General features: G+C 65.3%; 110 protein-coding genes, 5 tRNA genes and 2 pseudogenes (1 of these 117 cut by a window edge). 52 read left to right on the forward strand and 65 right to left on the reverse strand.

Annotation, left to right across the window (positions count from 1 at the left end):
• The 3 genes from pyrG to KK488_RS02265 form a co-directional block, all read right to left on the reverse strand.
• Positions 1–630, reverse strand: the start of a protein-coding gene (gene pyrG, locus KK488_RS02255; protein ID WP_214621486.1) for a CTP synthase. The gene continues 1,005 nt to the left of window position 1, outside the view; only the first 630 of its 1,635 coding nucleotides appear in the window; the start codon lies at positions 628–630; the stop codon falls past the left edge of the window.
• Positions 631–712: 82 nt separating this feature from the next.
• On the reverse strand, positions 713–1,111 hold the full coding sequence (gene secG, locus KK488_RS02260) for a preprotein translocase subunit SecG (RefSeq protein WP_214621487.1): 399 nt from the start codon (positions 1,109–1,111) through the stop codon (positions 713–715).
• Between the two features lie 496 nt (positions 1,112–1,607).
• Positions 1,608–1,919 (reverse strand): Hpt domain-containing protein, encoded by a 312-nt coding sequence (locus KK488_RS02265; protein ID WP_214621488.1) that lies wholly within the window; start codon positions 1,917–1,919, stop codon positions 1,608–1,610.
• Between the two features lie 163 nt (positions 1,920–2,082).
• Here KK488_RS02265 and KK488_RS02270 point away from each other — a divergent pair, with 163 nt between their 5' ends.
• Entirely contained in the window at positions 2,083–4,449 is a 2,367-nt protein-coding gene (locus KK488_RS02270; protein WP_214621489.1) for a coiled-coil domain-containing protein, read from the forward strand.
• Positions 4,450–4,631: 182 nt separating this feature from the next.
• On the opposite strand, the gene KK488_RS02275 is transcribed toward KK488_RS02270, so the two are convergent.
• From KK488_RS02275 to ccmC, 8 genes are all read right to left on the reverse strand, one after another.
• Entirely contained in the window at positions 4,632–6,560 is a 1,929-nt protein-coding gene (locus KK488_RS02275) for a potassium transporter Kup (RefSeq protein ID WP_214621490.1), read from the reverse strand.
• Between the two features lie 103 nt (positions 6,561–6,663).
• A complete protein-coding gene (locus KK488_RS02280; RefSeq protein WP_214621491.1) occupies positions 6,664–7,323 on the reverse strand; it encodes a tetratricopeptide repeat protein in 660 nt (219 codons plus the stop codon).
• Entirely contained in the window at positions 7,320–7,736 is a 417-nt protein-coding gene (locus KK488_RS02285) for a cytochrome c-type biogenesis protein (protein ID WP_214621492.1), read from the reverse strand. Before KK488_RS02285 ends, KK488_RS02280 begins: the two co-directional genes overlap by 4 nt.
• Positions 7,733–8,266, reverse strand: a complete 534-nt coding sequence (locus KK488_RS02290) for a DsbE family thiol:disulfide interchange protein (RefSeq protein WP_214621493.1) — start codon at positions 8,264–8,266, stop codon at positions 7,733–7,735. The genes KK488_RS02285 and KK488_RS02290 overlap by 4 nt, the downstream gene beginning before the upstream one ends.
• Entirely contained in the window at positions 8,263–10,206 is a 1,944-nt protein-coding gene (locus KK488_RS02295; RefSeq protein WP_214621494.1) for a heme lyase CcmF/NrfE family subunit, read from the reverse strand. Before KK488_RS02295 ends, KK488_RS02290 begins: the two co-directional genes overlap by 4 nt.
• Positions 10,203–10,673, reverse strand: coding sequence for a cytochrome c maturation protein CcmE (ccmE, locus tag KK488_RS02300; RefSeq protein WP_214621495.1), 471 nt, complete (start codon positions 10,671–10,673; stop codon positions 10,203–10,205). Before ccmE ends, KK488_RS02295 begins: the two co-directional genes overlap by 4 nt.
• A gap of 7 nt (positions 10,674–10,680) precedes the next feature.
• Positions 10,681–10,812 (reverse strand): heme exporter protein CcmD, encoded by a 132-nt coding sequence (locus tag KK488_RS02305; RefSeq protein ID WP_214621496.1) that lies wholly within the window; start codon positions 10,810–10,812, stop codon positions 10,681–10,683.
• 5 nt (positions 10,813–10,817) lie between these two features.
• Complete coding sequence (ccmC, locus tag KK488_RS02310) at positions 10,818–11,543, reverse strand: heme ABC transporter permease CcmC (protein WP_214621497.1); 726 nt, start codon at positions 11,541–11,543, stop codon at positions 10,818–10,820.
• A 187-nt stretch (positions 11,544–11,730) separates the two neighbouring features.
• On the opposite strand from ccmC, the gene purF reads away from it, so the two are divergent.
• Positions 11,731–13,194 (forward strand): amidophosphoribosyltransferase, encoded by a 1,464-nt coding sequence (gene purF, locus KK488_RS02315; protein WP_214621498.1) that lies wholly within the window; start codon positions 11,731–11,733, stop codon positions 13,192–13,194.
• A 154-nt stretch (positions 13,195–13,348) separates the two neighbouring features.
• A complete protein-coding gene (locus KK488_RS02320) occupies positions 13,349–14,080 on the forward strand; it encodes an SDR family NAD(P)-dependent oxidoreductase (RefSeq protein WP_214621499.1) in 732 nt (243 codons plus the stop codon).
• A 92-nt stretch (positions 14,081–14,172) separates the two neighbouring features.
• Here the strand turns inward: KK488_RS02320 and dnaJ are convergent, their stop codons facing one another.
• Complete coding sequence (gene dnaJ, locus KK488_RS02325) at positions 14,173–15,285, reverse strand: molecular chaperone DnaJ (protein WP_214621500.1); 1,113 nt, start codon at positions 15,283–15,285, stop codon at positions 14,173–14,175.
• Positions 15,286–15,356: 71 nt separating this feature from the next.
• Positions 15,357–17,264, reverse strand: a complete 1,908-nt coding sequence (gene dnaK / locus KK488_RS02330) for a molecular chaperone DnaK (RefSeq protein ID WP_214621501.1) — start codon at positions 17,262–17,264, stop codon at positions 15,357–15,359.
• A gap of 173 nt (positions 17,265–17,437) precedes the next feature.
• On the opposite strand from dnaK, the gene KK488_RS02335 reads away from it, so the two are divergent.
• Positions 17,438–17,944, forward strand: coding sequence for a copper chaperone PCu(A)C (locus KK488_RS02335; RefSeq protein WP_214621502.1), 507 nt, complete (start codon positions 17,438–17,440; stop codon positions 17,942–17,944).
• Positions 17,945–18,059: 115 nt separating this feature from the next.
• Here KK488_RS02335 and KK488_RS02340 read toward each other — a convergent pair whose 3' ends face one another.
• Both KK488_RS02340 and KK488_RS02345 read right to left on the reverse strand, forming a co-directional pair.
• Entirely contained in the window at positions 18,060–19,673 is a 1,614-nt protein-coding gene (locus tag KK488_RS02340; protein ID WP_214621503.1) for a phytoene desaturase family protein, read from the reverse strand.
• A gap of 245 nt (positions 19,674–19,918) precedes the next feature.
• A tRNA-Val gene (locus KK488_RS02345) sits at positions 19,919–19,993 on the reverse strand.
• A gap of 195 nt (positions 19,994–20,188) precedes the next feature.
• Between KK488_RS02345 and hslV the strand changes: the two genes are divergently transcribed.
• Positions 20,189–20,731 (forward strand): ATP-dependent protease subunit HslV, encoded by a 543-nt coding sequence (gene hslV / locus KK488_RS02350; RefSeq protein WP_214621627.1) that lies wholly within the window; start codon positions 20,189–20,191, stop codon positions 20,729–20,731.
• Positions 20,732–20,875: 144 nt separating this feature from the next.
• Positions 20,876–22,177: an ATP-dependent protease ATPase subunit HslU gene (gene hslU, locus KK488_RS02355; protein ID WP_214621504.1), complete on the forward strand. Its 1,302-nt coding sequence runs from the start codon at positions 20,876–20,878 to the stop codon at positions 22,175–22,177.
• Between the two features lie 105 nt (positions 22,178–22,282).
• Here the strand turns inward: hslU and KK488_RS02360 are convergent, their stop codons facing one another.
• The gene (locus tag KK488_RS02360; RefSeq protein ID WP_214621505.1) at positions 22,283–22,906 is read right to left on the reverse strand and encodes a TetR/AcrR family transcriptional regulator; all 624 of its coding nucleotides are present in this window, start codon (positions 22,904–22,906) and stop codon (positions 22,283–22,285) included.
• 150 nt (positions 22,907–23,056) lie between these two features.
• Here KK488_RS02360 and KK488_RS02365 point away from each other — a divergent pair, with 150 nt between their 5' ends.
• From KK488_RS02365 to KK488_RS02380, 4 genes are all read left to right on the forward strand, one after another.
• Positions 23,057–24,436, forward strand: a complete 1,380-nt coding sequence (locus KK488_RS02365) for a sulfatase family protein (RefSeq protein ID WP_214621506.1) — start codon at positions 23,057–23,059, stop codon at positions 24,434–24,436.
• Between the two features lie 81 nt (positions 24,437–24,517).
• Positions 24,518–25,294, forward strand: a complete 777-nt coding sequence (locus KK488_RS02370; protein WP_214621507.1) for an enoyl-CoA hydratase-related protein — start codon at positions 24,518–24,520, stop codon at positions 25,292–25,294.
• An 8-nt stretch (positions 25,295–25,302) separates the two neighbouring features.
• A complete protein-coding gene (locus tag KK488_RS02375; protein ID WP_214621508.1) occupies positions 25,303–25,941 on the forward strand; it encodes an HAD family hydrolase in 639 nt (212 codons plus the stop codon).
• Positions 25,942–26,009: 68 nt separating this feature from the next.
• Positions 26,010–27,380: an MATE family efflux transporter gene (locus KK488_RS02380; RefSeq protein ID WP_214621509.1), complete on the forward strand. Its 1,371-nt coding sequence runs from the start codon at positions 26,010–26,012 to the stop codon at positions 27,378–27,380.
• Between the two features lie 60 nt (positions 27,381–27,440).
• On the opposite strand, the pseudogene KK488_RS21765 reads toward KK488_RS02380, so the two are convergent.
• Positions 27,441–27,569, reverse strand: a pseudogene (locus KK488_RS21765) (PEPxxWA-CTERM sorting domain-containing protein); the annotation flags it as partial.
• Positions 27,570–28,484: 915 nt separating this feature from the next.
• Between KK488_RS21765 and KK488_RS02390 the strand changes: the two are divergent.
• Positions 28,485–29,042, forward strand: a complete 558-nt coding sequence (locus KK488_RS02390; protein WP_214621510.1) for a PEPxxWA-CTERM sorting domain-containing protein — start codon at positions 28,485–28,487, stop codon at positions 29,040–29,042.
• A 138-nt stretch (positions 29,043–29,180) separates the two neighbouring features.
• Here KK488_RS02390 and KK488_RS02395 read toward each other — a convergent pair.
• A tRNA-Ser gene (locus KK488_RS02395) sits at positions 29,181–29,270 on the reverse strand.
• A 145-nt stretch (positions 29,271–29,415) separates the two neighbouring features.
• On the opposite strand from KK488_RS02395, the gene hspQ reads away from it, so the two are divergent.
• On the forward strand, positions 29,416–29,826 hold the full coding sequence (hspQ, locus tag KK488_RS02400; RefSeq protein WP_214621511.1) for a heat shock protein HspQ: 411 nt from the start codon (positions 29,416–29,418) through the stop codon (positions 29,824–29,826).
• Positions 29,827–30,438: 612 nt separating this feature from the next.
• Here the strand turns inward: hspQ and KK488_RS02405 are convergent.
• Positions 30,439–31,281, reverse strand: a complete 843-nt coding sequence (locus KK488_RS02405) for an ABC transporter permease (protein ID WP_214621512.1) — start codon at positions 31,279–31,281, stop codon at positions 30,439–30,441.
• 142 nt (positions 31,282–31,423) lie between these two features.
• Here KK488_RS02405 and KK488_RS02410 point away from each other — a divergent pair, with 142 nt between their 5' ends.
• Positions 31,424–32,134 (forward strand): GcrA family cell cycle regulator, encoded by a 711-nt coding sequence (locus KK488_RS02410; protein WP_214621513.1) that lies wholly within the window; start codon positions 31,424–31,426, stop codon positions 32,132–32,134.
• Here the strand turns inward: KK488_RS02410 and KK488_RS02415 are convergent.
• Entirely contained in the window at positions 32,110–32,400 is a 291-nt protein-coding gene (locus KK488_RS02415; protein WP_214621514.1) for a hypothetical protein, read from the reverse strand. The two genes, KK488_RS02410 and KK488_RS02415, sit on opposite strands and share 25 nt — an antisense overlap.
• A 207-nt stretch (positions 32,401–32,607) precedes the next feature.
• On the opposite strand from KK488_RS02415, the gene parE reads away from it, so the two are divergent.
• Complete coding sequence (gene parE, locus KK488_RS02420) at positions 32,608–34,590, forward strand: DNA topoisomerase IV subunit B (protein WP_214621515.1); 1,983 nt, start codon at positions 32,608–32,610, stop codon at positions 34,588–34,590.
• Between the two features lie 93 nt (positions 34,591–34,683).
• Complete coding sequence (locus tag KK488_RS02425; protein WP_214621516.1) at positions 34,684–35,394, forward strand: DUF899 family protein; 711 nt, start codon at positions 34,684–34,686, stop codon at positions 35,392–35,394.
• Positions 35,395–35,407: 13 nt separating this feature from the next.
• On the opposite strand, the gene KK488_RS02430 is transcribed toward KK488_RS02425, so the two are convergent.
• Positions 35,408–36,856: a sigma-54-dependent transcriptional regulator gene (locus tag KK488_RS02430; RefSeq protein ID WP_214621517.1), complete on the reverse strand. Its 1,449-nt coding sequence runs from the start codon at positions 36,854–36,856 to the stop codon at positions 35,408–35,410.
• Between the two features lie 171 nt (positions 36,857–37,027).
• On the opposite strand from KK488_RS02430, the gene KK488_RS02435 reads away from it, so the two are divergent.
• The 5 genes from KK488_RS02435 to KK488_RS02455 are packed head-to-tail and all read left to right on the forward strand — an operon-like array spanning position 37,028 to position 40,510.
• Positions 37,028–37,168: an aa3-type cytochrome c oxidase subunit IV gene (locus tag KK488_RS02435; RefSeq protein ID WP_214621518.1), complete on the forward strand. Its 141-nt coding sequence runs from the start codon at positions 37,028–37,030 to the stop codon at positions 37,166–37,168.
• A gap of 10 nt (positions 37,169–37,178) precedes the next feature.
• On the forward strand, positions 37,179–38,306 hold the full coding sequence (locus KK488_RS02440) for an NAD(P) transhydrogenase subunit alpha (RefSeq protein WP_214621519.1): 1,128 nt from the start codon (positions 37,179–37,181) through the stop codon (positions 38,304–38,306).
• Positions 38,303–38,803 carry a VOC family protein gene (locus tag KK488_RS02445; protein WP_214621520.1) on the forward strand — a complete coding sequence of 167 codons (501 nt, stop codon included), beginning with the start codon at positions 38,303–38,305 and terminating at the stop codon, positions 38,801–38,803. The genes KK488_RS02440 and KK488_RS02445 overlap by 4 nt, the downstream gene beginning before the upstream one ends.
• Before the next feature lie 4 nt (positions 38,804–38,807).
• Positions 38,808–39,092, forward strand: a complete 285-nt coding sequence (locus KK488_RS02450; RefSeq protein ID WP_214621521.1) for an NAD(P) transhydrogenase subunit alpha part 2 — start codon at positions 38,808–38,810, stop codon at positions 39,090–39,092.
• On the forward strand, positions 39,092–40,510 hold the full coding sequence (locus tag KK488_RS02455) for an NAD(P)(+) transhydrogenase (Re/Si-specific) subunit beta (RefSeq protein ID WP_214621629.1): 1,419 nt from the start codon (positions 39,092–39,094) through the stop codon (positions 40,508–40,510). Before KK488_RS02450 ends, KK488_RS02455 begins: the two co-directional genes overlap by 1 nt.
• A gap of 16 nt (positions 40,511–40,526) precedes the next feature.
• On the opposite strand, the gene KK488_RS02460 is transcribed toward KK488_RS02455, so the two are convergent.
• A complete protein-coding gene (locus tag KK488_RS02460) occupies positions 40,527–41,801 on the reverse strand; it encodes a M24 family metallopeptidase (RefSeq protein WP_214621522.1) in 1,275 nt (424 codons plus the stop codon).
• A gap of 128 nt (positions 41,802–41,929) precedes the next feature.
• Between KK488_RS02460 and KK488_RS02465 the strand changes: the two genes are divergently transcribed.
• The gene (locus tag KK488_RS02465; protein ID WP_214621523.1) at positions 41,930–42,625 is read left to right on the forward strand and encodes an aspartate/glutamate racemase family protein; all 696 of its coding nucleotides are present in this window, start codon (positions 41,930–41,932) and stop codon (positions 42,623–42,625) included.
• Between the two features lie 6 nt (positions 42,626–42,631).
• Here KK488_RS02465 and KK488_RS02470 read toward each other — a convergent pair whose 3' ends face one another.
• The 4 genes and pseudogenes from KK488_RS02470 to KK488_RS02480 all read right to left on the reverse strand — a co-directional run bounded on the left by KK488_RS02470 (position 42,632) and on the right by KK488_RS02480 (position 46,151).
• Positions 42,632–42,853, reverse strand: coding sequence for a hypothetical protein (locus KK488_RS02470; RefSeq protein WP_214621524.1), 222 nt, complete (start codon positions 42,851–42,853; stop codon positions 42,632–42,634).
• Complete coding sequence (locus KK488_RS21225; protein ID WP_250889983.1) at positions 42,853–44,160, reverse strand: EAL domain-containing protein; 1,308 nt, start codon at positions 44,158–44,160, stop codon at positions 42,853–42,855. The genes KK488_RS02470 and KK488_RS21225 overlap by 1 nt, the downstream gene beginning before the upstream one ends.
• A 340-nt stretch (positions 44,161–44,500) precedes the next feature.
• Positions 44,501–45,133, reverse strand: a pseudogene (locus KK488_RS21230) (tyrosine-type recombinase/integrase); the annotation flags it as partial.
• A gap of 289 nt (positions 45,134–45,422) precedes the next feature.
• Positions 45,423–46,151 carry a queuosine precursor transporter gene (locus tag KK488_RS02480; RefSeq protein WP_214621525.1) on the reverse strand — a complete coding sequence of 243 codons (729 nt, stop codon included), beginning with the start codon at positions 46,149–46,151 and terminating at the stop codon, positions 45,423–45,425.
• A 91-nt stretch (positions 46,152–46,242) separates the two neighbouring features.
• Between KK488_RS02480 and KK488_RS02485 the strand changes: the two genes are divergently transcribed.
• Positions 46,243–46,319, forward strand: a tRNA-Arg gene (locus KK488_RS02485).
• Positions 46,320–46,404: 85 nt separating this feature from the next.
• Positions 46,405–46,890, forward strand: a complete 486-nt coding sequence (locus tag KK488_RS02490) for a cupin domain-containing protein (RefSeq protein WP_214621526.1) — start codon at positions 46,405–46,407, stop codon at positions 46,888–46,890.
• A gap of 74 nt (positions 46,891–46,964) precedes the next feature.
• On the opposite strand, the gene KK488_RS02495 is transcribed toward KK488_RS02490, so the two are convergent.
• Complete coding sequence (locus KK488_RS02495; protein WP_214621527.1) at positions 46,965–48,023, reverse strand: TauD/TfdA family dioxygenase; 1,059 nt, start codon at positions 48,021–48,023, stop codon at positions 46,965–46,967.
• Positions 48,024–48,054: 31 nt separating this feature from the next.
• Complete coding sequence (locus tag KK488_RS02500) at positions 48,055–49,536, reverse strand: FAD-dependent oxidoreductase (RefSeq protein WP_214621528.1); 1,482 nt, start codon at positions 49,534–49,536, stop codon at positions 48,055–48,057.
• A 166-nt stretch (positions 49,537–49,702) separates the two neighbouring features.
• Here KK488_RS02500 and KK488_RS02505 point away from each other — a divergent pair, with 166 nt between their 5' ends.
• The 3 genes from KK488_RS02505 (at position 49,703) to KK488_RS02515 (ending at position 52,561) form a co-directional block, all read left to right on the forward strand.
• A complete protein-coding gene (locus KK488_RS02505; RefSeq protein WP_214621529.1) occupies positions 49,703–51,076 on the forward strand; it encodes an MFS transporter in 1,374 nt (457 codons plus the stop codon).
• An 86-nt stretch (positions 51,077–51,162) separates the two neighbouring features.
• A tRNA-Met gene (locus KK488_RS02510) sits at positions 51,163–51,239 on the forward strand.
• Positions 51,240–51,328: 89 nt separating this feature from the next.
• Positions 51,329–52,561, forward strand: a complete 1,233-nt coding sequence (locus KK488_RS02515; RefSeq protein WP_214621530.1) for an NAD(P)/FAD-dependent oxidoreductase — start codon at positions 51,329–51,331, stop codon at positions 52,559–52,561.
• Here the strand turns inward: KK488_RS02515 and KK488_RS02520 are convergent.
• On the reverse strand, positions 52,558–53,043 hold the full coding sequence (locus tag KK488_RS02520) for a 2'-5' RNA ligase family protein (protein ID WP_349356836.1): 486 nt from the start codon (positions 53,041–53,043) through the stop codon (positions 52,558–52,560). The two genes, KK488_RS02515 and KK488_RS02520, sit on opposite strands and share 4 nt — an antisense overlap.
• 190 nt (positions 53,044–53,233) lie before the next feature.
• Between KK488_RS02520 and KK488_RS02525 the strand changes: the two genes are divergently transcribed.
• Complete coding sequence (locus KK488_RS02525) at positions 53,234–53,575, forward strand: sugar transporter (RefSeq protein WP_250889985.1); 342 nt, start codon at positions 53,234–53,236, stop codon at positions 53,573–53,575.
• Between the two features lies 1 nt (position 53,576).
• Here the strand turns inward: KK488_RS02525 and mltG are convergent, their stop codons facing one another.
• The 5 genes from mltG to fabD all read right to left on the reverse strand — a co-directional run bounded on the left by mltG (position 53,577) and on the right by fabD (position 58,039).
• A complete protein-coding gene (mltG, locus tag KK488_RS02530) occupies positions 53,577–54,551 on the reverse strand; it encodes an endolytic transglycosylase MltG (RefSeq protein ID WP_214621533.1) in 975 nt (324 codons plus the stop codon).
• Between the two features lie 6 nt (positions 54,552–54,557).
• Positions 54,558–55,817 (reverse strand): beta-ketoacyl-ACP synthase II, encoded by a 1,260-nt coding sequence (gene fabF / locus KK488_RS02535; protein ID WP_214621534.1) that lies wholly within the window; start codon positions 55,815–55,817, stop codon positions 54,558–54,560.
• Between the two features lie 168 nt (positions 55,818–55,985).
• Positions 55,986–56,219 (reverse strand): acyl carrier protein, encoded by a 234-nt coding sequence (locus KK488_RS02540; protein WP_014076445.1) that lies wholly within the window; start codon positions 56,217–56,219, stop codon positions 55,986–55,988.
• A 127-nt stretch (positions 56,220–56,346) separates the two neighbouring features.
• Positions 56,347–57,087, reverse strand: a complete 741-nt coding sequence (fabG, locus tag KK488_RS02545) for a 3-oxoacyl-[acyl-carrier-protein] reductase (protein ID WP_214621535.1) — start codon at positions 57,085–57,087, stop codon at positions 56,347–56,349.
• 16 nt (positions 57,088–57,103) lie between these two features.
• Positions 57,104–58,039, reverse strand: a complete 936-nt coding sequence (gene fabD, locus KK488_RS02550) for an ACP S-malonyltransferase (protein WP_214621536.1) — start codon at positions 58,037–58,039, stop codon at positions 57,104–57,106.
• Positions 58,040–58,207: 168 nt separating this feature from the next.
• Between fabD and KK488_RS02555 the strand changes: the two genes are divergently transcribed.
• The 4 genes from KK488_RS02555 (at position 58,208) to rplI (ending at position 60,786) form a co-directional block, all read left to right on the forward strand.
• Entirely contained in the window at positions 58,208–59,329 is a 1,122-nt protein-coding gene (locus KK488_RS02555) for a GNAT family N-acetyltransferase (RefSeq protein ID WP_214621537.1), read from the forward strand.
• A 166-nt stretch (positions 59,330–59,495) separates the two neighbouring features.
• A complete protein-coding gene (gene rpsF / locus KK488_RS02560; protein WP_214621538.1) occupies positions 59,496–59,933 on the forward strand; it encodes a 30S ribosomal protein S6 in 438 nt (145 codons plus the stop codon).
• A gap of 13 nt (positions 59,934–59,946) precedes the next feature.
• A complete protein-coding gene (gene rpsR, locus KK488_RS02565) occupies positions 59,947–60,171 on the forward strand; it encodes a 30S ribosomal protein S18 (RefSeq protein WP_181560056.1) in 225 nt (74 codons plus the stop codon).
• A 12-nt stretch (positions 60,172–60,183) separates the two neighbouring features.
• Positions 60,184–60,786, forward strand: coding sequence for a 50S ribosomal protein L9 (rplI, locus tag KK488_RS02570; protein ID WP_214621539.1), 603 nt, complete (start codon positions 60,184–60,186; stop codon positions 60,784–60,786).
• Between the two features lie 73 nt (positions 60,787–60,859).
• Here the strand turns inward: rplI and KK488_RS02575 are convergent, their stop codons facing one another.
• Positions 60,860–61,624: an SDR family oxidoreductase gene (locus tag KK488_RS02575; protein WP_214621540.1), complete on the reverse strand. Its 765-nt coding sequence runs from the start codon at positions 61,622–61,624 to the stop codon at positions 60,860–60,862.
• The gene (gene folE, locus KK488_RS02580; protein WP_214621541.1) at positions 61,621–62,229 is read right to left on the reverse strand and encodes a GTP cyclohydrolase I FolE; all 609 of its coding nucleotides are present in this window, start codon (positions 62,227–62,229) and stop codon (positions 61,621–61,623) included. Before folE ends, KK488_RS02575 begins: the two co-directional genes overlap by 4 nt.
• A 354-nt stretch (positions 62,230–62,583) precedes the next feature.
• Here folE and KK488_RS02585 point away from each other — a divergent pair, with 354 nt between their 5' ends.
• The gene (locus KK488_RS02585; RefSeq protein WP_214621542.1) at positions 62,584–63,792 is read left to right on the forward strand and encodes an acetyl-CoA C-acetyltransferase; all 1,209 of its coding nucleotides are present in this window, start codon (positions 62,584–62,586) and stop codon (positions 63,790–63,792) included.
• A 308-nt stretch (positions 63,793–64,100) separates the two neighbouring features.
• A complete protein-coding gene (locus KK488_RS02590) occupies positions 64,101–66,287 on the forward strand; it encodes a 3-hydroxyacyl-CoA dehydrogenase NAD-binding domain-containing protein (protein WP_214621543.1) in 2,187 nt (728 codons plus the stop codon).
• Here the strand turns inward: KK488_RS02590 and KK488_RS02595 are convergent.
• Positions 66,284–66,661 (reverse strand): hypothetical protein, encoded by a 378-nt coding sequence (locus KK488_RS02595; RefSeq protein WP_214621544.1) that lies wholly within the window; start codon positions 66,659–66,661, stop codon positions 66,284–66,286. The genes KK488_RS02590 and KK488_RS02595 overlap by 4 nt on opposite strands.
• Positions 66,662–66,665: 4 nt before the next feature.
• On the opposite strand from KK488_RS02595, the gene KK488_RS02600 reads away from it, so the two are divergent.
• On the forward strand, positions 66,666–67,475 hold the full coding sequence (locus KK488_RS02600; RefSeq protein WP_214621545.1) for a glutathione S-transferase family protein: 810 nt from the start codon (positions 66,666–66,668) through the stop codon (positions 67,473–67,475).
• A 21-nt stretch (positions 67,476–67,496) separates the two neighbouring features.
• Here KK488_RS02600 and KK488_RS02605 read toward each other — a convergent pair whose 3' ends face one another.
• The 8 genes from KK488_RS02605 to uvrC all read right to left on the reverse strand — a co-directional run bounded on the left by KK488_RS02605 (position 67,497) and on the right by uvrC (position 76,799).
• On the reverse strand, positions 67,497–68,879 hold the full coding sequence (locus KK488_RS02605; protein WP_214621546.1) for a sensor histidine kinase: 1,383 nt from the start codon (positions 68,877–68,879) through the stop codon (positions 67,497–67,499).
• A complete protein-coding gene (locus tag KK488_RS02610) occupies positions 68,876–69,964 on the reverse strand; it encodes a hypothetical protein (protein ID WP_214621547.1) in 1,089 nt (362 codons plus the stop codon). The genes KK488_RS02605 and KK488_RS02610 overlap by 4 nt, the downstream gene beginning before the upstream one ends.
• A 33-nt stretch (positions 69,965–69,997) precedes the next feature.
• Positions 69,998–71,212 carry a glycosyltransferase family protein gene (locus tag KK488_RS02615; protein WP_214621548.1) on the reverse strand — a complete coding sequence of 405 codons (1,215 nt, stop codon included), beginning with the start codon at positions 71,210–71,212 and terminating at the stop codon, positions 69,998–70,000.
• Positions 71,213–71,575: 363 nt separating this feature from the next.
• Positions 71,576–72,400 carry a TIGR00266 family protein gene (locus KK488_RS02620; protein WP_214621549.1) on the reverse strand — a complete coding sequence of 275 codons (825 nt, stop codon included), beginning with the start codon at positions 72,398–72,400 and terminating at the stop codon, positions 71,576–71,578.
• 61 nt (positions 72,401–72,461) lie between these two features.
• Positions 72,462–72,935 (reverse strand): DUF2269 family protein, encoded by a 474-nt coding sequence (locus KK488_RS02625; RefSeq protein ID WP_214621550.1) that lies wholly within the window; start codon positions 72,933–72,935, stop codon positions 72,462–72,464.
• A complete protein-coding gene (locus KK488_RS02630; protein WP_214621551.1) occupies positions 72,935–74,215 on the reverse strand; it encodes an SDR family oxidoreductase in 1,281 nt (426 codons plus the stop codon). The genes KK488_RS02625 and KK488_RS02630 overlap by 1 nt, the downstream gene beginning before the upstream one ends.
• A gap of 12 nt (positions 74,216–74,227) precedes the next feature.
• Positions 74,228–74,809 (reverse strand): DUF805 domain-containing protein, encoded by a 582-nt coding sequence (locus KK488_RS02635; RefSeq protein WP_214621552.1) that lies wholly within the window; start codon positions 74,807–74,809, stop codon positions 74,228–74,230.
• A 67-nt stretch (positions 74,810–74,876) separates the two neighbouring features.
• The gene (uvrC, locus tag KK488_RS02640) at positions 74,877–76,799 is read right to left on the reverse strand and encodes an excinuclease ABC subunit UvrC (protein WP_214621553.1); all 1,923 of its coding nucleotides are present in this window, start codon (positions 76,797–76,799) and stop codon (positions 74,877–74,879) included.
• Positions 76,800–76,865: 66 nt separating this feature from the next.
• Here uvrC and KK488_RS02645 point away from each other — a divergent pair, with 66 nt between their 5' ends.
• On the forward strand, positions 76,866–77,606 hold the full coding sequence (locus tag KK488_RS02645) for a class I SAM-dependent methyltransferase (RefSeq protein ID WP_214621554.1): 741 nt from the start codon (positions 76,866–76,868) through the stop codon (positions 77,604–77,606).
• 180 nt (positions 77,607–77,786) lie between these two features.
• On the opposite strand, the gene KK488_RS02650 is transcribed toward KK488_RS02645, so the two are convergent.
• From KK488_RS02650 to KK488_RS02685, 8 genes are all read right to left on the reverse strand, one after another.
• Entirely contained in the window at positions 77,787–78,404 is a 618-nt protein-coding gene (locus KK488_RS02650) for a F0F1 ATP synthase subunit B family protein (RefSeq protein ID WP_214621631.1), read from the reverse strand.
• Between the two features lie 28 nt (positions 78,405–78,432).
• On the reverse strand, positions 78,433–78,918 hold the full coding sequence (locus KK488_RS02655) for a F0F1 ATP synthase subunit B family protein (protein WP_214621555.1): 486 nt from the start codon (positions 78,916–78,918) through the stop codon (positions 78,433–78,435).
• Between the two features lie 83 nt (positions 78,919–79,001).
• Positions 79,002–79,229 (reverse strand): F0F1 ATP synthase subunit C, encoded by a 228-nt coding sequence (locus KK488_RS02660; RefSeq protein WP_214621556.1) that lies wholly within the window; start codon positions 79,227–79,229, stop codon positions 79,002–79,004.
• Positions 79,230–79,273: 44 nt separating this feature from the next.
• Positions 79,274–80,059, reverse strand: a complete 786-nt coding sequence (locus KK488_RS02665; RefSeq protein WP_214621557.1) for a F0F1 ATP synthase subunit A — start codon at positions 80,057–80,059, stop codon at positions 79,274–79,276.
• Positions 80,060–80,102: 43 nt separating this feature from the next.
• On the reverse strand, positions 80,103–80,426 hold the full coding sequence (locus tag KK488_RS02670; RefSeq protein ID WP_214621558.1) for an AtpZ/AtpI family protein: 324 nt from the start codon (positions 80,424–80,426) through the stop codon (positions 80,103–80,105).
• Positions 80,427–80,616: 190 nt separating this feature from the next.
• On the reverse strand, positions 80,617–81,006 hold the full coding sequence (locus tag KK488_RS02675) for a YdbL family probable chaperone protein (protein WP_214621559.1): 390 nt from the start codon (positions 81,004–81,006) through the stop codon (positions 80,617–80,619).
• Positions 81,003–81,212 (reverse strand): YnbE family lipoprotein, encoded by a 210-nt coding sequence (locus KK488_RS02680; RefSeq protein WP_214621560.1) that lies wholly within the window; start codon positions 81,210–81,212, stop codon positions 81,003–81,005. Before KK488_RS02680 ends, KK488_RS02675 begins: the two co-directional genes overlap by 4 nt.
• Positions 81,209–84,430: an intermembrane phospholipid transport protein YdbH family protein gene (locus KK488_RS02685; protein WP_214621561.1), complete on the reverse strand. Its 3,222-nt coding sequence runs from the start codon at positions 84,428–84,430 to the stop codon at positions 81,209–81,211. The genes KK488_RS02680 and KK488_RS02685 overlap by 4 nt, the downstream gene beginning before the upstream one ends.
• A 69-nt stretch (positions 84,431–84,499) precedes the next feature.
• On the opposite strand from KK488_RS02685, the gene radC reads away from it, so the two are divergent.
• Positions 84,500–85,216, forward strand: coding sequence for a RadC family protein (gene radC, locus KK488_RS02690; protein WP_214621562.1), 717 nt, complete (start codon positions 84,500–84,502; stop codon positions 85,214–85,216).
• Between the two features lie 86 nt (positions 85,217–85,302).
• Here radC and KK488_RS02695 read toward each other — a convergent pair whose 3' ends face one another.
• Together KK488_RS02695 and KK488_RS02700 are read right to left on the reverse strand one after the other, a co-directional pair.
• Positions 85,303–85,683 carry an EF-hand domain-containing protein gene (locus KK488_RS02695; RefSeq protein ID WP_214621563.1) on the reverse strand — a complete coding sequence of 127 codons (381 nt, stop codon included), beginning with the start codon at positions 85,681–85,683 and terminating at the stop codon, positions 85,303–85,305.
• A 226-nt stretch (positions 85,684–85,909) separates the two neighbouring features.
• Complete coding sequence (locus KK488_RS02700) at positions 85,910–86,470, reverse strand: EF-hand domain-containing protein (protein ID WP_214621564.1); 561 nt, start codon at positions 86,468–86,470, stop codon at positions 85,910–85,912.
• A gap of 188 nt (positions 86,471–86,658) precedes the next feature.
• Between KK488_RS02700 and purB the strand changes: the two genes are divergently transcribed.
• Entirely contained in the window at positions 86,659–87,981 is a 1,323-nt protein-coding gene (gene purB, locus KK488_RS02705; protein ID WP_214621632.1) for an adenylosuccinate lyase, read from the forward strand.
• A 24-nt stretch (positions 87,982–88,005) separates the two neighbouring features.
• On the opposite strand, the gene KK488_RS02710 is transcribed toward purB, so the two are convergent.
• Positions 88,006–88,461 (reverse strand): hypothetical protein, encoded by a 456-nt coding sequence (locus tag KK488_RS02710; protein WP_214621565.1) that lies wholly within the window; start codon positions 88,459–88,461, stop codon positions 88,006–88,008.
• A gap of 135 nt (positions 88,462–88,596) precedes the next feature.
• On the opposite strand from KK488_RS02710, the gene KK488_RS02715 reads away from it, so the two are divergent.
• The 5 genes from KK488_RS02715 to KK488_RS02735 all read left to right on the forward strand — a co-directional run bounded on the left by KK488_RS02715 (position 88,597) and on the right by KK488_RS02735 (position 91,873).
• Positions 88,597–88,953, forward strand: coding sequence for a LapA family protein (locus KK488_RS02715; protein WP_214621566.1), 357 nt, complete (start codon positions 88,597–88,599; stop codon positions 88,951–88,953).
• Entirely contained in the window at positions 88,950–89,624 is a 675-nt protein-coding gene (pyrF, locus tag KK488_RS02720) for an orotidine-5'-phosphate decarboxylase (protein ID WP_214621567.1), read from the forward strand. Before KK488_RS02715 ends, pyrF begins: the two co-directional genes overlap by 4 nt.
• Positions 89,625–89,744: 120 nt before the next feature.
• Positions 89,745–90,110: a GNAT family N-acetyltransferase gene (locus KK488_RS21770; protein ID WP_432653830.1), complete on the forward strand. Its 366-nt coding sequence runs from the start codon at positions 89,745–89,747 to the stop codon at positions 90,108–90,110.
• A gap of 51 nt (positions 90,111–90,161) precedes the next feature.
• On the forward strand, positions 90,162–90,593 hold the full coding sequence (locus tag KK488_RS02730; protein ID WP_214621569.1) for a MarR family winged helix-turn-helix transcriptional regulator: 432 nt from the start codon (positions 90,162–90,164) through the stop codon (positions 90,591–90,593).
• Positions 90,593–91,873 carry an MFS transporter gene (locus KK488_RS02735; RefSeq protein WP_214621570.1) on the forward strand — a complete coding sequence of 427 codons (1,281 nt, stop codon included), beginning with the start codon at positions 90,593–90,595 and terminating at the stop codon, positions 91,871–91,873. The genes KK488_RS02730 and KK488_RS02735 overlap by 1 nt, the downstream gene beginning before the upstream one ends.
• A gap of 133 nt (positions 91,874–92,006) precedes the next feature.
• Here KK488_RS02735 and KK488_RS02740 read toward each other — a convergent pair whose 3' ends face one another.
• The gene (locus tag KK488_RS02740; protein WP_214621571.1) at positions 92,007–92,813 is read right to left on the reverse strand and encodes a Type 1 glutamine amidotransferase-like domain-containing protein; all 807 of its coding nucleotides are present in this window, start codon (positions 92,811–92,813) and stop codon (positions 92,007–92,009) included.
• 274 nt (positions 92,814–93,087) lie between these two features.
• Between KK488_RS02740 and ligA the strand changes: the two genes are divergently transcribed.
• From ligA to KK488_RS02755, 3 genes are read left to right on the forward strand one after another with little or no spacing between them, the layout of a single operon-like run.
• Positions 93,088–93,489: a protocatechuate 4,5-dioxygenase subunit alpha gene (gene ligA / locus KK488_RS02745; RefSeq protein ID WP_214621572.1), complete on the forward strand. Its 402-nt coding sequence runs from the start codon at positions 93,088–93,090 to the stop codon at positions 93,487–93,489.
• Between the two features lie 2 nt (positions 93,490–93,491).
• Positions 93,492–94,361, forward strand: a complete 870-nt coding sequence (locus KK488_RS02750; RefSeq protein ID WP_214621573.1) for a class III extradiol dioxygenase subunit beta — start codon at positions 93,492–93,494, stop codon at positions 94,359–94,361.
• Positions 94,358–94,900 carry a pseudouridine synthase gene (locus KK488_RS02755; protein WP_214621574.1) on the forward strand — a complete coding sequence of 181 codons (543 nt, stop codon included), beginning with the start codon at positions 94,358–94,360 and terminating at the stop codon, positions 94,898–94,900. The genes KK488_RS02750 and KK488_RS02755 overlap by 4 nt, the downstream gene beginning before the upstream one ends.
• Positions 94,901–95,039: 139 nt before the next feature.
• On the opposite strand, the gene KK488_RS02760 is transcribed toward KK488_RS02755, so the two are convergent.
• From KK488_RS02760 to KK488_RS21645, 4 genes are all read right to left on the reverse strand, one after another.
• Positions 95,040–96,191, reverse strand: coding sequence for a cupin domain-containing protein (locus KK488_RS02760; protein WP_214621575.1), 1,152 nt, complete (start codon positions 96,189–96,191; stop codon positions 95,040–95,042).
• A 67-nt stretch (positions 96,192–96,258) separates the two neighbouring features.
• Positions 96,259–96,537 carry an HNH endonuclease gene (locus KK488_RS02765; protein WP_432653828.1) on the reverse strand — a complete coding sequence of 93 codons (279 nt, stop codon included), beginning with the start codon at positions 96,535–96,537 and terminating at the stop codon, positions 96,259–96,261.
• 5 nt (positions 96,538–96,542) lie between these two features.
• The gene (locus KK488_RS02770; RefSeq protein ID WP_214621577.1) at positions 96,543–97,199 is read right to left on the reverse strand and encodes an MOSC domain-containing protein; all 657 of its coding nucleotides are present in this window, start codon (positions 97,197–97,199) and stop codon (positions 96,543–96,545) included.
• Between the two features lie 230 nt (positions 97,200–97,429).
• Positions 97,430–97,822: a hypervirulence associated TUDOR domain-containing protein gene (locus KK488_RS21645; protein WP_349356838.1), complete on the reverse strand. Its 393-nt coding sequence runs from the start codon at positions 97,820–97,822 to the stop codon at positions 97,430–97,432.
• Here KK488_RS21645 and KK488_RS02780 point away from each other — a divergent pair.
• The gene (locus KK488_RS02780; protein ID WP_214621578.1) at positions 97,718–98,866 is read left to right on the forward strand and encodes a glycosyltransferase family 4 protein; all 1,149 of its coding nucleotides are present in this window, start codon (positions 97,718–97,720) and stop codon (positions 98,864–98,866) included. The genes KK488_RS21645 and KK488_RS02780 overlap by 105 nt on opposite strands.
• Here the strand turns inward: KK488_RS02780 and KK488_RS02785 are convergent.
• The 3 genes from KK488_RS02785 to KK488_RS02795 all read right to left on the reverse strand — a co-directional run bounded on the left by KK488_RS02785 (position 98,863) and on the right by KK488_RS02795 (position 100,373).
• Positions 98,863–99,297 carry a hypothetical protein gene (locus tag KK488_RS02785; RefSeq protein WP_214621579.1) on the reverse strand — a complete coding sequence of 145 codons (435 nt, stop codon included), beginning with the start codon at positions 99,295–99,297 and terminating at the stop codon, positions 98,863–98,865. The genes KK488_RS02780 and KK488_RS02785 overlap by 4 nt on opposite strands.
• A 59-nt stretch (positions 99,298–99,356) precedes the next feature.
• On the reverse strand, positions 99,357–99,668 hold the full coding sequence (locus KK488_RS02790) for a DUF2218 domain-containing protein (protein ID WP_214621580.1): 312 nt from the start codon (positions 99,666–99,668) through the stop codon (positions 99,357–99,359).
• 99 nt (positions 99,669–99,767) lie between these two features.
• Complete coding sequence (locus KK488_RS02795) at positions 99,768–100,373, reverse strand: PadR family transcriptional regulator (protein WP_214621581.1); 606 nt, start codon at positions 100,371–100,373, stop codon at positions 99,768–99,770.
• Between the two features lie 102 nt (positions 100,374–100,475).
• Here KK488_RS02795 and KK488_RS02800 point away from each other — a divergent pair, with 102 nt between their 5' ends.
• From KK488_RS02800 to KK488_RS02820, 5 genes are all read left to right on the forward strand, one after another.
• Positions 100,476–101,795, forward strand: a complete 1,320-nt coding sequence (locus tag KK488_RS02800) for a replication-associated recombination protein A (protein WP_214621582.1) — start codon at positions 100,476–100,478, stop codon at positions 101,793–101,795.
• Complete coding sequence (locus tag KK488_RS02805; RefSeq protein WP_214621583.1) at positions 101,792–102,145, forward strand: MmcQ/YjbR family DNA-binding protein; 354 nt, start codon at positions 101,792–101,794, stop codon at positions 102,143–102,145. The genes KK488_RS02800 and KK488_RS02805 overlap by 4 nt, the downstream gene beginning before the upstream one ends.
• On the forward strand, positions 102,142–103,008 hold the full coding sequence (locus tag KK488_RS02810) for a hypothetical protein (RefSeq protein WP_214621584.1): 867 nt from the start codon (positions 102,142–102,144) through the stop codon (positions 103,006–103,008). Before KK488_RS02805 ends, KK488_RS02810 begins: the two co-directional genes overlap by 4 nt.
• 323 nt (positions 103,009–103,331) lie before the next feature.
• Entirely contained in the window at positions 103,332–103,499 is a 168-nt protein-coding gene (locus tag KK488_RS02815; protein ID WP_214621585.1) for a hypothetical protein, read from the forward strand.
• A gap of 33 nt (positions 103,500–103,532) precedes the next feature.
• Entirely contained in the window at positions 103,533–104,231 is a 699-nt protein-coding gene (locus KK488_RS02820; RefSeq protein WP_214621586.1) for a glutamine amidotransferase, read from the forward strand.
• Between the two features lie 99 nt (positions 104,232–104,330).
• Here the strand turns inward: KK488_RS02820 and KK488_RS02825 are convergent, their stop codons facing one another.
• Positions 104,331–105,488, reverse strand: a complete 1,158-nt coding sequence (locus KK488_RS02825) for an aminotransferase (protein WP_214621587.1) — start codon at positions 105,486–105,488, stop codon at positions 104,331–104,333.
• Between the two features lie 353 nt (positions 105,489–105,841).
• On the opposite strand from KK488_RS02825, the gene KK488_RS02830 reads away from it, so the two are divergent.
• Positions 105,842–105,917 (forward strand) — tRNA-Thr (locus KK488_RS02830).
• Positions 105,918–106,150: the final 233 nt, after the last annotated feature.

The raw sequence follows: 106,150 nt of genomic DNA on the forward strand, positions 1-106,150 counted from the left end.
GCGGCAGAGCAGGATGTCGGGCTGGATGCCGAGCGAAGTCAACTCGCGCACGCTGTGCTGGGTCGGCTTGGTCTTCAGCTCGCCAGCCGCAGCGATATACGGCACCAGCGTGACATGGACGAAGATCGACTGGCGCGGGCCCAGCTCATTATGGAGCTGGCGGATCGCCTCCATGAACGGCAGGCTCTCGATGTCGCCGACCGTGCCGCCAATCTCGCAGAGCACGAAGTCGACATCATCGGTCTCGGCCAGCGCGAACGCCTTGATCTCGTCGGTGACGTGCGGGATCACCTGGACGGTCGCGCCGAGATAGTCGCCGCGCCGCTCCTTCTGAATGATCGTCTGATAGATGCGGCCCTGCGTGACATTGTCCGCCTGACGGCTCGCGACGCCGGTGAAACGCTCATAATGGCCGAGGTCGAGGTCGGTCTCGGCCCCGTCGTCGGTCACATAGACTTCGCCATGCTGATAGGGCGACATCGTGCCCGGATCGACATTGAGATAGGGATCGAACTTGCGGGTCCGCACCTTGAAGCCACGCGCCTGCAGGAGCGCCCCGAGGGACGCGGCCATGAGACCCTTGCCAAGCGATGAGACCACGCCGCCGGTGATGAAAATGAACCGCGCCATGGGAGAAAAGGCTTAAGCTGAACCGATACGAAAGGGCAAGCGAACGAATCCGCAAGCCTGCGAAAAAATATTCTGGCGCTGGTTATTGCGCGAGCGGGACGGACTGATTGCCGCCGGCCGGAGCCGCCGAGCGATTGCTCGCCGCCGAAGCCGCCGCGCCGGAAAGCGCATCCCCTTCCGCACTCGGAGCGGGCCCGCCCTGCGCCGCCGGCGCCGTCTTGCCGACCAGTGAGGTATCGACCGAGGCGGCGCGATGCTGAGTCGCCGCGATGACGGCCAGAATGACGCTCATGCCCACGAACAGGGTGGCGAGGATCGTCGTCGCGCGCGTCAGGAAATCGGCAGCGCCGCGCGCGGACATCAGACCGCTCGGGCTGCCGCCCATGCCAAGACCGCCGCCCTCCGAGCGCTGCATGAGGATGACCGTGACCAGCGCGAACGCGATGACGGCCTGAACGACGAGGAGGAACGTGAAAAGCATGAGTGTGGAAATATCCGTTATGGTCTTGCTGCAGCGCACTTAGCGACGAATTCGTGAAGGTTCAACCTTGGCCGACTCAGGCCTGACGCTCCGGTCAAGCCGCGCGCGTTCCATTTCCGCGATCTAGAGGCCGCTTTTCGCCGACGAAAGCGCATGGAGAGAGGCGCAATTGCCACATGTCGGCGTCGCACTGCCATCCGGGAAGGCGCGGTTTTCCGCCCGGTTCGGCCGGAACTTCGTCAACCTCACACATGGGCGCCATGGAAAACGCGAGAAGTTTCGCTCCGGCACGAACGAAAGTGGCGGTTTTTGGGGAATTTTGACGAAGTCGAAGACGGCCGCACCCCACAGAGGTTGCGAGCATGGCGTGAAGTTCTGGCATGGAAGGATGGTCGTAGGACAGGCTGCCGCTTTTTGACGCCAGGTCACGGGGTCATCGCTGCTTATGGGCTGTGTCCCGCAAGCGGCTTTTGAGGAATCGGCGGCCTACGCCGGATCAGCTGTGCTCGTCCGCCCCGATAACAGCCAGCGCGCGGCTGATCTTGCGCACGATGACCGGATCGCCCGGCGCGCTTTCCAGCGCTTCGTCGGCGAGATTCATGACATTGTTGACGCCGAAGCTGGCGCAGAGGCCCTTCAGCCGGAGCGCGGCCATGGTCCAGTTCGCATCACAGCGGGCACGAGCGAGAAGGTTGAGCTGGCGCTCGGCACTCTCCAGAAACGCCTGACGCAACTCGGTGATCAGAGCGAGATCTGAACCAACGGCCGCCGAAAGCGCCGCTTCGAGTGTGCCGGGATCATAAGCCATGCATTTTGATAGTCCGCCAAATGTAAACAGCGCGTAAAATTGCGGTTCCCCGCCGATAGGAAAATGTTAAGAACGAGAGATGTCCGGACCCCGAAAAGAGACAAATCCGTCCCAGAACGGAACAGAAGGTCCGGACTCAGGGCAAGCAAAGGACGGCGAAGGCATGAGCCAGGATTGGCTATCGCGACTGCGCGATTCTGACTCGGGATGGGATCAGCCGGCATTTCCGGACCGCTTCGGCGACCGCAAGGAGAAGCGCGCCAAAGCCACGGTGGCCCCCGCCCAGGCAACCACCACCCAACCGGTGGAACCGCAGACGGCGCAAACGGAGACTCACCCCATCACTTATGATTATGACGACGCACCGGAGACGGAAAACGGGCTGCCCCGCGGCGTGCGCATCATTGCGATGCTGCTGCTCGGCGCGCTGGCTCTCGGTTGGGTGGGCATCGTGATCGCCAGCGGACTGCGGCCCGATCTGGCAGAGCGTTCGGCGACCTTCATCAATCTGATCGCCGTCCTCTCCGGCCCGCTGGTGCTGATCGGGGGCGTCGCTTATGCGCTGCTGCGACGGCGCGAGACCGATCCTGGCGCGATCCGTGCGGCCGATACGCTTCATCTCGCCGACCAGGCGGCGCAAGCAGCGGCGCGCCTCAGCGAGGCCCATGCGCAAGTGATGACCCATACGCGCGACTTCACCACGGTCGCGGACCAGTCCGCCAGCGCGATCCTTGGCGCGCTCCAGACGATGAGCACGCAGACCGGCCAGCTCGAACAGAGCACGACGATATCCATCGCGACGCTGACCGCACTCGGTGAACGGATCGCGACCATGACCGACGCGCTGCCGCGCCTGGAAGATCGCCTCGCCACCCTCGGCGAGACACTCGCACGCGTCGGCGGCGACCTCGGCCAGCGGCACGACCAGCTCGACCAGCAGTTGCAATCGACCGCGCTCATTGCCGAGGAGGCCCGGCTGCAGCTGGTGGATGCCGGGAGCGCTCTCGCCGAGCAGCTTGGCGGCCTGCGGGACGGCGCACGCGATGCCGGCGACGAGCTGGCGAGTCTCTCGGAACTCTCGTCCGCGCGGCTGGACCTGACGCTCGACCGCGTGAAGCAAATCCTCGACGCCACCGAGCAGCGCATGGAAGCGCAGAATGCGGCGCTCGTCGCTCTGGTCGAGAAGAGCCGCAAAGGCATCGAGACAGCATCGGGCCATTCGCTCGATCGTTTCGCCGAGCATTGCCGCAAGATCGAGGCGATCCTGGGCGCGCTCGATGCCCGGATCGAGGGACATGCCGAAAAGAGCAATGCCTGGCTGGAAGGCACCGCACGGGGCGTCACGGCGCTGGCCGGCGAGTTCAATGCGCTTGAGCAATCCGCCATCGCCCGGACCGAGACGCTGTCCGCAACGATGATGCAGCTCTCCGGCGACACGCGCAAGCTGGTCGAGGCGATCGAAAGCGGTCATGCCGGCTCCGATCAGCTCATCAATCGGGCGGAGGCCCTGCTGGTCGCGCTCGATTCCGGCGTGCGCGAGCTCGATGAGAGCATGCCGGCCGCAATCGGCCGGGTTGAGGTGCAGATCGATGCGATGCACGAGCGCATTGTCTCTGCCAATCCCGTGGTGGAGGCGGTGGAAGCAGTGGCGAAAGGCGTCGTCAGCCAGCTTCAGGAATCCGACCACCTCGCGCGGGCCCATGTCGCCGCGCTGACGGAGGCGATGCAGCGCTCGCAGGGGGCTCTCGCCGCGCAGAAGCAGCAGATCGATGCGCTGGCCGCTGCCGTGGACGAAGCCAGCGCCGGCATGGCCCGGCTCGGCGAGAGCGTCGGCCCGCAAATGGTCGAAGCGCTGGTGCGTGTGCGCGAGACGGCCGATGCCGCTGCGGCCAAGGCTCGCGCCGCCATGACGGCCGCCATTCCCGATGCCGCCGCCCAGCTCGGCGCGGCGAGCAGCCGGGCCGTCGAGCAGGCCGTCTCAGGCGCGGTCTCCGATCAGCTCGAGCGGCTCTCGCTGGTGGCCGACGATGCCGTCAAGGCAGCCCATCGCGCGACCGACAAGCTCACCCGCCAGATGCTCAGCCTGACCGATGCCAGCAAGGAGCTGGAGCGTATCCTCGCCGGCAATGCCGAGCGGATCGCTTCCCAGGACCGCGACCTCATGGCGCACCGATCGGCCAAGCTGATCGCCTCGCTCAACGAGCGCGCGATCGACGTCAACAAATGGCTCGACAAGGAGGTGTCGGAGCCGGAGTGGACCGCCTATCTCAAGGGCGACCAGGGCCTGTTCGCACGACGCGCAACACGGCTGGTGAGCGGATCTGACGCGAAGAATGTCCATGCGCTCTACAATGAAGATCCCGACTTTCGCGAACATGTGAACCGCTATGTCCACGACTTCGAGAGCCTGCTGCGCGCGGTCATGGCGAGCAAGGATGGCAGCGCGCTGGCACTGACGATGGTCTCATCGGACATCGGCAAGCTCTATGTGGCGCTGGCTCAGGCGATCGAGCGGTTAAGGTCGCATTGAGGGGCGACGCTCGACGCTCCTTCCCGTCATTTCCGCGAACGCGGGAATCCCGTGCCGCTTGCGCGATCCAGGCTGTAGTGATGCAATAATCATTTAATTCAGGGCATGATGCGGCGCGTTTGTAAGCTCGCCTTCTACACCAAATACTCGCTGCCCGTGAAACCCTGGAATGTCACGACTGCCTAGATCTCGACCTGACTGCCCAGTTCGATCACGCGATTGGTCGGCAGGCGGAAGAACTCCATCGCACTTTCCGCGTTGCGCAGCATCCAGGCGAAAAGCTTCTCGCGCCAGATGTGCATGCCCGGCCGGGCCGAGGGCAGGAGCGTTTGCCGGGCGAGGAAGAAGCTGGTCTCCATCATCCGGAACGTCTGGCCGCAGCCAGTGACCTGGCTCAAGGCGTCGGGCACGTCGGCTTCCTCCATGAAGCCGTAGTTCAAAATCACACGGAAGAAACCGCGGCCAAGATCCTCTATCCCGAAACGTGCCGTCGAAACGACCACCGGCACGTCGGCAATCTTGACCGTCAGCAACACAACCCGCTCGTGCAGCACCTTGTTGTGCTTGAGGTTGTGCAGCAGCGCGTGGGGCACACCGTCCGGCGTCGACGTCATGAACACCGCCGTGCCGGGGACACGCACCGCGCTGTTCGAGGCTGATGCGACGAACACCGGGATCGGCATGGCGGATTCGCGCAGCCGATCCATCATCAGCTTGCGCCCCTTCGCCCAGGTGGTGAGCAGGGTGAACACGATCAGGCCGATCAGCAGCGGGAACCAGCCGCCGTCCGGGATCTTGGTCAGATTGGCGGCGAGATAGGCGCCGTCGACGACGTAGAACATCGCGAGAAGCGGGATCGCGGTCCAGCGCTTCCATTTCCACAGCTTGAACATCACGACGGTGAGCAGGACATTGTCGATGAACATCGCGCCGGTCACCGCGATGCCATAGGCCGCGGTCAGGTTGGACGAGGTCCGGAAGGTCATCACCAGCAGGATGACCATGATCATGAGGCCCCAGTTGATCAGCGGGATATAGATCTGGCCGGCCGTGGCGGCGCTGGTATGCGCGATGCGCAGGCGCGGGATGAAGCCGAGCTGGATGGCCTGCTGCGTCACCGAGAAAGCGCCGGTGATCACCGCCTGCGAGGCGATGATCGCGGCCAGCGTCGCGATGCCGACCAGCGGCAGGCGGAAGGCGTCGGGCGCCAGATTGTAGAACGGGCTTTCCAGCGCCGCATGGCCTTCGCGCATCAGCAGCGATCCCTGGCCCATATAATTCAGCATCAGCGCCGGCAGGACGAACCACAGCCAGGAGATGCGGATCGGTTTGCGGCCGAAATGGCCCATGTCGGCATAGAGCGCCTCGGCACCGGTGACGGCCAGCACGACGGCGCCCAGCGCAAGGAAGGCCTGCATCGGCGTGAGCAGGAAGAATTCCAGCGCATAACCGGGATTGAGCGCCCACAGGATGGCCGGCAGCTGCACGATGCTCATCACGCCGAGCGTGGCGATCGAGAGGAAATAGAGCAGCATGATCGGGCCGAACATCGCCGCCACCCGGCTCGTGCCCGCGCGCTGGATCGAGAAGAGGAAGATAAGGATCGCCAGGGCCAGCGGCACCACAAGCCCGCCGAAGCCGGGGTTGACGACGGCAAGACCTTCCACCGCGGAGAGCACCGACACCGCCGGTGTGATCATGCTGTCGCCATAGAAGAGCGCAGTCGCGAACACGCCCATCAGCACGATCCCCGCCGACCAGCGCTTGGACGGAACCGAGCGGCTGATCAGCGCCAGCAGAGCCAGCGACCCGCCCTCGCCCTTGTTGTCGGCGCGCATGATGATCGTGACATATTTGAGCGTCACCACCAGCATCATCGACCAGAACATCAGGCTGATCGCGCCCATGATGTGAGCGTCGTCGAGATCGAGATGATGATGGCCGGCGAAGGTCTCGCGGAAGGCGTAGAGCGGGCTGGTGCCGATGTCGCCGAAGACGACGCCGATGGCGCCGACGGCCAGCTTGATCGCGCTGTCGTGAGCGTGACCGTGACTTGCTGGCGCCTCCGCCGGAACCGGCGTGGCGGCAGTGCCTTGATCGGGCGTGGTCACTTGCCCGCCTGAACCGATGTCATCGGATGCGCGTCCCCTGCTGCGGCTTGCGCCGCAATGCGGCGTGCGCCTAGCACTTCACTTGTGATGGTGCAACGCACAATCACGGGGCGCGGTTTCCAGTCTGGGACTCGGCGTCGCGCCGCTTGATCAACGCCTGGAGGAGCGCAACGTTTCGGATCAATTCTTCGCGCAGTTCAAACTTTTCGGGCAGGCGCGCGGCCAGTCGCAGCCAGATGTCGCGGGCGCGCTCGAACTGGCCGGACTCGGCGAGGGCGAGGCCATAGAAATAATTCGGGGAAATACCGTCCGGCTGCAGCCTGATTGCCTGCTTGAAGGCATAGTCGGCTGCCGGCGTCAGGGTCCCCTCGCCATGCATCACCAGCGCATTGCCGAGACCGACCCAGAGATTGGCATCGTTGGGGAACTCGCGCAGGCCGGACTGGAAGATGTTGACCGCATTCTGCGTGTCGCCGCGCCGGGCATAGCCGTCCGAAATCACCAGCCAGCGCGTTGCGCCGCTGATCCGCTCGCCTATCTCGCTGCGCTTCTTCGCCAGCGCTTCGTCGAAGCGGACGCGCTCGACGCCCGGCGCCACCGGCTTGCCGGCAAGGCCCGGGCTGCCCTGCCAGGCATAGCCGGCGAGCCCGAGGAGCAGCGCCGTTGCGATCGGCGCGAGCTTGCGCAGCGGCAAACGTGTGGCTGCCCAGATGCCGCCGCCGGTCAGCAGCGCGAGAAGGATGGCGATGGCGAGCCCGGTCATGCCCTGACTTTCTTGTGCCGGATCCGGCTCCAGGCCAGCACGCCGCCGGCACCGAGCAGCACCAATGGTGCCGCCCAGAGCGGCCAGAGGATCGGATCGGCGGTCGGCTTGTAGCTGATCCAGTCGCCATAGCGCTCGATCAGCCAGGCCCGGATATGCTCGGGCTCCTCGCCCCTGGCGATGCGCTCGCGGATCTCCGAGCGCAGGTCTGAGGCCATGCTGGCATTGCTGTCGGCGATCGACTGGCTCTGGCAGGTGAGGCAGCGGATCGTCTGCATGAGGGCCATCGCCTTGGCTTCCTGCGCGGGATCTTCGAGCTGGCGGTCGGCATAAGGCGCGGGCGGCAACGCCGTCTGCGCAAGGGCCGGGCCGGCGAGCATCAGCGCACTCAGGAAGATGAACAGCGGCCTCATGCCCCCGCCTCGCGCAGCTTCGTCAGGATCGTGTCGATGTCCTGCGGGCCGATATAGCCGATGTGCTGGTAACGGATGATGCCCTTGCCATCGATCACGAATGTCTCCGGCACGCCGGAGGAACCGAGATAGAATTGCAGGGTCGAGCGCGCGTCGAGACCGATGCGATGAAAGGGATTGCCGTTGCGTTGCAGGAAGGCGTCGACATCGGGTCGCGCATCGCGAATGGCCACTCCGTCGATCCGCACGCCGCGCTGGGCAAGCTGCGCGAGCTGGGGCGCTTCGGCCGCACAAGGGACGCACCAGCTCGCGAAGACGTTCAGCAGGCGCGGCTTGCCGTCCGCCATCTGCTTGGTCGAGAGTGCCGGCGCCATCGCCGAGGCAGCCGGGAGATCGATGCCGGGCACGGGCTTGCCGATCATCCGCGACTGGATGACGGTCTGGTTCTTCTGGGTGAGGCCGAGCGAGGCGACCACCAGGAACACGAGATAGGCCGCGAGCGGCACCCACAGGATGAGCGAGCGCTTCATGCGAACCGCTCCCGCGCCGGCTTGCGCGCCTGCACCTTGTGCCGCCGCTCACGCCGCACCCGGCCGATCAGCGCCAGTGCGCCGCCGATCGCGATCAGCGCGCCGCCGGCCCAGATCAAGGTGACGAACGGCTTCCACCAGATGCGCAGTTGCCAGCGGCCATCCTCGAGCTGATCGCCGAGCACCAGATAGAGCTGGCCGTTCCAGTGCGTCATCTGGACCGACTCGGTGGTCGGCGTCGGCGGATCGGAGAAGAAGCGCGCCTGCGGCCTGGCGGTGCCGATCACCTCGCCATCGCGGCTGACGGTCAGGCTCGCCTGCATCGCCGTCCAGTTCGGTCCGGCGATCGGAATGACGCTGTCGAAGCGCACGGTCTGCCCGGCAATCTCGAATGTGTCGCCCGGCCGCGCCGCCGCCAGCTTCTCGCTCGAGAAGCTGCTCTCGGCCGCCATGCCCGCCAGACTCACCGCGCAACCGAGATGCGCGAGCACCATGCCGTAGGTGAACATGGGCGTCCGCAGCAGATTGCGCTTCCAGAGCGGCAGGACGCTGGCAATGGCGACAGCGCCCGCGGCGGCGAAGCCCAGAGCCGGCAGCCAGCCGATCCGCCCGGCCGATAGGATCAGCGCCGCGGCAAGCGCCAGCACGGCGAGCGCGATCGACGGCGTAACACGCCGGAGCAGCTTTCGGGGATCGTCATGGCGCCAGCGCAGCAGCGGCCCGACAACCAGCACGGCCATCAGCGCGATCGTGATCGGCCCGATGATCGTGTTGAAATAAGGTGGCCCGACCGACACGCGCACGCCCATCATCTCCGTGAGCAGCGGATAGAGCGTCCCGATCAGGACAAGGCCGAGGATCACGCACAGCAGCAGATTGTTGAGCACCAGCATCGCCTCGCGGCTGACCGGATCGAAGCGCGAGCCTTCGTTGACGGTATGGACGCGCAGCGCGAACAGAGCGAGCGCGCCGCCGATATAGAGGCCGAGCAAGGCGAGGATGAAGGTGCCGCGCGTTGGATCGACGGCGAAGGCGTGGACGCTGGTGAGGATGCCGGAGCGGACGAGGAAGGTGCCGACCATCGACATGGCGAAGGCGACGACCGAGAGCATGACCGTCCAGGCCCGCAACGCATCGCGCGTCGCCAGCACCGTCGCGCTGTGCAGCAGCGCCGTCGCCGCGAGCCAGGGCATGAGCGAGGCATTCTCGACCGGATCCCAGAACCACCAGCCGCCCCAGCCGAGCTCATAATAAGCCCAGTAGGAGCCGGCGGTGATGCCGAGCGTCAGCAGGATCCAGGCGCCGAGCACCCAGGGCCGCACCGCTCTCGCAAATCGCGCATCGACCTGCCGGGTCAGCAGCGCGCCGACCGCGAAGGAGAAGGCGACCGACAGGCCGACATAGCCGAGGTACAGCGTGGGCGGATGGAAAGCGAGGCCTGGGTCCTGCAACAGCGGGTTGAGCCCCTGCCCGTCCGCCGGCGCCGGATTGAGCCGCGCGAAGGGATTGGAGGCGAAGAGCAGAAAGGCATAGAAGCCCAGGCTGATCGCCGCCTGCGCGCCCAATGTCGCGACATGCGTACGTTGATCCAGGCCGCGCTCGAACAAAGCCACGGCGGCCCCCGCCGCGCTCATCACCGCGACCCAGAGCAGCATCGAGCCTTCGTGATTGCCCCAGGCTCCCGCGAATTTGTAGATGAAGGGCTTCATCGAATGGCTGTTTTCCGCCACCAGCAGGACCGACATGTCGGACCGCAGGAACAGGGTGATCAGCAGCGCCAGAGCAAGGCAGGTCAGGACGCCCTGCGCCACCGCGATGGGCCGGATCAGCCGACGAGCATCCTCATTGCCCTTCGCCACCGCACTCCAGGCGAGCAGCAGTTGCAGGCCGGCAAGCGTCGCGGCGAGCCACAGGGCGGCGAGGCCGGCTTCGGCGATCATGGCTTGGCCGCGCTCACCTTGTGCGTGTTGGGATCATATTTGATTCCCTCCATCTCGCGCGGCATGTAGCGCTCGTCATGCTTGGCGAGGATGTTGGTCGCGCGGAAGGTACCGCTGGCGTCGAATGCGCCCTCCGCGATCGCGCCGCCATTCTCCTTGAAAAGATCGGGCGTGATGCCGCTGAAGGTGGCGGGTACGCTGGCTTTCCCGTCTGTCAGGCGAAAACTGATCGTGACGCCATCGGCCGCCCGCTTGAGGCTGCCGCCCTCGACCATGCCACCCAGGCGTACCGCCCTGCCCGGCTCGACCTTCGCGGCAATCGCCTCGGCGGGCGTGTAGAAATAGGCCGCCTGTCCCTTGAGTGCCGACATGGCGAGCAAGACGCCACCCAGCATGGCGGCGATCGCCAGCAGTATCAGCACGAGGCGCTGATGCTTGCGTTTCGTCTTCGGCCGTGTCGTGGTCATGTCCATCTCAGTCGCGCCTCGTCAGCTGGTCGGCGCGCGCTTCGGCTTGCCGTGCGCTGCGCCAGGCCCACAGGCTCGTCGCCAGCGTCGCGATGAAGGTAAGGCCGTAAGCGGCAATAACAAAGGGCCAGGGCGCCATGCCGATCAGCCTCGCGACATCCGGGCGAGGCGCGCCTCGATGCGATTCTCGGCGAGGATGGCGCGCATCCGCAGCAGCACGATGGCGGTGAACCAGAACGTGAAGCCGAGCACGGTGAGGCCCAGCGGCCAGAGCATCGAGCCGGCGATCTTGCTGCCCGAGAGGCCGATGCTCGATCCCTGGTGCAGGCTGTTCCACCACTCGACCGAATAGTGGATGACCGGCAGGTTGAGCGCGCCGATCAGCGCGAAGATCGCCGTCACCCGGCTGACCCCGCCCGCCTCGCCGCGATCGGCGCTGGAGCGAGCCAGCGCGATATAGCCGATATAGAGGAACAGCATGAGCAGCATGGAGGTCATGCGCCCGTCCCATTCCCACCAGGTGCCCCAGGTCGGGCGGCCCCAGATCGATCCGGTGGAGAGGCACAGCGCCGTGAACACGGCGCCCGGCGTCGCGATCGCTCGTCCCGCCACGGCGGCGAGCGGATGCCGCCAGACAAGCTGCATGACCGCGGCGATGGTGAGCCCGCTCCAACCACCCATGCCGAGCCACGCGGCCGGCACATGGATATAGAGGATGCGGAAGCTGTCGCCCTGCAGATAATCTGCCGGGGCGATGAACAGACCCGCCCAGCATCCCGCCACGATCAGCAGGACACCGCTCCAGAAGCACCAGGGCGTCACGGGCACGGCAATGGCGAGGAATCGGCGCGGGTTCGCGAAAGCGTGCATCGCGTCCCTTTAGAGCGCCGTTGGATGAGTGACCAGTGCGTTGATCTCGTACAGACCGGCCAAGAAATACCTATCAATGTATTTTTTGCGACAATGGGGCGACAAAGCTGCAATCGGTCCCTATATGGCGGGCCAACGAGGATCGCGGCGTGGCGAGAATCGCCTCGCTGGCCACTTTGAGAGAGCCATGCTGACCACCCATCCATTCGATGATGACAAGCTGCGCGAAGAGTGCGGCATATTCGGCGTTTACGGCGCCGAGACCGCCTCCGCCATGGTCGCGCTGGGGCTGCATGCTCTCCAGCACCGCGGTCAGGAAGCCGCGGGAATCACCAGTTGGGATGGGGAGGAATTCCATACCCACCGGGCGATGGGCCATGTGGCGGGCAATTTCGACAATGACGAGATCATCCGCCAGCTCGCCGGCGACATCGCCTGCGGCCATGTCCGTTATTCGACGACGGGCGAGACGGCGTTGCGCAACGTGCAGCCGCTCTATGCCGATCTCAGCTCGGGCGGCTTCGCCATCTCGCATAACGGCAATATCTCCAACGCCACCAATCTGCGCCGCCGCCTGGTGCGCGAAGGCGCGATCTTCCAGTCGACCAGTGACACGGAAGTTATCATCCATCTTCTCGCCCGCTCGCGCTACCGCACCCTCCTCGACCGCTTCATCGACGCGCTGAAGCAGGTCGAAGGCGCCTATTCGCTGATCTGCCTGACGCCCGAGGGCATGATCGCGTGCCGCGATCCGCTCGGCATCCGTCCGCTCGTAATGGGCCGCCTGGGTGATGCGATCATCTTTGCGTCCGAGACGGTCGCCTTCGACGTGGTCGGCGCCGAATATATCCGCTCTGTCGAGCCCGGCGAACTGATCGTCGTCACGCAGGGCTGCGAGATTCGCTCCCACCGCCCCTTCGGCGAGTCGGTGCGCCCGCGCCCCTGCATCTTCGAGCATGTCTATTTCTCGCGGCCCGATTCCGTGCTCGACGGGAACAGCGTCTATGCAGTGCGCAAGGGTATCGGCGCGCAGCTCGCGCTCGAGAGCCCGGTCGAGGCCGATCTGGTCATTCCGGTGCCGGACAGCGGCGTGCCAGCGGCGATCGGCTATTCGCAACAGTCGGGCATTCCCTTCGAGCTCGGCATCATCCGCTCGCACTATATCGGCCGCACTTTCATCCAGCCCGGCGACAAGGTCCGCCATCTCGGCGTCAAGCTGAAGCATAACGCCAATCGCGCACTGATCGACGGCAAGAAGATCGTGCTGATCGACGATTCGATCGTGCGTGGCACCACCAGCCTCAAGATCGTGCAGATGATGCGCGAGGCAGGCGCGAAGGAAGTGCATATGCGCATCGCCAGTCCGCCGACCCGGCATAGCTGCTTCTACGGCGTCGACACGCCCGAGCGCGGCAAGCTGCTCGCCCACAAGATGGATGTGGCGCAGATGGCTGCCTATATCCACGCCGACAGCCTGGCTTTCGTCTCGATCGACGGCCTCTATCGCGCGATCGGCGAGACCATGCGCGACGATGACAGCCCGCAATATTGCGATGCCTGCTTCACCGGCGACTATCCCACCACCCTCACCGATTTCGACGACATGGCCGAGATCAACCAGCTCGAACTGCTGCACGAGCGCGTCGTCTAACAGCAACCCGTGCCCGGTTTCGACTTCCGTTCGTGTCGAGCGATGTCGAGACACGTCATGCGCTGTGCCAACCTGCCTCGACTTCGCTCGACACCAGCGCCTAGAGACGGCGCTGACCTGAATGCTACCGCTCCAGCTGGAAGAAACGCGACCCATGACCGACACAGACCAGGATAAACGCCCCCTCGCCGGCCGGCTCGCCATCGTGACGGGCGCCAGTCGCGGAATCGGCGCCGCTACTGCCCATGCCCTCGCGGCCGACGGCGCCCATGTCGTGCTGGTCGCCCGTTCGGTACCCGATCTCGAAGCGGTCGAGGAAGCAATCCACGCCGCCGGCGGCAGCGCAACCATCGCGCCGCTTGACCTGACCGATGGCGAGAGCATCGGCCGCCTCGCCCAGGCTGTGGGCGGACGCTGGCAAGCGCTCGATATCCTCGTGTTGAACGCGGCGACGCTGGGCACGCTGGCGGCGGTGCCGGCGATCGACGTCAAGGAATTCGCCCGCCAGCTCACCTTGAACGTCGCCGCGCCCCAGGCGTTGATCGCGGCGTTCGATCCGATGCTGCGCGCTAGCAAGGACGCCCGCGTGATCGCGCTGTCGACCGGCGTCGCGGCCACCAATCCACGTGCTTACTGGGGCGCTTACGGCGCGTCCAAGGCGGCGCTCGACGTGCTGGTCGCGGCCTATGGAAAGGAAGTCAGCAAGATTTCGGCGATCCGCACTCATATCGTCGATCCCGGCGCAACCCGCACGACGATGCGCGCGCGGGCCTATCCGGGCGAGGATCCGGCGACGCTCAAGACGCCCGATGTCGTGGGTCGCGCGATCGCCGATCTGGTCGCCAGCGACGCCGAGGACGGCGCGCGGATCGTGCTACCGAAATGACTCTCGTCACCCTGGCGAAAGCTTGGGTCTCGTGCGAATGAGATCTCGCTTTTCGCTTGGGCGTGACGACCGAGACCGGACATTCGCTCGGATCAGCCGAACATCCCCTTGAGCTTTCCGAAGAAGCCGCTCGATTCCGGACATTCCTCGCCCGTCTCGGTCTCGCGGAACTCCTCCAGCAGTTCCTTCTGGCGCGCGGTCAGCCTGGTGGGCGTCTCGACCTCGATCTGGGTGACGAGATCGCCATGGCCCCGGCTGTTGAGCACCGGCATGCCCGCGCCGCGCTGGCGCAGCTGCTTGCCGGACTGGATGCCGCTCGGAATCTTGATCTCATGCTCGATGCCGTCGAGCCCCGGCACGGTGATCGTGCCGCCGAGCGCGGCCAGCGTGAAGCTGATCGGCACGCGGCAGAAAAGATTGCTGCCCTCGCGCTCGAAGATCGGGTGCCGCTTCACATGCAGGAAGATGTAGAGATCGCCCGCCGGCGCGCCGCGCGGCCCGGCCTCGCCCTGCCCTGCCAGACGGATGCGCGTGCCCTCGTCGACACCGGCCGGGATATTGACGTCGAGCGCCCGCTCCTTGTCGACCCGGCCCTCGCCGCGGCACGAGCGGCACGGCGACTTGATGCGCTGCCCCGCGCCATGACAGCTCGGGCAGGTCCGCTCGATAACGAAGAAGCCCTGCTGCGCGCGCACCTTGCCGTGGCCCGAGCAGGTCGGGCAAGTCTCGGCGCTGGTGCCAGGCTCCGCGCCGCTGCCGTCACACGCCTCGCACGACGTAGAGACGTCGATCTTGATCGTCGTGTCGCTGCCATGAAAGGCGTCTTCCAGGCTGATTTCGAGGTCGTAGCGCAGGTCCGCGCCGCGCCGCGTCTGCTGGCGCTGGCCACCGAAGCCGCCGCCGAAGATCGTATCGAAAATGTCGCTGAAGTCGCCGAAGCCGCCGCCCGCGCCGCCGCCACCGCCCATGCCGCCCTGCTGGAAGGCGGCGTGGCCGAACCGGTCATAGGCCGCGCGCTTCTGGGGATCCTTGAGGCACTCATAGGCCTCGCCGATCGCCTTGAACTTGGCTTCGCTTTCCTGACAGCCCGGATTACGGTCCGGATGGAATTGCATCGCCAGCTTGCGATAGCTGCTCTTGATGGTGCTGGCGTCGGCGGTCCGCTCGACTTCCAGCAGTTCATAATAATCGATTTCGCTACTCATTGCCCCGCAGCAGCCCCGTAGGTCGGCCCGGCCAGCTTATGAGTTCGCCGGCCGGGTCCGATCATTGATCATCAGCCCTTGTTGTCCTCGTCGACTTCGGAAAATTCCGCGTCGACGACATCGTCATTGGCTGTCCCGGCAGCGCCTTCCGCGCCCGGGGAGGCGGCAGCGGCCTGCTCCTTCTCGTAGATGGCCTGGCCGAGCTTCATCGAGACCTGAGCCAGTTCCTGCGTCTTGGCCTTCATATCCTCGACATCGCCGCCCTCGATCGCGCTCTTGGTCGCCGCGACGGCGGTCTCGATCTCGCCCTTCAGGCTCGCATCGACCTTGTCACCATGCTCGGCAAGCTGCCGTTCGGTGGTGTGGACGAGACTCTCGGCATTGTTCTTGGCCTCGGCACCCTCACGCCGCTTCTTGTCCTCTTCGGCGAAGCGCTCGGCATCCTTGACCATCTGCTCGATGTCGGACTCGCTGAGACCGCCCGACGCCTGGATCTTGATCTGCTGCTCCTTGCCGGTGCCCTTGTCCTTGGCATGGACTGAGACGATGCCGTTGGCGTCGATGTCGAAGGTGACCTCGATCTGCGGCACGCCGCGCGGCGCCGGCGGGATGCCGACCAGATCGAACTGGCCGAGCAGCTTGTTGTCCGCCGCCATCTCGCGCTCGCCCTGGAACACGCGGATCGTCACCGCCTGCTGATTGTCCTCGGCGGTCGAATAGACCTGGCTCTTCTTGGCGGGGATGGTCGTGTTGCGATCGATCATGCGGGTGAACACGCCGCCCAGCGTCTCGATGCCTAGCGACAGCGGGGTCACGTCGAGCAGCAGCACGTCCTTGACGTCGCCCTGCAGCACGCCGGCCTGGATGGCCGCGCCCATGGCGACAACCTCATCCGGGTTGACACCCGTGTGCGGCTCCTTGCCGAAGAACTCTTTCACGACCTCGCGGACGCGCGGCATGCGGGTCATGCCGCCGACGAGCACGACTTCGCTGATCTCACTCGATGAAACACCGGCATCGGCCAGCGCCTTCTTGCAGGGATCGAGCGTGCGCTTGATCAGGTCCTCGACCAGACGCTCGAGATCCGAGCGGGTGATCGTCTTGACGAGATGCTTCGGGCCGTTCTGGTCCGCGGTGATGAAGGGCAGGTTGACTTCCGTGGTCTGCGCCGAGCTCAGCTCGATCTTGGCCTTCTCGGCTGCTTCCTTGAGGCGCTGCAGCGCGAGCTTGTCCTTGGTGAGGTCGATGCCCTCGACCTTCTTGAACTCATCAGCCAGGAAGTTGACGACCTTGGCGTCGAAATCCTCGCCGCCCAGGAAGGTGTCGCCATTGGTCGACTTCACTTCGAACACGCCATCGCCAATCTCGAGGATCGAGATGTCGAAGGTGCCGCCGCCAAGGTCATAGACGGCGATAGTCTTGCCGTCCTGCTTCTCCAGGCCATAGGCCAGCGCGGCCGCGGTCGGCTCGTTGATGATGCGCAGCACTTCGAGGCCCGCGACCTGGCCGGCGTCCTTGGTCGCCTGGCGCTGGGCGTCGTTGAAGTAGGCCGGGACGGTGATGACCGCCTGCGTGACCGTCTCACCAAGATACGCCTCGGCGGTTTCCTTCATCTTCTGCAGGATGAAGGCGGAAATCTGCGAGGGCGAATAGTCGGTGCCGCCGGCCTTGACCCAGGCGTCACCATTGCCGCCCTTGACGATCGAATAAGGGACGAGCTCCATGTCCTTCTTGGTCGTCGGATCCTCGAAGCGGCGGCCGATCAGGCGCTTCACCGCATAGATGGTATTGTCCGGATTGGTGACGGCCTGCCGCTTGGCGGGCTGTCCGATCAGGCGCTCGCCATCCTTGGCGAATGCGACGATGGAGGGCGTGGTGCGGGCGCCTTCCGCATTTTCGATCACTTTCGGCTTGCCACCATCCATGACGGCGACGCAGCTGTTGGTCGTCCCGAGATCGATACCGATAACCTTGGCCATGTGTGTCCTCTTTTACCCCAAATTGAATCAGCGGTTCACGCTCCCGGCCGCGCTGCGCGCCGACGCGGGTTACGTCGTTTCGCTGGCGGATATAGGGCGGCTTTCGCTTGGCACAAGTCATCGCCGCGCATAGAGAAGCGGACGATTTCGGGACAAGGCGAATGGAGAGCGGAATGCGCAGGGCCTGTTTGTCGATCGCCGCGATGGCGACGCTGTTGATCATGACCGGCTGCAGCGGTCCGCCGCCGCTTTACGTCGACGGGGGATATGTCCGCCTCAACGCCAATCCGCAGGCACCGTCCGCCGCTTATTTCACGATTCATGGCGGCGGCGATCCGGTCGTCCTGCGTGGCGTGACGACCGACGAGGCCGTGCGCCTCGAAATCCACGAGAGCATGACGCAGGGCGGCATGGCCTCGATGAAGCCCGTCGACAGCGTCGACATTCCCGCCGGCAAGACGGTCAAGTTCGCGCCGGGCGGCAAGCATATCATGCTCTGGGGCGTCAACGCGCAGACCGTGGCCGATGGCAAGATCAGCTTCACCTTCATCTTCTCCAATGGCGATCGCATCCTCGCCGATGCCGTTGTGCAGAAGCCCGACGGCAGTGCCGCGAACGCCGCGGCCGGCAATGCGGCCGCGGGCGACCATATGGAAAACATGGCCAACATGGCCCATTAGCCGCCGGCGCCCGTGCTGCGCCGCCCTGACCTTGTTCCGGGCTTCATTGCGCCTCAACGCGTTGCGCTGACGGCGAGTTGGACGCCTGGTCCCCAAACGGCATCGCGCGCCCTGATCAGAGCGGCTTCGGCCATCTCCCCGAATTGCCGTCGCGCAGCACCTCGCGCGCGCAGTTGTGGCCTGGCGCGCCGGTCACGCCGCCGCCCGGATGGGTGCCTGCCCCGCACATATAGAGGCCGCGCACCGGCCCGCGATAGTTGCCGTTACCCAGCACTGGCCGGGCCGCCCAGAGCTGATCGAGCGACATGTGGCCATGCATGATGTCGCCGCCGGCCAGGCCGAACTTGCGCTCCAGCCCGAGCGGTGAGAGCGCGCTGTGGCCCAGCACCGTCGTCCGGAAGCCTGGCGCGAAATGCTCGATCGTCTCGAAGATCGCATCGATCGCCCCTTGCTCCTCGGCCGGATCGTCCCAGCTCCGGCCATCCGGCAGCACCGGCGCGAACTGCTGGCAGAACAGGCTGGCCACATGCCGCCCCAGCGGCGCGAGGCTGTCGTCCACCGTCGAGGGGATCAGCATCTCGACGATCGGCCGCTTCGACCAGCCATGCGCCCGTGCATCGCTGAAGGCACGGTCCATATAGTCCAGCGTCGGCGCCAGGATGATCCCGCTGCGATGATGCTCGCCCGGCTCGGGCAACGCGGTGAAGCGCGGCAGATCGGACAGCGCGACGTTCATCCGGAACGTGCCGGATCCGGCCTTGAAGCCCTTCATGCGCCGCGCGAAATCCGCCGGAAGGTCCGACGCATCCATCAGGCGATTATAGAGCAGCACCGGCCCGACATTGCCGATCACCCGCCTGGCCGCGATCTCCTCGCCGCTTTCGAGCCGCACCCCGGCCACCTTGTCGCCATCAACCAAAACCCGCGCCACCGCGCGCTCCAGGCTGATCTCGACGCCGACCTCGCGGCAAGCCTCTGCCATCAGTTGTGTGATCCGGCCCATCCCGCCGACGCTGTGGCCCCAGGCGCCTTTCTTGCCGTTCACCTCGCCGAAGACATGGTGGAGCAGCACATAGGCGCTGCCTGGCGTATCGGGCGAGACATAGTTGCCGACCACCGCATCGAAGCCGAACGCAGCCTTGACCGCCTCGCTCTCGAACCAGCCATCCAGGAAATCGCGCGCCGATTTCGTGAAAAGGTCGAGCATGTCACGCTGCTGCGCCAGACCCAGCTTGGCGAACCGTCGCCCTTGCATCGCCGCGTCGATCAATGCGCCATAGCCGCCACCGGCATTGGGCGGCGTCCGCAGCGCCATGTCGCGCAGCACGTCCGCCACGGCATCGAGCATGGCGTAATAGGCCGGCAGCGCCTCGGCATCCGCCGCAGAGAATTTTCGGAACTCGGCCTGCGTCCGCGCCAGCCCGCCGCCGAGCTTGAGGAAACCGCCATCCTCCTGCGGCAGGAAGTTGGAGATCGGCCGCTCGATCACGCGATAGCCGCGCGCGATCAGCCCCATGTCGGCGATCACCTTCGGCTGCAGCAGGCTGACCGTATAGCTCGCCACCGAGTTGCGGAAGCCGGGATGGAATTCCTCCGTGACCGCCGCGCCGCCTACCACGTCCCGCCGCTCCAGGATGCGCACCGAGAGACCCGCCCGCGCCAGATAGAAGGCACAGGCCAGCCCGTTATGGCCCCCGCCGATGATGACCGCATCATAGGCCTGACTCATGCCACCTTTGCCGATCACCCGCTTCCCATCATTTCGAGATTCCCGGACCAAAGCTCTTATTTTCCGCCAGAACCTCCGCGAGCATTGCTCGCTTTCGCCCGGCGGCCGCTACCAGACGCTGCGCGAGGGAAACAGGCGGATGACGCATGGAAGCCTCACGAAAACCTGGAAAGTTTGCTGCTCCAGTGATGGCACTGCCCGGCGCGGGGCGCAACGATGGCGCGAGCGGCGGTGCTGTGCGGAGATGGTGGGCGCGGTAGGGATTGAACCTACGACCCCACCCGTGTGAAGGGTGTGCTCTACCACTGAGCTACGCGCCCGGCGATCAGTGTCGCGGAGGCGAGCGCTTTGACGAGAGTGGGCCGCGCTGTCAAGCCGCAAGCCTGTTTCGCGCTGTCCCGTGGTTTCGAGAACCCTGCCCTGTGCGCCGATGTTTGACATGCCTCCGCGCCTGCTTGCGCCGACGACGGCTCCAACCCATATGGCGGACCATGACCGCTCAAGACCATCACGCCATGCCGGTCTGGCACGGCACCACCATCCTCTCCGTCCGCTCCTCCGGCAAGGTCGTCGTCATCGGCGATGGCCAGGTCTCGATGGGGCAGACCGTCATGAAACCCAATGCCCGCAAGGTACGCCGCCTGCATGATGGCAGCGTCATCGGCGGCTTTGCCGGCGCCACGGCCGATGCTTTCACCCTGTTCGAGCGCCTCGAGGGCAAACTGGAGCGCCACAACGGCCATCTCATGCGCGCCGCCGTCGAGCTCGCCAAGGACTGGCGGACGGACAAATATCTGCGCAATCTTGAAGCGATGATGATCGTCGCCGACAAGGAAACGACTTTGATCCTCACCGGCAATGGCGATGTGCTGGAGCCGGTCAATGGCATCGCAGCGATTGGATCGGGCGGCAATTACGCGCTCTCCGCCGCACGTGCGCTTATGGATTACGAGAAGGACGCTGAGACTCTGGCGCGCAAGGCCATGAGCATCGCGGCGGAGATCTGTGTCTATACCAATGACAGCCTGACCATCGAGACCCTGGACAGCACGACCTGACCCTGACTTAACCCCTCCCTTTCAAGGGAGGGGTTGGGGTGGGTGGCGCGAAGCGCTCGGCAACCTGTCCCCCTAAACAACTGACCGCTGGCGCGGTCACACCCACCCCCTACCCCTCCCTTGAAAGGGAGGGGGGAGTAGAAAATGAACGACGCACTCACCCCCAAAGCCATTGTCGCGGCGCTCGATGCGCACATTATCGGCCAGGCCGATGCCAAGCGCGCCGTCGCCGTCGCCCTGCGCAACCGCTGGCGCCGCCAGAAGCTCTCGCCCGATCTGCGCGACGAGGTGACGCCCAAGAACATTCTGATGATCGGGCCGACCGGCTGCGGCAAGACCGAGATCAGCCGCCGCCTCGCCAAGCTCGCCGACGCGCCCTTCATCAAGGTCGAGGCGACCAAGTTCACCGAGGTCGGCTATGTCGGCCGCGACGTCGAGCAGATCGTGCGCGATCTCGTCGAGGAGTCCGTCCGCCTGGAGCGCGAGCGCCGGCGCGAGGCAGTGCGAGGCGCGGCGTCTGAGGCGGCGATGGGCCGGCTGCTCGATGCGTTGACCGGCAAGGAAGCCAGCGAGGCGACCCGCCTCTCCTTCCGCCAGAAGATCGAAGCCAGCCAGATGAACGATGTCGAGGTCGAGGTCGAAGTCGCCGACAGCCCCTCCGCGCCGATGGAAATCCCCGGCATGGGCGGCAATATCGGCATGATCAACCTCTCCGACATGATGGCCAAGGCAATGGGCGGCCAGCAGAAGAAACGGCGCAAGATGCGTGTTGCGGATGCGTGGGATAAACTTGTCGAGGAAGAACAGGATAAACGTCTCGACCCGGACGATGTCGCGCGCGTCGCCATTGCCGCGGCCGAGCAGAACGGCATCGTCTTCCTCGACGAGATCGACAAGATCGCGGTCAGCGACGTGCGCGGCGGATCGGTCAGCCGCGAGGGCGTCCAGCGTGATCTCCTGCCGCTGATCGAGGGCACCACCGTCGCCACCAAATACGGCCCGCTCAAGACCGACCATATCCTGTTCATCGCGAGTGGCGCCTTCCACGTCGCCAAGCCGAGCGACCTGCTGCCCGAGCTGCAGGGCCGCCTGCCGATCCGCGTCGAGCTCAAGGGCCTGACCGAGGAGGATTTCGTCGCGATCCTCTCCGACACCAAGGCCTCGCTGCCCGAGCAATATGCCGCGCTGCTGGCGACCGAGGGCGTCACGATCAGCCTGGAGCCGGACGGCATCCGCGCGATCGCGAAGATCGCCGCCGGCGTGAACGAGCAGGTCGAGAATATCGGCGCGCGCCGCTTGCAGACGGTGATGGAGAAGCTGCTGGAGGATGTGAGCTTCGAGGCCGACACGCGCGCCGGCGAGACGATCCGCATCGACGCGGCCTATGTCGACCGGCAGCTCTCAAGCATCGCCAAGAATACCGATCTCAGCAAATATATCCTCTGACGGGGATTCCCGCCCCTGTTCCGTCATCCGGCGAAAGCTGGGATCTCATGCCGGCACGAAGCGCCTCCCGCCTGAGACCCCGGCTTTCGCCGGGGTGACGAGAAGTCACGCGAGATCGAGCGCCGCCACGGTCAGGAATATCCGCTTGAGCGTCGGCAGGAACGCGGCCTGGTCGATCCGCAACGGGCCGGGATCGTTGAGCAGCGCATTGTTGAGCACGCTGTTGAACACCTGAACGGCAAGGTCGAGCCGGTGACGCTCCGAGGAGTCGAGCGGCCTTGCCCGGCTCGCTCCCAATTCCTCCGCAAATTTCTGGCGAATGGCTGCGAGCAGTTGTCTGAAAGGCTCCCAGCTCTGCGGATCGTCCATCGCCCGTTGCAGGGCGGCGCGCCAGAAGTAGCGATGGGACCGGATCCGCTCATACAAGCTCTCGAGATTGTGATCGATCACGGCCAGCGGCGTCGACGCCGGGCGCGCGACCTCAAGGCGCGCATGGCCCGCAGCAAGCCAGAGCTTGATCAGCACCGTCAGAAACTCGTCCTTGCTGCCGAAGCGCTGGTAGAAGATGCCGACCGATCGCCCCGCTTGCCTGGCGATCATCGCGACCGAGACCGCTTCCCACGGCGTGTCGCGCAGGATCGCCCAGCCCGCGTCGATCAGCGACTGCTGCGTCTGCAGGCTGCGCGATTGCTTCGGTTGCGGGATGTCCAGGTCGAAACGCGACGTCATGGGCCTTCCTTATCGGCGGGTTTGCGTCATTGCCATCCTGCGCGGCGGAGGTCCTTGATGCGCAATCTTGCCAACGCGGCAAAGCCGCTCTAGCATATGTGAAACTATATTCATATTTTATGCCGCAAGAGCACGAGGAGGATGTCGACCATGCCGATCACGAGACGTGGTGTCCTGGGCGGAGCCCTGGGCGCGGGAGCGGCGCTGATGTCCGGAGAGGCGCTCTCGGCTGACATGACCGGGAAGGCGCCGCGACAGCCGAACATCCTCTACATCATGGCCGACGACATGGGGTACGGCGATCTCGGTTGCACCGGCAAAGCCTATGACACGCCGAACATCGACCGGATCGCCGCCGAGGGGCTGCGCCTGACACAGGCCTATGCCAATAGCTGCGTGTGCACTGCGACCCGCGTCGGCCTGATCACCGGCCGCTACCAGAACCGCCTGCGCATCGGCCAGGAAGAGCCGCTGGCCGCGAATTCCGACAAGATCGGCCTGGAGCCGAGCGTGCCCACCATGCCGCGCTACATGAAGCAGCTTGGCTATCGCACCGTGCTGGTCGGCAAATGGCATATGGGCGACGGTCCGCGCTTCGGCCCGCTGAAGAGCGGCTACGACCGGTTCTTCGGCCTGTATGCGGGCGGGAAAGACTATTTCATCCAGCCCAAGGACGGCAGCGCGGCCCTGCGCGACGGCGATCAGATTCTGGCCTCTCATCGCTACCTGACCGACGAGCTGGGCGATCGCGCCGTGCGCGAGATACGCGAAGCAAAGACGGATGACGCGCCGCTGTTCCTCAGCCTGCATTTCACCGCGCCGCACTGGCCCTGGGAAGGCCCGGAGGACATGAAGGTCGCCGAGGCGCTCTCCAATATCATGCATCATGACGGCGGCAGCATCGCCACCTTCCAGAAGATGCTGACCTCGCTCGACGTCAATGTCGGCAAGGTGCTGCAGGCGCTCGCCGACACCGGCCAGATGGAAGACACGATCGTGGTCTTCACGAGCGACAATGGCGGCGAGCGCTTCTCCAATGTCTGGCCGTTCACCGGCATGAAGGGCGAACTGCTGGAAGGCGGCCTGCGCGTGCCGGCGCTGATCCGCTGGCCCGGCCGCATCAAGCCGGGAAGCCAGTGCGATCAGGTGGCGATCTCGATGGACTGGATGCCCACCTTCCTCGCGGCAGCCGGCGCCCCGGCCGCCTTCACCGCACCGACCGACGGGATGGACATCCTGCCTCACCTGTTCGGTGCGCCGAGCGTGCCTCGCAAACTGTTCTGGATGTACAAAGCGAACAATCAGGCCGCGCATCGCGACGGCGACTGGAAATATCTGCGCCTCGGCGCCTACGAGCACCTCTTCAACATCGTGGAGGACGCGCATGAGCGCGCCGACCTCTCCAAGCGCGAGTCGGCCCGGTTCGAGGCCATGAAGAAGGCCCATGCCGACTGGACCGCGACCATGCTGCCCTACCCCAAGGACAGTTACAGCTGGGACATTCACGGCCAGGTGCCCGACCGCTATTGAGGCGGGATTGCATGATTTGAAGCTGCAAGGGCGCCGCCGATCGGCTAGCGAGGCGATCGGCGAGGCAAGGAGCAGATGATCATGAGCTATGAGACGATCCTGGTGGAGCAGCGCGGCGCCGTCACGCTGGTGACGCTCAATCGCCCGCAGGCGCTCAATGCGCTCAACAGCCAGGTACTGGCCGACCTCATCGCGCTGTTCGCCGCCTATGACGCCGACGAGAGCCAGCACTGCCTCGTCCTCACCGGCAGCGAAAAGGCGTTCGCGGCGGGCGCGGACATCAAGGAGATGGCCGACAAGTCCGCCGCCGACATGTATCTGCGCGAGCTCTACTCGGAATGGACGACGCGGATCTGCGCGACGCGCAAGCCCTGGATCGCCGCGGTCGCCGGCTTCGCGCTCGGCGGCGGCTGTGAGCTCGCGATGATGGCCGATTTCATCATCGCCGCCGACACGGCGAAGTTCGGCCAGCCCGAGATCACGCTGGGCGTCGCGCCGGGCATGGGCGGATCGCAGCGCCTCACCCGCGCCATCGGCAAGGCCAAGGCGATGGAGATGTGCCTCACCGGCCGCATGATGGGCGCGCAGGAAGCCGAGCAGGCCGGGCTGGTCGCGCGCGTCGTGGCCGCCGCCGATCTGGTCGACGAGGCGCTCAAGACCGCGCAGAAGATCGCCGCCATGCCGCCCATGGCCGCGATCGCCAACAAGGAGCTGGTCAATCTCGCCTTCGAGGCGCCGCTCTCGCAGGCGCTGGTCAGCGAGCGGCGGCTGTTCCAGATCCTCTTCTCATCCGAGGACAAGGCGGAAGGCATGGCCGCCTTCATCGAGAAGCGCCCGGCGATCTGGAAGGGCCGCTGAACCTATCCGTGGCGACCGGCCGGATCGCCATCGCGCTCGATCTGGACGGCGTCGTCATCGAGTCGACGCAAGGCAAGTCCGACGCGTTCGTCGCTGTGTTCGCGAATCGCTGGCCGGATTGGGAAGCGCGCGTCCGCCGCTATAATGAGGCACATTTCGGCGTGCCCCGGCGCGAGAAGATGCGCGCGTTGCTCGGGCAGATCACGCCGGGCGCGCCGGTCGAGCCGACGCTTGCCGATCTGCTCGCCGACTATGCGGCGCGGCTCCAAACCGCGCTGACCGGCGTCCCGCTCGTGCCCGGCGTCGCGGCGTTGCTGCGGGCGGGACGATACAGCTTCTTCATCTGCTCCGCCGCGCCGGAAGCGGAGATCCGCCATATTCTCGCCCATCACGATCTGCTGGCCTGCGTCACCGCCATCTTCGACGGCACGACGCCCAAGCACGAGGCGCTGCGCCGGATCGCGCGCGATCATCCGGGCCGATGCCTGTTCGTTGGCGATGCGCCGGCCGATCAGCGCGCCGCGCGTGAAGCGGGCGTGCCCTTCGTCCTGCGGCGAACCGGGATGCAGCCGCTCCTGCCCGATGCCGACGCCATGATCGACGACTTCCACGGTTTCGAGGCGATCGTCTCGGCGCTGCTCCCCTAAAAGGCCACATCACCCTTCCCTCACCCGCTCCTCTTGCCTATGCGCAGGGCCGGAGGGGGGATCGCGACATGGCGAGCCGCATAAAAGGCGTGGCGATGACGCAGGGACCGCTGCTCGGCGTCCTGCTGCGCGTCGCGCTGCCGATCACCATCACCAATCTCGTCCAGTCGAGCTTCGACATCGTCAACGCCTTCTGGGTCGGGCGCCTGGGCGAAGCGGCCATCGCCGCCATCGCCGCCGGTGGCCCCCTGTTCGGCGTGCTCATCTCGCTCGGCTCGGGACTGTCGACCGCCGGCGCCGTGCTGATCGCGCAGAACGCGGGCGCCAAACGGTTCGACATGCTCGATCATGTCGCCGCGCAGACCCTGCTCATGGTCGCGCTGATGGCGCTCGGCTTCATGGCGCTGGGCATGAGCCTCGCCTCGACCACGCTCGATCTCATCGGCGTCGAGCCGCGCATCCATGATCTCGCCCAATCCTATCTCAATGTGCGCTATCTCAGCATGGTGCCGACCTTCGGCCTGATGGCGATGCAGGCCATGCTCCAGTCGGTCGGCGAGGTGCGCTTCGCGATGCGGGTGCAGATCAGCATGATCTTCGCCAACGCCGCGCTGGATCCGTTCCTCATCTTCGGCCTCGGCCCCTTCCCGCAGCTCGGGGTCATCGGCGCGGCGCTCGCGACGCTGATCGTCCAGCTCGGTGCGCTGGTCATCATCTTGCATCACCTGCTTTCGGGCCACTCGACGCTGCATCTGCGCTGGCATCATTTCCGCCCGGACTGGGCGCATATCCGCCTCGCCGGCAGCCTCGGCCTCCCCGCCTCGATCGAGCAGGGCATCCGCACCTTCAGCTCCTTGTTGCTCATGTCGCTGGCGGCCAGCTTCGGCACGCTCGGGCTGGCCGCCTATGGCGTCGGCTGCCGGCCGCTCTTCTTCTGGTTCACGCCGATGATCGGCCTGTCGATCGCGACCGCCGCCGTGGTCGGCCAGAATATCGGCGCCGGTCTCACCGCGCGGGCGGAGGAAGCCGCGCGCCTCGCCGCCTGGGTGGCCTTTCTCGGCATGACCGCGATCGGCCTCGCCCACCTGCCCTTCGTGCCCGCGATCATGCGCGCGCTGGCGCCGGGCGAACCCGCCGTCGTCTCCAGCGCCTCCGATTTCGCTTATGCCTATTTCCCGTTCCTTGGCATCCTCGCCGCGCCACAGGCCCTGCTCGGCGCGTTCCGGGGCGCGGGCAGCACGCGCCACAGCATGACCATCTCGATCGTCATGCAGTGGGTGTTCCAGATGCCGGCCGCCTACGTCATCGCCTTCGCGACCCCGCTCGGCATCCTCGGCGTCTGGTGGAGCTATGCCATCGCCAATGTCGGCGCGCTGATCCTGTGCACCCTCTGGTTCCGCTACGGGAGCTGGCGGCGGCGTCTCGTCGCGACGGCCTGATCTCGCCCTGCCCGGCTCAACTGTCCCAATATGGGATCGATGAGGCCTCCGCCTGCCGCCTCACATGGCCGCTGAGACCCGGAATGCGACGGGTCTGCGGCGACGCAAGCCAGCCCCCGCCAGCGCCATTCCGGCGATCATCAGCGCCCAGCTCGCGGGCTCGGGAATGCCGGGCAGCACGCCTTCGAGGCCGAAGGTGAAATCATCGATGCTGAACGGAACCTGCGACACGAACAGGCCGCGGGTGAAGATGGCCGGATTGTCCGCGCTGAAATAGGCATTCGTCCCGCCGGCCGGAATCATCCCCCAGAATATCTCGACTTCCCGGGAAGCGCCATAATCATAGCCCCAGAGCGTCACCGCGACGTCGGCGCTGTTGGTGAAGAAGGCGCCGACAGCCGGCCATGAAATATTATAGGGATCCTCGACATGAAATTCGATGGCCGTCCCTCGATAGACCTGCGTGCCAGACTTCGCCGGGTCGCTCGGCGTGGCGACGATCACTTCGCCGCCCGAGATGTGGATAAGAAAGATCCCATCGCCAAACGCGTCGACAACGAAACCCGTCGTCCCCGGCGCGAGCGTATCGAAATTCTCGACGAATACATCGTCCATCGCCGATGCCGGCGCGGCCGTTGCGAGGGCGCCGGCAGCCGCCAGCCCCCAAATCCAGTTCCGCATGACACTCTCCCACTTTGTCCGGCGGGAATATATCACGGCGACGCCTGCCTGTCGCGGCAGATGCCGTGCGTTAGGGCGCCCGGCATTTCACATTGAGCAGCCGCGGGGGCGAGATCGCCTGTTTGTCGCCGAGCCGCTTGAGTTCTCCGCTCCCACGGTGGCCATGAAAAGGGAGGCATGAGCGCTCCCGTGCTGACAAAGTGGCAGAGAGGGTGGTCACGCAACATCCGACGATCATCCGGATGCGGCCTCTGTCGCCATCTCGGTGCCGATCACCGGCGCCTCGAGCAACGACTGACCCACCACAGCGCTCCCGCTGGAAACGGGCGAGGCGTCGCTTGTTTCATTTCGAAACAGAAATCCATTTTCCGACTCACCAAAGCATGCGCATCGTCGCAAGTGTCATTGGTGGGAGATGATCAGATGCAAAAGATCCTTATCATAGCGCTGCTGATCCTTGGCGGAACGTCATCACAGGCTCATAGGCTAGAAACATTCGTCGATTTGACGCGGGTCGTTAAACCTTCGCCAGTCGATAATCCAGAATGGACGCATCTTGGAGTTTATCACATTTCCTTCGCAGGAGATGATTATTTACACATGAGCGTTAGTGGTTTTCCGACAGATTCCGCGAACTTTGTGCCCGGAAGTTGCTTCGAATGCGTTCGATTCGAGGCTTCTGGGGGGCAGCTTTTGATCAACTATATCCCTGAATATTATGGTCTGGTCGGAATTTTCGACATGAGTCTCGGGTTCAGTATCCCGCTGAATGCCGACCTTTCCAATCTTGGCGCAGGCAAATTAGTGTCGGGCTATTTTTCTGTCAGTGGACCGGCAAGGTATTGGCCGAACTATGGAGGGTTCGGCCCAGTCATAGCCGCCTACGTCCCCGAACCCGCGACCTGGGCCATGATGATCAGCGGCTTCGCGCTGGCAGGTGCAGCGATGCGTCGGCGCAAGGCCGCCGTCAGGTTCGCCTGATATTTAAACTGAGAGACACAAGCGCCCCGCTGGAAACGGTCGGAGCGCATTTTTCAGCGTACGCTAGCAGTGATGGCACGCCCCTAAAATCCTTAAGTCTTTGATTTTAGGCTTAAGTCCTTGATTTTAGGAAGGTAGTGGCGGAGAGGGTGGGATTCGAACCCACGGTACCCGTGAGGGCACGCCGCATTTCGAGTGCGGTGCTTTCGACCACTCAGCCACCTCTCCGCAGAGGCATTTCGCGCGCCGGGTGGTCATATCCGGCATGCCTTTAGAAATGCTGAGCGCGCGCTGTTAGCGGATGATCCGCGCTTTGCCAAGCGCCGCGAAGGCAAATCTTGCGCTTGCCCAAAAGCGCATTAGATCATGGGACATGGACCGTTCGCATAACACCAAGACCATCCCCGCCTCCACCGATCCGGCCGCGCCGCCCCAGGGCGTTTCCGGCGCCGCGCCGCTGATCGCGCACGCGCGTTTCCGCATCGGCGACACGGTGCGCCATCGCATGTTCGGCTTTCGCGGCGTGGTGTTCGACATCGACCCCGTCTTCGCCAACAGCGAGGACTGGTACGAGGCGATTCCAGCCGCCAGCCGGCCGGCCCGCGACCAGCCTTTCTATCATCTTTTCGCCGACAATGGCGAATCGAGCTATGTCGCTTATGTCAGCCAGCAGAATCTGGTGGTCGATGAAAGCGGCGACCCGATCGACCATCCGGCGATCGACGCCCTGTTCGAGCAGCAGGAAGACGGCAGCTACGAGTTGGATCCGAGCCGCTGGCATTGAGCGATAATATTCGCTCCCTGAGTCCTCTTCGCTAACCCTCTCGGTTCGCATCGAGCGAAGTCGAGACCAGTACTGGTCCGCCATGAGCGTCTAGGACCCGTGGACAAATTCGGGAGGGCGGCTATCCGGAGATATCGCCCAAAAGCGGACGGTCGGGACACGACGACATTGCGGGCACACCGTCCAAATCATAAGGTGATCCAGTAACTGCGCTGATGCTCCAGCGGAAATGCCGTGAGGATGTCCCGTGCTAAATCTCGCTTTTATACTGGCGATGTGGGCCTTGGTGACCGGGTTACTGCTTTGGCTCCTAATAGACTGTTTGCGACGCGGCGTGGTGGGTTCAGGCAGTGTCTGGCGGCCAAGGGATGCCCATCGCGACAAACAGCCAATCCGTTATTGGACAGGCATCGCCGCGCTTACGATCGGGGTAGCGGGGATGATCGGCAATTTAGTTTATGTGATGATACGATAGCGCGGCGGGCAGAAGGTCCGCTCCCCACGATGTTTCGGCCGTGCACCACGGCCGCGAGGTATTCCCATAGCAGCCCCGAATGTCGGGAGCTTATCGAATGAGATGGCCGCCCCGGAAAGGCGCGCCTCCGGCTTCCCTCAGGCCTTGATCTTCCACCCCGTCCGGATCGCGACATAGCAGATCGCGCCGAGCACGACATTCAGCCCCAGCATCACCAGCGCGCCGAGCAGGATCGGCGAGTCCGATGCCGCGAGGAAGCCATAGCGGAAGCCCGAGATCGCGTAGAAGAAGGGATTGGCGTGGCTGATCGTGCGGAACAGCGGCGCGACATGATCCATCGAATAGAAGGTGCCGGAGAGCAACGAGAGCGGCGTCACGATGAAATTGCCGATCGCGGCGGCATGATCGAACTTGTCGGCCCAGATCGCGGTCAGGATGCCCATGAACGCAAGCACCGCCGGTCCGGTGATGCCAAACCAGACGACCGCCCAGAGATGATGCGGCATGACATGGACGCCCGGCCACAGCAGCATCGCGCCCCAGATCGCCAGGCCCACGAACACCGAGCGCGTCACCGAGGAGGCGACCAGCGCGAAGAGCAGCTCGCCGGCGGAGATGGGCGGCATCAGATAGTCGACGATCGTCCCCTGGATCTTGGCGGGGAGCAGGCTGGAGGCCGAATTCTGGAAGCTGTTCTGCACCATCGCCGAGATGATCAGACCCGGCGCCACGAAATCGGCGAACTTGACGCCCATGACCATGAGGCCACCGCGCCCGAGCGCGACCGTGAAGATGACCAGGAACAGCAGGGTGGTGAGTGCCGGCGCCCAGATGGTCTGAAGCTGCACCTTCATGAAGCGGCGCACCTCCTTCATGTAGAGCGCGCCCATCCCGGCCCAGTTGATGCTGTGGATCGTCGCGACGCCCGGCTCGTGCCGGATCAGCGACGGTGTGAAGGACTCCATGTTCTGGTCGGCCATGCCCCGCCCCTACCGCCTCGCACCAAGGGCGGCAACGGCTAACGGTGCGTCATGGCCCGAAAAACTTGCCGATTGCGCAGCCCGGATTTGACCTTTTCGAGCCTCGTGCCCATATGAGGCCCTTCAGATAAAGGAAGCACTCTTGTCCTGGACAGACGAACGCATCGAGCAGCTGCGGCAGATGTGGGAACGCGGCATGACCGCGAGCCAGATTGCCGATGAACTTGGCGGTGTCAGCCGCAACGCCGTGATCGGCAAGGCGCATCGCCTCGGCCTGCAGGCCCGCCCCTCGCCGGTGAAGGCGACGGATGCCGCGCCCAAGCCGGCAGCGGCCCCGGCCGCGCGCAAGCCTGCCGCGCCCAAGATCGAGGCTGGCGCGAGCGACGAGCCGCGCGTCAGGCCGCAGCCCAAGGCGCCCACCGCGCCTGTCGAGCCCCGCCCCGCTCCCGTCGCCTCGCAGAACGCCGCGCCGCAGGCATCGGACGATGACGCGCCCGTCGCCCCCAAGGCGCCGCAGCCCCGCATCGTCTCGGTCGGCCCCGGCGGCTTTCTGCGTCAGGGTCCCGGCGAGATGCAGCAGCCGATCCCGCCCGCGCCGCCGCGCCGCCTCGTGCCGGCCAAGCCGAGCGCGGAGATCGCCGGCAAGACCAGCCTGCTCGATCTCAACGAGAAGATCTGCAAATGGCCGATCGGTCATCCGGGCGAGCCGGATTTCCACTTCTGCGGCGACAAGGTGAACCCCGGCTTCCCTTATTGTGTCGACCATTGCGGCCGCGCCTATCAGGCCCAGCTGCCGCGCGGCACCCGCCGCCCGCCACCGCCGCTGCCTTATGGCGGACCGCGGGTGCGCTGAAGCGTCCGCTGATCCCATTGGCATGAGAAAAGCCGCTCTTCGGGGCGGCTTTTTTTTTTCTGGCCTTCTGTCCTATCGAACCGTCGACCAGTATGAAGGGGCGTGAAGTTCCGGCTTCCCCGCTCTTTAGCATCGTCAAGAAAATCTAGAAAATCCAGTGGTTTGTACTCGGTCAAGGCGAATTTTTCGTCACTCCCATGCACCACACGCCTGATGTTCATGAAGTTTCGAAGGTCAAGCGTCTGAAAAACAATATTTTTCATCATTCGGATGGTGTTGGAAACGGGGCGTCCATGCACCCCATCCGAGAAGTTATCCGACCGGAGGCGCACGATAGGCGACGATGAAAGGCGGAATGCGCGTCGCGGCGCGGAGTCGTTCGGCAGCGCCCGTCACGCCCCGCATCGGACGGCGAACAAAGCGCGCACAGTCTGCACTTGCGGACCCGACTCCCCACCCCGTATAGCTCGCCCATGTCAGACGACCTTTTCGAGCGCCCTGGCGGCGCCCGCGCCACCGAAAGCTACAACGCCTCCACCATCGAGGTTCTGGAAGGGCTGGAACCGGTCCGCCGGCGCCCGGGCATGTATATCGGCGGCACCGACGAGCGCGCGTTGCATCATCTCGGGTCTGAAGTGCTCGATAACAGCATGGACGAAGCCGTCGCGGGCTATGCCACGCGCATCGAGGTGACGCTGGAGGCCGGCAATCGCCTGACCATCACCGACAATGGCCGTGGCATCCCCGTCGACGAGCATCCCAAATTTCCGGGCAAATCGGCGCTCGAAGTCATCATGACCACGCTCCATTCCGGCGGCAAGTTCAGCGACAAGGCCTATCAGACCAGCGGTGGCCTGCACGGCGTCGGCATCAGCGTCGTCAATGCGCTCTCCTCCGATACCGAGATCGAGGTAGCGCTCAATCGCGAGCTCTATCGTCAGCGCTTCTCGCGCGGCCTGCCGCTCGGTTCGCTGGAGAAGGTCGGCGCGGCGCCCAACCGCCGCGGCACGGCGGTCAGCTTCACGCCGGACACCGAGATTTTCGGCGAGCTAAAGTTCAAGCCGGCGCGCCTGCATCGCCTCGCCCGCTCCAAGGCCTATCTGTTCGCCGGCGTCGAGATTCGCTGGAAATGCGATCCCTCGCTCATCACCGACGACACCCCGGCCGAGGCGGTGTTCCAGTTCCCCGGCGGCCTGTCCGATCATCTGCGCGAACAGCTTGGCGATCGCGAATGCGCGACGGCCGAGTTCTTCCGCGGTACGCAGGACTTCCCGGACGGTATGGGCCGGGTCGAGTGGGCCGTGGCCTGGCCGCTCTGGTCGGACGGCTCGACGAGCTGGTATTGCAACACCATCCCGACGCCGGATGGCGGCACGCACGAGGCGGGCCTGCGCGCCGCGCTCACCAAGGGCATCCGCGCCTTCGCCGATCTGGTCGGCCAGAAGAAAGCCAAGGACGTCCAGACAGAGGACGTCATGAACGGCGCCGAACTGATGCTCAGCGTCTTCATTCGCGATCCGCAGTTCCAGAGCCAGACCAAGGACCGTCTGACCAGCCCCGAGGCCGCGCGCCTCGTGGAAGCGGCCGTCCGCGATCATTTCGACCATTTCCTCGCCGACAATATGGATCGCGGCAAGGCGCTGCTCGGCCATATCCTCGAGCGCATGGACGAGCGCCTGAAGCGCCGCGCCGAGAAGGAGATCAAGCGCAAGACGGCGACCAGCGGCCGCAAGGTCCGCCTGCCCGGCAAGCTCACCGATTGCTCCTCCGATGATCCGGACGGCACCGAGCTCTTCATCGTCGAGGGCGACAGCGCCGGCGGCTCGGCCAAGCAGGCGCGCGACCGCAAGACGCAGGCGATCCTGCCGATCCGCGGCAAGATCCTCAACGTGGCCTCAGCCACCACCGCCAAGATCCTCGCCAATCAGGAAATCGCCGACCTCATCCTCGCCACCGGATGCGGGACCGGCAAGAACTGCAATGCCGACAATCTGCGCTACGAGCGGATCGTGATCATGACCGACGCCGATGTCGACGGCGCCCATATCGCAACCCTGCTGATGACCTTCTTCTTTCAGGAAATGCCCGATCTCGTCCGGCGCGGCCATCTCTACCTCGCGCAACCCCCGCTCTATCGCGTCGTGGCGGGCGGCAAGAGCGGCTATGCCGCCAATGACGAGGCGCTCGCTGCGCTGGTGGCGGGCGAGTTCAAGGGCAAGAAGGTCGAGGTCAGCCGCTTCAAGGGGCTGGGCGAAATGAACCCGATGCAGCTGCGCGAAACCACCATGGACCCCAAGGTCCGCCAGCTGGTCCGCATCACCCTGCCGCAGGAATATGAAGAGCGCGCAGGGGTCAAGGACCTGGTCGACCGCCTGATGGGCACCAATCCCGCCCACCGCTTCGCCTTCATCCAGGAGAATGCGGCGCAGGTGGATGAGGACGTGATCGACGCCTGATCGCCGGGGCGGATCGGCCCATCGTTATGCCGCTTGTCTCAGTTATTAAAGATAACTAACCTCATCGCTCGACTGGAATGAGAGGATGATGGCATGGCACTCGACGACAACGCCCTGAAACCAGCCAGCGAACTGGCGCGGCTCCGCAAGCCGCTCTTTCCCGGCGAAAGCGAAGCTTATTCTCAGGCACGTCTCAAGCATCTGGAGGAGGAAATCGCGTTTCGCCGACAGGCCACGCGCCTTGTCGAGCAGCGCCAGGCACTGCCACCTGGGCCGGTGATCGAGAAGAACTACCGTTTCAAGGACGAGAATGGCGCGGATATCGGGCTCATCGACCTGTTCGGTGATCATGACACGCTGATCAGCTACTTCTGGATGTACGGCCCCCAGCGCGAACGGCCGTGCCCGATGTGCACCAACTGGCTCGGCGGCGTAAACGGCAATGCCGCAGACGTGAAGCAGCGCGCGGCCCTCAAGGTCTTCGGCCGCAGTCCGACGACCCGCCAGCGCGCTTTCGCGATCGAGCGTGGATGGCAGCATCTCGATTTCGTGCAGACGGTCGGCGACGATTATGCGCGCGACATCGGCATTCTCGACGACGATGGATCGGAGGGTGCCGCCATTGTCGTGTTTCGCAAGGATGGCGACAAGGCCCGGCTCTTCTATGCTGCCGAGATGCCTTGGGAAGCTGCCGATCCGGGGCAGGATCCGCGCACCTATCCGGATATCGCACCACTCTGGAGCCTGCTTGACCTGACGCCGGAAGGGCGACCGGAGAAATGGTATCCCAAGCTCAATTATTGAGCCCGGCGCCGGATCACGCCGCCGTGTCGATCCCCAGCTCCGCGAGCTTGCGGTAGAGTGTCGAGCGCCCGATGCCGAGCCGGCGCGCCACTTCGGTCATGCGACCGCGATAATGGCCGATGGCGAGGCGAATGACGTCCGCTTCGATGTCCGAGAGCGAGCGCAGATGACCGTTCGTCTCGTAGAGCGTCACGCCAATGCCGTTCTCCTGAGCGCTGCGCACGATCGGCGTCATGCCCTTGCTCGCCCGCGGCCCGATATCTGCCTGGAGCTGTCCGGAGAGCTGCGGGAAATCGGCAACGGTCAGCGCATCGCCCTCACAGAGCACGGCGGCACGGAACAAGGTGTTGTGGAGCTGGCGAACATTGCCCGGCCAGTCATGTCGCCCGAGCAGGCTCAGCGCCTCGTTGGTGATGCCGAGGCTATGCAGCCCCGGCTGCGCCGCAATGCGATCAAGCAGGTGCCGCGCCAAGGCCGGAATATCGCCCACGCGCTCGCGCAGCGGCGGAATGGTGAGCTGGACGACGTTGAGGCGATAGTAGAGATCCTCACGGAAGCGCCCCGCCTCCACTTCGTCGATGAGGCGCTTGTTCGTCGCGGCGATGACGCGCACGTCGACCTGACTCGGCAGGCGCGCGCCGACCGGCTGGATCTCGCCGTCCTGCAGCACGCGCAGCAGCTTGACCTGCGCATCGAGCGGAAGCTCGCTGATCTCGTCGAGGAAGATGGTGCCGCCGTTGGCCGACATGAATTTGCCGACATGCCGCTCGAAGGCGCCGGTGAAGGCCCCGCGCTCATGGCCGAACAGGTCGGATTCCACCAGATTGGCGGGAATGGCCCCGCAATTGACCGTCACCATCGCCGCGCGAGCGCGGGGAGAGGTGGTGTGGATGGCGTGGGCGATAACTTCCTTGCCAACTCCGCTCTCACCCTCGATGAGGATCGGCACGCGGGCGCGCGCGGCTTTGGCCGCGATGGCGAGGGCAGCGCGAAAAGTCGGCGATGAGCCGACGATCTCGTCGAAGCCGAGCGGCGCGCGGATCTTCTCGGTCAGCGGCCGCAGCTCTCCGGCGGAGCTGGGATGCCTGAGCACGGACTGCAGCGCGGCCAGGAAGCTGTCCGGCGCGATCGGCTTGATCAGGAAGTCATGGGCGCCCGCGCGCATCGCCTCGACGGCCTGCGCGGCCGAGCTGTTCGCGGTCAACACGAGCACGGGCAGTTGCGGACGGCGCTCGTGAATCTCGCGAACCAGCGCGGTGGCTTCCAGGCCCTGCGTCCAATCGTCGATCACCACGGCGGACAGGCGCATGCCTTCGCGAGTGCCGAGCATGGCCAGCGCGTCTTCAGCGCTGTTCGCGCAGACCGTGCGCCATCCGGCCCGGTTGGCCATGGCGATATTCAGACGGCGCTGCGCGGGCTCATCGTCAACCAGCAGCAGGATTGGATTTTCAGCGTCGCTCATCGATAATTCCTGCACGTCCCCGGCGACCTTGATAGTGAAGGAGGGTAAAGAGCCGATTAAGCGCATGCGCCTCGCTGCATTTTCCGAACATGAACAGGCGCCAAGCCGCTTGAGATGACGTAACCTTGCCGCTAGGACGGCACCGGAGACGGAAGCAGGGAACCGGAAGAAATGGCAGAACATCAGGACATGACGCAGGCGAACAACACCTTCAGCGCGTTCACCACGCTGATGAAGTGGGGGACGATCGTGAGCGTGATCGCCGGCCTCCTCGTCATTCTCATCATTTCCCACGGAGGCGGCGCGAAATAGGCCGCCAGCGATGAAGATCGCTGTCCTGCGCGAAACTGCCGCGGGGGAAAAGCGCGTTGCCGCCTCACCCGAGACGGTGCGCAAGTTCATCGCGCTCGGCGCGCAAGTCGCGATCGAAAACGCCGCGGGCCTCACGGCGTCAGTTAGCGATGCCGAATATCAGGCAGCAGGTGCGGAGGTTGGCGATCGTGCGGCCGTCGTGAACGGCGCGGGAATCATACTCTGCGTCCAGGGACCGGAGCCTGCATCGCTCGCGGGCGCCAATGCCGGCGCGCTTGTCGTCGGCGGGCTCAACCCCTTTGGCGAGCGCGCGCGTGTGGACGGCTATGCGGGCGCGGGCCTGGAAGCGCTCGCAATGGAATTCATGCCGCGCATCACACGCGCGCAATCGATGGACATTCTGTCCTCCCAGTCCAACCTCTCCGGCTACAAGGCGGTGCTCGATGCCGCTGCCGAATATGGCCGCGCCTTCCCGATGATGATGACGGCGGCCGGCACCGTCTCGGCCGCGCGGGTGTTCATCATGGGCGTCGGCGTCGCGGGCCTGCAGGCGATCGCCACGGCCCGCCGCCTCGGCGCCCAGGTCTCCGCGACCGACGTGCGCGCCGCCACCAGGGAACAGATCGAATCGCTCGGCGCCAAGCCGGTCTTCGTCGAGGCCGTGAAAGGCATCGAGGGCGAAGGCACCGGCGGCTATGCCAGCGAGATGTCCCCGGAATATCAGAAGGCGCAGGCAGAGCTGGTCTCCAGTCACATCGCCAAGCAGGACATCGTCATCACCACCGCGCTGATCCCCGGCCGCCCTGCCCCGCGCCTGATCAGTGACGCGCAGATCGCGACGATGAAGCCCGGCAGCGTGATCGTCGATCTGGCCGTCGAGCAAGGCGGCAATGTCGAAGGTGCCGTGGCGGGCGAGATCGTCGAGACGCACGGCGTGAAGATCGTCGGCCACAAGAATGTGCCCTCGCGTCTCGCGGCGGACAGCTCCGCCCTCTTCGCGCGCAATCTCTATAATTTCCTGTCGGCCTACTGGGACAAGGACGCAGCCGCTCCCGTGCTGCCCGATGACGACGAGATCGTGAAGGGTATCCGCCTGACGCAGGGCGGCAAGGTCGTGAACGAAAGGCTGCTCGGATGAGCCGGCGCATGCTCATCCCGCTCAGTCTCGCCTTTGCCGTCGCCCCGTCCGCCATGGCCGCGGAGGCACCCAACCCGCTTTCGCTCGCGCCCTTCATGGTCGGGCTCTCGGTGGCCGACATCGACAAGGTCAGCGCTTGGTATGTCGAGAAGCTGGGCTTCAAGGTGACGCTCGACGTGCCTCTCGGCACGACCGGCGGAAAGCTGCGCTGGATCGAAGCCGGCAGCCAGCGGATCGAGCTCATGTCGCTGCCAGACTCCAAGCCTGGTCCGGAGCGCGCCCTGCCCCCGGACCATGCCGCCGTGCGCGGCTACACCCATCTGACCCTGCAGGTGCCAGACCTGGACGCCGCCATTGCGACGCTTGCCGCGCGTGGGGTTAAGCCTGCGCTCGGTCCGGTGCCGGTCGGCTCGCTCAAGGTCAAAGTCGCCTTTCTGCGCGATCCCGAGGGCAATATGGTCGAACTGCTGCAGCGCGCGAGCAACCGGGAGAGCTAGCCCCATGGACTTCGTCGCCATCCTCTCCATCTTCGTGCTGGCCTGCTTTGTCGGCTATTATGTCGTCTGGTCAGTGACGCCAGCGCTGCACACCCCGCTCATGGCTGTGACCAATGCCATTTCCTCGGTCATCATCGTCGGCGCGCTGATCGCCAGCGCGGAGGCGGAGAGCGAAGGCGCGCAATGGCTCGGCCTGATCGGGGTCGTGCTCGCCTCGATCAACATCTTCGGTGGCTTCGCCGTGACGGAGCGGATGCTGGCGATGTACAAGAAGAAGGAGCGCAAATGATGCTGGCGGGCCTCACCATCGAGCCGCTGGTCGCCTTTGCCTATCTGGTCTCGGGCATTCTCTTCATTCTCGCGCTGCGCGGCCTTTCGAACCCCGAGAGCAGTCGGCGCGGCAATCGCCTTGGCATGCTCGGCATGTTGATCGCGGTCGGCACGACCATCGCGACGCATGATGCCGTCGCCCTGCCCCGGCTCGGCGCCGCGATCCTGATCGGCGGCGCGATCGGCTTCGTGATCGCGCGCAAGATCGCGATGACGGCCATGCCGCAACTCGTCGCTGCGTTCCACAGCCTCGTCGGCCTCGCTGCCGTCGTGGTCGGCATCGCCGCCTTCCTCAATCCCGCCAGTTTCGGCATCATCGATCCCGCCACCGGCGCGATTCACGCCGCGAGCCGCATCGAGATGGCACTCGGCGTCGCCATCGGCGCGATCACCTTCTCCGGCTCGGTCATCGCTTTCCTGAAACTGGCCGGCATGATGTCTGGCAAGCCGATCCTGCTGCCCGGCCGCCATGTCATCAACATCGGCGCGCTGCTGGCGATCCTGTTCTTCACATACGGCTTCTTCGACAGCCAGGCGCCGATGGACTTCTGGATCATCGTCGGCCTTTCCTTCGCCATCGGTTTCCTGTTGATCATCCCCATCGGCGGGGCGGACATGCCGGTCGTGGTCTCGATGCTGAACAGCTATTCGGGCTGGGCCGCCGCCGCGATGGGCTTCACGCTGCACAACACAGCGATGATCATCACCGGCGCGCTGGTCGGCTCGTCGGGCGCGATCCTGAGCTATATCATGTGCAAGGCGATGAACCGCAGCTTCCTCTCGGTCATCGCCGGCGGCTTCGGCGCTGAAGCTGCGTCCGGTGATGGCGAGGCGAAAGAGCAGCGCCCCTGGAAGCGCGGGTCGGCCGAGGACGCCGCCTTCCTGATGAAGCAGGCCGACAGCGTCATCATCGTGCCCGGCTATGGCATGGCCGTCTCCCAGGCTCAGCATGCGCTGCGCGAGATGGCCGATCTGCTCAAGAAGGAAGGTGTCAGCGTCAAATATGCGATCCATCCGGTCGCGGGACGCATGCCCGGCCATATGAACGTCCTGCTGGCCGAAGCGAACGTGCCCTATGACGAGGTGTTCGAGCTGGAAGACATCAACAGCGAATTCGCGCAGACCGACGTCGCTTTCGTCATCGGCGCCAATGACGTCACCAATCCGGCCGCCAAGACCGACAAGTCGTCGCCCATCTACGGCATGCCGATCCTCGACGTCGCCAATGCCAAGACCGTCCTGTTCGTGAAGCGCTCGATGGGCGGCGTCGGCTATGCCGGCGTCGACAATGATGTGTTCTACATGGACAACACGATGATGCTGCTCGCCGATGCCAAGAAAATGGTCGAGGACATCGTCAAATCGCTAGCGCACTGAGCCGAGCGACCCGCCATTAGTCGAACGGCCGATCGATGGACGTCGGCGGCACCGTGAACCATGTCGGTCCCGCGTCGGTCATGTGAAAGCAGTCCTCCAGGCGGACGCCGAACTGGCCGGGCAGATAGAGGCCCGGCTCGTTGGAGAAGCACATGCCTGCCGCCAATCGTGTGGCCTCGCCGTGGACCAGATTGACCGGCTCGTGGCCGTCCATGCCGATGCCGTGGCCCGTGCGATGGGAAAGCCCTGGCAGTCTGTAGCGCGGCCCATAGCCCAAGCGCTCGTAAAGGACGCGAACGGCGTCGTCGATCTCGCCCGCCGGCGCGCCAAGCCGGGCAGCGGCCAACGCCGCCTGCTGTCCGCGCGCGACATCGTCCCAGACCTTGCGCTGGGCGTTGCTGGCCGCGCCGAACACGAAGCTGCGCGAAATATCGGATGTATAGCCATGCACCTTGCAGCCGCAGTCGAGGAGCACCAGCGTGCCCTCGGTCACGCTCTGCGGCGCGTTGCTGCCATGGGGGTAGGCGCTTGCCTCACCGATCAGGATCAGCGCGTCGATGTCCTCCCCGCCGAGCCTCGCCGACGCTGCCACGACCAGAGCCGCGATATCGGCGCGCTGCATCCCCCTCTCGATGCGCGGATGGACCCAACGCAGGGCCGCCAGCGTCACGTCGTTCGCTGCCTGCATCAGGGCGATCTCGGCCGGGGACTTGAGCAGCCGGCAGCCGCGCACGACCGGATTGGCCGACACCAGCCTGGCGTCAGGCAAGGCCCGCTTGAGGCCGTCGACCGCGAAATAGCGCACCGTTTCCTCGATGCCGACGGGCTGCCCGGCCAGCCCGCGTTCCTTGAGGAAACCGGCGACCAGTCTCACCGGATCCTCATCCTCCTGCCACACGCGCAGATCAGCGGCGACGGCGAGAGTCTGGCGGACCGAGGGCTCTTCGAAGAAAGGCGTGACGAGGCAAACCTCCCCCTCCATGGGGAGAATCGCTGCCGTCAGCCGCTCACTGCGCCACCACTGCACGCCGGTGAAATAATCGAGGCTCGATCCCGCTTCGATCAGCACGGCGCCGATGCCGTTCGCTTTCATGAGGGTCTGGGCGCGCGCAATCCGACCATTCCTTTCGTCCCGCCCGATAGGCGCGACGCCTCGCGTCATGTCCCCCAGGCCGGAGAGATCCGGCTCGGCCGCGCGCAGAAAACCGGGTCGCGCCAGCGCCGCAAGGGAAAGACCCGCCGCCCCGGCCATCCAGTCCCGGCGCGAGATTCGCTGCCGTCCAGTGTGCATGATCTCATCCCTTCGCCCAACCTGGCGGGACGATAAGAGCGGCATCCAGGTCGAGCAATGACGATTCCTCGACGGCCACGCGCCGCGCCGCCTTGCCCAAAGCGCCTGCATCCGCCAAGAAAGGCGCCATGAAGAAACTCGGACTGATCGGCGGCCTCTCCTGGTCCTCCACCGCACGTTATTATGACCTCATCAATCGAGCCGTGCAGCGCGAACTGGGCGGGCTGCACAGCGCCACCCTGCTGATCGACAGCCTCGATTTCGCCGAGGTGGCTCGCTGCACCTCATCCAACGACTGGGACTGTGCGGCAGGGCACATGATCGGCGCGGCCAAGTCACTCGAGGCGGCGGGCGCGGAGGCGCTGATGATCTGCGCCAACAGTCTGCACAAGGTCGCATCGCAGATCGAAAGCTCGATCGGCATTCCGGTGATCAACATCATCGACGAGATCGGCGCCAAGCTGAAAGCGGACAAGATCAAGGCCGTGGCCCTGGTCGGCACCAGCAACGTCATGATGGACCGCGACTATCGCCAGAAGCTGGTCCAGACCGGCGGCGTCTCCCTCCTCCCGGCCGACGCGGAGCTGGCCGGCCGGATCGACCGCATGGTCTATGACGAGCTCGCGGCTGGCAAGATCACGCGCGACGCCGAGCGCTACATGAAGTCCGAGCTGACCGATATCGCCAAGGAAGAGGTCCAGGCCGTTGTCCTCGCCTGCACCGAGCTGGAGCTGATCGTGGACGTTCACGCCAATGTGCTGCCGATCTACGACAGCACCATCATCCATGCTGCGGCAGGGGCGCGCTTCATCCTGAACGGATGAGGCAGGTCAGTGCAGCAGGGACTGCACGACCAGGCCCAGGCCCAGCCACAACGCAGCGCTGACCGGCAGGGCGATCAGCATGCCAATGGCCAGGCTCGGGTCTGCGCTTCTCAACCGGGGCCGATACGGCGCCGCCAGACGCGGATCGCCTGTCGACGCGAGCAGGTCCGCGAGATTGCGCAGCTCCAACTCAGCCGGATCGACCGCCGGTTTATTGCGCGCATTCATCAGGCCTGCCCCTCGCTTGCAGCACGGAACCAGGGACGAAAGCCAGTCGAGTGCATCGCAAGATCTCGCAGCGGGACGACGCGCGGTTCGGCGCCATCATGCCGCCAGCTCCGCCAGAAGGACGGTTTGCCGAAGTGATAGCCCTGCTGCCAGCATTCGCCTGACGGTCCGGCGTGGCGCGCCTGCAATTGCGCTGCGTGCTCGCTCTGCCGGAGGCCCTCGACCCCCTCGACGATGACGATCGGTGCGACATTGCCGGCAATGCCGATCAGGTGCTCCAACATCGCCCCGCTCCTGTCGGAGAGGCCCGAATTGCGCACGAAGAAAGCGTCGATCTTCACGATGTCCGGGCACAGGGAGATCGCATTGCGCACCGAGGCATGCCCGACGCCGAAGTCATCGAGCGCCACGCGGCAGCCAAGCTTGCGCAGGGCGCGGACGAACATCGGCGCCTCGGGGGGAAGCGCCGCCGTCTCGGTGATCTCCACCACCAGCCTGTCCGCAATATCGGAGCGCTGCAACCGGTTGAACAGCGACGACCACCATCCGTCAAGCCGCGCGCTGTGACCGGAAATGTTGACGCCGAGCACCGCGCCCGGAAACGCCTCCAGCTCATCCAGAACGATGGCGACCATCTGGCGGTCGAAGGCGCGCACAAGACCCAGACGCTCGAGCGTGGGCACGAACAACGCGGGAGAAAGCTGCTCGCCGTCGTCTCCAATGATCCGGGCGAGCGCTTCATTATACAAAACCTTCGTCGGCCGATCGGCAGCCACGACGGGCTGCCAGCTCATGTGGAACCGACCGTCGAACAATGCGGCGAAGGTATCCACCGCCACTTGCATGTCGCGATGATATTGAGCAGCCGAGCCCTCGTCGTCGTGCAGCGGTTCGCACGTGGACGGGCTGTGCCCCGCGGTGCCCCAGGTGCCGATGCTGGCAGCGGAGCATGTGACGGCAAGGTGGAAGTGGTGGTCACCGAGGTGGACTGGCCTGCATGAGAGCTCAGCGACCACCACTTCCACGATCTCTGCGGCTTCCAACAGGGATCGTTGTCCGAACGAGATTTCCGCATGGCCGGGGCGGAGCGTCGATACCGAGCACCCGCCTTTGCGAATCTGGTCAAGAACAAGATCGACCGTCGCTACCGCAGCGGTGATCCCGGCAGCCCCATAGGCAGACAGAATGTGGGAGAAATTGTCTACGCGTATGGTTACCCGTGCCTCGCCACTCACGTCCTGGATTGTGTCGAGGGTTCTTGGTGGCAGACCGACGTCGGTGGGTGCGACTTGCAGATGGGTGCTCATCGATGCTCTCCGCGGCCGGACGAACCACTCGTTCGGACGTGAGACCGAATAGATAAAACTGTATCAGTTGGCAAGTGGAGATTGCTCTTTCTCCCCAAGAAGACCGTCTAAACCAAGGTTTTCGGCTCTTCGCTTTCCCAACTGGCCCTTCCACCATCACCGGGACAGTGGGCGGAACGATATCATCCGGATGGGTCATGGGCGGTTCCTCCCATTCCGATTCGGGAACAGGAGACGGGTGGTAGGCGGGTTGCGGTTTTTCCGTCCTGCTGTCCTGCTTCAGCCAGGTGCGTGACGCGATGTCGCGCTCCTCAGGACCAACAGCTCCCGCATAAATCGCTGTCGTCTTCATATCGGCGTGACCAAGCCAGCGTTGAACCATATGCAATGGCGCGCCTGACTGTACGGCACGCACGCCAAAAGCGTGCCTGAGCCCCTTGGGGGTCGCCCAAGGGCCTGAAATGCCAGCCTTCGCCATCACTTCAGTAATGCGCCGATATCCGGTCATGCGTGACCAGGGCCAGAGCCGCTGATCCGACGAAAAATTCGCCGTGTGGAACCATTTGCGCAGTGCGTCCAGCAGGGTGACGGGCAGAGGAACCGAGCGATAGACGCCAGTTCGGCGCTTTTTCAGGCTTTCCATGGTCACCAGCCCCGCCTCGAAATCGACGCATTGGGCCGTTGTCATCAACGCTTCTGAAATTCTGCATCCGGTTACTGCAATGAACCAGCAGAATGAATAGACTTCTATGGTTTCTTTTTTAGCAACCATAAGAAATCGGTCTGCTTCAGCGCGCGTTAAATACTTGCGCTGACCGTCAGAGCCAAAAGTTGACCACGGCATGGGGCGTTTTCCAATCTGTGCCCGCCGCCTATTTTTCTCTATATACCTCTCTCGATTGGCAGAGAAGTCTAAAGATACCGTTGTTACAGTTTTATCTATTTCGTAGCAAATTTTTTGACGATATATCATAGACTTAGGGATCCTGTGTTACGTTTTTATCTTGATCGCCAGCCAAGCGAATCCTCGACCTGATCCCCCATTATTACTACCTTGATAGGCAGTTTTTAAACTTGCGATACCCGTGATTCGCGGCCTTCCATGAACGCCCGACCACTGTCAACTATGGTTAACGGCACAGCCCATCCCGCAATAGAGCACAGATTTTTCGTTAACTTTGATGGATTTGCGCTACGTTATGCGGCTCGGAAGGCAGGCGCGGCAGCCGGGTTCCGGCCCGCGACCCGTGTATCAAAACGGATCAAACGCCGGCTTTGAAAGGCGTGAAATTCGTCTTCTCGTCATAGACGTCCATCCCTTCGCCGCGCTTGAAGGCGTTGACGAAGAGATAGGTGACCGGCGTCAGCACGATTTCCCAGCTCACCTTGAGGGCCCAATTGGTGATCATGACGGTCAGCACCTGCTCGTTTGACCAGATGCCGAAGAAGGCGAGCGGATAGAAAAGCAGGCTGTCCACTCCCTGGCCGATGATCGTCGACCCGATCGTTCGGGTCCAGAGATGCTTGCCCTGCGTCAGGATTTTCATCTTCGCGAGGACGAAGCTGTTGGTGAGCTCACCGGCCCAGAAGGCAAAGATCGAGGCGAAGACGATGCGCGGCACCTGGCCGAAGACCGATTCATAGGCCCCCTGGCCATCCCAGCCTGCCGCCGGCGGCAGCGAAACCACAACCCAGCTCATCAAGGCCATGAACAGCATGGCGCCGAAACCTGCCCAAATGCAGCGTCTGGCACGGGCATAACCATAGACCTCGGTCAAGACATCGCCGATGACATAGCCCAGTGGGAAGAAGAGGATGCCCGCGCCGAAGGTGAAGCCCCAAAGGGTCGCGAGCTTGGCCGCGCCAATGACATTGGAGAGCAAGAGGATCGCCACGAACGCCGCCATGACGAAGTCGTAATAGCGCAGCTCCCGCCCCCTGAGCGTGCTGGCATCGACATGGACGGGGTGAGCGGGGGTTTCGGTGGCCATGGCGCATCTATGCCGCGTCTTCGCGACCTCGTCCATCCGCGCGAAAGGCCATTTCCGTTGCGCACAATAATGCTCTAAGGGCAGCGGCACAGCGCCCGTAGCTCAGCTGGATAGAGCACTCGCCTTCTAAGCGAGTGGTCGCAGGTTCGAATCCTGCCGGGCGCGCCAAAACGCCTGTCCTGCCGCCCTTCCGATATGCGAGAAGGCCATCGAACCGGTCACCGATGGCCGGTCGCCTACAGGAGAGACGCCCATGGACAGCAGTCGCCGCAATCTTCTTGCCGCCCTTCCCTTCGCTTTACTCGCCGGGAGCGGGCGCGCCGCCCCGGAGGGCCGATCCTTCCAGCCTTCGACAGGCACCTGCGCGCCCGGCACGATGGAAGTCATCCACGTCTATGCCGATGCCAGGGGCGTGACGCATCATGATCGCGTGCGCGTTTATGGGACGATGAAGCAATTGCCGGTCAAGGCAGTGCTCGCCGCCTGCATCGCTCCCGGAGTGGAGGACTGGCACACGGCGCCCGGCAAGACCTTCACGATCAACACGGTCGGCGACATTGTCGGCGAGTTCGGCGATGGCAGCAGCACGAAGATCGGCAAGGGAGACCTCGTCTATCTGGAGGACACCAGCGGCAAGGGGCATGTCACGCGTCTGATGTCGCAGGTCGCCAATCTCTTCATCCAGGTCGAGGATGATTTCGACTTTCTCGCCTGGGCGGGAAAGCCCCCGGCGGCTTAGACAAGAGTCACCGTCACCCCGGCGCGGGCCGGGGAGGATGGATCAGGCTCTCGTCGAAGCGATGGCGCCGGCGTTCAGCCGCGCATGAGCTCGTAGGCGCCGCGTAGCAATTCCTCGGTATTGCCGACCATCGAGAAGCCCTGGGCGTGCTGCTGGTCGAGAATGTCGGAAATCTCGTAGAAGCCCTTCGCCAGCGGGAAATGATCGCGCGGGTGCAGCCACAGGCGCAGCAACAGCCGCTCGCGACCGGGCGTGTTGCGGAAGCTTGTGCGCGAATGGAGCACGCGGAAATTGTGCCAATAGGCGATCTCGCCGGGTTGCATGGTGAAGGAGGCCATGAGTTCCGGACGGCGCGCAACCGTGTTGAAGAAGCGCAGCGCCTCGACGAATTTCGCGGGCACAGGCTCACCCCGGATCATCGCCGCCCGGACGATGAACAGGACATAGGCATAGACGCCGATATGCCCGTCGATGACGGAGAAGGTCGGCACCTTGTAATCGGTGACGCTGTCGAGGCCGGTCGGATAATAATAGCCTTCCTCGAGCGCTTCGAGCAGGTCGGGCCGCTCGCGCCGGATGACATCATAGACCGCTGCCGCGCTGACGAAGCCGCTGACACCGCCTTCCTCGGACGTCACCACGGAGGCGAGGCTCAATATGCCGTGATAATCGGTGTGCGGCCCGAGCTCGGTGTCGCTGAGATAACCGCGCTTCTCCGGATTGGGCTCCTTGCGGACGTAACCGATGCGATCATGGCGTTCGCTCTGCTCGGCAGCCCTGCCGAGGTGCGCGCCGAGACCGAAATGGATGCGCGCGAACTGGTCGACGCTGTACCGGCTGATATCGATGCCGGAGAGCAACACGGCGCCCCGCCCCTGGATAATGTCGTAACGGGCAGCATCCATCAGCGCGGTAATCTCGGGCGCGCCGAAATCAGCTCGCGTGATCGTCGTCGTCTCGCGGCCTTCGGTGGCCCGGACGGCCGCATCGATCGCGTCGAGCTGGACGATGCCGAGCCGCCGGGTGATGCCCTCCGCGCCGCCGCCGTTGGTCGCCGACCAGGCAGCGGGTTGCTCCTCGGAACTCCCTACCCGCTCACGCGCGCGTTCTGGCGCTGTATCAATATCTGCCATGTCACTACTCTCGAAATATCGACCCGAAATCTCAGCCTGCCGTCGCCTGCGCAGCATCGACGAGGGCGTCCTGCGCGGGCTGGTCGTGCAGGAAGACGCCCTGCCGGCGCAGTTCCTTCTGCAGTGCCTTGATGTCGACCGCGCGCGGCTGCACGCCGGCACCGACCGCCAGCGCGGCGGCGGCGCCCGCCGCCTGCCCGGTCAACCAGCATTGCGGGATCTCGCGCATGAAGCCGTGCGAGTTGGCGTCGCAGCTGATGTGACGACCGCCCGCGAGCAGGCCATCGAGCCGCCGGGGCACGAGCGCGCCGTATGGCACAGAGATAACCGGATATTTGAGCGAAACGGACGGGCTGACGCCGATCTCGTCGGGAAGCGCGAGGCCGTCTGCCCACTGACTGCGCAGCACCTTGCTGACGCCGCCCAGTCGCCGCGTGTGGCGGACACCCAGCTGGGGAGCGCTCTGGAGCATATAGGCCCCCTCGAAACCCGGCGCATGGGCCAGGAAGAACTCGCAATGCGTCTGCATGAAGCGATGCGAGCGGATCTCCAGCTCGGTCTGGTCGTCGACGTCGAGTGCCGACAGGCCGGACTGGCGCGGGCCGAGGAACAAGGCGATGTCATTGCGCCACGAGACATAAGGCGGCTGGAAAAAGCCGAGCCGCTCACGGCCCAGCGCCGCGAACTGAGCATATTGGTCCGGATCGTTGGCGCGGAAGGCCAGCCAGCGGTCCATGTCCACGCCGCCGAGCATGAAAGCGGTATTCGCGCTGTGGTGGACGTCGCCTTCCTCGATATCCGTATCGAACTCGGCGCCGGCACGGGCGAAGATGTCACCATCGCCCGTGGTGTCGACAACGACCTTGGCCATCAGCGCCTGGCGACCACCCTTGGATTCGAAGACCACGCCCTTGACCGCGCCATCCGCGACGATCGGCACGGCCGCCCAGCTATGGAAGACCAGACGGACGCCCTTCTCGAGCAGCATCTCCTGGCTGATCAGCTTGAGCCGTTCGGGGTCGAGCGTCGGCGACCAGTTGACGATGCCGTGCGAGGCCGCCGTGCGCTGGCCCCAGTAGCTGGCTTTCCTGGGATCGTTCGATCCCCAGTCGGCGCGCGGCGGACCCTGATAACCTTCGCCGGGCATCCGGTCGAACACATCCACGGCAAAGCCTTGAATGACCTGTCGTCCGGTCCAATCGGTCATGCGATCGATCCAGATGACCAGGCCGCCGGTCGAAAGACCACCCAGATGATTGTAGCGCTCCATCAAGACGACGTCGGCCCCGGCCTGCGCCGCCGCCCAGGCGGCTGCGGTGCCAGCGGGACCACCGCCCACGACAAGCACATCGCAATTGTGATAAATGGGGATCTCGCGCGAAGGCTCGACATACGTGCCGGTGCCGTTGGCCCGCGGCAACTGGCGCCCGCCCGATTCGAACAGATCAGATGCCAGGAAGCGGTCCTCCGACTGGCGAACCTGCTGGATCTTAGGGGTCTGTTCCTCTGCCATATACTCTTCCGCTCCTGCTCGAATCAGCGTGTGAATGCCAGACTATATCGAAAGCTTCCTAATCATTAGAGCAAATATGCCTATTCCTATAGCCAAAGCCCGCGACCGCCTGTTATCGTTGCGCAAGACACAGCTTAGCGGCGTGGAGAGGGAGATTACCAGCGTCATGACAAGACCGGCTCGCACGATCGATCTCGCGAGGCTGCTGGAAGACAGAAAGCTGACACCGTTCAACTATCTGCTGATGACTCTCTCCTGGCTGGTCACCATGTTCGACGGGCTCGACATGATGATGGTGTCGTTCACGGCGCCCTACATGCAGGACGAGCTGCACCTCACCGACTATCAGCTCAGCGGCGCCTTCTCGGCCGGCACGGCCGGCATGATCCTGGGCGGCCTGACGTTCACTTATGTCGGCGACCGGATCGGGCGCAGGCCGACGATCATCATGTGCACCCTCGCTTTTGGCATTCTCACCTTCCTCACCGGCTTTGCGACCTATTATCCCGCGCTGCTCGCGCTGCGTTTTCTCGACGGGCTGGCGATCGGCGGAGCCTTGCCGCTCGCCTGGGCGCTCAACGTCGAGTTCATCCCCACCAAGCTGCGCGCCACCGTCGTCGCCTTCATCATGATGGGCTTCAGCATCGGCAGCTCGCTCGCGGGGCCACTGACCAATTGGATCGCGCCGACCTATGGCTGGGAAGGCGTCTATTTCGTCGGCGGCATCGGCTCGGTGATCTGCGCCATCATGATCGCGATCTTCCTGCCCGAATCGCCTCGCTTCCGGATCAGCAAGGGGATCAGGCCGGATCTGGTGGCGGCCGCACTCAAGCGGCTCGACGCCAGTATCGACGTGCAGCCCGACGATCGCTTCATCCTCGGCGACGAGATCAAGCAGACGCGCAATTTCCGCCTGGGCGATCTTTTCGAAGGCAAGTTGCGGCTGCTGACCCCGATCATCTGGATCGGCTATTTCGCCAGCGCGCTCGGTATCTTCTTCAAGTCCGCCTTCGGTCCGACGATCCTGGAGCGCATGCACATCGCGCGCGAGGTCGCGGCGAACGTGTCGGCAATCGGCGGGCTGCTCGGCGCCATTTCGGGCGTCATCATCATGCGCCTGTCCGCGAGATACGGCCTCAAGTTCGCGGCGAGCTGCACCTTGCTTATCGTCCCCATGGCAGTCGCGGTCGGCATGGAGTGGATCCCGAGCTCCATCTTGCTGCCTGTCATCGTCGTCCAGAGCATGCTCGTCGGCGGCTGTCACACGGCGATCATCAGCCAGCTCGCGCTTTATTACCCCAGTGCGATCCGCGCGAGCGCCGGCGGCTGGGCATCGGCGGTCGGCAAGGCCGGCGGCTTCATCGGACCGTTCATCGGCGCGGCAATCCTCACCGCCGGGATCCCGGCGGTGCGCACCTATGCGCTGGCCGCCATCTGCCCGTTCATCCTCTTCCTCTCGATCGTGGCGATCTCGGCCTTGCTACGGCGCCCGCAGCCTGAGGCCCGGACGCCCGGCGGGGTCGCCATGGCGGCGGAATAGAGGCGGCAACTGACCATTGACCGGTCCGGCCGGCCTGCGTATAGCGCGCCGACCGATCGCCGGAACAGGGGATCGCGTTCCTTCGGGGCGGAGTAGCTCAGCCGGTTAGAGCAGCGGAATCATAATCCGCGTGTCGGGGGTTCGAGTCCCTCCTCCGCTACCATTCTTCGACCCATTTCGCCGGTTGCCTCGATTGCGAAGCCGCGCTTTCTCTGGCAAGGCGACGCTCGTCGCGCAGCGTGAGGAGTGGACGTGCCGCATTTCGATTGCCTCATCGTCGGCGGCGGGCATGCCGGAGCGCAAGCCGCGATCCTGCTGCGCCAGCTCAAATTCGAGGGCTCGATCGGCCTGATCAGCGCCGAGCCGGAGCTGCCCTACGAACGCCCGCCGCTTTCCAAGGACTATCTGGCCGGCGAGAAGCCGTTCAAGCGGATCTTGCTGCGCCCGGCGCATTTCTGGGATGATCACGCCGTCACGATGATGCTCGGCGAGCGGGTCAAGGCGATCCATGCCGACGAGCATCGGGTGGTGACGACGAGCGATGCCGAACATGGCTATGGCAAGCTGATCTGGGCCGGCGGCGGCGTCGCGCGGCGCCTCTCCTGCCCTGGCAGCACCGCGCATGGCCTCTACACCGTGCGCACACGCGCCGATGTCGACGCGCTGATCGCGACGCTGCCCAACGCGCAGCGCTATGCGATCGTCGGCGGCGGCTATATCGGGCTGGAAGCGGCGGCCGTGCTCAGCAAACTCGGCAAGCAGGTGACGCTGATCGAGGCGCTCGACCGGGTGCTGGCGCGGGTCGCGGGGCCTGAGCTGTCCGCTTTCTTCGAGGCGGAACATCGCGCCCATGGCGTGGACGTGCGCCTCTCCGCCGCCGTCGAGGCGATCGAGACCGACAGCGGCGAGCGCGCCACCGGCGTCCGCCTCGCCGACGGCACGGTCATCGCGACAGACGCGGTGATCGTCGGCATCGGCATCGTACCGGAGACCGGTCCCCTGCTGCTGGCAGGCGCCACGGGCGGCAATGGCGTCGACGTCGACGAATTTTGCCAGACGTCGCTGCCGGACGTCTATGCGATCGGCGATTGCGCCGCGCATGAGAACCGGTTCGCGGCCGGCCGGCGGGTGCGCGTCGAATCCGTCCAGAACGCCAATGACCAGGCGCGGACCGCGGTGCAGCACATGCTCGGCAATCCGGCGCCTTACGATGCGGTGCCCTGGTTCTGGTCCAACCAATATGATCTGCGCCTTCAGACGGTGGGGCTCTCGGTCGCGCATGACGAGCGCATCGTCCGCGGCGATCCGGCGACGCGAAGCTTTTCCGTCGTCTATCTCAACCAGGGCCAGATCGTGGCGCTCGACTGCGTCAACCGCACCAAGGATTATGTGCAGGGTCGCGCGCTGGTGCTGAGCGGCGAGCGGGTCGATCGCGCGCAACTCGCGAATGGCGATATTCCGCTCAAGGAACTGACCGCCACCTAACCGCGAAAGGCATGGCGCGAGATGAGCGACCATGGACCGCCGCGATACCGCCAGCAGGCCAGCGCCGCGATCTCGACAGGCCGGCGCACGAGGCTCGCCTCGACCTCGGCCAAAGTTCCTCGTGCGAGAGCTGGCTCCACCTTGTTCTGGATCGTGACGTGCAACCGCGGCGAATGGCTGTCCTGCGGGATCAGGTGGCGCTCGAAGCGCGCGGCGATCTCCGCCCATATCGCCAGGAGATCCGGGCTCGAAATCGCGATCGCCACCCCGCTCCCCAGCGAATAGGCCCCAGCGATCGTGGCTGAGGGCTTGGGCCCGGCGCTCAGGCCCGTGAGCATGCCACGCAATTCCCCTTCGATCGAGGGCGGGAGATGGTGGAACAGGATCAGGTGGGCGGGCAATTGATTACGCTCGGCGGGATAGTGTTTGCGGCGCAGCGCATCAGCCCAGCCTTGATCCGCCTTCCCGAGCTCGGCGGTCACAATGATCGGAGCGCCCGCCTCAGCCACGTTTCCAGAGCCGCATTGCAAAATGGCGGAATTGAGTCATGCTCCATGCAGCCTAACAGAAGGAGGGGAAATTATGGCATCGACTCCAGCTCCCACGCGCCCCGCGATCTGGCCAGCCCTGATATTATTGGTCTGGAATTGCCTTGGCGTCTTCGCATTTGTGATGCAGTCCAATCAGGATCTAACGATCCTTGCCAGGACCGATCCGCTGCAGGCCAGGATCTGGTCCGAAATGCCGACCTGGGCCTGGATCAGCTATGGCCTTGCCGTGGGCACGGGTCTGGCAGGCGCCATCGCGCTGCTGTTTCGCCTTAAGGCGGCGATCTGGCTCTCGGCCATCTGCGTGATCGCGGTGATCGCGCAGTTCAGCTACACCTTCCTCCTGACCGATCTGCTGGCGCAGAAAGGCTTAAGCACAGCGCTTTTTCCGCTGTTCATCCTGGCGATGGCGGTCATCCAGCTGACCTATGCACGCTCGCTCGGCACGAAGGGCGCGTTGCGCTAGCTCACATCTCGCCGCGCTGACGGCGCAGCTCGAACCATTTGCGGACGTTCTCGTTATGCTGCTCCAGCGTGTCCGCAAAGATATGCCCGCCCCGCCCGTCCGCGACAAAATAGAGCGCGCGCGTGGCGGCGGGCTTCAGCACCGCCTCGATCGAGGTGCGGCCCGGATTGGCGATCGGCCCCTTGGGCAGCCCGGTCATCGCATAAGTATTATAATCGTTGACAGCAGCGATCTCCGATTTGCGGATGCGGCGGCCGAGCGGTTTCCCCTTGGTGATCGGATAGATGATCGTCGGATCGGCTTGCAGCATCATGCCGGTGCGCAACCGGTTGGCATAGACGCCCGCCACGATCGGCCGCTCGGCCTGCAGCGACGTCTCCTTCTCGACGATGCTGGCGAGGACGAGCGCTTCCGACGGCGTCTTGACGACGATGTCCGGCGCGCGCTTGGGCCATTGCTCGGCCATGAATTTGGTCATCGCCGCCTGCATCCGGTCAAGCACTGCCTGCCGCGTCTCGCCCTTCTGATAGGCGTAGCTGTCCGGCAGCACGGATCCCTCGGCGGGCACGGCCACGGACCCGGTCAGGTCTTTGTTGGCCATTAGCCGTTCTTGCACGAGGATCGACGGCATGCCCTCGGGGATGGTCACCAGATAATTGACCGTCTTGCCGCCCTGCAGAATCTGCAAAATCTCGGAATTGCTGGCGCTCTTGGGGATCTTGTATTCGCCCGCCTTGATAACGCCGCTGCCGCCCAGGAAGCGCGCGCGGGTCATGAAGGCATTGGCCGAGCTGATCGCGCCCTTCTTCTCAAGATCGCTCGCCATGCCGCGCAGGCTGGCGCCGTCCGGCACCACGATCGTGATGTCATGATCGAGCGGGCCCGAGCGGGTCCAGCCATGCACGAAATTATACGCCGCTGCCGCCAGCCCCAGAGCCAACACCGCCAGGATGATCAGCCCGACGCGGCGTCGCATCGCGGCCTAGACCTTTGTCAGCACGAGGCTGGCATTGGTGCCGCCGAACCCGAAGCTGTTGTTGAGCACGGCGTTGATCTCGCGCTTCTTCGCGATGTGAGGCACGAGATCGACGCCTTCGCAGCTCTCGCTCGGATCATCGAGATTGAGCGTCGGCGGAGCGATCTGGTCGCGCAGCGCGAGAATGCAGAAGATTGTCTCGACCGCACCCGCGCCGCCGAGCAGATGCCCGATCGCCGATTTGGTCGAGGACATCGACAGGTTCCCGAGCGCAGGCCCAAACAGGCGGCGTACGGCCCCCAGCTCCAACTCGTCGCCGAGGGGCGTGGAGGTGCCGTGCGCATTCACATAGTCGATGTCGTCCAGCGCGAGGCCGGACTTCTTCATCGCCATCGCCATCGATCGATAGGCGCCCGATCCTTCAGGATGCGGCGCTGTTACGTGATAGGCATCGCCCGACAGGCCATAGCCGATGACTTCGGCGTAAATCTTGGCTCCACGCGCCTTGGCATGCTCATACTCCTCAAGCACGACGACGCCGGCGCCTTCACCCATGACGAAGCCGTCGCGCGCCTTGTCATAAGGGCGCGAGGCCTTTTCGGGCGTGTCGTTGAAATCGGTCGAGAGCGCGCGTGCCTGCGCGAAACCGGCGATGCCGAGCGGGCAGATCGCGCCCTCGGCGCCACCCGCCAGCATGATGTCGGCATCGTCCATCGCGATCATGCGGGCCGCATCGCCGATCGAGTGCACGCCGGTCGCGCAGGCCGTCACGACGGCGTGGTTGGGGCCCATCAGGCCATATTTGATGCTGACCTGGCCGGAGATGAGATTGATCAGGCGGCCATGGACGAAATGCGGCGAGACGCGGCGCGGCCCCTTCTCGTGCAGCACGATCGATTCGCTGGCGATGCCCGGCAGGCCGCCAATGCCCGAGCCGATCGAGAGGCCGGTGCGGAAGCGCTCCTCCTCGCTCATGTCGGTGAGGCCGGCATCCTCGAGCGCCTGACCTGCTGCATCGATGCCATAGATGATGAATGGATCGACCTGGCGCTGGACCTTGTGGTCGACGCGCTTGTCCGGATCGAAACCCCAGGCATGATCCTTGGGTTTCACCTCGCAGGCGATGCGACAGGCATAATCGGTGGCGTCGAAACGCGTGATCGTGCCCGCGCCCGATTTCGAGGCGATGATGTTCGCCCAGCTCGTTTCGACGTCCGCACCCAGCGGCGAGACCATGCCGAGACCAGTCACAACGACACGACGCATATCACTCTCCTAAACTTCGAGCTGGCTGCTGTTGCGTCTTCGCAGCCGGTAAAAGCGAAACGGCCCTCCTCTGGCGAGCGAACCCGCGACCGGAGAGCCGTCCCAATCCTGATGCACTGGCCGATGCCGGCCCGCAAGCTATCGCCCGCGGGCCGCGCATGAAGGTCCTTACTGCTTGCCCTCGATGAAATCGATCGCATCCTTGACGGTCGCAATCTTCTCGGCTGCATCATCGGGAATCTCGACGCCGAACTCTTCCTCAAAGGCCATGACGAGCTCGACGATGTCGAGGCTGTCCGCGCCGAGATCGTCGATGAAGCTCGCGTCTTCGGTCACTTTGTCCGCCTCGACGCCGAGGTGCTCGACGACGATCTTCTTCACGCGATCCGCGGTCTCACTCATGGCTGGTCCTTCTACTTAGTGATCTTCAGTCGGAAGATGCCCTAGTGGGTAGGGCCGTGCGTGACAAGAGGCTGCGGCGCTGCAATGCCACTTCGCCCGGCCAGGAACACGCGCCCTGCACCCGGCATCAAATCATGGCCATGCCGCCGTTCACGTGCAAGGTCTGGCCAGTGACATAACCGCCTTCCCTGCTCGCGAGATAGACCACGGCCGCACCGATGTCGCGCCCCTCGCCCAGGGTCCCCGCAGGGATGCGCGCGAGGATCGCCTCTCTCTGCGTCTCGTTAAGCGCATCAGTCATCGCCGAGCGAATGAAGCCCGGCGCCACGCAGTTCACGGTGATGCCACGGCTCGCCAATTCCTGTGCCAGGCTCTTGCTCATGCCGATGAGGCCCGCCTTGGACGCGGCATAATTGGCCTGACCGGGGTTGCCGGTCACGCCGACGACGCTGGTGATCGATATGACGCGGCCGAAGCGCGCCTTCATCATCGGCCGCGCGGCGGCGCGGATGAGGCGGAAAGCGGCTTCGAGATTGATGCGCTGGACACTGTCCCACTCCTCGTCCTTCATGCGCATCATGAGGTTGTCGCGCGTGACGCCGGCATTGTTGACGAGAATGTCCAGTGGGCCGCCAAGCGCTTCGAGCGCGGCCGGCACCAGGCCGTCGACCGATGCCGCATCGCTCAGATCGCAGGGCACGCAGACATGATCGCCGCCAAGCTCTGCCGCAAAGGCCTCCAGCTTGGCGACATTGCTGCCGGAAAGCGCAAGCTTCGCGCCCTGGCCGGCGAGAGCTCTGGCGATCTCCGAGCCGATGCCGCCGCTTGCGCCGGTCACCAGCGCCGTCATTCCCGAAAGATCGAACATCCTGTTCCTCCAGTCCTCAGAGCCGGCCAACCAGCGCTTCGATATCGTCCATGGTGACGATGCTCATCACCGTTGCATCCGGTGCGATGCGCTTGACCATCGGGGAAAGCACCTTGCCCCCGAACTCGACGAAATCGGTGATCCCTGCGTCCCACATGGCCGCGATGCTCTCGCGCCAGCGAACACGACCCGTGACCTGCTCGACGAGCAGTTGCCGGATCGTCGCGGCATCCGTGACCGGCGCGGCGGTCACGTTGGCATAGACGGGGATGAAGGCGCCGGGCGAATCCGTCCCAGCGAGCGCATCCGCCATCGCATCGGCGGCAGGCTGCATGAGCGGGCAATGGAAAGGCGCCGAGACCGGCAGCAGGACACCGCGCTTGATCTCATAGTCCTTGACCATCCCAATGGCGCGCTCGATCGCGCCCTTGTGCCCGGAGATGACCACCTGGCCCGGATCATTGTCGTTGGCAACGGTACACACCTCGCCCTGCGCCGCCGCTGCGGCCAGCGCCTCGGCGTTCCCGATGTCGGCGCCAAGCAGCGCCGCCATCGCGCCGACGCCGACGGGAACCGCCGCCTGCATCGCGCGCCCGCGCGTCTTGAGGAGCCGTGCCGTCGTCTTGAGGTCGAAGGCGCCCACCGCCGAGAGGGCGCTATATTCGCCGAGGCTATGCCCGGCGACCGCATCCGCCTTGTCGGCAATGGCTATGCCGCCTTCGATCTCCAGCACCCGCAGCGTGGCGAGCGCATTGGCCATGATCGCCGGCTGGGCGTTCTCGGTCAAAGTGAGGTCAGCCTCCGGCCCTTCGCTCATCAGGCGAAACAGATGCTGGCCGAGCGCCTCGTCCACCTCCTCGAAGATCTGGCGGGCGACCGGCGACGCCCCGGCGAGCGCGGCGCCCATGCCCACGGCCTGGCTGCCTTGTCCGGGAAAGATGAATGCGCGCATGATTTAGGCCCCTGCCCGATTTGGTAGCCGCGCTGCATAGCGGATTGTCCGGGCGTTGGAAGAGGCTCTTTATAGACCGCCGCCGGCGACTTCATCGCGATTTAAAGGCCGGGGATTATAGCGTAGCCCGTCAAAAGCCCGGTCCGCCGTTGGGAAAGCGTCTTTCGCATGCAGGTTTCGATATTTCGCACGGTCGCTGAGGTGCTTCCCTTCAAGGCGGACTGGGATCGGCTGGCCGTGCACGAAACGCTCTATGTGGCGCCATTTGAAGAACTGATCTCGTCCATATCCCGCGAGGGCACGAATTTTCGCTTCATCGTCGCGCATGACGGCGGGCAGGTTTCGGCGCTGGCCTGTTTCGTCCTGTGGCGCAACATGCGAGTCTATTGGTTCAGCCAGATCAGGCTTTTCACTATCAAGGTGCCGACCGCGGGCCTGTACGGCAGCCAATTGCTCGGCGGCGCCGATGCCGCGACCGCTGGATCGATGCTGCAGGCGATCCTGGCCGAACCGATGGCCAAGATCGTCGATTTCGGCGAGATACCGATTGCCAGCGGCCTGTGCGAAGCCGCCCGATCATACCGACGGCGCATGATCCTGCACGACAATGATCGCAACTGTACGCGACGGTTGCTGAGCCTCGCAGAGGGCTTTCAGGCCTATCTCGCCCGCTTGCGCGGGAGTACCCGCAAAGCGGTTCAGCGCGACCGGCGCCTGTTCGAGCGGCTTTCGCCGGCCTGGCGGCACTTCGAAACGTTCGAGGAGGCGGCGCTTTTCCTGCGCGACGCCGCCCCGCTCAGCAAGCAGACCTATCTCGCCGGCATGGGCATCGCGCTCGAAGACGACGCGGCGACGCGAGCGCGCTTTGCCGCGCTGGCGCAAGCCGGCCGATTGCGAGCCTATATCGCCTATGTCGATGGCATCCCCCGCGCCTTCGCCTGGGGTGACATCAGCCATGACGTCTTCTATTTCAGGATGACCGGCTATGACCCGGACTTCCGCAAGCATTGCGCCGGGACTGCCATCCTGTTTCATGCGCTGGAGGATCTCGCGCAGGAGCCAGCCTGTGCGCGCTTCGATTTCGGCGTGCGCGACTTGGACTATAAGGAGCGTTTCGGCACAATCGTCATCCCTTGCACGGGCCTTTCGCTGGCTCGCTGGTCGAGCCCGTCAGCCGTGTTCGCCACTATGGCCGGACGTGTGCTGGACGGTCTCAAGGGCATGAGCTCCCGACTGCTGGGCGGTGCGCGTCTGGCGCGCATCCGGCGGAAGCTGCGCGGCCAATCATGAGACGCAACCGCGCGAATGCTCGTTTTGCTTGCAATTGCGGGCGCTTTTCGTCATAGGCGCCGCTCCGTTCGCGGATGCGGGCGGAAATTGACTATAGACGACAGCCGGAGGGGTGGTTCGCATGGGGCGGCCATCAGCAATCGGCCAAAGACAGGACGCATGAACCATGCCGCAATACGAGCATGTCTTCCTTGCGCGTCAGGATCTGGCTCAGGCCCAGGTCGATGCGCTGGCGGAAAATGCCACCAAGATCGTCGAGGCCCAGGAGGGCAAGGTGACGAAGGTGGAAAATTGGGGTCTCCGCAACCTCGCCTACAAGATCGCGAAGAACCGCAAGGCGCATTACGTCATGCTCAACATCGACGCGCCTGCCGGCACCGTCGCGGAGCTGGAGCGCCAGACGCAGATCAACGAAGACATCATCCGCTACATGACGATCCGCGTCGATGAGCTGGAGGGTGGACCCTCGGTGATGATGCGCAAGAGCGATCGCGACCGTGAGCGTGGTGACCGCGGCGATCGTGGTGACCGGGGCGATCGCGGCCCGCGCGGCGACAGCCGTGGCCCGCGCCGTGACCGCGACGAAGCGTCCGACGGCGAATAAGGAGATATAGACCATGGCACGCCCATTTTTCCGCCGCCGCAAGACCTGCCCCTTCTCCGCGAAGGACGCACCGCGCATCGACTACAAGGATGTCCGCCTGCTGCAGGGTTTCGTTTCCGAGCGTGGCAAGATCGTCCCCTCGCGCATCACCGCCGTATCGGCGAAGAAGCAGCGCGAGCTCAGCCAGGCGATCAAGCGCGCCCGTCATCTGGGCCTGCTGCCCTACATCGTGAAGTAAGGAGCGCTCATCATGGAAATCATTCTGCTCGAGCGCATCGAGAAGCTGGGTGCGATCGGCGACGTCGTGACCGTCAAGGACGGTTATGCGCGCAACTATCTGCTGCCCAACAAGAAGGCGCTCCGCTCGAACAACGCCAACAAGAAGGTGTTCGAGGCCAACCGCGCCAAGATCGAGGCCGACAATGCCGCCCGCCGCAGCGATGCTGCCACGGCAGCCGAGACGGTCAATGGCGTCCAGATCGTGCTGATCCGGCAGTCGTCGAACAGCGGCCAGCTCTACGGATCGGTCTCGGTTCGCGACATCGTCGAGGGTCTGCATGAGGCCGGCCACAAGATCGTCAGCAAGGCGATGATCGTGCTCGAACGGCCGATCAAGACACTCGGTCTGTTCGACGTCAAGGTCTCGCTGCACCCCGAGGTTGCGGTCAACATTCAGGTGAACGTCGCCCGTTCGCCCGAGGAAGCCGATCTCCAGAAGGACGGCGTCGACGTCATGGCGTCGATGTTCGAGAAGGACGAGGCGGGCTTCACCGAGGATTACGATCCGAATGCGGAGCCCGGCGAGATCCCGGCCGACCTGGCCGACGAGCCGGCGGAGAGCGACGAGGCCTGAGGCCAGTCGCCAGTCAAATAAAGAGCCCCGCCGGAGCGATCCTGCGGGGCTTTTTGTTGGTCGGCACGGGCTCTCAGAGGTGCATGAAGTCCCGCGCGAAGCTGCGCATATGGGCGCCGCCATCGACATAGACGGTCTGGCCAGTGACCGCCGCGGCCCCGGCCAGATAGAGCACGGCGTCGGCGACATCCTCCGTTCCGGGCAGGCGCCCGAGCGGCATGGACGCGGCGAGCCGGTCGACCTGCGCTTCCGCATAATCCTCGGTCACCAGCGTCAGTCCCGGCGCCACCGCATTGACGCGGACATGCGGGGCAAGCTCGCGCGCGGCGATCTTCGTGAAGCCCTCCAGCGCATATTTGGCGAGCGTGTAGGCGAGCTGATCGCCATGCGGCTGGGCGAGGCGCTGATCGAGGATATTCACCACCGAGACATTGGCAGGCCCTGACCGATCCGCCTTCACGAACGCCTGGGTGAGCAGAACCGGCACCGAAGCATTCACGGCGAAATGGTCGGCGAGGTCGGACGGGGTCACCGTGTCGAGCCTGTCCTGCCCAAACAGCGACGCGCTGTTGACCAGCAGATCGGGCGCGCGGCCGAACTGCGCGATGACGGCCGGCATGAGCCCCTGAACCTCGGCGTCATCCAGGAAATCGGCAACGAATCCAGCCCATGGCACGCCCGTCTCGGCCAGACACCCGGCAAGGAAGGGATGCGGCTCCGCATCGTGGCGCCCGTGAATTGCCAGCGCGTAACCAGCACGGGCCAGGCGCATCGCGATCCGCGCGCCGAGGCGGCGGTGGCCGCCGGTCACGAGGGCCAGCGGCTGTGCCGGCGTCACTTGACGCCCATCAGGCGCAGCACTTCCTCGCGGCTCTTTTCGTCGCGCTTGAACACGCCCATCATGCGGCTGGTGCGCATGATCGTGCCATGGGTGCGCACACCGCGGCCGGTCATGCAGCCATGGCTCGCCTCGATCACGACGGCAACGCCCAGCGGCTTGAGATTATCCCAGATGCAGTCGGCCACTTGCGCTGTCAGGCGCTCCTGCACCTGCAGGCGGCGCGCAAATGCCTCCAGCACGCGAGCGAGCTTCGAGATGCCAACCACATAGTCGCGCGGCAGATAGGCGATGTGCGCCTTGCCGACGATCGGCGCCATGTGATGCTCGCAATGCGACTGGAACGGAATGTCGTTGAGCATGACGATCTCGTCATAACCGCCGACCTCATGGAAGATGCGCGAGAGATGGTAGGCCGGGTCCTCGGCATAGCCCTCGCAATATTCCTTCCAGGCGCGCGCGACGCGCTTGGGCGTCTCGATCAGGCCCTCGCGCTCCGGATCGTCACCGGCCCAGCGGATGAGCGTGCGGATCGCGTCTTTCACATCCTCAGGCACGTCGGGCTTGGCCGATTTCGGGTTCACGTCGATCTGCTGGCTGGCCATTAACACCCCCGGTGCGTGGAAGAGGCAGGCACAGCGGCATGCCGGTCGGTCGGGCGGACATAGGTTTGTCACGACTCGGATTCAACCCGGCGTTTCCGAGTCGGGGGATGACGGGACCGGTCAGGGGTTCCGGAACTTCATGAAGCTCACATGTGTGACACATGGCGAGTGGTTTCCGTTTACGTTAGGGTAAGGCTGAGGTTTGGGGATTTTCCGGGCATTTCGCGGGTGCGCTTGTCTGGAAAAATCTCGCGAAACTTCACAGCAACCTTGCCGAACGCCGGGTCCATGGCCCATATGTCGGGCAACAGAGGAGACCGCCCACCCCTCCCCGGCGGCCCAGGAGAGCGACCCATGGAAGCCTTCATCTACGACGCCGTGCGCACCCCAAGAGGGCGCGGCAAGGCGGACGGATCGCTGCACGAAGTCACACCCGTCCAGCTCGCCGTGCAGATGCTCCGGGCGGTACGGGACCGCAACAATATCGACACCGCCGACCTCGACGACGTGATCCTGGGCTGCGTCGCACCGGTCGGCGAGCAAGGCACGGACATCGCCCGCATGGCTGTGCTGACCGCGGGCTTTGCCGAGACGGTGCCGGGCGTGCAGATCAACCGCTTCTGCGCATCTGGCCTCGAAGCCACCAATATGGCGCTCGCCAAGGTGATCAGTGGCGAAGCCGAATTGGCGATCGGCGGCGGCGTCGAATCGATGAGCCGTGTGCCGATGGGCGCGGATGGCGGCGCCTGGGCCTCAGATCCCGCCGTGGCCTATGCGACCTATTTCGCCCCGCAGGGCATCGGCGCCGACCTGATCGCGACCAAGTTCGGCTTCTCGCGCGACGATGTCGATGCCTATGCCGTCGAGAGCCAGAAGCGCGCGGCAGCCGCCTGGGCGGCGGGGCTCTTTAAGAAATCGATCGTGCCGGTCCAGGACGTGATCGGCCAGACTCTGCTCGATCATGACGAGCATATGCGCCCGGAAACCACGATGCAGAGCCTCGCCGCCCTGAAGCCCAGCTTCGCGGCGATGGGCGAGGACATGCCGGGCTTCGATGCCGTCGCGCTGCTGCGCTATCCGGAGGTGGAGAAGATCAATCATGTCCATCATGCCGGCAACAGCTCCGGCATCGTCGATGGCGCAGCGGCCGTGCTGGTCGGCAGCAAGGCGATGGGCGAAAAATATGGCCTGAAGCCGCGCGCGAAGATGCGCGCCATGGCCTCGGTCGGTTCCGAGCCGCTGATCATGCTGACCGGGCCGGAGGGTATCGCCGACAAGCTGCTCAAAAAGGCCGGCATGGCCAAGGGCGACATCGACCTGTGGGAACTCAACGAGGCCTTCGCCAGCGTGGTGCTGCGCTACATGCAGGCCATGGGGCTGGACCACAGCCAGATCAATGTGAATGGCGGCGCGATCGCGATGGGGCATCCGCTCGGCGCGACCGGGGCGATGGTGCTGGGCACGGCGCTCGACGAGCTGGAGCGCTCCGGCAAGGGCACCGCGCTGATCAACCTCTGCGTCGGCGCCGGCATGGGTACGGGGATTATCATCGAGCGGATTTGAGGGAGGCTTGGCTTTGAGCCTGGTCCGGTCCCTCCCCGTTCGTTTCCGGCCGAGGTTCGAGCCTGTCGAGAACCGGGGTCGAGAAATTGGCGCAGCGCTGCCGTTCTCGACAGCCATCTCGACTTCGACGGCCGCTCGAACCGAACGCGTGATTGTAAGAATGACCGTTCGTCCTGAGTAGCCATTGAGCTTGTCGAAATGGCGTATCGAAGGATCGCGAGCTTGAGCTGACCCCTCGATACGGGTCTTCGACAAGCTCAGCCCCTACTCAGGGCGAACGGGTTAGTTTGAAGGATTTGGAGGCAGACATGGCCACGACCATCAAGACCGAGATCGACGCGGACGGCATCGCCCTCCTCACCATCGACGTGCCGAACCAGTCGATGAATGTCCTCACGCCGGACTTCTTCGCCGATCTTGAGGAAGCCATCGGCAAGATCGCCGGTGACGACGCGATCAAGGGCGCCGTCATCTGTTCCGGCAAGACGAGCGGGTTCATGGCCGGCATGGACCTCAAATATCTGATTAACATGCTGCGCGAGGCGACCGCCGGTGGGCCGGACGGGACCGATATGGCGGCCCTGTTCGAGCGCGTGTTCACGCTGAACGCGCTGCTGCGCAAGCTGGAGACCAACGGCAAGCCGGTCGCGGTCGCGATCGAGGGCACCTGCATGGGCGGCGGGCTGGAGCTGGCGCTCGCCTGCCATCATCGCGTACTGACCAATGACCCCAAGGTAACGATCGGGCTTCCGGAAATCCTGATCGGCCTGTTCCCCGGCGGCGGCGGATCGCAGCGGCTTCCCCGCCTGATCGGCATTCAGGGCGCCCTCATGTACATGCTGCAGGGCAAGAGCTGGCGCCCGGCCGAGGCGCTGGGCATGAAAGTGGTCGACGAGCTGGCCGAGCCGGGGCAGACGGTCGCGGCGGCCAAGGCCTGGGTGAAGGCCAATCCGGGCGCGGGCACGCAGCCCTGGGACGTCAAGGGCTTCAAGGTGCCGGGCGGCTCCGGCCAGTTCAACCCCGGCTTCATCCAGGTGATGATGGCGGCGACCGTCATGACCACAAAGACGACGCAGCGGAACATCCACGCCCCGCATGCGCTGCTGAGCGCGGTCTATGAGGGCATCCAGCTGCCGATGGACAAGGCCGTCCGCGTCGAGAGCAAATATTTCGCCAAGGTCGTCGCCGACCCGCAAGCGGGCAACATGGTGCGCACGCTCTTCGTCTCGAAACAGGCGGCCGAACGCGGGGCGCGGCGCCCGGCCGGTGTCGAGAAGGCGCCGACGAGGAAGCTCGCCATGCTCGGCGCGGGCATGATGGGCGCGGGCATCGCCAATGTCGCGGCGCAGGCGGGCATCGAGGTGGTGCTGCTCGATCGCGACCAGGCCTCGGCCGACAAGGGCAAGGCGCATGCCGCCGAGCAGATGCAGAAGCGCATCGGCCGGGGAATGACGCCCGAGAAAATGGCCGAGACGCTGGCGCGGATCACGCCGGTGACGGATGTCGAGGCGCTCAGGGGCTGCGACTTCGTGATCGAAGCGGTGTTCGAGGCGGCGGACGTCAAGGCCGAGATCACCAAGCGCGTCGAGGCGGTGCTTGGACCGGACGTGATCTTCGGCTCCAACACCTCGACCCTGCCGATCACCTCGCTCGCCGGGGCTTGGAGCAAGCCGGAGAATTTCGTCGGCATCCACTTCTTCTCGCCGGTCGAGCGGATGGCGCTGGTCGAGATCATTCTCGGCAAGCAGACGGGCGACCGCGCCGTGGCCAAGGCGCTCGATTTCGTCGCGCAGATCCGCAAGACGCCGATCGTCGTCAATGATTCGCGCGGCTTCTACACGTCGCGCTGCTTCGGCACCTATGTGCAGGAAGGCACGCAGATGCTGGCCGAGGGCGTCGGCGCTGCGCTCATCGAGAATATGGGCAAGCAGCTCGGCATGCCGGTGGGACCGCTGGCGGTCTCGGACGAGGTCTCGATCGAGCTAGGCCACAAGGTGACCTTGGCGACCAAGGCGGCGCTGGGCGATGCCTACAAGGCCAGCCTCGCTGACGATGTCGCGGCGCATATGGTCGGGATCGGCCGGCTCGGGCGCAAGAACGGCAAGGGTTATTACGACTATCCCGCCGACGGCAAGAAGCTGCTCTGGCCGGGCCTCGGCGGGGAATATCCGCTGGCGATCAACCAGCCCATGCCCGAGGATGTGCGTGAGCGGCTGCTCTATCGCCAGCTGGTCGAGTGCGCGCGCTGCTTCGCCGAGGGCGTGCTGGTGACGCCGCAGGACGGCGATCTCGGCGCGATCTTCGGCTGGGGCTTCGCGCCCTACACCGGCGGGCCGTTCAGCGCGATCGACACGATCGGGCCAACCAACGTTGTGGCGACGCTGGACCGGCTGGCGCAGCAGCATGGCGATCGTTTCGCGCCGCCGCAGCAACTGCGCGACATGGCCGCGAGTGGCGGGCTCTATTATGTGATGACGGCCACGAAGGCGGCCTAGGCCGTGACGTCGGGCCATCTGGTCAGAAGCGGATAGACAAGCTCCCTTTCCGCCCCGACGCGCGCGATCATCGTGGTGCGCATGGCGCGAGATGCCGCGCAATAGTCGCTCCAGGATTCCTCCACTTCGCGCAGGGTCCAGCGGCCGATATGCCCCACCGAGACCGTGAGCTGCGCCTTGCCGCTATCGCGCAGGGCAAGGACATTAGCCTGATCCGCCGGCGAGACGCGTTCGAGGAGGAACGGATAGACTTTGGTCTCCAGCAGCGCGGTCCTGCGACGGCTGACGCGCGTGAGCTTCAGGCGGGCCGAGGCGACGGCGTCGAGCTTGGGGACGGACGCGGCGGTCTGGCGCTCCAGTTCGCCAATGTACATCAGAATGTCGTCGTGTAACGTCCTGAGCTGGTTCAACATCGTCTGGTCCTTCGGCGTCGCGCGAGTCTGCAACGCGCCGGATGAAGAATCCGTAACGGGCGGGATGATGATTCCGGAAGAGCGTTGCGGCGAACCGGACGCTGTGGACTATTGGCAGGCGTTTGTTCTATCGCCGGACGGCAAGACCGGTTGTCGGGAAGGTCGCATCATGCTCACGCTCTATCTCGCGCCCGGCTCCAGCTCGATGGCGCCGCATATCGCGCTGCATGCGATCGGAGCGCCCTTCGACATCCGGCCGCTCTCCTTCGCGCGACAGGAGCAGCGCGAGGCGGCCTATCTGGCGATCAATCCCGAGGGCAAGGTGCCGACCTTGGTGGACGGAGACCTGGTGCTGACCGAGGTGGCCGGCATCCTCTTCTATCTGGCGAAGCGCTTTCCGGAGGCGGGACTGCTGCCGGACGATGTCGAGGCGCAGGCGCGCGCGGTCTCATGGATGTCCTTCGCGGCAGCAACGATCCATCCGGGCTTCATGGGCGGCGCCGAAAAGGCCGAGGCAGCGCTTCGTCAGGCCGAACAGCGCCTAAATGGTCGCGCCTTTGCCATGGGCGAGCGGATGTCCATCGCGGACATTCATCTGTTCCGGCTGTTCTGGCGCATCCGCAACACCATAAACCTGCCGCTCGACGCGTTGCCCGGACTGGTCGCGCATCATGACCGGATGATGGCGCTGCCCTGCGTGCGGGCCACCATCGCGGTAGAGAGCGAGATCGGCTATGAGCTGCGCGGCCTCAAGGTGCCGACGGCCAGCGCATAAGGCAGGCCGGGCAAATGCCGGTCAGGCGGTCCAGCCCGGCAGATCAAGCGTGAAGCGGGCCCCCTGCCCCATCGCGCTGTCGACGGTGACGTCGCCGCCCATGGCCCGCGCGAGCTTGCGGGAGATGTAGAGGCCGAGACCACTGCCTTCGCCGCCCGCGAGCCCAAGTCGCTCGAAGCGCTCGAAGATGCGCTCATGGTCCTCCGACGCGATGCCGCCGCCCTGATCGGCGACGATCGCCCTGGCGCGGCCAGCCTCGTCGTCGACGCGCACCCAGATGATGCTGTCCTCGGGCGAATGACGCACGGCGTTGCCGATCAGATTGACCAGAATCTGCAGCACGCGGCGATATTCCGCGCGCGCCGGGGCGCGCTCGCCGAGCGGCGGGGTCTGGATGCGCACGCGGCGGGCATTGGCGCGCACGTTGAGCAGGCCGGCGGCACGTCGCGCAAGATCGGCGAGATCAACCTCCTCCTGCGCGGTGGTGAAGCCGGGGCGCTCGATCGCCTGCAGGTCGGCGAGATCGTCGACCAGCTCGAGCAGGTGGCGGCCGGCGGCGGCGATGTCCGCGGCATATTCGGCATAATCCTGGCGCAGCGGCCCCTCGAGCTGGCCGCTGATCGTGCTGGCATTGGCGATGATCCGGCCGAGGGGCTGGCGCAGCGCCTGATCGAGGCGGCGACCCAGATCGGGGCCGAAGATGTGGACCACCTCCGCTTCGGGTTGCGGAGCCGGTGCCGGCACCTCATCGATGCGCACCGCCCGGCCACGATAGCCCATCAACGCGCCGCCATTGTCGAACAAGGGCGCCCCCGAAATGCGATAGGCGATCGCGGCGTCGGCGCGCAGGATCGCGGACTGGTTGCAGAACGGCAGACGCAGCGCAAGCGCTTCGAGGAGCGGCATGGCGGTGTCGTCGCGCGTGTCGAGCTGGAAATAGGCGGTCAGCGGGTCGCCGATTCGGGGAGGTTCATGACCGAGTTCCTCGGCATCCTGGTCGACGGTGCGGAAGCGGAGGCGGGTATCGACCTGCCAGTTCCAGCCATGCCCTTCATCGCCCGCAACGGCGAGATGGATCGCCGGCACATCCTCGGGCGCACGACGCGGCGTGCGCGCCTGCCAATCGACGATGGCGAGCGCCATACCCTCGTCATCCGGACGAAGCTGGACCCACATGCTGATGTCGGTCTCGCCCTGAGCGACCTCGACGCCGCGGGAAATCGGGATGCGCAGGCGCTGGACGAGGCGCACGAGCGCGGCCAGCGCCGGGATCACGAGCAGGCCATTCGGATCGCCGCCGGCTTCGACCTGAAGCGCAAGCAGCGCCTCGTCAGCCGCGACGAGGCGGCCGTCGGCATCCAGCGTCGCCTGGACCGGCGCATCGACAGCGGGCAGCGCGCTCATTGCGCGCGCTCCATGAGAGCGAGCTTTTCGACAAGTGCGGGCGGGCTCGACACGCGCATCAGCCAGGCAACGGCCTTCGCCGCATCGAACAGGCGATAGTCCTCGACGAACTCGGCCAGCCCGATGTCCCCGCGAGCCGCCGCGCCCGTCAACGGCGCGAGCAGTTCCATGGTCCGAAAGGCGACGGCATCGTCGATGTTCATGAGGCGCAGGACGGCGTGACGCGGCTCGTCGAGCGGATCGATCAGCGCCTCGATCACCTGCTCGATCGACAAGCCGATCTCACCCTCGGCCAACGCCGCGAACAAGAGAAGACGCGCATCGACCAGCGCCGCGGGCGCCAGGGCGAGGCGAGAAGCGCGCGTGAGGCTGCGCGCGCAAAGCTGGGCGAGCGCGAACGCGCCGCGGCCCTCGTCGTGGCGCGCGATCAGGCGCTCGGTGGCCTGGACGAGAGCCCGGAACAGGCCCTGGTCCCCGGCGGCCGCATCGGCCTCACAGCCGCGGATCAGCAGTGCCGCGACCGTCCACGCAAGATCGTGGAAATGCTCGGCGGGAAGATCAGGGCGCATCGGCGCATCGAGCAGCATCGGCGCGGACCAGCGCCGTTCGGCGATGCCGAGCGCGGCCAGCGCATCGAGATAGCGGTCATTGCCGGCGCCCGGGTCCACCGCGGCAATGCTGACCGGTGCCCCGGACCCATCATTCTGACGCAGGAGCATGGCGACGGCCGCGCGACGGCGCAGATGGCCGAGCAACTCAGGCGACAAAATCTCCAGCTCTTCCTCGATGGCATGGCGGGCATAACCGGGCCCGAGTTCCGCCAGCATCGACTCGACCCTCGCGTCGCTGACATGCAGGCCGATTGCGAGCTCGACCGCGTTCATCATGCCGGCGAGATGGAAGCGGGTCTCGGCGAGCAGCGCGTCGCTCCAGCGGCGCGGCGCCGAATCGGCCAGTTGCGCAAGATCGGCGCCATGGCGCACGTCCTCGATCAGCCGGCGGAAGAGACGGACTCCGGGGCGTCCACCCTCGCCACCACCTCCGCCAGGTGCGCGTTGCTGAGCTGGCTCATTGCCGACATTCATGCCCTGCCCTTAGCCGAACAGGCTTAATATGCCCTAAACCCTGGCAGAATCGATCGGCAGCAGGCGCACCGCGATCGCCGCGCAGACGAGAAGCCCGAGCAACGCGAAGGACGCCGCCGCTCCGCCGAATATCTGGCCAATGAGCACGAGGACCAGCGCACCGGGTACGGTGAGCTGCAGCCAGCGTCGCCACGGGCCGACAGGCCTCTCGATTTCATCGGCCCAGGCGAGAAGGCCGATAAGGATCAGCGGAAGCCAGGCTCCGGCGAGTCCCAGTAATTGCCCCTGCGAGAGACGAAGGCCCAGAATCGCCAGCACCAGCAGCCCGCCTCCCTGCACCACACGATGCTGCCAGGGCCGTCCGCTGGTGCGCAGCGTGACCATCGCGGACTGGCGGGCGAGATCGGATGCTGCCACGGCCATGATCGTCACGATCAGGCCCGGCAGCGCCCACCCCGTGACACTCAGCGCCAGGCCGGCAACCGCCAGGAACAGCGCGATCATGGCGAGATGCGCTGGCTCGATCTGGCGGCGGACCAATTCGCGCACGATCAGCCGTGACACGGGGACGAACAGGCTGCCAAGCCCGCTCGCGCCCTCACTCACAGTGGCATGGCGACCCTCGCTAAGCGCATGCAGGGCGAGGTCGGCGCTGGCCTGATCACGCGCGATGGTGAGACGGCCATCCATGACCAGTTCCGGCGACAATTCAACGCGCAGAATGCCGGCCTGAACCGCGCGGCGCAGCAGAGTCAGCTCGAGATCCCAATCCCCGAGCATGTCCAGCGTTGAGACGATATTCGCACCGGGCGCCCAGAGCGCACCGGCCCACATCGCCCCGCTGTCGATCCGCTCGAAGCGCGCCGTCGAGGGCACCGAAGGCAATGTCAGCATGGTCGACGCGGGCGTGGCGAGCAGGGAAGTCAGCGCCTCGGGCGGCGCGACGAGATTTTCGCTGAGCAGGAGCACGCGATCATCGAGCGCGATGGCGCGCGAGAGCGTCGTCATGTCCTGCACCAGGGCAACGGGTCGCTCCTGCTCGGCGGAAAGCCGGTCGACGAGCTGCGCCAGATCGGGCGCGGGCGCATCCACCAGAATCACTATCTTATCGGCGCCGGCCGCAAGCGCCTGACGCGCCTGATATTCCAGCAAAGGCTGGCCACCAAAGTCAATCAGCGGCGCGGCCAACCCGCCCGCCGTCCGGTTGCGTGCGCCGTCACGGGCGCTCAGCAGAGCGATCAGCGCCATGATGGCGTCTAGGCGTTGGCGTTCGACACGGGGCCTCTGTCTGGCAATGGGCTCGGCCGATTGCAAGGTGCCTGCGTGCAGACAGGTCGTGAAGCTATGGGAGGACCCAGCATGATCTTCCGCTTTGGGAAGCGGACACTGCCGCTCCCACCGACGTCACCTGGGCTTGACCCGGGGTCCCGCTGCTCTTTTTCGCACGTTCGGGGCATAGTTCGATATCGCACAGAAGAAGCGGGACCCCCGGATCAAATCCGGGCTGACGGCAATCTCCGAGTCCGCAGCGTGGTCGCATCCCTGAAGGCCGCTCTCCGGCGTCAAGGGTCGACCGCCTGCCAAGCACCAAGATCGAAGGGGATCCGCGCGCTAATCCCCATCGATCAGGTTGCCGAGTTGCCCTAGCACCGATCCCTCCCCGCGGTTCTGGCCGCCGGTGCCGCTCGCGGCGACCATGCGTGCGGCGAGGCGGGCGAAGGGGAGCGACTGGATCCAGACCACGCCGGGCCCGCGCAGCCGCGCAAAGAAAAGCCCTTCCCCGCCGAACAGCGAGCTGCGCACGCCGCCGGCCGAGATCAGGTCGAAGTCGACGCCGGCCGTATAGGCCGCGACGCAGCCCGTATCGATGTGGAGTTCCTCGCCCGCGCCCAGAGTGCGCTCGACGAGCGTGCCGCCCATCTGCACGAACACCCAGCCGTCGCCCTCCAGCTTCTGCATGATGAAGCCTTCGCCGCCGAACAGGCCGGTCATCATCCGGCGCTGAAAGTGCACCCCGATCGATACCCCGCGCGCCGCCGCGAGGAAGCTGTCCTTCTGGCAAATCAGGGTGCCACCATGCGCATCGAGCTTGAGTGGCAGGATCGCGCCCGGCACGGGCGCCGAAAAGGCAACGCGCGCCTTGCCGGTGCCGTTGTGCGTGAAGACGGTGGTGAACAGGCTCTCGCCGGTAATCAGCCGCTTGCCCGCGCCGAGCAGCTTGCCCATGAAGCCGCCCTCGGCGCCGCGCCCGTCGCCGAACACGGTGGTCATGCCGACGCTGGCATCCTTCCAGACCATCGCGCCCGCCTCGGCCACCGCGCTTTCGCCCGGGTCCAGCTCGATCTCGAGAAATTGCAGCTCCTGCCCCTTGATCTCGAACTCGATATCATCCGCCACGCTGGCGTTGCGCATATGCGACCAAGGGCCGTCGGTCATGGGAATCCTCCTGAAATATGTCCGGCTGCGGGGAATAGCGCCTGTGCGTGACAGGACAAGATCACCAGAGCGCAGGCTTCGCGATCATCAGCCAGAAGATGACAAGCAGGCCGAGAAAGGCGGGCCAGCCGAGCGCGAACCACCAGCGCATCGTCCGCTCATACTCGGGACCAAGCGCGCTGTCTTGCGCCAAGGCCCGCTGCGCCAACCGTTGCGCCCTGATTTGCAGCCAGACGACCGGCGCCCAGCAGGCGAAGGCCAGCGCATAGAGGCAGAGTGCGGCGAGCAGCCACGGCTCGGTGAGCGCATATCCGCTCAGACGCGCCAGCCAGACGCCGGTCACGGGCTGGACGATCCCGCTCGTGCCGGTGAAAAGCCAGTCAGCGCGCACGACCATGCGGCCGACGCTGGCGATCGTGGCGGGATCGCGGGTCAGATGGGCGTTCCACAGATACCAGGCGGTGCCCGCGCCGAAGCCGAACAGGACCGTGCTGCTCAGCACGTGCATCCATTTGAGGAGCAGATAGAGATCCATCAGCGCCGATCCGCGATCGCGCCATAGACAAGGACAGCGCCCAGGACGGGGAGATTCTTGAGCAAGGCGCCGTAGGGATCGAGCCACAGGGCAGGCACGGCGACGCCGATCACCAGCGTGTAGCCAAGGATCACGACGCATTGCGCTAATGTGACGCTGCGTCCGGTGCGATCGAGCAGCAGCCAGATCGCCAGAGCGAGATCGAGCAGACTGCCGGACCAGCGCAGCGGATCGGCCCATGCCGCGCCGAGCCCGAGGCCGCGCACAACCTGCGCCGCCGGATCATGACCATAGCAAAGCCCCAGCCAGACCGAGGCCAGCCACATCATCAGCAGCATCACCCTGAGCAAAGGCGCGAGGAAATAGAGCCGCGCGTGCCAGCGATCCTGCACCTGCGCCGGATGGTCCCGCAGCGCGTCGCCAAGGCTGCGCGGCGCGAAGCCGATCGCCCGCGCGAACGCCTCGCCATCGCCGGCATTGCCCGCGACCATCTGCTCGAGGCTGTTGGACGAGATCGGCCCGCTGCCGAGCAGGTCGCCGAGCCTCGCCAGCCCGTGCATCACCGGCATCGGCACCGGCAGCACGACCGGATGGGCGAAGCCGAGCCAGCCCCGGTAGCGCAGCAGCAATGCGCGCAGGTTTAGCGTCTCCGGACCAGTCGGATCGAGTGTTTGCCCGTCAAACCGCGTCGTTTCGCACACAACGCGTATGGCCCGCGCGAGATCTCGCACATGGATCGGTGTAAAGGGGAAATGGCCGTCACCCGGCACCGGCAGAACGAGCGGCAGGCCGGCCAAACCGCGCACCAGCGAAGTGCCGCCGTAGCTACCGTCGCCATACACGAGCGAGGGTCGCAAGATCGTCCAGCCGAGCCCGGAGTCGCGCAGCGCCGCCTCACCGGCCAGCTTGGCCTGAGCATAGTCGGTGGCGACATCGGGCCGGGCGCTGATCGCCGAGATCAGGACGACGCGTTTGACGCCGGCCTCGCGCGCCGCCGCGTAGAGCGCGCGCGGCATGTCGACATGCACCGGAACCATGTCGCGCCCGCGCAGGATGCCCGCGCAATTGATGACGAGATCGATGCCGGGAAGATGCGGCGCCCAATCTGCCGGGCCGGTCGCGCGGGCGAGGTCCAGCGTCACGAAGCGGGCGGCGGGGAACATGGCGTCCAGCCCAGCGACACGCCGCACGACGGCGACCAGATCATGCCCGTGTGCCAGCAGCTCCGCCATGATCTGGCGGCCGATGAAGCCGCCGGCGCCAAGCAGCAGGATGCGCACGGGCCAGCCGGCTCAGAGATCGGCCAGTTCGGGCCGCCCGAACCGATTGGCATCCGGGTCGCTCGGCTTGCACAGCAGGTAGATCAGGTAGCCGAGGCAGAGCAGATAGACGAGATTGTTGAGGAAGATCAGCGGGAACAGGGCCATGGGCGGCGATCCGCCAGTGAAGAAGGATGCCATCATCGCGAAGCCGCTGGCGAGGAAGACCAGCGGCGGCAAAGCCCAGGCGCCCGTGCGGCCGCTGTCATGCAGGCGCCGGACCGTGATCGCCGCCACCAGCAGGATGAAGATCGCGGCGGCGATCACCGTACCATAGAAGAAACCGGTCATGATCCTCGCCATGTCGCCGGCGGTGGGCAGATCGAACTCGACACTGCCGCCGCCCGATCCGGGCGGGAGCGGAACATCGCGAACGGAGGCGCCCACACCGAAATGGCCGCGCGACATCAGCAGCCGCATCAGAAGTTGCGACGACACGATCATGACGAACACCCACGTCAGCGCAAAAGGCCAGAAATGCCGCCGTGGCGCGCGGCCCCGAAAATCGAGCAGTGCGACGAACCCGCGCCGCATGATCGCGAAATAAGTCTGCATAGGCCGTGCTCGCCCCCGTCCCTGTCCCCGAGCGCCGCACTGTGGGAGGCAGGCGCGCGCGCGTCAATCAGCCATGGAAATAGTCATACACCGTCTGCGCCACCGCCGATGACACGCCGGGCGCGCGCTGGAGATCATCGAGGCTGGCGTTGCGGACGGCCTTGGCGGTGCCGAAGTGCATCAGCAGCGCCTTCTTGCGCGCCGGGCCGATGCCGGGAACCTCGTCGAGCGAACTCACGGTGATGGCCTTGGCGCGCTTCTGGCGATGGGCGCCGATGGCAAAGCGGTGCGCCTCGTCACGCAGGCGCTGCATATAGAAGAGCACGGGATGATTGACCGGGAGCGTGATCTCGCGGCCATCCATCAGATGGAATACCTCCCGCCCCTCGCGCCCGTGATGCGGCCCCTTGGCGATGCCGATCATCGTCACATCCTCGATGCCCAGATCCTCCAGGACCTTGCGCGCCGCGTTGAGCTGGCCGCGGCCGCCGTCGATCAGGACGAGATCAGGCCATTCGCCGGTGTCGCGATCCGGATCCTCGTCCTGTGCGCGGGCAAAGCGGCGCTCGAACACCTCGCGCATCATGCCGAAATCGTCGCCCGCGATCGTCTCGGGTTTTTTGATGTTGAACTTGCGATAGGCATTCTTGCGGAAGCCCTCGGGGCTCGCGACGATCATGGCGCCCAGCGCATTGGTGCCCTGGATATGGCTGTTGTCGTAGGTCTCGATGCGATCCGGCACGCCCTCCAGCCCGAACAGCTCGGTCATGTCGGCGAGGATCTTGCCCTGCGCGCTGCTCTCGGCCTGGCGGCGCTCCAGCGATTCGACCGCGTTGCGTTGCGCCTGGCGGATCAGCTTCACCCGTTCGCCGCGCTGGGGCACCTCGATGCGCACCTTGCGGCCGATGCGCTGGCAAAGCGCTTCCGCCAGCAGCAGGCTCTCGGCCGGCTCGCGATCGCACAGGATCAAAGGCGCAGGGGGCACGTCCTCGTAAAATTGCGCCATGAACTGCATCAGCACCTCGTCCTCGCTCACCTCGGCGGTGTGGACGGGGAAGAAGCTGCGATGCCCCCAGTTCTGCCCTCCGCGAATGAAGAAGGCCTGGATGCACATGCCGCCATTCTTGCTGGCGAGCGCGTAGATGTCGGCATCGCCCAGCCCCTCGGCGTGGATCGCCTGGCTGCCCTGGATGAAGGTCAGCGCTTTCAGGCGGTCGCGATAAACGGCGGCCATCTCGAAATCCATGGCTTCGGCAGCAGCATTCATCGCCTCGCCGAGCTTGCCCTGCACTTTGCTCGACTTGCCGCCGAGGAAATCGGCCGCGTCCGAGACCAACTCGCCATAGGCCGCCTCGTCGATCCGCCCGACGCAGGGCGCCGAGCAGCGACGGATCTGATAAAGCAGGCAGGGCCGCGAGCGATTGCTGAAATAGCTGTCGGTGCAGCTGCGCAGCAGGAACAGCTTCTGCAGCGCGTTCAGCGTCTTGCGCACCTCGCCCGCCCCGGCAAACGGGCCATAATATTGCCCCTTTATCTTGCGCGCGCCGCGATGGAGCTGGACGCGCGGGAAGGCATGATCCTCGCGCAGCAGGATGAAGGGGAAGCTTTTGTCGTCACGCAGCAGCACATTGTAGGGCGGGCGGAAACGCTTGATCAGCTGGGCCTCGAGCAGCAGCGCCTCGGCCTCGTTGTTGGTGGTGACGATGGTCATGGAGCGGGTCTGCGAGACCATGCGCTGCAGGCGCTTGGGGAGCCGATCGACCTGCGTGTAATTGGTGACGCGATTGCGCAGCGCCCGCGCCTTGCCGACATAGAGCACGTCACCGCGCGCATCCTGCATACGATAGACGCCGGGCCGCGTCGTCAGCGACTTCAGCGTCTCGCGGATCGCCGCGACGCCCGCCTCGATATCTGGCGCATCGCTACCGCGCACCGTATAGGTGGCCGCCTCCTCGTTGAAGCGGTCCGGCGATGAGGGGCGATCGGTCATAGGTGCGATTTAGGCGCGCGGAGCGACGGGGGCAATGTCGGGACGCGGACCTTGGGAGAGATACTCATGAGACTTGCCCTGCTTCCACTCGCGCTGCTCGCCACGACGCCGCTAAGCGCTCAGCCGATCTCGCCGCAACTGCGCGCGGCGCTCGCGGACAAGACCCGTCCGCAGGCTGACATCGACCGCGACGTCGCCCGCCATCCGCTGGAATTGCTCTCGCTGGCGGGCATCAAGTCTGGTCAAAAGGTCGGCGATTTCATGATGGGCGGCGGCTATTTCACGCGCATCCTCTCCAATGCAGTGGGGCCGAAGGGACGGGTCTATGCCTATCAGGCCGGCGAATTCATAGGTTTCCGCCCGGCCTATGGCGACGAGCAGAAGGCGGCGGTCGCGGGCCGCGCCAACGTCACGCCGCTCAGCATGAAGATCGGCGAGGTCGCGTTCCCGGAGAAGCTGGACGCAATCATCACCGTGCAGAATTACCACGACCTCTATCTGAAGTTCGGCGGACCGGCCTTCGCCGAGGCGGTTACCAAGCGGCTCTATAACTCACTGAAGGCCGGCGGGACCTTCCTGGTGGTCGACCATGTGGCCAATGCAGACCCAGACTTCGTGGTGCCCGACAAGCTGCATCGCATCGACCCGGTCGCGGCAAGGAAAGCAATCGAGAAGGCGGGATTCGTGTTCGTCAGCGAGTCCAAGCTGCTCGCGGCACCGGGCGATCCGCATGACAAGAATGTGTTCGATCCGAGCATTCGCGGGAAGACGGATCAGTTCATCTATCTGTTCCGCAAGCCCAAGTGATCGGCTGCTTCGTTTCGCACCGAAATTCCACGTCGTTCCCGCGAACGCGGGAATCCAGATTGGACGGTTAGGCGGTAGCTGGATTCCCGCGTTCGCGGGAATGACGGTGACGGATCACGAAAAAGCCGGGCGGAGGTCCCCCTCGCCCGGCTTTTTCATGCCCCGCAAATGCGATGACGATCAGTGCGTCAGCTTGCCGATCACGTCATCGATCAGACCCTTGTCCGCCTTGGCGTCGTGGGTCTGCTTGATCAGTGCGGCTGCGGCGGCCGTCGCGGCAGTCGCGGCCCGAGCACGGACATCCGCGATCGCGGCGCGCTCGGCGGCGGCGATCTTGTCCTCGGCCATCTTCTGGCGACGCTTCACCAACGCTTCGGCTTCAGCCTTGGCTTCAGCGATGAGGTCGGCCGCCTCTTCCTCGGCCGCCGCGCGCATCGCCTCGGCATCCTTGGCGGCAGCGGCAATCTTCGCCTGATACTCGACCTTCAGCGCCTCGGCCTCAGCGCGCAGCTTGGCTGCTTCGTCGAGCTGGCTGCGGATGGCCGCGATCTTCTTGTCGAGCGCCCCGCCGATGGCGCCGGGCACTTTCTTGACCAGCAGCACGATCAGAAAGACCAGCATCGCCAGGCTGACCAGAGCGCCGCCATTGACGACACCGAACATGGTCGGGCCGGCCTCATGCTGCTCCGGTCCGCCATGGGCCTCTGTGGCGGCGGTCACGTTGCCGCTCAGTGACTCCACCTTGTCGGCCTGATCGAGATTGTGGGCGACTTCCTGGGTGGCGTTGTCCGCATGCATCCCGACATCCTTGCTATGATCGGCCACGTCAGAGCACCGCCTTCACGGCCTGGAGCGCGGCATCGGAGGAGACCTCCGCACCGGCCAGGCGGCGCACGATGTCTGCCGCCGCTTCCGCCGCGACCGCTTCGATCTCGCCGAGCGCCTTGCTGCGGCCCGTCTCGATCACGGCTTCGGCCGCCGCGAGCTTCTCGCCGATGGCGGCGTCCGCCTTGGCGAGCTTGGCTTCGCGGTCCTTGGCGCCCTTGGCCTTGGCCTCGGCGAGCTTGGCCTGCGCCTGCGCGCGTGCCTCATTTTCCTTCGCCCGCCAGTCGGCTTCCAGCGCATCGGCAGCCGCCGAACCCGCCTTGGCCGCGTCGAGATCATCGGCGATCTTCCTGTCGCGCGCGTCGACCGTCGACTGGACCTTGGGAACCATGCCGAGGCCGATGACGAAGAACACGAAACCGAACGTCAGCAGCATCCAGAAGATCTGCGACGAGTAGGTTGCGGCGAGCTGGGCTATCTGAGGCATATCACCTGTCCGTCCTGGCGGTCCGGCGGCGCCCCAAAGGAGCGACCGCCAGATCCGCAATCATTGTCCGATCGTGCGAGCGATCAGGCAACGAAGATCAGGATCATCGAGACGACGAACGCCAGCAGACCGAGAAGCTCGGCAGCGGCGAAGCCGATGAACAGACGGCCCTGCTGACCGTCGGCGGCACCCGGATTGCGCAGCGCGCTCTCAAGGAACGAGCCGAACACATTGCCCACGCCGAGCGCGGCCATGCCGGCACCGATAGCGGCCAGACCAGCACCGATCAGCTTTGCTGCTTCTGCGTCCATGTTATAAACTCCTTTTCAAATTCGTTCGTTAGTTGATTGAAAACTCAGTGAAGATTGACCGCATCATTGATGTAGAGCGAGGTCAGCAACGCAAACACATAAGCCTGAATGACCGCGACCAGCAGCTCCAGCGCGCTGATGCCGACCATCAGCAGGAAGCTCGGAATGCCGATCGCGATGCCCCAGCCCGGGCCGGCATTGGCGCTGTTGATGACGAAGCTCGACAGCACTTCCAGCAGGATGTGGCCGGCCATCATCGCGACAAAGAGTCGCAGGCCGAGGCTGAACGGGCGCACCATGAAGGACACCAGCTCGATGAAGGGGATCAGCCAGAGCAGCCAGATCGGCGTACCATGCGGCACGAACAGCGAGAAGAAATGAAAGCCATGACGCCAGAAGCCGACGATCAGCACGATCGAAAAGCTCAGAATGGCGAGCACGCCGGTGGCGGTGAAATGGCTCGTGAAGGTGAAGGCATGGCTGCCGAACAGGCCGAGCGGCAACAGGCCAAGCAGGTTCGCCGCCAGAATGAACATGAACAGCGAGAAGACATAGGGCACGAACTTCTTGCCCTCGGGCCCGACATTCGCGCTCAACAGATTGTCGATGAAGCCGGTCATCGTCTCCACGGCCATCTGCCAGCGGCCCGGCACGAGCTGACGCTGCATGCCAAGCGCGACGAAGCCCCAGAGCACGACGACGGCAAGCACCATCCACAAGGCGCTGTTGGTGAAGGCGATATTATACCCGCCGATCGCCCAGTGATCGGTGCCGAACAGCGGCTCGATCGTGAACTGGTGCATTGGGTCAATCTTGCCGGATTCTGCCACGTCTGCTTCCCAAAAACCGTCTGATCTTAAGACGAAAGCGCCCTCATTTCTCAGGACGCTTGGTCGAAATCCTAATGATGTTCCTGAAGGCTACGAATATCCCCAGGAAGAGGAAAACCAGCAGGAGCCAGGGCGATGTGCCGATCCACTTGTCCAGGACGAAGCCGATCAACGCGCCACCGACAAGACCGCCAATCAGTTCCGCGAGCACCCGGTTGCCCAGACGAGTGTTTTCGTCCGTGCCACCGGTCTGACCCGCATTGGTCCTGACCTGCTCGACCGCCTCGGCGCGTTTCAGCCGCTCTTCGAGCGAACCGATGCGGCTATCCTTGGCAATCGGGTCCTGCCCGGGTTCGGTCTCGGCCATGTCGCCACTCCCGTTTCGCGTCGCTTCGACGCGTAAAAAGAGCAGGCTCCATGACGCGCCAAGTCCGCCCCCGTCAAGGCGCGGCCCGTGTAGAAAGCGAATGCCACCAAGTCAACCTTGGCGCGCCCGGATGCTGGAGAGCGTGGAATTTAGCGCGAAATCATTTCCGCTTTGTGTCGAATCGGCCCGATCAGTTGCCCGCGCCCGCGCAATAATCCGGCAGGGCGATCGGGCCTGCGCCCTTCGTCTGCCAGTCGCCGGCGCCGATCCGATAGATCTGGCCCTGCGAGACGCGGCTGGCGAGCGTCTGGCAACCGGTCACGGCCGCCGCCTCGGCCACGGTCGCGCCGCGCTTTCCGGCAAGCTCGGTATAGGCGGCGCGGCGCTTGATGTTGAGCGCATCGACCGCGGCCTTCACCTCGCTGGAGACGCTGCCTTTGATGCCGAGATAGCCATCGGCCTGTTCGCCCACGGTCCCGGCGGCCTTGGCAGCGCTGATGACGCTGTCCTGTGCGAGGGCTGGCGCGCCGAGCGCGAGCAGGGCGGCGAGGGCGGCGGTGGAGAAGATCATGCGTGTCATTGCGGGAAAAGCTCCGGATTGTTCTGGATGAGGTCTTTGGCGTCCTGCTGGAGCCGCACGACCACTTCCTGCTGGATCTTGACGTTCAGATTGATTTCGATCGGCTTGTCCGGCGCGCGCACCTGGATGCAGCCGCCCGCCAGGATGACGAGGGTCAGTCCGGTGCCGGTGCGCGTGCCTTTCAAGAGCCATGGTCGATGCCTCATTTCGGTTCCCCTTTTATGCGCTTGTCGCTGTCCACGGGCTGAACGGCAAGCCTTCCCTCATCGGTGATGACCGGCGCCGTGTGATTGCGCAGGGCATCGCTGACCGCCCGCCTCGGGTCGGCAAGGCCGGTCGCGGTGTTGAGCAGGCCACGGAAAGGCGCCTCGATGCGGATGTTGAAGATGAATGGCAGGCCGAGGAACGGCCGCGAGATGAAGCTCTTCTTCGCCTCTTCCGTGCCCTGATTGACGCCGTTGATCGTGAGCCGGGTGACGAACTCGCCGTCCAGCGCGCCGTCGAGCATGATGGCGAGGCAGCGATAGCGCAGATTCTTGAGCGCATCGAAGGCGAGCTTTCCATAGGCGCCGAGCTGGGCGTTCGACACCTCGCCGACATAAGCGAGATTGCCGGACTGGCGGGCCGGATCGCAGGGCACGTCGAGACCCTGTGTGCTTTGCAGGATGAGGGGCGGATTGCCCTGCTGGCGCGCCACCAGGAGGCCGCCCTCGATCCGCCCGCCCGTTTCGTCGAAGACCATCGGCAGCAGGCCGTCGAACGTGCCCGTCGCGGAGATATTGTCGAGCTCCAGCGTGTTGATGAAGGCGCCGGCCTCCAGACCCACAACGCGGAAGGTGAGCTTGCGGGGCTTTTTCGCGTCCAGATCCAGCGTGGCCGGCAGCATCGACAAGGTTCCACCAGAGAAGGGCCATTGCCCGCCCTCGATTCGCGCCTGCTGGCTGGAGAGCAGGGCATAATGGATCGTACCGTCCGTCACCTCGATGCCGGGATTGATGCTGCCGACCGTCATCACCTGCCCCGGCAGGGTGCGCATGCCGAGCAGATCGGCGAAGTGGATCGTCGTCGCGAAATTGGTGACCGGGCCGAAGGCGGCGGCAAAGCTCATGCCCTTCGTCGAGAAAGTGCCGTCGCTGGTCACATGTTCGGCGGTCCAGCGGATTTGCCCCTGCCCTTCAACCACGCCGTCAACATTGGCGATCACACCCAGAGCCAGGGATGTCAGGTCGTCGGGCTGGAGCGCGCCGCCGAAGCGCAGATTGTCGAGCTTGATGTCCGCCTGCCCCGCGCCACTGGACAGGTCGTGGCGGATCGTCACCGCGGCCACCCGCACCTGCCGGGTGGGATGAACGAGCATGCCCGTCGCATCGATGCGGCCATCGGCGAGCGTCAGGTGGACATCGCGTCCGGCCAGCGGGCGGAAACGCGGATCGGCCAGGACATCGGCAACGCGCAGGCCGCCATCGACATCCAGGCGGCCATTGCGGAAGGCCCAGCGGCCGGCCAGCTCGGTAAGGTCGAGCGGCACCGCGCCGATGCGCCCCGCTCCCCCCTCGAATGTGCCGGCAAGGCCGCCCCCGCGCGGGGTGGCCATGCCGACCAGCCGGTTCGCGGCCAGCCGCACGGGATTGTCAGCCGGGCCGATCCGCACGTCAGGCGCCGCCAGCTCGAACTGCCCCGCCCCGAGCGCATAGCGCGCCGAGGCGGCCTTGAAGGCGAGCGGGCTGGCGCCGATCCGCCCGGTCAGCGCCATCATGTCGATCCGGATGTCGCCATTGTCGATGCCGCACAGCCGCACCGTCGCAGGATCGAGCGCCAAACTGGAGAGGCGCACCGCCGTCCAGCGAACCGGCGCGCAACTTCCCGCCAGGCGCACGCTGCCATCGGGCGAGAAACGTGCATCGACCGGCGCGGTGAGCCCGGTCAGCTGGCCATCGGGGAGCGGGCCATCCAGGGTCAGCGTCGTGCGCACCTGCCCGGCCCCTCGCCGGTCGATCGCGAAGTCGACAGGCGTCAGTCGCAGCCGCGCCGTTCCCGCCGCATAGTCGGCCAGTGTCGCGCGACCGCGCACCATGCCCTTCTCGTCCGCAGCGAAGGCGATTTTGCCCTCGGGCAATCCGCCGCCGCTCAGCGCGATCGTCCCCGTCGCCGCCAGCGCGCCATCGGGCCAGTTGAATTTGACCGCGCTGCCATCCGTCGCCCGCACCCGCGCGCCGCTGCGCGCGGTGAGTTCGAGCCTGTCGAGCGCCGCATTGCCGCGCGAGCCGAGCAGGTTGACCGCGCCGCCCAGCACCAACCGATTGCCCTTGCCAATCTCGGCGATCGCCTTTGCGAGCTTGCCGGCCAGCGGCTCCAGTGGCGTCCCGGCGGCGGCGCGAACCAGCGCGCCCATGTCGATGCCCTTGGCCGGATGCGCATTGTCGACCGTCGCGACGCCGGTCCAGGCGAGGCCGGTGTCCCCACTCGCGCGCAATGCGAAATTGCCGCCGATCTTGGCCGCACCCGTCTCGACCCCGTCGATACTCACATGCGCGGCCGAGACCGAGGCACTGCCGCGCAGGTCGGCCGCCTTGCCCTTGAAAGTGACCAACCCCGAAAGCTTGTCCAGCCGCCGCGCCGCCTGCCGGGCATCGTCGGCATAGAGCGTCACCGCGCCGCTCATATCCTGCAGGGCAATATCGCTGCGCAGATTGAAATCGAGCTTGGGTGCCGCCACCAGCGTATCGCCACAGACCAGCATCGGCGCCGAGACCGGCCCGATCAGCAGGATGCGCTCATCCTGCGTCGAGACGTCGAGCGGCGCGCGCGGCCGCTCGATCTGGCAATCGCCGATCTGCAGGCCCGATGAGGCCACGCTCAGCGTACCCCCGAAGCCGGACCGCACCGGCCCGCGACCCTGCAGCGCAAACTGGAGCGCGCCAAGATCGCTGGCGATGTCGGCGCGGGCATCGTCGAGTTCGACCGTCCAGTCCGGCAGGCGAGCTTCGCCCCTTCCGGTGCTGCCCTGAAGCAGCCTGGTCACCTGGCCGAGATCAAGGGTGCCCTCGTGCAGCCGGCCGCGCAGCCGCACGCCGCTTGCCTGAACCCGTGTGATCCGGGCGCCGCCGAGACCCCAGCCGATGTCCACCTCGACAAAGCGGACGGTCAGGTCCGGACTGCGCGGATCGCCGATGACGAGATTGTCGAGTCGCTGCGTGCGCGGCCCGATGCGCGTGACGACGTAACGCCCCTGCACACCCCGCGCGGCCAGCTCCCGTGCGATGAAGCTGTCGGCAATCGGCTTGCGGGCGAGATAGAGCGCACCGCCGGCCAGGGCCAGCACGAGCGCGATGCCGCCGCCGATCCGTCTCGCGCGCCGAAACCGGCGGGGTTGCTTGCCCGCCTCGTCCGCCAGCAGTTCGGCATCCTGGGCCAAGTTGGTCAATCGTCCCTTCCGGCCATCCGCGACGTTCTTGCTTGCCGCTCTTTCGGTCGGCCCTTAGCTCTAACTCTCATGAGCGAAGGCCGATCCCAGAGCAAGAGCGTCTCCCGCGAAGTCAGGCATGACGGCACCGGCCATCGCGCCCGCCTGCGGCAGCGTCTCGCCGACGGCGGACCGGACGCGTTGCTCGATCATGAACTGATCGAATATCTGCTCGCCCTCGCCATCCCCCGCCGCGACACCAAGCCGCTCGCCAAGGCGCTGATCGCCCGTTTCGGCAGCCTGGGCGCCGTGCTCAGCGCCGACTGGTCGACCCTCGCCCAGACGCCGGGCCTCAGCGACACGAGCATCGCCGCGCTCAAGATCGTCCAGGCCGCGTCGCTCCGCCTGCTCAAGGGGGAAGTAGCGCAGCGGCCGGTGCTCTCGAGCTGGCAGGCGTTGCTCGATTATCTGCGCGCCGACATGGCCTTCCTGCCGGTCGAGCGCGTCCGCGTGCTGCATCTCAATGCCCGCAACATCCTGATCCGTGACGATCATATGGGTGACGGCTCGATCGACGAGACCGCCATCTATGTGCGCGAGGTCGCCAAGCGGGCCGTGGAACTGGGCTCCGCCAGCCTGATCCTCGTACATAATCACCCGAGCGGCTCGCCCGAGCCAAGCCGGCAGGACGTCGCCATCACCCGCCAGATCATGGACGCGCTGAAGCCGCTCGGCGTCACCGTGCACGATCATCTGATCATGGGGACGGACGGTCACCATTCGATGCGGGCGATGGGACTGCTTTGACCCGTCTCAGGACTCCGTGGTCCGGATGAAGAAAGGGGTCAGATCGCTCTGACCCCTTCCAACGCCGTCCGGCAACCGGGCCTCGCCTATCCGGCGAGGAAGTGGCCAAGCTCCTGCTCGGAGATGGTCTTGCTCTTGTCCGCATCGGCCTTTCTGAAAGCGACCGCGACATCCTTCGTGCTGGACTTGCCGTCCGCGGCGCTTTGATGCTTGGCTGCGTACCAGGCTGCGAACTCGCTCCTGTCGAGCTGCCCCGATTTGTCCGCATCATAGGACGCGAAATCGTTGTTGGCCGCGCCGGCCGCGGCGTCCGCGACCGCACCCGACCCTGCGGCCGGTGCTGGCGCCGCTTGTGCGGGCGTGGACGGGGCGGCGGCCGGATCGGCCGGGGCCGTGCCCGTGGTCTGCTGTGCTGCGAGGGGCGCCGCCAGGGCGAGGACACTGCCGGCGATTAAAATCCGTACCATGCTTCCTACTCCAGTCCGGGTTGTTTCACCCCTGCAGGAGGAGAAATGGGCCACCTGGGAAAGAAGCGCAACACACCGGAAAGCACGGGATTCGGCCTGCCCCCGGCATCGGCTCGCCCCGTCCCGCTTCCGTGCCTTCGATGCGGCAGGCCTCGGCCTCGCCATAGAAAAATGCCCGGAACGCCTTCAGCATTCCGGGCAGTTTGTCGTCGATCAGGCCAAGGGGTCAGGCCTGACTGAGGAACTGTTCGACCTCCACTTTGGTGACCTTCTTGTCCGCGTCCTTGTCGGCCGAAAGAAAGGCATTCTTGGCGTAGGTATTGACCTCGGCGGTGTTGACCGGCTTCCCGGCCGACTGAAGCTCGGCGGTCTTGAGCTTGCCGATCCAGCCTTCAAACTCGACCTGCGTCAGCATGCCATCCTTGTCGGCATCGGCGATCGGGAACTGCTGGTCGACGAACGCCACGACCTGTGTGTTCGTCGCCGGAGCGGGCGTGGCCTGCGCGCTCTGGGCGGGCGCAGGAGCGCCCGATGCCGGGGCGGGAGCAGGCGCCTGAGCGGTATCGGTCGGCGCGGGCGTGGTGGGCGCCGGCGCGGCGGCCGTGCTGCCCGGAATCGCCGTCGTATTGGGCTGGGCGGGGACCGGGGCGGCCGGAGCGGGCCGGTTCGTCGACGGAGCGGCGGGGGCAGGATCGGCGGGCGCGGCGGTCTGCTGCGCAAAGGCCGCAGAACCCGCCAGAGCGGCCGCGATCACGAAACTGGATGTACCGAATGTCTTGATAAACATGGCTCTTCCTTTCCATCTCTTGCTTGACCAACCCCTATTCCCGGACAAGGGTTTCGCCGCGACTCGGGGCCATGAGACGAACCGACTTGACGCGCACGTTAAGTTGAGGCGATGAGCTCACCGTTGCCCCTGCCCGCCCAAAGCTTTAGGGGCTGCGCGACTCCCGCCCACAATTCAGGATGCCCGATATGGTGCCGCGTTATTCCCGTCCGCAGATGACCGCGATCTGGGAGCCGGAGGCGCGCTTTCGGATCTGGTTCGAGATCGAGGCGCACGCGACCGACGCGCTCGCCGATCTGGGCGTGGTGCCGCAGAGCGCGGCCAAGGCGCTGTGGGACTGGTGGAAGACGCAGCCCGCCATCGACGTCCCCGCGATCGACGCGATCGAGGCCGTCACCAAGCATGACGTGATCGCCTTTCTCACCTGGGTGGCTGAGCATGTCGGCGAGGAAGCGCGCTTCATGCATCAGGGCATGACCAGCTCGGACGTGCTCGACACCTGTCTCAACGTCCAGCTGACCAAAGCGGCGGATATTCTGCTGGCCGATCTCGACGCGCTGCTGGCCGCGATCAGGCGCCGCGCCTTCGAGCACAAGCTGACCCCGACGATCGGCCGCAGCCACGGCATTCATGCCGAGCCGGTGACATTCGGCCTCAAGATGGCCGAGGCCTATGCCGAGTTCAGCCGCTGCAAGGCGCGCCTGATCGCCGCGCGCGCCGATGTCGCGACCTGCGCCATCTCCGGCGCGGTGGGCACCTTCGCCAATATCGATCCGCGCGTCGAGGAGCATGTTGCGGCCAAGCTCGGCCTCTCGGTGGAGCCCGTCTCGACGCAGGTGATCCCGCGCGACCGCCATGCGATGTTTTTCGCGACGCTCGGCGTCATCGCCAGCTCGATCGAGCGGCTCGCGGTCGAGGTGCGCCATCTCCAGCGCACCGAGGTACTGGAGGCCGAGGAATATTTCTCGCCGGGCCAGAAGGGCTCATCGGCCATGCCGCACAAGCGCAACCCGGTGCTGACCGAGAACCTGACCGGCCTTGCCCGCGTTGTCCGCTCGGCAGTGGTGCCGGCGCTGGAGAATGTCGCCCTCTGGCATGAGCGCGACATCTCGCACTCGTCGGTCGAGCGCTTCATCGGGCCGGACGCGACGATCACGCTCGACTTCGCCCTCGCCCGCCTCACCGGCGTCATCGACAAGCTGCTCGTCTATCCCGAGCGAATGATGAAGAACATGAACCGCATGGGCGGCCTGATCCATTCACAGCGCGTCCTGCTGGCCCTCACCCAGGCGGGCGTCAGCCGTGAGGACAGCTATGCGATGGTCCAGCGCAACGCGATGAAGGTATGGGAAAGCGACGGCGCGCTGTCGCTGCTCGATCTGCTCAAGGCCGATCCCGGCGTCTCGGCCAGGCTGGGCAATGCCGAGCTCGAGGCCTTGTTCGACCTCGACTATCATCTCAAGCATGTCGACACGGTGTTCGCGCGGGTGTTCGGCATCGCGACGGCCTGAGCCGAAGCCCGGGAAGCAGGGCGGCTAGACCCGGCCCTGCTCGTTCTGCGCGATGATCCTCGGATCATGGACGCCGACCTTCTTGCGGCTGTTGCGCAGGACCACGACGAGCGCGCCGAGTGCCGGCGGCACCACCAGCAGGGGAAGATTGTCGAACAGCCCCGCGCCCGGGAGATAATTGGCCCACCAGAGCGCGGCTCCCACCAGCAGTCCCGCGAGCAGGCCGATCTCCAGCCGCCAGGGCTTCGGCCCTTCTGGTTCCGCATGCGGCACCAGCTCCGCCTGCGCGAGCAATTCCTTGAGAACGGCCCTGCCGTCGGCGTCGAGCGGCAGTTCGATGGCGAGCGCGCATTGCCGGATGCGATTGAGCTCCGCATCACGCAGCGGGCCGGAGGTAAAATCGTCCCAGTCCGTCCGGCTGCCAAAGCCGTTCAGGAACGCGGTGATCATCACGATCACATATTGCCGCTCGTCTCGCATGGCCTGGGACTGCCCGAAGCGCCGCGCACAGGCAAGCCCGGGCGCGCAATACCGAGCAAACCCCACACCCCCTAGGCAATCGCCCATTCCCCCGCTACGGTCCGCGCTCAGGACGAAGCAGGGGAAGACAAGCCAATGCAGTTCCTCAGAACCGCTTTCTGGGTGGTGCTGGCGATCATCATCATGATCTTCAGCTTCGCCAACTGGACGCCCGTGACGATCAACCTGTGGGGCGGCCTCCAGCTCGCCACCAAGTTGCCGCTCGTCGTCATCGTCGCGTTCCTCGCCGGATCGCTGCCCTTCTGGGCGCTCCACAAGGCGACGCGGTGGCGCATGCGCCGCAAGCTCGACAATGCCGAGCGCGCGCTCGCGGCCGTCACACCCACCGCCTATACGCCGGTAGCGACCACGACCACCGTCCCCTCACCTGGCCCGGCGACGACGCTGACGCCCGATCCACCCATCGCAGGAACCGATCCGACCCGCCTATGACCAGCATCATCTATGTCGCCATCGATACCCCGCTGCTGACCCGCGCCCAGCAGATCGTCCAGCAGGTCCGCAATCATGTCGGCGGCATCAAGCTCGGCCTCGAATTCTTCTGCGCCAACGGCCATCACGGTGTGCTGGAGATGCGCAAGTTCGGCCTGCCGATCTTCCTCGACCTCAAGCTCCACGACATTCCCAACACCGTCGCCAGCGCCGTGCAGGCCCTGCATACGCTGGAGCCGGCGATCCTCACCGTCCACGCCGCCGGCGGCCGGGCGATGATGGAAGACGCCAAGGCAGCCGCAGGCATGCACACCAAGGTCGTCGCCGTGACCATGCTCACCAGCCTCGACCAGAACGACCTCGACGACATCGGCATGACCGGCGATCCGCACACGCAGGTCGAGCGGCTGGCGAAGCTCGCTCGCGACGCCGGGCTGGACGGCATCGTCTGCTCGGGCGCGGAAGTCGCTCATGCGCGCAAGATCTGGCCGAGCGGCTTCTTCGTCGTCCCCGGCGTGCGCCCCACCGGCGCCAGCAAGGGTGACCAGAAGCGCGCCGTCACCCCGCGCCAGGCGCTCGACGCGGGCGCCTCCATCCTCGTCATCGGCCGCCCGATCACCCAGGCTGCCGAGCCAGACGTCGCCGCGCGCGAGATCGAAGCGACGCTTTAGGGCGCTTCATTGTCCGGCGCGCCATTCATTCATCTTCGAAAGCAGCTCACTGAAAGTCTGGCCACGGTTGCCTTTCCCGAGGGGATATATGTCGACGCTCTCAAGACCCGGCGGGATCGAATGGAAGTGCACGCCCTGTTCGCCGCTTGCTATCAGCAAGGCGGAGGCAGGATTGGCGGCTTGGAGGAATGGTGGTCCAGTATTAGCGAGGATGCTGAATTTGATCCTGCGCTCATCTTTCTCGCGCGCGATAGCAACGGCGAAATTATCGGGGTAGCGCACTGTTGGACGAGCAGCTTCGTCAAGGATCTCGCCGTCTCGCTCAGCCATCGTCGACAAGGGATTGGGACGGCCTTGATGCGTCATGTGTTCGATCATTTCCAGCGGCGTGGCTTTGAAGCAGTGGACCTCAAGGTTGAGATCCATAATCCTTCCGGCGCCGAACGCCTCTATCGACACCTTGGTATGGAGCCGGTCCTCGACTGATGTCAGCTTCGAGCTTGCCTCGGATTGTCGTGATGTATATACATCATTCCCATGCCAACCGTTTCCCTCCCCTGCGTCTGCACGTCCCTGCGCAAGGCCTCGCGCGCGGTCACGCGGCTCTATGACGAGCGTCTCGCCGCCAGCGGTCTCACCACCACGCAATTCGCGGTGCTGCGCAACTTGCGCCATGGCGATCTGTCGCTGAGCCGCCTCGCCGAGTTGCTCGTGATGGATCGCACATCGCTCTACCGGACCCTCGCGCCGATCGAGCGGCACGGTTGGGTGGCGATCACGGCGGAGGATCAGGGGCGCGCCAAGCAGGCCGCGCTCACCCCCGCCGGCCGCGCCAGGATGGAGGAGGCTACTGCCGCCTGGAACACCTGCCAGAGCGAGATCATCGGCGCGATAGGCCCGGATCAGTGGACCGCGCTGGAGAGTCAGCTCGCGGCGCTCGTCAGAGCAACCACGGGAAAGGCCGCTTGATGGCCCCGCTCGCCCGCCTCCTGCCGCCGCGCGGTATCACCATTGGCGTGGTCGCCGTCACCTTCTTCTCGCTGCTCATCTCGGCGGGCCTTCGCGCCACGCCGGGCGTGCTGATGGTGCCGCTGACGCTCAATTTCGGCTGGAGCCGCGCCAGCATCTCCGCCGCCGCCGCGATCGGCATCCTGCTCTATGGCCTCGTCGGCCCCTTCGCCGCCGCCTTCATGCGCAGCTACGGCATCCGCCGCACGATGATCGGCGGGCTCGTGCTCATGTCCGCCTCCACCTTCGCCAGCCTGTGGATGAGCCAGCCCTGGCATTATGTGCTGACCTGGGGCCTGCTCGCCGGCGTCGGCAGCGGCTCGGTCGCGATGGTACTCGGCTCGGCGATCGTCAATCGCTGGTTCGCGACGCGGCAGGGCCTGATGATGGGCCTGATGAGCGCCAGCACGGCAACGGGCGCGCTCATCTTCCTGCCCTTCCTGGCCTGGCTCTCGCGCTATGGCGCCTGGAAGCCGACTGTCATCGCCGTCTGCGCGGCGAGCGCATTGCTTGTGCCTTTGGTCGCTCTGCTTGTCCCCGAGCATCCGCGCGATGCCGGCATGCGCCGCTACGGCGAAGCGCCCGACGCCCCGCTGCCCGAACCGGAGCCCCGCCCCAGCGTCGCAGGCGCCATGGCCCTGCCCTTCACGGTTCTCGCGCGCGGCGTCCGCGCCCCGATCTTCTGGCTGCTGTTCGGCACCTTCTTCGTCTGCGGCCTCACCACCAACGGCCTCGTCGGCACGCACCTCATCGCTTATTGTGGCGACATGGGCATCGCGCCGGTCGCGGCGGCAGGCCTGCTCTCGCTGATGGGCTTCTTCGACCTGTTCGGCACGACCGCCTCGGGCTGGCTGACCGATCGCTACGATCCCAAGAAACTGCTCTGCATCTATTATGGCCTGCGCGGGCTATCCCTGATGGTCCTGCCCTTCCAGACCTGGAACGGCACCACGCTGGCGGTCTTCGCCATCTTCTACGGGCTCGACTGGATCGCCACCGTGCCGCCGACCGTGCGCCTCGCCAACGTCCATTTCGGCGAGCGGGACGCGCCGATCCTGTTCGGCTGGATCCTCGTCGGCCACCAGATCGGCGCCGCCGTCGCCGCCTATGGCGCGGGCCTGATCCGCCAGGACTATGGCAGCTACCTGCCCGCCTTCGTGCTGGCGGGATGCTTCGGCGTGCTGGCCTCGCTGGCCTTCCTGATCACGCCGAACCGGACACGCAGGCTGGCTGTGGCCTGAAATCCCTCCCGTCATTCCCGCGAACGCGGGAATCCAGCAGGCGGATACCTTCGAGGCTGTGTCGACTGGATTCCCGCGTTCGCGGGAATGACGGAGTGAGAGGGCTCGGCTACAATCCCCTCACGCCACCTCGCTAGACCAGCGGCTCGACCGGCATCTCCTGCTCGGTCACCACGCCATCCTTGGCCGAGACATAATAGACCTTCGCGCCCGTCCGCGCGGTCAGGAACTGCTTGGGCTTGTCGCCCTCGAAATAGATGCCCGCGTCATTGTCGCAGGCGAAACCCGGCTTCATCTCGCCCGATCCGATCAGCTTGTGATAGAGCGGCCGGCGCAGCGGCTCGCCGTCATAGTGCGGCGAGTGGCTGCCCTTGATGAAGCCGAGGCATTTGACGATCGTCAGTTCCTTTGGCCGCGAATCCGTGCTGCCTTCCTCGAACCAGGGCAGCGATCCGGCGCTGGCCCCGCCGAGCACGATGCCCTTCTCCCACGCCTGGCGCATGATCAGGTCGATGCCCTGCGCCTTCCAGATCGCCTGCTGGTTCAGCGTGTTGCCGCCCGAGCAGACGATGCCGTCGACGCTGAGCAGCGCCTCCTCCCAGCTCTGCTGCTGGTCGCGCGAGTTGATGAAGCTCGGCTGGTAGATCGCTTCCACCTCCAGCGGCGCCGCCATCCTGAACCAGCGGATGATGTCGTTGGGCTGGTCGCCGGTCGCGGTGGAGAGATACAGGATCCTGGGCCGCGCCTTGCCGGTCAGCCTGGCCATATGGCCGATCCATTTCGTGTCGTAGCGCCCGCCCGCGATCAGGATTTTGCCGTTGGGCGGCGCCATGGGCGCGGCGGGCTGCGCCGCTGCGGCGATCTTCTTAGCGGCTTCGCCCGTGGTGGCGAGCGCGGCCGTACCGACGACGGACGATAACAGGAAATCGCGACGCTTCATTCTGGCCCCCATATTTGAACGGCCTATCAGCGCATTGGGTCGCCCCGTCGTCAATGAGACGTTATTCGTACAAGACGGTGCCCACTGACCGATAAATTCAACTCCGTTGATGGGACAGCGCGCCTCCGACAGTGGCAACCCATCCAATCCTTCGCACTTGCAGCAAAATTCCGATTGATTCCGCATCTGCACAATGACTATGGGCAGGCGCCCACTGGTCACGCCCGCGTGCGACGACTATATATCCAGCCCGCGCGATCGAAAGGTCTGCCCAATGCGTACTCGCCCCTATCCGCTCTCCGAGCTGGACGATATCCCCGGCACCACGGTGTTCACCGCCAGGCGCTCGCGCGAGGCTTATCATCTCCACAAATTCTGCATGTCGCTGATGGACGCGGGCAATCGCGCTGCCTTCAAGGATCACGAGCGCGCCTATCTCGACAAGTTCCGGATGAGCGAGGAGCAGAAACGCGCCGTGCAGGACCGCGATTTCAGCAAGTTGATCGACCTGGGCGGCAACATCTATTTCCTCGTCAAACTCTCCAACACGGATGGCTGGAGCACCCAGCGCGCGGTCGGATCGATGACCGGCATGACCGCCGACGAATATGCCGCGATGATGCGCGCCGGCGGCCGCTCGCCCGAGGGCCAGCGCTCCATCCGCGAGGGCAACTGACGATGGCACGCATCACTGCCGGCATCGCCACCAGCCACGTTCCCGCGATCGGCGCGGCCTTCGATCAGGGCCGCTCGGGCGACGATTATTGGGCGCCCGTCTTCGCCGGCTATGACTGGGTGAAGGAATGGGAGAAGAGCGAGAAGCCCGACGTCGTCATCCTCTGCTACAACGACCATGCCTCCGCAATGATGCTGGACGTGGTGCCGACCTTCGCGCTCGGCATGGCGGAAGAGTTCACCCCCGCCGATGAAGGCTGGGGCGCGCGCGAGGTGCCGGTGGTGCAGGGCCATATCGAGCTGGCCGCCCATCTCGCCGAGCAACTCGTGCTCGACGATTTCGACCTGACGCTGATGAACAGCCTCGACGTCGATCATGGCTGCACCGTCCCGCTCAGCCTGATGTTCGGCAAGGTCGCGGAATGGCCGGTCAAGGTCATCCCGCTCGCCGTCAACGTGACGCAATTCCCGACCCCTTCCGGCAATCGCTGCTGGATGCTGGGCGAGGCGATCGCCCATGCCGTGGAGAGCTTTCCGGAGGATCTCAACGTGCAGATCTGGGGCACGGGCGGCATGAGCCACCAGCTCCAGGGTCCCCGCGCCGGCCTCATCAATCCCGAGTTCGACAACAGCTTCCTCGACGGCCTCATCGATGACACCGACCGGCTGCGCGCCATCACCCGCCTCGATTATCTGCGCGAATCCGGCACCGAGGGCATCGAGCTCATCATGTGGCTGATCATGCGCGCGGCGCTCGGGCCGGATGTCGAGGAACTGCACCGCTTCTATCATGTCCCGGCCTCGAACACAGCGGTTGGCCATATCGTGCTGCGGCCAAAGAGCATTGGAGCGTTGGCGCAGGCGGCTGAGTGAGCCGCCTGATCCTGTTCAACAAGCCCTACGGGGTGCTCTGCCAGTTCACTAATGAGAGCACGGGCGCGCCGCGACCCACGCTCGCCGATTATATCGACCTGCCCGGCGTCTATCCCGCCGGGCGGCTGGATCTCGACAGCGAGGGCCTTTTGCTGCTGACCGATGACGGCCGGCTGCAGGCGCGGATTGCCGATCCCAGATACAAGATGCCGAAAACCTATCTCGTCCAGGTCGAGGGCGAGCCGACGGACGCCAGCCTCGATGCGCTGCGCAAAGGCGTCCGGCTGAAGGACGGACCGACTCTCCCCGCCGAGGTCGAGCGCATCGCCGCTCCCGACCTCTGGCCGCGCGACCCGCCGGTCCGCTTCCGCAAGACAGTGCCCGACTGTTGGCTCAGGCTGACGATCCGCGAAGGCCGCAACCGGCAGGTACGGCGGATGACGGCCGCTGTCGGCCTCCCCACCCTCCGGCTGGTGCGCTGGTCGATCGGCGACTGGACGATCGAAGGCATCGCGCCGGGAGAATGGCGAGCGGCTTGAAGCTGCTCAGGACGCGATCACACTCCTCGTCATTCCCGCGAACGCGGGAAACGCCAGTTCGCCGAAGGCAATCCAGGACGCATGGACACTCCGCTGGGAGTGGAGTCCCGCGTTCGCGGGAATGACGACGGAGGCGAGTCTAGTCGTCCGGATCGAACGCCAGACTTCCCTCATTGAACAGCGTCACAAGCAAGGCCATCGCCTCGTCGGAGCCAAGCAAGTCCTGATCGATTACGATCCGGCCGCTGCCGCACAACTGCTCGGCCAGCGCAGCCATTGCGCCCGCGCACGGGAAACTCTCCCCATCGACGAACAGCAAAGTCGTCCCATCCCCCTGCCTTACGAACGAGAATCGGCTCGCCGGATTACGCACCAGCCCCTCACCCTTCGCCAACTCCCGGCGCATCTCCTCCCCCTCAACCGGCTCGTCCGGCGCCCAGTCGACATCGGGATATTTGCGCGTGGTCGTGTAGCCGCCGAACCAGCGCGCGAAGGCGTCGCGGTCGAGCAGCGCGTCACTGATCATCCCCTGCAGCCGCGCCAGCGCAGCGCTGCTGATTTCGCCCGGATTGTCCTGCGGGGCCAGATCGGGATCGCCATAGCGGTCATCCTCGGCCAGCCGCGCGAGCACGTCATCGCAGAAATGCGCGATCAGTTCGCTCCGCGACGGCGCGCGAAAGCCGATCGAATAGGTCATGCAGTCGTCGCCGACCGCAATGCCGTCATGCGCCACGCCCGGCGGCACGTAGAGAATGTCGCCCGGCTCCAGCACCCACTCCTCGACCGCCTCGAAATCGGCGAGCAGGCGCAAATCGTCATGCGGCAGCAGTGGCGTATCGGCGTCGCACGGCCCGCCGATCCGCCAGCGGCGCTTGCCGAGGCCCTGTACCAGAAACACGTCATATTGGTCGAAATGCGGTCCCACCCCGCCGCCATCGACGGCATAGCTCACCATCACATCGTCGATGCGCCAGTTGGGCACGAAGCGGAACGGATCGATCAGCGCGGCGACATCGGGAACATGATGATCGACGGCCTGGACGAGCAGGGTCCACGGCGCCTTGCCGAGCTTGGCGAAGCGGCTCTCCTCCAATGGCCCGCGCTCGAGCATCCAGCCGTCGCGGCGTCGCAGGATCAGCCGCGCCTCGACATCGGCTTCGCAAGCGAGCCCGGCCAGTTCGTCGGGCTCGAGCGGATTGCGCCATTCCGCCCAGGGATTGCGGATCAGCAGGGGCTTCTTCTGCCAATAGTCACGCAGGAAACGCGCGGAGTCGAAATCGGTGAGGTCCATGGCCAAAGCCTATGTCATGGCGGAGCCTGTTCCCAAAGTGCTGTCGGTCAGGATCGGCACGTGGGGATCATCGGCGTCTCCCGTGCGTGGGCGCATGAAAGTCCGGCGCCTTTCCCGCCACCCAGCGTAGAAAGTTCGCGAGCGCCGGATCGGCCCGCAGCGCGGCCAGATCAGCGCCCAAGCGCTGCAATTGACCGTTGCTGAAATTGGCATGGATGGCGCGATGGCAGATGGGGTGAACGGCCATCGTCTCGCGCCCGCCCTTCGCCTTGGGAACCGGGTGATGCCACTCAATCCTCCGGCCGAGCGGTCGTTCGCAGAGCCAGCACCGCGTGCTCGCCGCCACGCAGCTCACCGTGCGAGCTTCTCCGCCCGGCTCCGCCACGCCCCAGCCAGCACACTCATCCGCGCCAGCGCCGCGACGCCCGCCGGGTCACTCTTGTATCGGCCGCCGACCAGCAGTTCGAACACGCGATGAATGGGCCAGTCCGGGTGCGGCCGCTCGGTCAGCGTCAGCACATCGCCCGCCCGCGCCTCGCCCTCGCGGATCACGCGCAGATAAAGCCCGCAGCGCCCGCTCTCGACAGCCTTGGCGAGCACATTCGGGCGGCCGAAGCGCGCATTGAGCTTCGAGCAGGGCTGGCGGCCATGGCTGATCTCCAGCAAGGAGGAGCCGAGCACGAACCTGTCGCCCAGGCACAGCTCGCGCTCCGTGGCGCCGCGGGTCGCCAGATTCTCCCCGAACGCACCAGGATCGTGCAGCAGCGGATGATCACCGATCGCCTCTCGCCACCAGGGATAATGGTCCTGCGGCACGAGATGCACGGCCTTGTCATGGCCGCCATGATTGATGGGATCGGCGACCATGTCGCCTTCCAGGCCCAGCCAGCCGATCCGCACCGGCCCCGTCCGGGGCGTCTTGCCCATCGCGCTCAGCACGTCAGGCGCCAGCAGCGCAGGCGTTCCGGTCAGCAGCGCGTCGAGCGACAGGGCAAGGGTGGACGTCATCGCGGCGCAATGCCATGGCCGGCCGATCTTGACCAGACCAGTGGCGCGCGGAAATCGCTGTCCTACGCGCCACGCATCATGCCATGCCTGTCCAGTCCCGATCGATTTTATCGATCAGGCGAACTGCGGAAATGTTGGAAATGGCGGTTTCAGGGGAAGGACTTATTTATTTTCCCTGTGACCTTCGTGACCTTCGGACCCGCTCCGCCGTCTGTGATCGAGTGAGGCGATCAGTCTCGATGAAGTTCGGAACCGAGTTTCAGCACATGCGCGTCCCCCGTATCGATCAGATAGGCCGGATTGTCGGGCGAGCCCTTCCGCACGATGCGCTTGCCCCCGATCGTGCGCTGGACGCGCCGCTCGAACCGTTCGACCACCCGGCCATGACCTTCGCCCCGCTCCCACGCCCAGCTCGCCGCAGCGCCCGCGTAAAATCCTTTGCTTATGCCGGGAAAAGCGCGCGAGCCGCCAAGCGAGTTCCCTTTGCCCCCGCGCGCACGATCGCTATAGGGTCGCGGATGCTTCCCAGCGATCTTCGCATAGCCCTGTTCAGCGGCAACTATAACTACGTCCGGGACGGCGCCAATCAGGCGCTCAATCGCGTCATGGGATCGGCCCTGAATGCCGGCGCGGCCGTGCGGGTCTATTCGCCCACGACCGAAACGCCCGCCTTCGCGCCGACCGGCGATCTCGTCTCGGTGCCGAGCTGGCGCCTGCCCGGCGGGCGCGGCGAATATCGCCTCGCCCGCGGGCTCTCGGACGCCGTCAAGCGCGACCTCGCGACCTTCCGGCCCAATATCGTCCACGTCTCCGCGCCCGACATTCTCGGCCATCGCGCGGCGAACTGGGCGCGCGCGCAGGGCATCCCCTGCATCGCCTCGCTCCACACCCGGTTCGAGACCTATCCGCGCTATTATGGCCTGGGCTTTCTCGAGCCATTGCTGGTCGGCCTGCAGAAGCGCTTCTACAATCGTGTCGACCAGGTGATGGTACCAAGCCCCAGCATGAAGATCTTGCTGGAACAATGGGGTGTCACCACGCCGATCGGCATCTGGTCGCGCGGCATCAATCATGAGCGCTTCCATCCTGGCCGGCGCGACGAAGCCTGGCGGCGCAGCCTCGGCATCGCCGACGACGACGTGGCCGTCGGCTTTCTCGGCCGGCTGGTACTGGAGAAGGGGCTGGGCGTCTTCGCCGAGGTCATCGGCGAGCTCAAGCGGCGCGGCGTCCCACATCGCGTGCTGGTCATCGGCGAAGGCCCGGCGCGCGACTGGTTCGCGCAGCGCGTTCCTGAGGCCGTGTTCACCGGCTTCCAGGCCGGCGACGATCTCGCCCGCGCCGTGGCCGGCATGGACATCTTCTTCATGCCCTCGGTCACCGAGACGTTCGGCAATGTGACGACCGAGGCGATGGCGGCCAGCGTGCCGGTCGTCGCCGCGAGCGCCACCGGCACGATCGACCTCGTCGAGGATGGCGTCACCGGCTTCCTCGTGCCGCCGCAGGACGTGCGGGCTTATGCGAATGCAATCCAGCGCCTGATCGAGGATCCGGCCCTGCGCGCATCCGCCGGCCGCGCCGGCCATGCGCGCGTGCAGGGCTATGAATGGGATGAGGTCAATGCCGCGATGATCGCGGCCTATCTCGATCTGGTGGCGCGCAAGGCCTAACGCAGGATGCCTTGCTCCCGGCAGCGGCGCGTGTACCAGATGAGGAAGATCAGGACGACCCAGATGGCCACCTGGATGCCGATCATCGCCGGCATCGTCATGCTTGCCGGCATGCCTGTCGAGACCTGATAGACCATGCTGGCCGCAAGGCCGAGGAGGGACAGGCCGAAGGCCGGCACGGCCCAGCGCGAGCGGACGAGCATCAGGATCGAGCCCAGCAGCGAGAACCAGACGCCGATCGCCCAGGCGCCATGCACCCAGGCGGGCAAGCCATAGACGTAGGCGAGCTGATCGGCGGGGAGCTGGGCCAGATAGGCCGCGTTATGCGTCTCGGTCATCACATAGTCGACGCAGCCGAACGCGTTCCACAGCAGCCCGACGACCGTGATGATCCAGTAGATCATGCCTGCACGTGGTTGTGCTTGTTCCATCACACCCCTCCCATCGCTTATGGGGAGGAGCATAGCGCAAAAGCCGCGCGAAGGCGAGATCAGCCCCAGACGAAGGTGAGCGGCGCCTCGCGGAACGCAAACCGGTCGAGATGACGGGCGACCGTGCCCTTCAGCGCCTCGAGATGCTCGGGGCTGCTCGCCTCGATGGTCACGTCCAGCGTCTCCGGCCTGGCTTCCATGAGGACGAGCGCATCGGCCGACCAGGTCGCACCGCGCGAATCCTTCGGGAAGACGATGCGGCTCTGCTCGGGCGTGAACTCCACGTCGAGATTGTGGCTCCAGTGCTTGGACAGCTGCTGGAGATAGCGGCTGCCGCTCCTGGTCGGCACATGCGCGGTCGACTTGCTCATCCTGCGATCCTCTTCAATGTCCGCCGTCGAGGCTGACAGCGCGGCGGCGCTGGCGTCAAGCCCCAGCCGCCGCCGCAACATCTCCAGTCGAGGCACGCCCTACAGCCGCTCGATCTTGCGCACCGCCTCGTCGATGATCTCGGCGATCTGGTGCGGCAGCTCGGTATTGCCGTCCTCGCCGCGCAGCTTGCTCTGCAGCGCCGACTTGAGATTGCCCATCGCGCGGCGCACCGGTCCGCGATCCGAGCGTTCGCGCATCTCCCCGACCCCTTCGAGCCGGGCCATCAGCGCCGCGACTTCCTCCGCCCGCTCCGCCAGATGGGCTTCGCCCGCCGGCGTAATCGCGTAGAGCTTGCGCGCACCTTCACTCTGCTGCTCGGCGATCAGCTCCATGTCGGCAAGCAGGGTCAGCGTGGGATAGACGACACCCGGGCTCGGCGCATAGGCACCGCCGGTCATCTCCTCGATCGCGCGGATCAGGTCGTAACCATGACGGGGCCCGCCCTCGATCAGCTTGAGCAGGACGAGGCGAAGCTCGCCGCCGTCGAACATGCGGCGACCGCCGCGCATCGCGCCCTGGATCGTCTCATTGACGAAATTGTTGATGGTCTCGTTGAAGCCGGGATCGAACGGGTTCCAGTTGCCGCGTCCCCGACCACGCCCGGCACCATGCCAGCCGCCCCAACCATGTTTATGTCCATGCATATCACGATACTCTTGTGATTCGTTATGATGTGTCTAAGATATATCTTAATCGTTTCTTGGCAAGCCCCATGCAATAAAATCCCGAACGACTATATTGGGGCCATGTCCGATCTGTTTGGCGGCCTGCAGGCCGCGCCCCGCCCCGAGGAACCGCGCGCCGACGCGCCGCTGGCCGACAAGCTGCGCCCGCGGACGCTCGGCGAGGTAGTCGGGCAGGATCATCTGACCGGGCCGGACGGCGCGATCGGCCGGATGGTCGCGGCGGGCCGCCTCTCCTCGATGATCCTCTGGGGACCGCCCGGCACCGGCAAGACCACCCTCGCCCGCCTGCTTGCCGATGCGGTCGGCATGCGCTTCGCTCCGATCTCGGCGGTCTTTTCCGGTGTCGCCGATCTCAAGGCCGCCTTCGCCGCGGCGCGTGATGCCGCCCGTGCCGGCCAACGCACCTTGCTGTTCGTGGACGAGATCCACCGCTTCAATCGCGCCCAGCAGGATGGCTTCCTGCCCTATGTCGAGGACGGGACCGTGACCCTGATCGGCGCCACCACCGAGAATCCCAGCTTCGCGCTCAACGCGGCTTTGCTCTCCCGCGCGCAGGTGCTCATCCTGCGCCGGCTCGACGAGGCCGCGCTGGCCGAGCTCCTCACTCGTGCCGAGACGCTGGCCGGCAAGCCCCTGCCCCTTACTCCGGCTGCGCGCGAAGCGCTCATCGCCTCGGCCGATGGCGACGGACGCTTCCTGCTCAACCAGGTCGAGACGCTGCAGAGCATCGCCATCGACGCCCCGCTCGACCCCGCCGCGCTGGCCGAGCTGCTGCACCGGCGCATGCCGGTCTACGACAAGGACCGCGAAGGCCACTACAATCTGATTTCCGCGCTCCACAAGGCGCTGCGCGGATCGGACCCGCAGGCCGCGCTCTATTATATGGCGCGCATGCTGGTCGCGGGCGAGACGCCGCTTTATGTGCTGCGCCGGCTCGTCCGCTTCGCCAGCGAGGATGTCGGCCTCGCCGATCCGCAGGCGCTGGTGCAATGCCTCGCCGCCAAGGACGCCTATGAATTTCTCGGCTCGCCCGAAGGGGAGCTCGCGATCGTGCAGGCCTGCCTCTATCTGGCGACCGCGCCCAAATCCAATGCCGCCTACAAGGCACAGGGCGCCGCCTGGCGCTCCGCGAAGGAGACTGGATCGCTGATGCCGCCCGCCAATATCCTGAATGCGCCGACCAAGCTCATGAAGGAGATCGGCTACGGCAAGGGCTATACCTATGATCATGACACGGAGGATGGCTTCTCCGGCGACAATTACTGGCCCGAGGAGATGCAGCCGCAGGCCTTCTACACGCCGACCGAGCGCGGCATGGAGAAGCGCATCGCCGAGCGCATGGCCTGGTGGGACGAGCGGCGGCGGGAGCTGAAGGCATGACGACGAGCTGGGAAAAGGCCGTGGCCTATGCGCTGTCGCTGCCCGATACCGAGATGGGCACCAGCTATGGCAAGCCGGCGGTGAAGGTCTCCTCGAACGGCCGCGCCTTTCTCTACACGGGCCATGAGGACCAGAGCTCGTTCGGCATCGCGATCGATCTCGACACGGTCGAGATACTCAAGGAGACCGACCCCGAAACCTTCTGGCAAACGCCGCATTACGAAGGCTGGCCAGCCGTGCTCGTCCGCTATGACAGCCCAGACCCCGAGCGGGTCCGCGCGATGATCGAGCGTTCGCGGGACTGGACGGCGGCCAAGCCCAAGGTCAAACCGCGCAAGAAGAAGGCTTGAGCCGCTTCTCGCACTTCGCCGCGATCGACTGGTCCGGCGCGGTCGGGGCGCGCCAGCGCGGCATTGCCGTTGCGCTCTGCGCGCTCGGAGATGCGGCGCCCGTCCTGGTGCGACCCGGCCACATCTGGTCCCGCCAGGACGCGCTGGACTGGATGCTGCACGGCATGCCCGCCGACACGCTGGTCGGGCTCGATCTCGGCCCGTCGCTGCCTTTCGTCGATCGCGGGGCCTTCTTCCCGCACTGGGCGGAGAGCCCGGTGGATGCGCGCAGCCTGTGGGCGCTGGTCGATCGCTTGTGCATCGACGACCCACACCTCTCGGCCAGCAGTTTCGTCGATCATCCCGAGGCCGCGCGCCACTTCCGGCGCCATGGCGGGCGGGAGGGCGATCTGTTCGGCGGCGGGCGGGGCCGCCTGCGCGTTACCGAGCTGGCCCAGATGGCGCAGGGGCTCAATCCCTGTAGCAATCTAAACCTTGTCGGCGCGGCGCAGGTCGGCAAGTCGAGCCTCACCGGCATGCGCGTGCTGCACCGTGCGCAGCATCGCCTGCCGATCTGGCCGTTCGATCCCGATCCGGGCAGCGGCAGCCTGATCGTCGAGATTTATACGAGCATCGCCGCCCTGGCCGCCGGCAAGCGCAAGGGCCAGACCAAGATCGGCGCCGGGGAGCTGGACGACCGGCTCTCGGCGCTGGGCAGCGCCCCGCACGTGCCGTTGGCCGGGCGCTACAGCGATCATGCCACCGACTCGCTGCTGACCGCCGCCTGGCTGCGCCACGCCCATGCGCGCGCCGAGCTGTGGGCGCCGGCCGGCATGACGCCGGATGTGGTGCAGACGGAAGGCTGGACGTTCGGGGTCATCTGAGCCCACACTTCGTCGTTCCCGCGAACGCGGGAATCCAGTCTCAAGATTATGGACAAGGGCGACATCCATCTGGATTCCCGCGTTCGCGGGAATGACGAGGGTTTGGCACGACACGCTGCTCCCCCAAACAAAATTTATCGCCCGCCCAATCATCCCTTGATTGCCTATTCTCAATTGAAATAGCAGAGATAGTTCGTCCGAAGGGCTGAACCTTTCGGAACGCGGCTTTTGATGAATGTCAGCTTGCTCCGCGTCACCAACCGCTAAAGCGCACGGCTCCTACGCGACAACGCCGGATTCGTGCTCCGCAATGGAGAAACGAAATGGCTCTCTTGAAGACCAAGCCCCGCCGTCAGCCCCAGCAACCTCGCCGGGGTCACCTTCCGCCTCTGCCGCATCCCTCCTGGCGCATCGGCGCGGTGGTGCCCGGCGGCGGCGGCGCGGGGCAGATTGTCCAGGCTCGCGACTTCTGGGATCGGCTCGGCATTTAAGCGGCGCCGGCCGGGGACGTCTTCAGACACGCCATGAAGCGCGCGCTCATCATCCGCCACGTGCCCCATGAAGGCGTGGCCGGCTATCGCCAGCCGATCGAGGCGGCCGGCTATGCGATCGACCGGGTCGACGTCAGCGATCCGGCCTTCGGCGCGATCGACCTGCGCGAGCCCGATCTGCTGATCATGATGGGCGGGCCGATGGGCGTCTATGAGCAGGAGGCGCATCCGTGGATCCGCTGCCAGCTCCGCCGCCTGGCGCCGCGCCTGGAGGCGGATCGCCCGACCCTCGGCGTCTGTTTCGGCGCGCAGATGATCGCGGCGGCGCTGGGCGCCGAAGTCTATCGCGGGCCGGTCAAGGAAGTCGGTTTTCATCCGGTCGAGGTCAACGATGACGGCTCCGCCGGCCCCCTCAAGCATCTTGTCGCCACGCCCATCCTGCATTGGCATGGCGACAGCTTCACCCGGCCGGAAGGCGTCGAGATGCTCGCATCGAGCCATCTTTACGAGCATCAAGCCTTCCGGCGGGGACCAAATCTGCTCGCGCTCCAGTTTCATGCCGAGATGGGCGAGGATGCGCGCTTCCACCAATGGGTCGACGAATGGCCCGAGGCGGTCTGCGAGACCTGCGGCGATGCCGACCGGCTCCGCGCCGCGCATGAAGCGCACGGCCCGGCTGCGGTCGCAGCCGGACGCGCGATGATCGGCGAGTGGCTGGGCGGATTGCAGTGAGCCGCCCCGACATGGTCCTACTCCTTCCCGTTCGCCTGAGCTTGTCGAAGGGCTGCCCTTCGACAAGCTCAGGCGAACGGTTTTGGGAGCAAGTACCCGTTATCCGACCAGCGTCTCCCGAAATCTCGCCAGCCTCGCCAGCGCCTCGTCGAGCATCGCTTCCGGCTTGGTGAAGCAGAAGCGCACGAAGCGAGTCTCGGGATCCTGCGCGTAGAAGGCCGAGAAGGGTATCGTCACCACGCCGGCCTCGCGGACCGAGCGATCACTGAACTGCCCGTCTGGAATATGAATTCCCGATCCCGGCAGATCGACGTGCAGGAACCAGGTCGCGCTGCTCGACAGCACGGCATAGCCGGCCGCCCTCAGCCCTTGCTCCAGCCGCGCCCTACCATCCGCATGGCTCTGCACATGCGCCTTGTGCCATTCGGGAGGGAGCATCAGCCCTTCCGCCACCGCCCATTGCAGCGCCGGCGGCGTGGTGAAGGTCAGGAATTGATGCGCCCGCGCGATCATGCTCGCGAGCGGGGGCGCAGCGCAGAGCCAACCGACCTTCCAGCCGGTCACCGAGAAGATCTTGCCCGCCGAGCCGATCTTGACGGCGCGATCGCGCAACGCGGCGATCGCGAGCGGCGACACATGGCGCGTCCCGTCGAACACCATCGCTTCCCACACCTCGTCACAGACCAGCACGATGTCGTTGGCAACGCAGATCTCCGCCAGCATCTCGAACTCGGTCGCGCTGATCATGCTGCCGGTTGGGTTGTGCGGACTGTTGAGCAGGATGACGCGGGTCTTGCTTGTCACCGCCGCGCGGATCGCCGCCATCGGCAAGCGCCAGTGCGGCGGCTCCAGACTGACGAGCTTCGGCACCGCTCCCACCAGCTCGGCCAGCGGGACATAGGCATCGTAGAGCGGCTGGACGAAGATGATCTCGTCACCCGGATTTAGCAAAGCGAAGATACAGGCGGCGAGCGCTTCCGTCGCGCCGGAGGTGACGACGATTTCCTCGTCGGCAAGGGTCAGGCCCTGCTGCGCGGCGTAATAATGCGCGATTGCGGCGCGCAGCTCGGGCAGGCCGCGCATCGGCGGATACTGGTTGGACTTGTCCCGGAGTGCGCGCGCCGCGGCGTCGAGCAGCTCGGCCGGCCCCTGCGCATCCGGAAAGCCCTGCCCCAGATTGATCGCGCCGGTCTCGCGCGCGAGGCCGGACATGACCTCAAAGATGGTGGTCCCGAGCTTGGCGATCGATCGGTTCATAGAGCCTCTGAAATTCTGTCTGCGCGCATCCCGCATAAGGGCATTGCGGGAACGATGCCAGATCGCCAGCGGAAGCGATAACGAACACTGTGAGACAGCCTGTCCGGCGCACCGCCTCTTTCGCGTTGACCCCGAAACAGGCTATCCTTAGGGAGCAGCGCGGATCGCCGGATTAGCACAGTGGTAGTGCAGCGGTTTTGTAAACAAACGGCCAGCGGAAATTCGAGCGGCGAAATCGGCAGAAAACTACCGATTTCTAATCATGCCCATTTCTGCGTTTCGTTTCAAGGGCACAATTCGGGCACATTTCCAAACTTGGCGATTGCTCCTTTGGCCGCTATGGGCGGCGTCGGGCCGGCTTAGCTCAGTTGGTAGAGCACCTGATTTGTAATCAGGGGGCCAGGGGTTCGAGCCCTCTAGCCGGCACCAGTTTCGTAAACTCCCTGTCACAATCTGACACTGACAATCGCAAAACTTTGAAGTGTCATTGGTCGAAACCCGCGTGACTTATGGGCGCATCGCAAACGTCCGCTTCGTCGGACACCGCGTAATTGATCTAGCCACCCTCCTGGATGGTACGAAGTCGTGTGAACGCTTCAATGCAGGAGGGTGACCGATGTCGATCTATGCAGGATTGGATGTTAGCGACAAGACCACGCATA

The sequence above is a fragment of the Sphingobium nicotianae genome, assembly GCF_018603885.1.
Lineage (GTDB): Bacteria > Pseudomonadota > Alphaproteobacteria > Sphingomonadales > Sphingomonadaceae > Sphingobium > Sphingobium nicotianae.

Coding starts and splice junctions, on each gene's coding strand:
- secG (WP_214621487.1), bottom strand. CDS start 1,111: ATGCTTTTCACGTTCCTCCTCGTCGTTCAGGCCGTCATCGCGTTCGCG.
- KK488_RS02265 (WP_214621488.1), bottom strand. CDS start 1,919: ATGGCTTATGATCCCGGCACACTCGAAGCGGCGCTTTCGGCGGCCGTT.
- KK488_RS02270 (WP_214621489.1), top strand. CDS start 2,083: ATGAGCCAGGATTGGCTATCGCGACTGCGCGATTCTGACTCGGGATGG.
- KK488_RS02280 (WP_214621491.1), bottom strand. CDS start 7,323: ATGACCGGGCTCGCCATCGCCATCCTTCTCGCGCTGCTGACCGGCGGC.
- KK488_RS02285 (WP_214621492.1), bottom strand. CDS start 7,736: ATGAGGCCGCTGTTCATCTTCCTGAGTGCGCTGATGCTCGCCGGCCCG.
- KK488_RS02290 (WP_214621493.1), bottom strand. CDS start 8,266: ATGAAGCGCTCGCTCATCCTGTGGGTGCCGCTCGCGGCCTATCTCGTG.
- KK488_RS02295 (WP_214621494.1), bottom strand. CDS start 10,206: ATGATCGCCGAAGCCGGCCTCGCCGCCCTGTGGCTCGCCGCGACGCTT.
- ccmE (WP_214621495.1), bottom strand. CDS start 10,673: ATGACCACGACACGGCCGAAGACGAAACGCAAGCATCAGCGCCTCGTG.
- KK488_RS02305 (WP_214621496.1), bottom strand. CDS start 10,812: ATGGCGCCCTGGCCCTTTGTTATTGCCGCTTACGGCCTTACCTTCATC.
- ccmC (WP_214621497.1), bottom strand. CDS start 11,543: ATGCACGCTTTCGCGAACCCGCGCCGATTCCTCGCCATTGCCGTGCCC.
- purF (WP_214621498.1), top strand. CDS start 11,731: ATGCTGACCACCCATCCATTCGATGATGACAAGCTGCGCGAAGAGTGC.
- KK488_RS02320 (WP_214621499.1), top strand. CDS start 13,349: ATGACCGACACAGACCAGGATAAACGCCCCCTCGCCGGCCGGCTCGCC.
- dnaJ (WP_214621500.1), bottom strand. CDS start 15,285: ATGAGTAGCGAAATCGATTATTATGAACTGCTGGAAGTCGAGCGGACC.
- dnaK (WP_214621501.1), bottom strand. CDS start 17,264: ATGGCCAAGGTTATCGGTATCGATCTCGGGACGACCAACAGCTGCGTC.
- KK488_RS02335 (WP_214621502.1), top strand. CDS start 17,438: ATGCGCAGGGCCTGTTTGTCGATCGCCGCGATGGCGACGCTGTTGATC.
- KK488_RS02340 (WP_214621503.1), bottom strand. CDS start 19,673: ATGAGTCAGGCCTATGATGCGGTCATCATCGGCGGGGGCCATAACGGG.
- hslV (WP_214621627.1), top strand. CDS start 20,189: ATGCCGGTCTGGCACGGCACCACCATCCTCTCCGTCCGCTCCTCCGGC.
- hslU (WP_214621504.1), top strand. CDS start 20,876: ATGAACGACGCACTCACCCCCAAAGCCATTGTCGCGGCGCTCGATGCG.
- KK488_RS02360 (WP_214621505.1), bottom strand. CDS start 22,906: ATGACGTCGCGTTTCGACCTGGACATCCCGCAACCGAAGCAATCGCGC.
- KK488_RS02365 (WP_214621506.1), top strand. CDS start 23,057: ATGCCGATCACGAGACGTGGTGTCCTGGGCGGAGCCCTGGGCGCGGGA.
- KK488_RS02370 (WP_214621507.1), top strand. CDS start 24,518: ATGAGCTATGAGACGATCCTGGTGGAGCAGCGCGGCGCCGTCACGCTG.
- KK488_RS02380 (WP_214621509.1), top strand. CDS start 26,010: ATGGCGAGCCGCATAAAAGGCGTGGCGATGACGCAGGGACCGCTGCTC.
- KK488_RS02390 (WP_214621510.1), top strand. CDS start 28,485: ATGCAAAAGATCCTTATCATAGCGCTGCTGATCCTTGGCGGAACGTCA.
- hspQ (WP_214621511.1), top strand. CDS start 29,416: ATGGACCGTTCGCATAACACCAAGACCATCCCCGCCTCCACCGATCCG.
- KK488_RS02405 (WP_214621512.1), bottom strand. CDS start 31,281: ATGGCCGACCAGAACATGGAGTCCTTCACACCGTCGCTGATCCGGCAC.
- KK488_RS02415 (WP_214621514.1), bottom strand. CDS start 32,400: ATGATGAAAAATATTGTTTTTCAGACGCTTGACCTTCGAAACTTCATG.
- parE (WP_214621515.1), top strand. CDS start 32,608: ATGTCAGACGACCTTTTCGAGCGCCCTGGCGGCGCCCGCGCCACCGAA.
- KK488_RS02425 (WP_214621516.1), top strand. CDS start 34,684: ATGGCACTCGACGACAACGCCCTGAAACCAGCCAGCGAACTGGCGCGG.
- KK488_RS02430 (WP_214621517.1), bottom strand. CDS start 36,856: ATGAGCGACGCTGAAAATCCAATCCTGCTGCTGGTTGACGATGAGCCC.
- KK488_RS02435 (WP_214621518.1), top strand. CDS start 37,028: ATGGCAGAACATCAGGACATGACGCAGGCGAACAACACCTTCAGCGCG.
- KK488_RS02440 (WP_214621519.1), top strand. CDS start 37,179: ATGAAGATCGCTGTCCTGCGCGAAACTGCCGCGGGGGAAAAGCGCGTT.
- KK488_RS02445 (WP_214621520.1), top strand. CDS start 38,303: ATGAGCCGGCGCATGCTCATCCCGCTCAGTCTCGCCTTTGCCGTCGCC.
- KK488_RS02450 (WP_214621521.1), top strand. CDS start 38,808: ATGGACTTCGTCGCCATCCTCTCCATCTTCGTGCTGGCCTGCTTTGTC.
- KK488_RS02455 (WP_214621629.1), top strand. CDS start 39,092: ATGCTGGCGGGCCTCACCATCGAGCCGCTGGTCGCCTTTGCCTATCTG.
- KK488_RS02460 (WP_214621522.1), bottom strand. CDS start 41,801: ATGCACACTGGACGGCAGCGAATCTCGCGCCGGGACTGGATGGCCGGG.
- KK488_RS02465 (WP_214621523.1), top strand. CDS start 41,930: ATGAAGAAACTCGGACTGATCGGCGGCCTCTCCTGGTCCTCCACCGCA.
- KK488_RS02470 (WP_214621524.1), bottom strand. CDS start 42,853: ATGAATGCGCGCAATAAACCGGCGGTCGATCCGGCTGAGTTGGAGCTG.
- KK488_RS21225 (WP_250889983.1), bottom strand. CDS start 44,160: ATGAGCACCCATCTGCAAGTCGCACCCACCGACGTCGGTCTGCCACCA.
- KK488_RS02480 (WP_214621525.1), bottom strand. CDS start 46,151: ATGGCCACCGAAACCCCCGCTCACCCCGTCCATGTCGATGCCAGCACG.
- KK488_RS02490 (WP_214621526.1), top strand. CDS start 46,405: ATGGACAGCAGTCGCCGCAATCTTCTTGCCGCCCTTCCCTTCGCTTTA.
- KK488_RS02495 (WP_214621527.1), bottom strand. CDS start 48,023: ATGGCAGATATTGATACAGCGCCAGAACGCGCGCGTGAGCGGGTAGGG.
- KK488_RS02500 (WP_214621528.1), bottom strand. CDS start 49,536: ATGGCAGAGGAACAGACCCCTAAGATCCAGCAGGTTCGCCAGTCGGAG.
- KK488_RS02505 (WP_214621529.1), top strand. CDS start 49,703: ATGACAAGACCGGCTCGCACGATCGATCTCGCGAGGCTGCTGGAAGAC.
- KK488_RS02525 (WP_250889985.1), top strand. CDS start 53,234: ATGCAGTCCAATCAGGATCTAACGATCCTTGCCAGGACCGATCCGCTG.
- mltG (WP_214621533.1), bottom strand. CDS start 54,551: ATGCGACGCCGCGTCGGGCTGATCATCCTGGCGGTGTTGGCTCTGGGG.
- fabF (WP_214621534.1), bottom strand. CDS start 55,817: ATGCGTCGTGTCGTTGTGACTGGTCTCGGCATGGTCTCGCCGCTGGGT.
- KK488_RS02540 (WP_014076445.1), bottom strand. CDS start 56,219: ATGAGTGAGACCGCGGATCGCGTGAAGAAGATCGTCGTCGAGCACCTC.
- fabG (WP_214621535.1), bottom strand. CDS start 57,087: ATGTTCGATCTTTCGGGAATGACGGCGCTGGTGACCGGCGCAAGCGGC.
- fabD (WP_214621536.1), bottom strand. CDS start 58,039: ATGCGCGCATTCATCTTTCCCGGACAAGGCAGCCAGGCCGTGGGCATG.
- KK488_RS02555 (WP_214621537.1), top strand. CDS start 58,208: ATGCAGGTTTCGATATTTCGCACGGTCGCTGAGGTGCTTCCCTTCAAG.
- rpsF (WP_214621538.1), top strand. CDS start 59,496: ATGCCGCAATACGAGCATGTCTTCCTTGCGCGTCAGGATCTGGCTCAG.
- rpsR (WP_181560056.1), top strand. CDS start 59,947: ATGGCACGCCCATTTTTCCGCCGCCGCAAGACCTGCCCCTTCTCCGCG.
- rplI (WP_214621539.1), top strand. CDS start 60,184: ATGGAAATCATTCTGCTCGAGCGCATCGAGAAGCTGGGTGCGATCGGC.
- folE (WP_214621541.1), bottom strand. CDS start 62,229: ATGGCCAGCCAGCAGATCGACGTGAACCCGAAATCGGCCAAGCCCGAC.
- KK488_RS02585 (WP_214621542.1), top strand. CDS start 62,584: ATGGAAGCCTTCATCTACGACGCCGTGCGCACCCCAAGAGGGCGCGGC.
- KK488_RS02590 (WP_214621543.1), top strand. CDS start 64,101: ATGGCCACGACCATCAAGACCGAGATCGACGCGGACGGCATCGCCCTC.
- KK488_RS02595 (WP_214621544.1), bottom strand. CDS start 66,661: ATGTACATTGGCGAACTGGAGCGCCAGACCGCCGCGTCCGTCCCCAAG.
- KK488_RS02600 (WP_214621545.1), top strand. CDS start 66,666: ATGTCGTCGTGTAACGTCCTGAGCTGGTTCAACATCGTCTGGTCCTTC.
- KK488_RS02605 (WP_214621546.1), bottom strand. CDS start 68,879: ATGAGCGCGCTGCCCGCTGTCGATGCGCCGGTCCAGGCGACGCTGGAT.
- KK488_RS02610 (WP_214621547.1), bottom strand. CDS start 69,964: ATGAATGTCGGCAATGAGCCAGCTCAGCAACGCGCACCTGGCGGAGGT.
- KK488_RS02615 (WP_214621548.1), bottom strand. CDS start 71,212: ATGGCGCTGATCGCTCTGCTGAGCGCCCGTGACGGCGCACGCAACCGG.
- KK488_RS02620 (WP_214621549.1), bottom strand. CDS start 72,400: ATGACCGACGGCCCTTGGTCGCATATGCGCAACGCCAGCGTGGCGGAT.
- KK488_RS02625 (WP_214621550.1), bottom strand. CDS start 72,935: ATGGATCTCTATCTGCTCCTCAAATGGATGCACGTGCTGAGCAGCACG.
- KK488_RS02635 (WP_214621552.1), bottom strand. CDS start 74,809: ATGCAGACTTATTTCGCGATCATGCGGCGCGGGTTCGTCGCACTGCTC.
- uvrC (WP_214621553.1), bottom strand. CDS start 76,799: ATGACCGATCGCCCCTCATCGCCGGACCGCTTCAACGAGGAGGCGGCC.
- KK488_RS02645 (WP_214621554.1), top strand. CDS start 76,866: ATGAGACTTGCCCTGCTTCCACTCGCGCTGCTCGCCACGACGCCGCTA.
- KK488_RS02650 (WP_214621631.1), bottom strand. CDS start 78,404: ATGCATGCGGACAACGCCACCCAGGAAGTCGCCCACAATCTCGATCAG.
- KK488_RS02655 (WP_214621555.1), bottom strand. CDS start 78,918: ATGCCTCAGATAGCCCAGCTCGCCGCAACCTACTCGTCGCAGATCTTC.
- KK488_RS02660 (WP_214621556.1), bottom strand. CDS start 79,229: ATGGACGCAGAAGCAGCAAAGCTGATCGGTGCTGGTCTGGCCGCTATC.
- KK488_RS02670 (WP_214621558.1), bottom strand. CDS start 80,426: ATGGCCGAGACCGAACCCGGGCAGGACCCGATTGCCAAGGATAGCCGC.
- KK488_RS02675 (WP_214621559.1), bottom strand. CDS start 81,006: ATGACACGCATGATCTTCTCCACCGCCGCCCTCGCCGCCCTGCTCGCG.
- KK488_RS02680 (WP_214621560.1), bottom strand. CDS start 81,212: ATGAGGCATCGACCATGGCTCTTGAAAGGCACGCGCACCGGCACCGGA.
- radC (WP_214621562.1), top strand. CDS start 84,500: ATGAGCGAAGGCCGATCCCAGAGCAAGAGCGTCTCCCGCGAAGTCAGG.
- KK488_RS02695 (WP_214621563.1), bottom strand. CDS start 85,683: ATGGTACGGATTTTAATCGCCGGCAGTGTCCTCGCCCTGGCGGCGCCC.
- KK488_RS02700 (WP_214621564.1), bottom strand. CDS start 86,470: ATGTTTATCAAGACATTCGGTACATCCAGTTTCGTGATCGCGGCCGCT.
- purB (WP_214621632.1), top strand. CDS start 86,659: ATGGTGCCGCGTTATTCCCGTCCGCAGATGACCGCGATCTGGGAGCCG.
- KK488_RS02710 (WP_214621565.1), bottom strand. CDS start 88,461: ATGCGAGACGAGCGGCAATATGTGATCGTGATGATCACCGCGTTCCTG.
- KK488_RS02715 (WP_214621566.1), top strand. CDS start 88,597: ATGCAGTTCCTCAGAACCGCTTTCTGGGTGGTGCTGGCGATCATCATC.
- pyrF (WP_214621567.1), top strand. CDS start 88,950: ATGACCAGCATCATCTATGTCGCCATCGATACCCCGCTGCTGACCCGC.
- KK488_RS21770 (WP_432653830.1), top strand. CDS start 89,745: ATGGAAGTGCACGCCCTGTTCGCCGCTTGCTATCAGCAAGGCGGAGGC.
- KK488_RS02730 (WP_214621569.1), top strand. CDS start 90,162: ATGCCAACCGTTTCCCTCCCCTGCGTCTGCACGTCCCTGCGCAAGGCC.
- KK488_RS02735 (WP_214621570.1), top strand. CDS start 90,593: ATGGCCCCGCTCGCCCGCCTCCTGCCGCCGCGCGGTATCACCATTGGC.
- KK488_RS02740 (WP_214621571.1), bottom strand. CDS start 92,813: ATGAAGCGTCGCGATTTCCTGTTATCGTCCGTCGTCGGTACGGCCGCG.
- ligA (WP_214621572.1), top strand. CDS start 93,088: ATGCGTACTCGCCCCTATCCGCTCTCCGAGCTGGACGATATCCCCGGC.
- KK488_RS02750 (WP_214621573.1), top strand. CDS start 93,492: ATGGCACGCATCACTGCCGGCATCGCCACCAGCCACGTTCCCGCGATC.
- KK488_RS02760 (WP_214621575.1), bottom strand. CDS start 96,191: ATGGACCTCACCGATTTCGACTCCGCGCGTTTCCTGCGTGACTATTGG.
- KK488_RS02770 (WP_214621577.1), bottom strand. CDS start 97,199: ATGACGTCCACCCTTGCCCTGTCGCTCGACGCGCTGCTGACCGGAACG.
- KK488_RS02780 (WP_214621578.1), top strand. CDS start 97,718: ATGCTTCCCAGCGATCTTCGCATAGCCCTGTTCAGCGGCAACTATAAC.
- KK488_RS02785 (WP_214621579.1), bottom strand. CDS start 99,297: ATGGAACAAGCACAACCACGTGCAGGCATGATCTACTGGATCATCACG.
- KK488_RS02790 (WP_214621580.1), bottom strand. CDS start 99,668: ATGAGCAAGTCGACCGCGCATGTGCCGACCAGGAGCGGCAGCCGCTAT.
- KK488_RS02795 (WP_214621581.1), bottom strand. CDS start 100,373: ATGCATGGACATAAACATGGTTGGGGCGGCTGGCATGGTGCCGGGCGT.
- KK488_RS02800 (WP_214621582.1), top strand. CDS start 100,476: ATGTCCGATCTGTTTGGCGGCCTGCAGGCCGCGCCCCGCCCCGAGGAA.
- KK488_RS02805 (WP_214621583.1), top strand. CDS start 101,792: ATGACGACGAGCTGGGAAAAGGCCGTGGCCTATGCGCTGTCGCTGCCC.
- KK488_RS02815 (WP_214621585.1), top strand. CDS start 103,332: ATGGCTCTCTTGAAGACCAAGCCCCGCCGTCAGCCCCAGCAACCTCGC.
- KK488_RS02820 (WP_214621586.1), top strand. CDS start 103,533: ATGAAGCGCGCGCTCATCATCCGCCACGTGCCCCATGAAGGCGTGGCC.
- KK488_RS02825 (WP_214621587.1), bottom strand. CDS start 105,488: ATGAACCGATCGATCGCCAAGCTCGGGACCACCATCTTTGAGGTCATG.